This is a genomic window from Dyadobacter flavalbus, from assembly GCF_006149045.1.
Classification (GTDB): domain Bacteria; phylum Bacteroidota; class Bacteroidia; order Cytophagales; family Spirosomataceae; genus Dyadobacter; species Dyadobacter flavalbus.
Window position 1 is genome coordinate 634,385 of sequence record NZ_VBSN01000049.1, and the last position, 88,110, is coordinate 722,494.

Annotated in this window: 73 protein-coding genes (1 of these 73 running past the window's edge); 42 read left to right on the forward strand and 31 right to left on the reverse strand. The window is 45.5% G+C overall.

The genetic code is table 11. The features are described 5' to 3' along the window. Positions 1 to 2,206: the 5' portion of an amidohydrolase family protein gene (locus FEM33_RS18375; RefSeq protein WP_139013428.1), read on the reverse strand. 824 nt of this gene lie to the left of the window's left edge; only the first 2,206 of its 3,030 coding nucleotides appear in the window; it begins with the start codon at positions 2,204 to 2,206; its stop codon lies beyond the left edge, outside the window. A gap of 166 nt (positions 2,207 to 2,372) precedes the next feature. On the opposite strand from FEM33_RS18375, the gene FEM33_RS18380 reads away from it, so the two are divergent. Together FEM33_RS18380 and FEM33_RS18385 are read left to right on the forward strand one after the other, a co-directional pair. Then, positions 2,373 to 2,660: a hypothetical protein gene (locus FEM33_RS18380; protein WP_139013429.1), complete on the forward strand. Its 288-nt coding sequence runs from the start codon at positions 2,373 to 2,375 to the stop codon at positions 2,658 to 2,660. Between the two features lie 102 nt (positions 2,661 to 2,762). Then, positions 2,763 to 3,137: a Spy/CpxP family protein refolding chaperone gene (locus FEM33_RS18385; RefSeq protein WP_139013430.1), complete on the forward strand. Its 375-nt coding sequence runs from the start codon at positions 2,763 to 2,765 to the stop codon at positions 3,135 to 3,137. Positions 3,138 to 3,486: 349 nt separating this feature from the next. On the opposite strand, the gene FEM33_RS18390 is transcribed toward FEM33_RS18385, so the two are convergent. The 12 genes from FEM33_RS18390 to ligA all read right to left on the reverse strand — a co-directional run bounded on the left by FEM33_RS18390 (position 3,487) and on the right by ligA (position 15,713). Beyond that, on the reverse strand, positions 3,487 to 5,082 hold the full coding sequence (locus FEM33_RS18390; RefSeq protein ID WP_139013431.1) for a peptide chain release factor 3: 1,596 nt from the start codon (positions 5,080 to 5,082) through the stop codon (positions 3,487 to 3,489). Between the two features lie 198 nt (positions 5,083 to 5,280). Then, the gene (locus FEM33_RS18395) at positions 5,281 to 5,892 is read right to left on the reverse strand and encodes an inorganic pyrophosphatase (RefSeq protein ID WP_171036549.1); all 612 of its coding nucleotides are present in this window, start codon (positions 5,890 to 5,892) and stop codon (positions 5,281 to 5,283) included. Between the two features lie 51 nt (positions 5,893 to 5,943). Continuing rightward, a complete protein-coding gene (locus FEM33_RS18400; RefSeq protein WP_139013432.1) occupies positions 5,944 to 6,915 on the reverse strand; it encodes a glycosyltransferase family 2 protein in 972 nt (323 codons plus the stop codon). A 61-nt stretch (positions 6,916 to 6,976) separates the two neighbouring features. Next, positions 6,977 to 7,699: a tRNA1(Val) (adenine(37)-N6)-methyltransferase gene (locus tag FEM33_RS18405; RefSeq protein WP_139013433.1), complete on the reverse strand. Its 723-nt coding sequence runs from the start codon at positions 7,697 to 7,699 to the stop codon at positions 6,977 to 6,979. 6 nt (positions 7,700 to 7,705) lie between these two features. Next, positions 7,706 to 8,344 carry a ribonuclease H1 domain-containing protein gene (locus FEM33_RS18410; protein ID WP_139013434.1) on the reverse strand — a complete coding sequence of 213 codons (639 nt, stop codon included), beginning with the start codon at positions 8,342 to 8,344 and terminating at the stop codon, positions 7,706 to 7,708. A gap of 45 nt (positions 8,345 to 8,389) precedes the next feature. Further along, positions 8,390 to 9,622 carry a peptidase T gene (pepT, locus tag FEM33_RS18415; RefSeq protein ID WP_139013435.1) on the reverse strand — a complete coding sequence of 411 codons (1,233 nt, stop codon included), beginning with the start codon at positions 9,620 to 9,622 and terminating at the stop codon, positions 8,390 to 8,392. Positions 9,623 to 9,648: 26 nt separating this feature from the next. Continuing rightward, entirely contained in the window at positions 9,649 to 10,113 is a 465-nt protein-coding gene (locus FEM33_RS18420) for a pyrophosphohydrolase domain-containing protein (RefSeq protein WP_139013436.1), read from the reverse strand. Positions 10,114 to 10,160: 47 nt separating this feature from the next. Next, positions 10,161 to 10,730 carry a MarC family protein gene (locus FEM33_RS18425; protein WP_139013437.1) on the reverse strand — a complete coding sequence of 190 codons (570 nt, stop codon included), beginning with the start codon at positions 10,728 to 10,730 and terminating at the stop codon, positions 10,161 to 10,163. A 92-nt stretch (positions 10,731 to 10,822) separates the two neighbouring features. Continuing rightward, positions 10,823 to 11,536, reverse strand: coding sequence for an NUDIX hydrolase (locus FEM33_RS18430; RefSeq protein ID WP_139013438.1), 714 nt, complete (start codon positions 11,534 to 11,536; stop codon positions 10,823 to 10,825). Positions 11,537 to 11,611: 75 nt separating this feature from the next. Further along, positions 11,612 to 12,670, reverse strand: a complete 1,059-nt coding sequence (locus tag FEM33_RS18435) for an aminotransferase class V-fold PLP-dependent enzyme (RefSeq protein ID WP_139013439.1) — start codon at positions 12,668 to 12,670, stop codon at positions 11,612 to 11,614. A gap of 2 nt (positions 12,671 to 12,672) precedes the next feature. Next, the gene (gene dapA / locus FEM33_RS18440) at positions 12,673 to 13,563 is read right to left on the reverse strand and encodes a 4-hydroxy-tetrahydrodipicolinate synthase (RefSeq protein WP_139013440.1); all 891 of its coding nucleotides are present in this window, start codon (positions 13,561 to 13,563) and stop codon (positions 12,673 to 12,675) included. A gap of 59 nt (positions 13,564 to 13,622) precedes the next feature. Further along, entirely contained in the window at positions 13,623 to 15,713 is a 2,091-nt protein-coding gene (gene ligA, locus FEM33_RS18445) for an NAD-dependent DNA ligase LigA (protein WP_139013531.1), read from the reverse strand. A 226-nt stretch (positions 15,714 to 15,939) separates the two neighbouring features. Here ligA and rpe point away from each other — a divergent pair, with 226 nt between their 5' ends. The 12 genes from rpe to FEM33_RS18505 all read left to right on the forward strand — a co-directional run bounded on the left by rpe (position 15,940) and on the right by FEM33_RS18505 (position 33,350). Beyond that, positions 15,940 to 16,587, forward strand: coding sequence for a ribulose-phosphate 3-epimerase (gene rpe / locus FEM33_RS18450; RefSeq protein ID WP_139013441.1), 648 nt, complete (start codon positions 15,940 to 15,942; stop codon positions 16,585 to 16,587). 11 nt (positions 16,588 to 16,598) lie between these two features. Then, complete coding sequence (locus tag FEM33_RS18455; RefSeq protein WP_229214305.1) at positions 16,599 to 17,918, forward strand: apiosidase-like domain-containing protein; 1,320 nt, start codon at positions 16,599 to 16,601, stop codon at positions 17,916 to 17,918. A gap of 178 nt (positions 17,919 to 18,096) precedes the next feature. After that, positions 18,097 to 20,166 carry an OmpA family protein gene (locus FEM33_RS18460; protein ID WP_139013442.1) on the forward strand — a complete coding sequence of 690 codons (2,070 nt, stop codon included), beginning with the start codon at positions 18,097 to 18,099 and terminating at the stop codon, positions 20,164 to 20,166. 103 nt (positions 20,167 to 20,269) lie between these two features. Beyond that, a complete protein-coding gene (locus FEM33_RS18465; protein ID WP_139013443.1) occupies positions 20,270 to 22,135 on the forward strand; it encodes a glycosyltransferase family 39 protein in 1,866 nt (621 codons plus the stop codon). Between the two features lie 114 nt (positions 22,136 to 22,249). Continuing rightward, a complete protein-coding gene (locus FEM33_RS18470; protein WP_139013444.1) occupies positions 22,250 to 23,077 on the forward strand; it encodes a transketolase in 828 nt (275 codons plus the stop codon). Beyond that, positions 23,070 to 25,064, forward strand: coding sequence for an NAD-dependent epimerase/dehydratase family protein (locus FEM33_RS18475; RefSeq protein WP_139013445.1), 1,995 nt, complete (start codon positions 23,070 to 23,072; stop codon positions 25,062 to 25,064). Before FEM33_RS18470 ends, FEM33_RS18475 begins: the two co-directional genes overlap by 8 nt. Before the next feature lie 4 nt (positions 25,065 to 25,068). After that, positions 25,069 to 25,989, forward strand: coding sequence for a transketolase family protein (locus tag FEM33_RS18480; protein ID WP_139013446.1), 921 nt, complete (start codon positions 25,069 to 25,071; stop codon positions 25,987 to 25,989). Beyond that, on the forward strand, positions 25,986 to 27,680 hold the full coding sequence (locus tag FEM33_RS18485; RefSeq protein WP_139013447.1) for a hypothetical protein: 1,695 nt from the start codon (positions 25,986 to 25,988) through the stop codon (positions 27,678 to 27,680). The genes FEM33_RS18480 and FEM33_RS18485 overlap by 4 nt, the downstream gene beginning before the upstream one ends. A gap of 2 nt (positions 27,681 to 27,682) precedes the next feature. Further along, positions 27,683 to 28,804 carry an acyltransferase family protein gene (locus FEM33_RS18490; RefSeq protein ID WP_139013448.1) on the forward strand — a complete coding sequence of 374 codons (1,122 nt, stop codon included), beginning with the start codon at positions 27,683 to 27,685 and terminating at the stop codon, positions 28,802 to 28,804. Between the two features lie 72 nt (positions 28,805 to 28,876). Then, on the forward strand, positions 28,877 to 29,620 hold the full coding sequence (locus tag FEM33_RS18495) for a glycosyltransferase family 2 protein (RefSeq protein WP_139013449.1): 744 nt from the start codon (positions 28,877 to 28,879) through the stop codon (positions 29,618 to 29,620). 11 nt (positions 29,621 to 29,631) lie between these two features. Continuing rightward, positions 29,632 to 32,316 (forward strand): DUF3352 domain-containing protein, encoded by a 2,685-nt coding sequence (locus tag FEM33_RS18500; protein WP_139013450.1) that lies wholly within the window; start codon positions 29,632 to 29,634, stop codon positions 32,314 to 32,316. Between the two features lie 8 nt (positions 32,317 to 32,324). Next, the gene (locus tag FEM33_RS18505) at positions 32,325 to 33,350 is read left to right on the forward strand and encodes a hypothetical protein (RefSeq protein ID WP_139013451.1); all 1,026 of its coding nucleotides are present in this window, start codon (positions 32,325 to 32,327) and stop codon (positions 33,348 to 33,350) included. On the opposite strand, the gene FEM33_RS18510 is transcribed toward FEM33_RS18505, so the two are convergent. Beyond that, entirely contained in the window at positions 33,347 to 34,603 is a 1,257-nt protein-coding gene (locus FEM33_RS18510) for a cation:proton antiporter (protein WP_139013452.1), read from the reverse strand. The genes FEM33_RS18505 and FEM33_RS18510 overlap by 4 nt on opposite strands. A 222-nt stretch (positions 34,604 to 34,825) precedes the next feature. On the opposite strand from FEM33_RS18510, the gene FEM33_RS18515 reads away from it, so the two are divergent. Further along, on the forward strand, positions 34,826 to 35,992 hold the full coding sequence (locus FEM33_RS18515) for a lipase family protein (protein ID WP_139013453.1): 1,167 nt from the start codon (positions 34,826 to 34,828) through the stop codon (positions 35,990 to 35,992). Positions 35,993 to 36,001: 9 nt separating this feature from the next. Then, entirely contained in the window at positions 36,002 to 37,753 is a 1,752-nt protein-coding gene (locus FEM33_RS18520; RefSeq protein ID WP_139013454.1) for a M14 family metallopeptidase, read from the forward strand. 15 nt (positions 37,754 to 37,768) lie between these two features. Here FEM33_RS18520 and FEM33_RS18525 read toward each other — a convergent pair whose 3' ends face one another. Then, positions 37,769 to 38,587 (reverse strand): hypothetical protein, encoded by an 819-nt coding sequence (locus tag FEM33_RS18525; protein ID WP_139013455.1) that lies wholly within the window; start codon positions 38,585 to 38,587, stop codon positions 37,769 to 37,771. 176 nt (positions 38,588 to 38,763) lie between these two features. Between FEM33_RS18525 and FEM33_RS18530 the strand changes: the two genes are divergently transcribed. Beyond that, positions 38,764 to 39,906 carry a DEAD/DEAH box helicase gene (locus FEM33_RS18530; RefSeq protein WP_139013456.1) on the forward strand — a complete coding sequence of 381 codons (1,143 nt, stop codon included), beginning with the start codon at positions 38,764 to 38,766 and terminating at the stop codon, positions 39,904 to 39,906. A gap of 75 nt (positions 39,907 to 39,981) precedes the next feature. After that, a complete protein-coding gene (locus FEM33_RS18535) occupies positions 39,982 to 40,287 on the forward strand; it encodes a rhodanese-like domain-containing protein (RefSeq protein WP_139013457.1) in 306 nt (101 codons plus the stop codon). A 10-nt stretch (positions 40,288 to 40,297) separates the two neighbouring features. Here FEM33_RS18535 and dapF read toward each other — a convergent pair whose 3' ends face one another. Then, the gene (gene dapF, locus FEM33_RS18540) at positions 40,298 to 41,083 is read right to left on the reverse strand and encodes a diaminopimelate epimerase (protein WP_139013458.1); all 786 of its coding nucleotides are present in this window, start codon (positions 41,081 to 41,083) and stop codon (positions 40,298 to 40,300) included. A 147-nt stretch (positions 41,084 to 41,230) separates the two neighbouring features. After that, positions 41,231 to 41,593, reverse strand: coding sequence for a 50S ribosomal protein L19 (gene rplS, locus FEM33_RS18545; protein ID WP_139013459.1), 363 nt, complete (start codon positions 41,591 to 41,593; stop codon positions 41,231 to 41,233). Between the two features lie 250 nt (positions 41,594 to 41,843). On the opposite strand from rplS, the gene FEM33_RS18550 reads away from it, so the two are divergent. Then, positions 41,844 to 43,325, forward strand: coding sequence for an NAD(P)H-hydrate dehydratase (locus FEM33_RS18550; protein WP_139013460.1), 1,482 nt, complete (start codon positions 41,844 to 41,846; stop codon positions 43,323 to 43,325). A 36-nt stretch (positions 43,326 to 43,361) separates the two neighbouring features. On the opposite strand, the gene feoB is transcribed toward FEM33_RS18550, so the two are convergent. Beyond that, on the reverse strand, positions 43,362 to 45,497 hold the full coding sequence (feoB, locus tag FEM33_RS18555; RefSeq protein ID WP_139013461.1) for a ferrous iron transport protein B: 2,136 nt from the start codon (positions 45,495 to 45,497) through the stop codon (positions 43,362 to 43,364). 29 nt (positions 45,498 to 45,526) lie between these two features. After that, positions 45,527 to 45,754, reverse strand: coding sequence for a FeoA family protein (locus FEM33_RS18560; RefSeq protein ID WP_139013533.1), 228 nt, complete (start codon positions 45,752 to 45,754; stop codon positions 45,527 to 45,529). A gap of 243 nt (positions 45,755 to 45,997) precedes the next feature. Here FEM33_RS18560 and FEM33_RS18565 point away from each other — a divergent pair, with 243 nt between their 5' ends. The 5 genes from FEM33_RS18565 to ccsA (FEM33_RS18585) all read left to right on the forward strand — a co-directional run bounded on the left by FEM33_RS18565 (position 45,998) and on the right by ccsA (FEM33_RS18585) (position 50,730). Further along, positions 45,998 to 46,660, forward strand: coding sequence for a heme exporter protein CcmB (locus tag FEM33_RS18565; protein WP_229209261.1), 663 nt, complete (start codon positions 45,998 to 46,000; stop codon positions 46,658 to 46,660). Between the two features lie 46 nt (positions 46,661 to 46,706). Next, on the forward strand, positions 46,707 to 47,390 hold the full coding sequence (gene ccsA, locus FEM33_RS18570; RefSeq protein WP_139013462.1) for a cytochrome c biogenesis protein CcsA: 684 nt from the start codon (positions 46,707 to 46,709) through the stop codon (positions 47,388 to 47,390). A gap of 77 nt (positions 47,391 to 47,467) precedes the next feature. Continuing rightward, positions 47,468 to 47,692, forward strand: coding sequence for a CcmD family protein (locus tag FEM33_RS18575; RefSeq protein WP_139013463.1), 225 nt, complete (start codon positions 47,468 to 47,470; stop codon positions 47,690 to 47,692). A 6-nt stretch (positions 47,693 to 47,698) separates the two neighbouring features. Next, positions 47,699 to 48,133, forward strand: coding sequence for a cytochrome c maturation protein CcmE domain-containing protein (locus tag FEM33_RS18580; protein ID WP_138281987.1), 435 nt, complete (start codon positions 47,699 to 47,701; stop codon positions 48,131 to 48,133). Then, positions 48,130 to 50,730: a cytochrome c biogenesis protein CcsA gene (ccsA, locus tag FEM33_RS18585; protein ID WP_139013464.1), complete on the forward strand. Its 2,601-nt coding sequence runs from the start codon at positions 48,130 to 48,132 to the stop codon at positions 50,728 to 50,730. The genes FEM33_RS18580 and ccsA (FEM33_RS18585) overlap by 4 nt, the downstream gene beginning before the upstream one ends. Positions 50,731 to 50,820: 90 nt before the next feature. Here the strand turns inward: ccsA (FEM33_RS18585) and FEM33_RS18590 are convergent, their stop codons facing one another. Then, complete coding sequence (locus FEM33_RS18590; protein WP_139013465.1) at positions 50,821 to 53,373, reverse strand: TonB-dependent receptor; 2,553 nt, start codon at positions 53,371 to 53,373, stop codon at positions 50,821 to 50,823. Positions 53,374 to 53,670: 297 nt separating this feature from the next. Here FEM33_RS18590 and FEM33_RS18595 point away from each other — a divergent pair, with 297 nt between their 5' ends. Both FEM33_RS18595 and FEM33_RS18600 read left to right on the forward strand, forming a co-directional pair. After that, positions 53,671 to 53,976, forward strand: a complete 306-nt coding sequence (locus tag FEM33_RS18595) for a DUF3817 domain-containing protein (RefSeq protein WP_139013466.1) — start codon at positions 53,671 to 53,673, stop codon at positions 53,974 to 53,976. A gap of 42 nt (positions 53,977 to 54,018) precedes the next feature. Next, complete coding sequence (locus FEM33_RS18600) at positions 54,019 to 56,196, forward strand: DUF5916 domain-containing protein (protein WP_139013467.1); 2,178 nt, start codon at positions 54,019 to 54,021, stop codon at positions 56,194 to 56,196. On the opposite strand, the gene FEM33_RS18605 is transcribed toward FEM33_RS18600, so the two are convergent. Together FEM33_RS18605 and FEM33_RS18610 are read right to left on the reverse strand one after the other, a co-directional pair. Then, positions 56,197 to 57,573, reverse strand: a complete 1,377-nt coding sequence (locus tag FEM33_RS18605; RefSeq protein WP_229214306.1) for a leucine-rich repeat domain-containing protein — start codon at positions 57,571 to 57,573, stop codon at positions 56,197 to 56,199. It lies immediately after the preceding gene. Positions 57,574 to 57,682: 109 nt separating this feature from the next. Continuing rightward, positions 57,683 to 58,657: a polyprenyl synthetase family protein gene (locus FEM33_RS18610; protein WP_139013469.1), complete on the reverse strand. Its 975-nt coding sequence runs from the start codon at positions 58,655 to 58,657 to the stop codon at positions 57,683 to 57,685. 228 nt (positions 58,658 to 58,885) lie between these two features. Here FEM33_RS18610 and FEM33_RS18615 point away from each other — a divergent pair, with 228 nt between their 5' ends. Beyond that, a complete protein-coding gene (locus FEM33_RS18615) occupies positions 58,886 to 59,797 on the forward strand; it encodes a patatin-like phospholipase family protein (protein WP_139013470.1) in 912 nt (303 codons plus the stop codon). 79 nt (positions 59,798 to 59,876) lie between these two features. Here FEM33_RS18615 and FEM33_RS18620 read toward each other — a convergent pair whose 3' ends face one another. Next, positions 59,877 to 63,260, reverse strand: coding sequence for a TonB-dependent receptor (locus tag FEM33_RS18620; protein ID WP_139013471.1), 3,384 nt, complete (start codon positions 63,258 to 63,260; stop codon positions 59,877 to 59,879). Between the two features lie 463 nt (positions 63,261 to 63,723). Here FEM33_RS18620 and FEM33_RS18625 point away from each other — a divergent pair, with 463 nt between their 5' ends. Further along, entirely contained in the window at positions 63,724 to 64,503 is a 780-nt protein-coding gene (locus FEM33_RS18625) for an alpha/beta fold hydrolase (RefSeq protein ID WP_139013472.1), read from the forward strand. On the opposite strand, the gene FEM33_RS18630 is transcribed toward FEM33_RS18625, so the two are convergent. Beyond that, positions 64,496 to 64,939 carry a hypothetical protein gene (locus tag FEM33_RS18630; protein WP_229214307.1) on the reverse strand — a complete coding sequence of 148 codons (444 nt, stop codon included), beginning with the start codon at positions 64,937 to 64,939 and terminating at the stop codon, positions 64,496 to 64,498. The two genes, FEM33_RS18625 and FEM33_RS18630, sit on opposite strands and share 8 nt — an antisense overlap. Positions 64,940 to 65,017: 78 nt before the next feature. On the opposite strand from FEM33_RS18630, the gene FEM33_RS18635 reads away from it, so the two are divergent. The 5 genes from FEM33_RS18635 to FEM33_RS18655 all read left to right on the forward strand — a co-directional run bounded on the left by FEM33_RS18635 (position 65,018) and on the right by FEM33_RS18655 (position 69,243). Further along, on the forward strand, positions 65,018 to 65,722 hold the full coding sequence (locus tag FEM33_RS18635) for an SAM-dependent methyltransferase (protein WP_139013473.1): 705 nt from the start codon (positions 65,018 to 65,020) through the stop codon (positions 65,720 to 65,722). A 140-nt stretch (positions 65,723 to 65,862) separates the two neighbouring features. Then, on the forward strand, positions 65,863 to 66,573 hold the full coding sequence (locus FEM33_RS18640) for a hypothetical protein (protein WP_139013474.1): 711 nt from the start codon (positions 65,863 to 65,865) through the stop codon (positions 66,571 to 66,573). 135 nt (positions 66,574 to 66,708) lie between these two features. Further along, positions 66,709 to 67,344 carry an MBL fold metallo-hydrolase gene (locus FEM33_RS18645; RefSeq protein ID WP_139013475.1) on the forward strand — a complete coding sequence of 212 codons (636 nt, stop codon included), beginning with the start codon at positions 66,709 to 66,711 and terminating at the stop codon, positions 67,342 to 67,344. Between the two features lie 29 nt (positions 67,345 to 67,373). Then, positions 67,374 to 68,078, forward strand: a complete 705-nt coding sequence (gene pssA / locus FEM33_RS18650) for a CDP-diacylglycerol--serine O-phosphatidyltransferase (protein ID WP_139013476.1) — start codon at positions 67,374 to 67,376, stop codon at positions 68,076 to 68,078. 163 nt (positions 68,079 to 68,241) lie between these two features. Then, on the forward strand, positions 68,242 to 69,243 hold the full coding sequence (locus FEM33_RS18655) for a 3-oxoacyl-ACP synthase III family protein (RefSeq protein ID WP_139013477.1): 1,002 nt from the start codon (positions 68,242 to 68,244) through the stop codon (positions 69,241 to 69,243). A gap of 60 nt (positions 69,244 to 69,303) precedes the next feature. Here FEM33_RS18655 and FEM33_RS18660 read toward each other — a convergent pair whose 3' ends face one another. Next, entirely contained in the window at positions 69,304 to 69,663 is a 360-nt protein-coding gene (locus FEM33_RS18660; protein ID WP_139013478.1) for a CoA-binding protein, read from the reverse strand. 159 nt (positions 69,664 to 69,822) lie between these two features. On the opposite strand from FEM33_RS18660, the gene FEM33_RS18665 reads away from it, so the two are divergent. Continuing rightward, positions 69,823 to 70,395 (forward strand): NUMOD4 domain-containing protein, encoded by a 573-nt coding sequence (locus tag FEM33_RS18665; protein WP_139013479.1) that lies wholly within the window; start codon positions 69,823 to 69,825, stop codon positions 70,393 to 70,395. 8 nt (positions 70,396 to 70,403) lie between these two features. Here the strand turns inward: FEM33_RS18665 and FEM33_RS18670 are convergent, their stop codons facing one another. Next, positions 70,404 to 70,700 carry a HesB/IscA family protein gene (locus FEM33_RS18670; protein WP_139013480.1) on the reverse strand — a complete coding sequence of 99 codons (297 nt, stop codon included), beginning with the start codon at positions 70,698 to 70,700 and terminating at the stop codon, positions 70,404 to 70,406. A gap of 140 nt (positions 70,701 to 70,840) precedes the next feature. Here FEM33_RS18670 and FEM33_RS18675 point away from each other — a divergent pair, with 140 nt between their 5' ends. After that, positions 70,841 to 71,359, forward strand: a complete 519-nt coding sequence (locus FEM33_RS18675; protein WP_139013481.1) for a DUF7935 family protein — start codon at positions 70,841 to 70,843, stop codon at positions 71,357 to 71,359. A gap of 108 nt (positions 71,360 to 71,467) precedes the next feature. After that, complete coding sequence (locus FEM33_RS18680) at positions 71,468 to 73,876, forward strand: endonuclease MutS2 (RefSeq protein ID WP_139013482.1); 2,409 nt, start codon at positions 71,468 to 71,470, stop codon at positions 73,874 to 73,876. 74 nt (positions 73,877 to 73,950) lie between these two features. Here the strand turns inward: FEM33_RS18680 and FEM33_RS18685 are convergent, their stop codons facing one another. Then, positions 73,951 to 75,201: an MFS transporter gene (locus tag FEM33_RS18685; RefSeq protein ID WP_139013483.1), complete on the reverse strand. Its 1,251-nt coding sequence runs from the start codon at positions 75,199 to 75,201 to the stop codon at positions 73,951 to 73,953. A 242-nt stretch (positions 75,202 to 75,443) separates the two neighbouring features. Between FEM33_RS18685 and FEM33_RS18690 the strand changes: the two genes are divergently transcribed. The 4 genes from FEM33_RS18690 to FEM33_RS18705 all read left to right on the forward strand — a co-directional run bounded on the left by FEM33_RS18690 (position 75,444) and on the right by FEM33_RS18705 (position 82,450). Further along, positions 75,444 to 76,571 (forward strand): Gfo/Idh/MocA family protein, encoded by a 1,128-nt coding sequence (locus FEM33_RS18690; protein WP_139013535.1) that lies wholly within the window; start codon positions 75,444 to 75,446, stop codon positions 76,569 to 76,571. A 75-nt stretch (positions 76,572 to 76,646) separates the two neighbouring features. Next, the gene (locus FEM33_RS18695) at positions 76,647 to 77,792 is read left to right on the forward strand and encodes a Gfo/Idh/MocA family protein (protein ID WP_139013484.1); all 1,146 of its coding nucleotides are present in this window, start codon (positions 76,647 to 76,649) and stop codon (positions 77,790 to 77,792) included. Positions 77,793 to 77,884: 92 nt separating this feature from the next. Continuing rightward, positions 77,885 to 78,937 carry a sugar phosphate isomerase/epimerase family protein gene (locus FEM33_RS18700; RefSeq protein WP_139013485.1) on the forward strand — a complete coding sequence of 351 codons (1,053 nt, stop codon included), beginning with the start codon at positions 77,885 to 77,887 and terminating at the stop codon, positions 78,935 to 78,937. Between the two features lie 156 nt (positions 78,938 to 79,093). After that, positions 79,094 to 82,450 carry a ThuA domain-containing protein gene (locus FEM33_RS18705; protein WP_229214312.1) on the forward strand — a complete coding sequence of 1,119 codons (3,357 nt, stop codon included), beginning with the start codon at positions 79,094 to 79,096 and terminating at the stop codon, positions 82,448 to 82,450. 169 nt (positions 82,451 to 82,619) lie between these two features. Here the strand turns inward: FEM33_RS18705 and FEM33_RS18710 are convergent, their stop codons facing one another. Genes FEM33_RS18710 through FEM33_RS18725 form a run of 4 tightly spaced genes read right to left on the reverse strand, consistent with a single transcriptional unit; the run spans position 82,620 to position 85,426 of the window. After that, entirely contained in the window at positions 82,620 to 83,393 is a 774-nt protein-coding gene (locus tag FEM33_RS18710) for a TIGR02757 family protein (RefSeq protein WP_139013487.1), read from the reverse strand. A gap of 15 nt (positions 83,394 to 83,408) precedes the next feature. Continuing rightward, the gene (locus FEM33_RS18715) at positions 83,409 to 83,621 is read right to left on the reverse strand and encodes a hypothetical protein (RefSeq protein ID WP_139013488.1); all 213 of its coding nucleotides are present in this window, start codon (positions 83,619 to 83,621) and stop codon (positions 83,409 to 83,411) included. A gap of 20 nt (positions 83,622 to 83,641) precedes the next feature. After that, positions 83,642 to 84,634 carry a LysM peptidoglycan-binding domain-containing protein gene (locus FEM33_RS18720; protein WP_139013489.1) on the reverse strand — a complete coding sequence of 331 codons (993 nt, stop codon included), beginning with the start codon at positions 84,632 to 84,634 and terminating at the stop codon, positions 83,642 to 83,644. Positions 84,635 to 84,637: 3 nt separating this feature from the next. Next, positions 84,638 to 85,426 carry a DUF4905 domain-containing protein gene (locus FEM33_RS18725; RefSeq protein ID WP_139013490.1) on the reverse strand — a complete coding sequence of 263 codons (789 nt, stop codon included), beginning with the start codon at positions 85,424 to 85,426 and terminating at the stop codon, positions 84,638 to 84,640. A 56-nt stretch (positions 85,427 to 85,482) separates the two neighbouring features. On the opposite strand from FEM33_RS18725, the gene kdsB reads away from it, so the two are divergent. Further along, positions 85,483 to 86,220 carry a 3-deoxy-manno-octulosonate cytidylyltransferase gene (kdsB, locus tag FEM33_RS18730; RefSeq protein ID WP_139013491.1) on the forward strand — a complete coding sequence of 246 codons (738 nt, stop codon included), beginning with the start codon at positions 85,483 to 85,485 and terminating at the stop codon, positions 86,218 to 86,220. Positions 86,221 to 86,378: 158 nt separating this feature from the next. After that, complete coding sequence (gene porX, locus FEM33_RS18735) at positions 86,379 to 87,944, forward strand: T9SS response regulator signal transducer PorX (protein WP_139013492.1); 1,566 nt, start codon at positions 86,379 to 86,381, stop codon at positions 87,942 to 87,944. The last annotated feature ends 166 nt before the right edge of the window (positions 87,945 to 88,110 follow it).

The following is an 88,110-nucleotide window of genomic DNA, read 5'->3' on the forward strand; positions in this document are numbered from 1 at the left end:
GCTCCACGCCCATTCTGGTTTGCGGAAAACGGGTTCTGACGATATCGCCCCAGTTGGATTGCTTCACATTTTCGCCGAGTGCAAACTTGATCGTTTTTACTTCCGGCAACAGCATTTCATTCTGGCTTGCGCCCCATTTTAGTTTGATCAGTGCACTTTGCCCGCCGATGGAATTGGCGGAACCGTGCAGCAAATGTGAAGCCGTAACACCGCCGGCCAACTGACGGTAAATGTTGATATCATCGGGATTAATGACGTCGCTCATGCGTACTTCCGCCGAACTGGATTGCCCGCCTTCGTTGATTGTAAACAGTGCGATATGCGAATGTTCGTCTATAATTCCGCTCGTCAGGTGCTTGCCGGAACCGTCCACGGTACGTGCGCCGGAAGGCGCTGTCAATGATTTCCCGATTTTTGAAATTTTACCATTCTGAACAATAACGTCTGTATTCTGTAAAATGCCGTCGTTTTCATTGGTCCAGACCGTTGCATTTCGGATCAGTACGGTTTCCGGTTTTGGCAGTTCTTCATTTCCGTAGCCTACAAACGGGTAAAGTATTTTCCCGGTTTGTACCGAATCCGCCTTTGTGGAATCTTTGGCTGTGCTTGCCTGAAATTTCTCAGACAAAACGGCTGTCCACGGTACAACGGAGCCATCCGGCAGTTTGCCTTCACCGGTTAATCCTTTATCCGATTTCCAGCCTGTAAGCCGAATGGTTTCCGACTTGCTTTTGTCCGGCTGATAAGTAAGCGTAAGCAGTTCATCCGTAAGAATCGTTTTCGGGGTAATTTTTACTGAATCACGAAGGATCACTTTATAATCGGGCTTTTCCAAAGAACCTGTAATCTGAATTTTTCCCGTCGGCTGATTATTCAGTGATAAATTATAGGTTCCGCGGATATCCGGCGCATCGATCGGCGCCAGAATGAATTTTTTGCCTTGTACCCAGTTTTCGTAAATGACGTTGTTCTTATCAAAAAGATCCTGGGAAGTAATGATAAAATTCGCCAGCATGCCCGTTTTCAGACTGCCGATTTTATCTTCTGCCTTGATTAATCTGGCCGGCAAAGTGGTCATTGCTTCGAGTGCCTTTTCCTTTGGCAAGCCGTAATTTATAGCCGTTTTGATATTTTTCCAGAAGTCCGATCTGCTTTTCATACCTGCGGAAGTCAGCACGAACGGTATTCCTGCTTTGGCAATTTCCGCCGGGTTTTTGGGAGCCAGTTCCCAGTGCTTCAATTCCGACATGCTCACCAGATCCGCATCCCAGGGATCGGCTACGTCGTAAGCATCGGGAAAATTCAAAGGTATAATTAGCGTTGCTTTTGTAGCCTTGATCTCGTTCAGACGCTGGTATTCATCGCCTCCGCCACGGATAATATACTGCACTCCGAACTCATCCCCTACTTTGTCCGCACGCAGCAAACTGTATTTGTCATTGGTCTCAAAAAACGACGGCAGTGTTTTGATCTGGTTAAATGCTTCGAGAGAAATGTTTGTTTCCCTTGATTTTTCCGCTTTTGCATACCAGTCGGCATCGTAATAATTCTGGCGCAGCAAAGCCACAACGCCCATTGTTGACGAAGGATACGTCTGCGAGGAAGAACCTTTGCTAAATGAAAAATGTGCTGATGCCTTGCGGATCAGCAAAGCCTTGTTTGCCGGACCTTCGTTCAATGTTACGACCGAGCCGTTTCCACGCACAATGCCGTCATGATCATGCACCAGAACGGTTCCGAAACCCAGTTTGCGCAGATCAGCCGCTTTTTTGGTATCGGGCACAAACAGTTCACTCGCATCGTTTTCCGCCTGAATGGCCTGGTTCCAGCCGAAAGCACCTTTTTTATTGGATTCCAGCTGCGGAGTCTGGCGGCCGCCGGCTGATGGCGTTCTTCTAACCTCAGGCATTCCGTAATCCGAATCCAGATCGATCAGTGAAGGATAAATGTATTTTCCCTTTAAATCCGTTATAACAGTTCCGGAAGGTATTTTAACCTGTTTGCCAGCTTCCCGAATGATTCCGTTTTCTATCAGCAATGTGCCGTTGGTTATCGTAGTTTTGGAATCCACAACAATAACGGCGTTTGTAAATGCATAGCGCCCCGGCCGTTCGTCGTAAGCACCGTTTTGAGGAAATGTTTCCTGCCCGTAACAAAAAATACTTAGTGAAATGCCGGCAAGTAATGTTGATAATCGTTTAAACATAATTGTCAGTTTGATTGCAAATAGAATGTACAATATACAATGAAAAACCAAAAAGCCCGGCTGACGGCATGTAATCAGAAGAAGTTACAATCAGCTTATAAAATCTTTATGTAAATTTCATTTTTTTGCAACAGTTATTCCGTTTACGTTTATTCAGGCATATAGTATGACATACGATCAATTCAAAGAATCACTTTCCGGAGCTACGCCGCCGGCAGGAATTCCGGTACTGCTGGAAGCGCTCTGGCATGATGCAAAGGGAAACTGGGAAGCAGCGCATAACATTGCGCAAAGCAAGGAAGGAACCCGTCCGTACGACCGCCTGCATGCCTATCTGCACCGGGTGGAAGGCGATAACTGGAATGCCGGTTACTGGTACAGAAGGGCTGGCGCGGATGTTTTCAAGGGTTCACTGCAGGAAGAATGGAAAACGCTTGTGGAATCTTTGATCTAAAATTAAAATCAGTTTAAAAAAGAAGGTTTTGCCAATTTCATCTTACCGGTTAAACCTTTTGACAACAATCTTCTCTAACCGTTGTAACAAAACCAAAAAACCATGAGAAAAGGACTTTTTGCCCTGATACTGACACTCGCAAGCTTCGCTGCGTTTGCACAAGGCCGTAATTCTGACCTGACGCCGGAACAGCGTGCCGAAAACCAGACCAAAACAATGACGGAAAGGCTTGATCTTTCAGACGAACAGCAAAAGCAGGTTTATGCGCTGAACCTTGCAAGAGTTCAGAAAATGCAGGAAATGAGGGAGTCACAAACGCAGGACCGTGCGCAAATGCGTGCTTCCATGGAAGCTTTCAATACGGAAATTGCAAAAATCCTGACAGTTGAACAACAGGAAAAATACAAAACCATGCTGGAAGACAGAAGGAATAACGGAGGAAGGGGACCAAGTGACGATTCACCGGTGAAGCCTTGAAGTCAGGGTGAAGGGAGGAAAGGACGAGGGATGGATTGTCAGGAAAACCTTGGATTTTGGATAAATGGGAAAAATGGAGGAAAGGACGAGGAAAGAATTGCTTCTGAAACTTGAAACGATTTTTTTATAAAAAAGCCCTTTACTGTTGCCAAACCATAACTAAAAAACAACCTCTGACCAAAAATGACTCATTGACTATAAATGACTTCATTGACCACCAATGACTTTTAACCAAAAACAACCCTTAACTATAAATGACTTATTGACTATAAATGACATTTAATAAACTGATTTCATTTGTTACAGGCATACAATCCACACGAATACGGACTGCATGCCTGTTCTTTTTTTAAACTGCCATTTCAGTTTTGAATTCGGAGGTAAAATGGAAATGAATGGCCGGATTGTTTTCGCGGTTCATTCGGATCATCCATTCCGATTCGGCCAGAAATACCGGATTGCGGTCTTTATCGTAGGCAATCTGATTTCCTTTCAGGCGCACAAACTGATCCATAGCCGCTTTATCATCCGCAGTAAGCCAGCATGCACGCGAAATATTCATCGGAACCCAGCGGCATTTGGCACCGTATTCATGCTCAAGACGATACTGAATTACATCAAACTGCAGTTCACCAACCGTTCCGACCACTTTCCGGTTTCCAAGATCCAGCGTGAAAAGCTGGGCGACGCCTTCGTCCGTAAGCTGCTGGATGCCTTTTTCCAGCTGCTTGGACTTCATCGGGTCCATATTGATCAGCTCCTTGAAAATTTCCGGCGAAAAACTCGGGATTCCTGAAAACTGAAGATTTTCACCCTCTGTCAAAGTATCGCCAATCTTGAAACTTCCGGTATCATACAACCCGACTACATCGCCGGGAAATCCTTCGTCCAGCACACTTTTATCGGAAGCCATAAAGGTAAACGGACTTGAAAACCGCACTTCCTTGCCGAGACGGACATGCTTGTAAAACTTGCCGCGTTCGAATTTACCCGAACAAATCCTTAAAAATGCAATCCGGTCGCGGTGGCGCGGATCCAGGTTTGCGTGTATTTTAAATACAAAACCGGTAAATTTAGGCTCTGTCGGCTCCACTTCACGTACGTCAGTCGGGCGTGGCTGGGGAATCGGGGAAATCTGGCAGAAAGTATCAAGCAATTCCTTGATTCCAAAGTTATTGATCGCGCTTCCAAAAAACACCGGCGCAAGCTGTCCTTTCTGATAAGCATCTTCTGAAAACGCATCGTAAACGCCTTCCACCAGTTCCACATCTTCAATCAGCTGCAAAGCATCGCGCTCGCCGACCAGCGATTCCAGATTTTCATCATCCAGCCCTACTTTGGCAACATCCCTTTCAATCTTGGTTTTATTGATTTTAAAGAAATACAGCATTTGCTCGTACAGGCTGTACACGCCTTTAAATTCAGCGCCCATATTGATCGGCCATGTGAGCGGCCTTACGCGGATGCCCAGCTTGGTTTCCAGCTCGTCCAGCAGTTCAAACGGGTTGCGGCCTTCGCGGTCGAGTTTGTTAACAAATACAATTACCGGCGTATTGCGCATGCGGCACACTTCCATAAGCCTTTCCGTCTGCTCTTCAACGCCTTTTACACAGTCAATGACGAGAATAACACTGTCCACGGCGGTAAGCGTGCGGTACGTATCTTCTGCAAAATCCTTGTGACCGGGCGTATCCAGAATATTGATCAGCAAATCATGGTATTCGAATGTCATGACGGACGTAGCGACCGAAATACCTCTCTGCTTTTCAATTTCCATGAAATCGGAAGTCGCCGTCTTTTTGATTTTATTGGATTTTACCGCACCCGCCGTCTGGATTGCGCCTCCAAAAAGCAGCAATTTTTCCGTAAGCGTCGTTTTCCCGGCATCCGGGTGACTGATGATCGCAAACGTGCGGCGTTTTTTTATTTCTTGTATATTACTCATATCAGACCGATAAACAGCTTCCAATATCTTTCCGGCAGGATTTATAAGCGCTTTTCATTCAGCTTTTTGATTATGCCTGCCGGCGATACCGATTATATAAAAATTTGCACAAAGATAAGAATAAACAAAAGCCGTCCCTAGCGGGGACGGCTCAAAATTCCGGATCAAACGGCATTAAACCTGATGTAAATTATATTTTCAGTAATACGAATGCTTGTAATCTTCAACAGACGTCAGAATTACTTCATGCGCCTCTTCTTTTCCGTAAACATTGGTGATTTCAATGTGTGCTTTTTCGCCCGGCAGGTTTTTGTAAGTCAGGAAATAATGCTTCAGACGCTCGATGATTCCTTCCGGAAGTTCGCTCAGGTCCGAAAATGCACCGTATACTTCATCTCCTTTCAGTACGGCAATGATTTTATCATCTGCTTCGCCGCCGTCTATCAAACGGATTCCGCCGATCGGCTTGGCTTCGCACATAATGTTACCGTGAGAAATGATTTTTTCGCACAATACAATGATATCCAGCGGATCACCGTCTCCTTCGGTCACATCGCGTCCGGAACGTTCTCTGGCCAGCAATGCGATTTTTTCGGCACAATACGTTTTGGGAATGAATCCGTAAAGTGCGGGAACAATGTTTGAATATTTCTGAGGACGGTCAATTTTCAGATAGCCTGTCGCCTTGTCAATTTCGTATTTTACAGTATCAGTCGGAACGATTTCAATAAATGCAGTTACAAGTTCGGGTGCATTTTCACCCATTGGAATCCCGTGCCAGGGATGTGCTTTGTGTACGTTAGCTATCATTATTTATATAGAATGTAATATCTTTTAATTTTTTTAATGTGTTTAAGTGTTCTAACTGCCAACCCGACTGGAAATGTTGTAATCACCGGTTTTCGATACAGACTGCTTTACAAACAGCTCTCCAAGGAAACCGGCTAAAAATAATTGCGAACCCACCATGATTGCTACCAGCGCCAGAAAGAAAAGCGGATTTTCAGTAACATTCCGGTAAGGCTGCAGATGATAAATATTATATAGCTTTTTACCTAAAAGCCAGAATGCTATGATGCTTCCAAGAAAAAACATGAGCGTTCCAAGACTGCCAAACAAATGCATGGGTCTTCGCCCAAACTTATTCACAAAGGCAATCGAAAGCAAATCCAGAAAGCCAAAAATAAATCTTTCAAGGCCAAACTTGGTGTAACCGTATTTGCGGGCCCGGTGCTGAACTACTTTTTCGCCTATTTTCCTGAAACCGTTCCACTTGGCGATAACCGGGATATAGCGGTGCATTTCGCCGTAAATCGTGATGTTTTTCACCACATCTTTACGGTATGCCTTTAAGCCGCAGTTGAAATCGTGCAGCGACACACCGGAAATACTTCTGGTGGCCGCATTGAAAATTTTGGTAGGAACAGTCTTGGAAAGCGGGTCGTAACGCTTCTTTTTCCAGCCCGAAACCAGATCGTATTTTTCCTGCGTGATCATGCGGTACAAATCCGGGATTTCGTCCGGGCTGTCCTGCAAATCGGCATCCATTGTAATCACGACTTCGCCTCTTGTCGCCTGAAATCCGGTCTGCAATGCAGCGGTTTTTCCGTAATTGCGGACAAAGCGAAACCCGCGGATGTGCGGATTTACGGAAGAAAGCCGGGTAATGACCGACCAAGACGAATCGCTGCTGCCGTCGTCAATAAACAGGATTTCGTATGAAAAACCATTTTCGTCCATGACCCTTTCAATCCATTCGGCTAGCTCGGGAAGCGACTCTTCTTCATTGTAAAGAGGGACAACTACGGAAATCTGAATTACTGAATCGGTCATGAATAAAGTTCAATGGCAAAGCACGGGGCCGGTATTGCAGCAAAGTTCGTATTTTTCCTGATCAAAATATTAAATAAAAGTCTTTCATTAAATCCCGGAAAGACGGATGATATGTAACTCCGTCATTTTCATATATATACAATACACTTTCATTTACAGGAGCAGCATATTTTTCTGTCTTTTGAAATTCCATGAGCAGCCGGAAAGGATTTTTGCCCGAGTGGTGACAAAGCGTTAGCTTACGGTTTAAAATCAAGCCGGCAGTTTTTGCTTTTTGCTGAAACCTTGTCCCTTCTTCCACCGGAAACAGAACCTGAAATTTCCCTGAAGGTAAAAGCAGCCTGTTAATAGCAACAACAAGTTCTTCAAAGTCAAGCGAATGCGCATGATGCGCAAGGTTTTTCTTTTTGTCCGGCGATTTCAGGTCATCCTGAAAAAAAGGCGGGTTACTAATGATCACATCGTATTGTAAATGCGGGTCAAATTCCTGTATGGCAGTATGATACAGTTTTATGCGGTTATGAAAAGGGCTTTTTGCAACGTTTTCACCGGCCTGCCCGAAAGCATCGGCGTCAATTTCCACTGCATCGATCAAAGCATTTGAATTTCTTTGCGCGGACATCAGCGAAAGCAAACCCGTTCCGGCACCAATATCGAGCACACGGCCCGCATTTTCCAGATCCGCCCACGCTCCGAGTACGCAGGCATCCGTACATACTTTCATGGCACATTTGTCCTGCCAGATTGTAAACTGCTTGAACTGAAAAGTTGAATTCCGGGCCATATGCGTCTATTTTCGTCCGAAATCAGCCGGATTTTCGCCCCAGTATTCCGTTTCCCATTTCAGAATCTTATTGGAAAACTGGTTAGTGGCCAGCCAGCGTTCGGCTCTTTGCAGCATTTCAAAAACCGGCTTGTTCCGGGGCGTCAGTTCAAGCTTTGTGTTGGCATGTTTTTTCCTGATCCAGCTGATCGCCGTTCTGGAATCGCTGTAAATGGGCAAATCACTTTCTTTTTTCTGCAAATACGCAAGCGCATGGACAATGGCCAGAAATTCGCCGATGTTGTTCGTTGCATCTTTAAAAGGGCCCTGTAAAAAAAGCCGTTCGCCGGTAGCATAGTAAATACCCTGATATTCCATATCGCCCGAAGCCGTGTTCCAGGCGGCATCCACGGCAATGCTGTTTTTGATCGGCCGGCCGATATTGGCCGGCGCTTCTTTGGTTACAGCCGGTTTGTTATTTTCTTTTTTGGCAACAAATTCCCAGTAATTACGCTGAATGGCGGCTTCCGCTTCCTGAATGGATTCAAAGGATTTGTAACGGGCGTCATCAAAACCTTTGATCTGTGCTTCGCATTCTTTCCAGTCTGTAAAAACGCCGGTTTTTCTTCCTTGCCAGACTACGTAATACTTGGTCTTTTTTGCCATGTTCAATTGATTCTTTGTGTATCAGTAATTGTTTAAAATCCGTTTTCAGGCTTTTTCTTCCCAGATCCGGCATATATTTACAATCACTTCCACGGCTTTTTCCATATCCTGAACCGAAACCCATTCCAGCCTGGAATGAAAAGCATGCTCTCCGGCAAAAATATTCGGGCACGGAAGTCCCATAAATGACAAACGCGACCCGTCCGTACCGCCGCGTATGCTTCGCTGAACGGGGTTCATGCCAAGCCGTTTCATAGCCAGAAATGCATTTTCCGTCACTTCCGGATGCAGGTCCAGCACTTCTTTCATGTTTCTGTACTGTTCCGTAACCTTGAATTCGGCCGTGGAATTGGGAAATTGCCTCAGAACGTCATCCGTAATTTCTTTCAGCAATGCTTCTTTCTCATGCAGGCCTGTTGCGGTGAAATCGCGTATGATAAAGCTCAGCACGGCTTTTTCCTGAATGCCTTCCATTTGTACGGGATGAATAAACCCTTCCTTGTCCTTGGTGGCTTCCGGTGAAATGGCCCGGGGCAATGCGGCCAAAATATTTCCGGCAATTTTCAGCGCATTTTCAAGCTTATCCAGCGCATAGCCGGGATGCGTGCTCACGCCGTGAATCGTAATCTTTACGCCGTCAGCAGAAAAGGTTTCATCTTCCAGCGTTCCCACCGCCTCACCGTCCACGGTATACCCGAAATCGGCACCCAGTTTTTCAAGATCGACTTTCTCGGTTCCGCGGCCTACTTCTTCGTCCGGCGTAAAAAGGATCTTGATCGTGCCGTGTTTAATTTCAGGATGCGTCTGCAGGAATTCAACGGCTGCCATGATTTCGGCAACGCCCGCTTTATTGTCCGCGCCAAGCAACGTAGTGCCGCTCGCCGTTACAATGTCATGGCCGATCTGCTGATCCAGATCGTGCAGTTCGCCGATCCGCAAAACCTGCGTCGGGTCGTCGGGCAGAATGATATCGGCACCGTTCCAGTTTTTGTGCACAATCGGTTTTACATTGGCTCCGGTTACATCCGGCGATGTGTCCACATGCGAGCAAAAGCAGATTACGGGAATGCCTGTTTTATCCGAATTGGAAGGAACCGTTGCATAGACATAGCCGTGTTCATCCAGATGTGCATCCTGAACGCCCAGTTCCAGCAGCTGTGAAACAAGCAATTCGCTCAGGTCTTTTTGTTTGGACGTACTGGGAAAAGTATCCGAATCAGGGTCCGATTGGGTATCGATCTTTACGTATTGAAGAAAACGGTCAAGAACAGATGACATAAATAAAAGTGATTTAAAATAATTTATCAGCCCAGAATCGAAGCTAAGTCGGCGGGAGAGTAGTTGATGTTTTTCAGCGTTTTGTCATCCGCCGTTCTGTAAACGAGGTATTTGCCATTATCTTCCTTGTAATAGCAATCCGTTCCTTTTGCCTTGTAATGCGCCACGGTTGCTTCGGCTTCTTCTACATTCAGACAGGCTTTCGACATGTTGGAACGCTGCACTTCGTCAAAAAGCGCTCTGAATTTTTCACCAAGACCAAATTCCAGCACTGCGCCCGACAATACATACTGCAGATCGCAAAGTGCGTCGGCTACTTCTACAATGTCTTTTTCCAGAATGGCTACTTCCAGTTCTTTCAGCTCCTCGGCAAGCAAGGCCACGCGAAGCCGTGAACGTTCTTCCGAAGGGATGGCAGGCGTTTCCAGAATCGGATGCCTGAAAGTAGTATGAAATTCTGCGACCTGATTAAGGCTGTCCAGCTGCTGCATGTTGTGTTGATTTAAATATTTATCCTGATTGCCTGCATTTTTACCGGCTAAATAATCAGGTTTGTTTTGAATAATTTAATGGAAATGGCCAGAAGTATAATCCCGAAAACCTTTCTGAGTATGTCCGTTCCGCCGGTTCCGAGTTTGTTTTCGATCCAGTTGGACGATTTCAGGACCAGATATACAAAGAACAGATTCAGTAAAATTCCGATCAGGATGTTCTGGATCTGATACGTGGAGCGCAGGGCAAGCAAGGTTGTCATGGTGGCGGCGCCGGCAATGATCGGAAAGGCAATGGGTACAATGGAAGCGGTTCCCACATCCAGGTCGTCGTGCTTGAAAATATTCCTTCCCAGAATCATTTCCATTCCCAAAAGAAAAAGGATAATGGCGCCTGCAATGGCAAAGGAAGCGACATCAACACCAAAGAGAGACAGCAGTCTTTCGCCCAGAAACAGAAACACAATCATGATGAATCCTGCTGCCAGCGTTGCTTTTTCGGACTCGATTTTCCCCAGCTTTTTCCTGAAATCAACAATAACCGGCAATGAACCAAGCACATCGATCACAGAAAAAAGAATAAGCGTAACAGAAACGATTTCCTTGACGTTGAACATGAGGTTTTCTCGGGCATGTATGTGCCGCAAAGTTGCTCAAAACCGCTTGCTTACACAACTGTTGACCATTTCTTTCTGAAAAATTACCAATGTCAGGACGCATTTCCGGGCAGGAAATTGAGGAATGTATTGAATTGCTTGCGGTATTTTTCTTCGTTGATTTTATAAAAATAGGCGCCTTTTTTGGAATAGCCTTTTTGCTTTTCGTCCAGCTTTACAAGCAGATTGGTCGAAAGCAGTTTCCGGCTGAAATTGCGTTTGTCAAGGTCTGTTCCGAAAATGGCTTCGTAGAGTTTTTGCAGCTGCGGAATCGTGAATTTTTCAGGAAGCAGCTCAAAGCCAATCGGATGCTGCGAGGCTTTGTACCGTAAATGCTGAATGGCCATTTCCACCATGGAAGCATGGTCAAAAAGCAGATTGGGCAGCTCCTGCATGGAAAACCATTGCGCTTCGTAGCTTTTGGAAATCTTGTGATCGTAATCCTCCACGTTGATCAGCGCAAAATAAGCAACGGAAACGGTGCGTTCCACCGGATCGCGTTCAGGGCTGCCGAATGTATGCAGCTGTTCAAGATAAATGTCGGTCAGGTTCGTGAGTTCAAACAGGATTCTGGAAGAAGCACTTTCCAGGCTTTCGTCGGGCTGCATCCAGCCGCCCATTAATGACCACGTATGATGCTCCTGCTCGATCCCTCTTTTTACAAGCAGCAATTTCAGCTCTTCACCGTCAAAACCGAAAATGATGGAATCCAGCGCAACCAGGTATTTAGTCTGAGCCTGATACTGTTTTAATATATCTAATCGCACAACTTGTAAACTGCAGAAATGAGTTAATTAATGTTTAGTTAATAAATGCAAATAACCATCAATAATACTCATTCGCTACTTATTTGAAGCCGCCCGGATCAGAAATCCCTCCAGAACTGCAATCTCTTCGTCACTTATTGCCGGAAAATTGGCGATCCGGAAACTCGTTTCCTTGTCTTTTCCGTAGCCGTTGCCCAGCGTAATCCCGTCCTGTTTTGCTGCTTTTTTCAATTCCGCAATCCTTGTCTTTTCTGCTTGTACGGCAATAACGGTATCGGAACGCACGGCTTCATTTTTGACCAGCAGCTCGTATCCGTTTGAGGCCAGAAATTGATACCAGTTTTTCGCTCTTTGTTGTATGTTTTCTGAAATAACCTCAATCTGCGCCACCTGCTCCATGACTTTACCCATGAGATAAATGCCAAGCGTGTTGGGCGTATACGGCGTCTGGAATTTGAGAAAGTTATCCCTGATGAAAAGCAGACTGTTGTAATGCTCATTTTCCCCGATTTCTTCTGCCCTGCGAACGGCACGCGGCGAAACGATCATGACGCCCAGCCCGGCCGGAAGCCCGAAACATTTCTGAACTGAAGCATACCAGACATCGGCATTTTGCCACGGCAGCGCAACGCCCGCCATGGAAGAAGTAGCGTCCACGGCAATCAGGTTTTCAGTTCGGGAACGAAGTTCAGGGAGAAATGAAGAAGGAAGGAAAGTACCGTTGGAAGTTTCGCTGTGCGTGACGCAGATTACTTCATTTTCCTGAAAATCCAGTTTGTTCAAGTCCGGAACCGCTTCGGGATCAAAATAAAAAGCTTTGGCACCGGATGTGATTTTATGCGTATACTGCATCCATTTCTCACCGAAAGCGCCGTTGTAAATATGCGTACTGGAAGCGGAAACGAGCGATTGCGCGATAATTTCCCAGCATTCGGTTGCCGATGATACAAAATACACTTCATAATCATCCGGAACGTCCAGCTTTGTTTTCAGTGACAAAATCGTACGCTGAAGCATTTGCATAAACGCTTCGCTTCTGTGATTGGCGCTGATCAGTCCGCTTTCGACAGCTTCCTGAAGATACAACCCGACCTGCGGATAAACTTTGGACGGACCCGGATAAAACGTGATCATACTCAAAGAAATCCTTCTCTTATCATGGCTTTTTCAAGCTTTTGGCCCAGCTCGTCGGATGCTTTCAGCAACGGCAAGCGAACGTCGGAGCGGCATATGCCTTTTATTTCCAGACATTTTTTAATGCCGACCGGATTGGATTCTATATAAAGCAGCGTATCGAATTCAAGAAATGCAAGCTGCAAGCGGGCGGCTTCCTGAAACCTTCCTTCCAGCGCATGCCACGTAAGGTCTCTGAACTGCGTCGGAAATGCATTGGCAATCACGGAAATAACGCCATGCCAGCCTACACTGATCATCGTCGTAACCAGATTGTCGTCACCGGATAGCAGCAGAAAATCGTCGGGCACGCGCGAAGCCAGTTCCATGCTTTGTTCGATGCTTCCGCCCGCATCTTTGATCCCGATGATGTTCGGATGCGCCGCCAGTTTAACAATTGTATCCGGCTTCATGTTTACGACCGTGCGGCCGGGCACATTGTATAAAATAACCGGAACCGGAGAAGCGTCTGCAATGGCTGTAAAATGTGCTGTAATTCCTTCCTGAGTCGGTTTGTTGTAATAAGGACAAACGGAAAGAATGGCGTCCACACCGCTGAAATCCGTTTCCTTTATGGAATCGAGTACAGTCTGCGTGTTGTTACCGCCAAGACCGTAAACAATGGGCAGCGACTTGGTGTTATTTTTGATGGTAAATGCCAGGATCTCCGTTTTTTCCTGCTTGGATACAGTCGGAGATTCGCCTGTTGTCCCTTGTACAACGAGGTAATCCGATCCGCCCTCGGTTACGAGGTCGATCAGTCTTTTCAAACCCGGATAATCAATTTTGTTCTGCTCATCAAAAGGTGTAATCAACGCAGCTCCTACCCCTTTGAAACGTTGGTCCAATGGCATTATTCCTGTATAAATGTTAGATTTTAAAACACAAAGTTAGCTTTCTGAGGCATTTTTCTTTATTTATTACGGATCATTGCCAAAAATTCTTGTTCGGCTAAAATCGTAACGCCCAGTTTTCTTGCTTTTTCGAGCTTGGCCGGACCCATATTTTCACCTGCCAGCAGATAATTCAGTTTGCCTGAAACGCCGCTGAGAATCCGGCCGCCGTTCGCTTCTATTTTATCCTTCAGATCATCCCGGTCAAAATTTTCGAACACACCGGAAATGACAAACGTTTTGCCTTCCAGAACATTGCTTTCCAGCACCACCGGTTTTTCATCACTTTCCATCTGAAGGCCGGCCCTTTGCAGACGCTCCACAAGAAGCTGATTTTCAGGTACGCTGAAATAAGACACGATACTCTGTGCAATCCTGCCGCCGATTTCAGGAACGGCCACAAGCTGATCGTAACTGGCCGTGCGCAATGCATCGATGGATTTGAAATAAACCGCCAGCTTTTCGGCAACCGTTGCGCCCACAAAGCGGATTCCCAATGCAAAAAGCACATTTTTAAAAGGTACCGTTTTGGAAAGCGCAATGCCGTTCAGGATATTTTCAACCGTTTTTTCCCGGAAACTGATTTTTTTGATCTTGCCCGTTTCTTCATTAAGAATATTCTTTTCCAAGCCAAGCAGACTTTCATACGTAAGATCGTACAGATCGGCCGGCGTGCGCACGAGATTGATGTCAAAAAGGAGTTCAACTTTTCCTTCGCCCAGACTTTCGATGTTCATGGCTTTGCGATGGATAAAGTGCTCGATACGGCCTTTCAGCTGCGGCGGGCAATGGCTGTCGTTCGGACAGAAAAAAGCCACTTCGCCTTCGTTCCGTTGCAGAGGCGAGCCGCATTCGGGGCAATTTACCGGGAAATCAATCGGTACTGTCAGGAAGTTTTCTCGTTGCGTAATGTCTACGCCCGTTATTTTCGGAATGATTTCCCCGCTTTTTTCTACAAAAACGGTATCGCCGATGCGTATGCCCAATCGTATGAGTTCGTTGGCATTGTGCAGCGTCGCGCGTTTCACATACGTTCCGGAAAGATGCACGCCCCGGACTTGGTTATAAGGAAGCATGCGCTCGCTTTCGGCGCACAGATTGGCAACCGGCGTAATTGTTCCGATCCTTCCGACCTGAAAATTGACCGAGCGCAGAATGGCCGGCTTGTTCTCCGCTTTGTACTTGAAGGAAATAGCCCAGCGCGGGCTTTTGGCCGTAAAACCGAGTTCTCGCTGCTGTTCAAAGGAATTTACCTTAATCACAATCCCGTCCGTTGCCAGCGGAAGCGTCATGCGTTTTTCCTCCCATTCATGAATGTATGCAATCACTTCGTCGATGGTCTGCACTTTGCGCCAGCCGGGCGAAACGTTAAAGCCCCAGGATTTCAGTTCCAGCAGACTTTCTTCATGGCTTTTGAATACTTCGTTGTCCGTGATAAAAGAGTAAATATAGCAGTCGAGCGCACGCCTTGCCGTTTCAGCCGAATCCTGTAATTTGAAAGAACCCGAAGCGGCATTTCTCGGATTGGCGTACAGGTTTTCACCCAACGTTTCCATTTCCTCGTTCAGCTTCTGAAAGGATGAAATAGGCATAAAACCTTCGCCGCGTACCTCGAACAGCTCGGGCAACCCGGCTGTTTTTACGCGCAGCGGCAAAGTCCGGATGGTTTTGATGTTGTTGGTGATTTCATCTCCGCGTGTTCCGTCGCCTCGCGTTACGCCTCGCACGAGCACGCCGTTTTCATATGTAAAGCTGAGCGAAATACCGTCAAATTTCAGTTCGCAGATGTATTCATAAGCTTCCCCGTTCAGCCCTTTTCTGACACGGTCGTCAAAGTTGCGCAGCTCCTGTTCGTTGTATGTATTGTCCAGCGACAGCATCGGGTAACGGTGATAAACCGTATTGAACGACTTCGTTACCGTGCCTCCTACCCTCTGCGTCGGAGAATCGCTTTGCCTGAATTCGGGATACTGGTTTTCCAGCGCTTTCAGCTGGTTTAAAAGCTGGTCAAATTCAAAATCGGATATTTCGGATACACTATCCTGGTAATAGCGATCATTGTAATAATTGATTTTCTGAATAAGGTCAAGAATCTGCTGTTCCGGCGTCATGGTCATTGCGGCTGCTTTTTGTTTCCTTCAAATTTAGGAGCAAAATAAGTGATTTATCCCGATTATGTTTTTTGTCTTTCCAACAATAAAGCATTGCGTTTACAGCTTCCGCCAACCTAAGCGGCTATATTATAGCAAGGTAAATACTTACATTTCATCTGCTTGACCGGCATGTACATAAATTCACTAATTTCGGCCTCATTAAACCGTTATATCCGACCGAATCATGCCTGAAATTGCCCCATCCATACTCGCCGCCGACTTTGCGAATCTTCAGCGTGACGTTGAAATGCTGAATGCCAGTGAAGCGGATTATATTCATGTTGATATCATGGACGGCATGTTTGTACCGAATATCTCCTTTGGCATTCCCGTTTGCGAAGCCATTCACAAACATGCCCGAAAACCGCTTGACGTTCACCTCATGATCGAACAGCCGGACCGGTATCTGGAAGCATTCAGCAAGGCAGGCGCATGGGGATTGACAGTCCATTATGAAGCATGTCCGCATCTGCACAGTACTGTTCAGCATATCAGGCAGCTTGGCGTGCAGCCGGGGGTTGCCATCAATCCGCATACGCCTGTCGATGTGCTTTCTGAAATACTTTCCGATTTGTCACTCGTGCTGGTGATGTCCGTCAATCCGGGATTCGGCGGCCAGAAATTTATTGAAAACACGTATAAAAAAGTGTCTGCGCTGAAAGCCTTAAAAGAAAAATTCGGCTATGATTTCAAGATTGAGGTCGATGGAGGCGTTAATCTGGATAATGCTACTTCGCTGATTCAGAACGGCGCGGATATTTTGGTGGCAGGAAGTTTTGTTTTCGGATCAGTGAATCCGGCGGAGACCATTGCTAATTTAAAGAACAAGTAATTTTTCAGGGTTTGATTTACACTAAAGATAACTTTAATCTTCAGGCTTTTTTTTCAGGAACGGCCAAATGCCTTTTGGGTATTTTAATGCTGTTTATCCTGCCGAATACAACGCTGGCTGCTGAAGAGGACAATGCCCGGAATGCGTTTCCTCTAAAAATCAGTCCGAACGGCCGTCATATCACGGATGCAAACGGCACTCCTTTTCTGATGGTTGCGGACGTTGCCTGGCAGCTTCTGCGCAAGCTGAGCTATCCCGAAGCACTGCAATATATGAATGTGCGGAAGTCACAGTCGTTCAACACCCTTCTGGTTGAGCTGCTGCCGGCTTTGCCCAACCAGAAAAATTATCACAAAATCCCGCCATTCCAGAACAACAATCTTTCAAAACCCAACGCGGCTTACTTCGATTATCTTGAAAAAATGATTGCAGCGGCAAAGGAACGAAATCTTGTCGTCGGAATTGTAGTCTCACGCAAAAGCTGGAACGTCGTTTTTGATGCGCACAATGAAGAAAGCTGGAAAGAGTACGGTGCCTTTGTAGCAAAGCGCTATGCGAAATACAGCAACATCATCTGGATTGTAAGTGAGGAGGAATATCAGAGTGCTTCCCAGTTCAAAGCCATTGCTGACGGCATCCGTTCCGGCTTTGACGGACAGATTATTGCATCGTTAAGTACTTGTTCGCCAACCAATAACAGCAGTTCGCCAAACCGCTCGGATCTCAAATTCATTATTCCGGATTCCACAGTAACGTATTCGGAATATGCGGCGCTGGCCAACTGGCAGAAAAATTCGGCAGAAGCTGCGCTACGGCCGTTTCTGATCGCCAATTCGGAATTCCCGAAAGAGATTGCCGATCAGTCGGGACTGATCCGAAATCAGGCATATCAGTCGATTATGAGTTCCGCAGCCGGTTTTTGCCATCTGAGCACCATCCGTAATTTCAATCCGACCTGGAAAATGAACATTACCAAAGACGGAGCGGAATACATTCATCAGCTTGTGAAAATCCTGAAAGGGATTCCTTGGGAATACATGCAGCCGGAGGCTTCTCCGCAACTGCTTGCGGATTCCCTGGACCAAAGCGAAATCGGCATTCTTTCCTTGTCGAACAAACGCATGGCCATGCTGTACGTGCCTTCTTCCAAGCCTGTAACACTTGATCTCACGCACCTGAACGGCACGGAATTTGAAACGGTCTGGTATAGTCCGCGTACAGGCAGACGGTGGACAGGCGGCAGTTTCCAGACAGCAGCCAATGCCATTGTGCAGCCGCCGGATTCGCAGCCCGGCTGGGACTGGGTGTTGCTGGTGGGTGCAAAAAAATAGATGCTACTGTTTTTTTACTTCCTACTATTTTCCCTGTACAGGCATTTAAGTTTGATATTCATTCATATTCTTAATAATATTACTTTGTGTTGAATTTACATGAAGTTTTAAATCAGCGTTCTCATCTTCATCTTTCGTTAATAGTTTGGAATTGCCTTTCCGGCAAGCAGAAGCACCCATGAACTTAATTGGAAAAAGTATTGCAATTTGCCTGTTATCGGTATTGATATGGAGTAATGGTTATGGTCAGGAAGTTCTTTGGGCAAATAAGGTTCTTGGCTTTTCTTCCGAGTTACGGCCGGCTCAGTACGGCTTTGCTTTCCGGGCCAAACAAATTCTCGGAGTGCCCAACAAACTGCCCGATTTCGGAAGCAGTCCGTGCGCATGGTCGCCGGCAGAAGCGGACGGCAGAAATGAGGAATGGATCAAGGTCGGTTTTGAAAAATCCATTCCGCTTAAACAAATTGCCATTGCAGAAAACTTCAATCCGGGCGCTATTACGCGTGTTTATGCTTATGATGAATCCGGCAAGGAATTTCTGATCACGGAGGCGGTATCATCACAGCCGGCCAAGCAAGCACAATCCGGAACCAGGGCGGCGGAGACACAGCCTGCCGCCAAAGGAAGAATGCTGCGAATTTTCCCAAAGCAGAACATAACAGCCAATGCCGTCAAGATCGTACTTCAGCCGGGTAAAGTAGCCGGATTTAACCAGATTGATGCCATCGCAATTTCAGAATCAACCGTTCCGGTGGAAGCGCTGATCAACGTTACGGCCAACATACAGGCCAATATGCAGAAAGAGAATATCGGCAAGGCCATCAACAGCAAAGGACAGGAAGTAGCACCCATTATTTCACCGGACGGCAAAACGCTTTTTTTTACAAGAAGCAATTTTGAAGGAAACACAGGCTCGCCCCAGAAACAGGATGTCTGGTTTTCGACATTAAACGATAAAAATCAGTGGGGCCAGGCCATGAACATCGGGCCGCCGATCAACAATGCCGGCGATAACGCCATCACCAGCATATCGGCAGACGGGAAAACCATTTACCTGATCAATGTATACCGGCCGGACGGCAGCATGTATTTCGGGCTGTCGCGTTCCTTTAAAACAAAAACCGGATGGAGCTTTCCGAAAGAGTACCGCATCAATAACCTTTCCGGCTACATTGGCAGCATGGAACTTACCGTTTCACCATTCGGCAATGTCATGATTATTTCCGTGCAGCGCAGCGATACCGAAGGCGGAAAAGATCTGTATGTTTCGTTTCTGCAGGGCGACGACAGCTGGTCGGAGCCGAAGCATTTGGGTAATGTGATCAATACGGCGGATTATGAAGGAACACCGTTTCTTGCGCTGGACAACAAAACCCTTTATTTTTCTTCACAAGGCCACAGCGGATACGGCGAAGGCGATCTTTTCCTGACGCGGCGGCTGGACGATACATGGGTGAACTGGTCCAAACCTGAAAATCTGGGCCCGGCTATCAATACGCCTTTGTGGGACGCATACATCAACATCCCGGCTACGGGCGACTATGCCTATTTCAGTGCAAGTGAAAAAACGGTGGGTCAGGAAGATATTTACCGCATCAGGATGGTACCGGAAATCAAGCCGGAACCCGTTGCAATCATTACAGGAACTGTTTACGAAGCGGAAACGACCAAGCCGGTCCGTTCCGAAATCGTGGCGGATATCAAAAAGAACAATGCCGTTTTCACCCATGCGACTTTCGATCCTGAAACCGGAGAATACCGGCTCATTCTGCCTTTGAAGGAAATTTACCGCATAACAGCTTCCGGCGAAAACTATTTTCCGTTTACCGAGGAAATTGACCTGAACGAAGAATCCGGTTTCAGAACGATCAAGAAAAACCTGTATCTGCAGCCGATCAAGGCCGGACAGCAGATCCGGCTGAGCAATACCATGTTTTCGCAGAGCAGCGCAGAAGTGATCCCCTCCTCTTTTTCGGAACTGGACCGGATTGTGGCTACCATGAATACGTATCCGACAATGGAAATTCTCCTGGAAGGCCATACCGACAATCAGGGTGAAGTGAAGCAGAACGTGAAACTTTCGGAAGACCGGGTGCAACAGGTTAAAAAATACCTGCTTTCAAAAGGCATCAGCCCGGACAGAATCCAGACAAAAGCATGGGGCCCGGCCAAACCGATTGCCAGTAATCTGACCGAACAAACCCGTAAAAAGAACCGCAGGGTAGAGTTCACCATCCTTAAAATCTGAAAAATCACCTGTAAAAGGAAATTTGTTTAATTTCGCGCAACTTGATTTGCCGGTGTAGCATTCATTCCGGTACAAAAAATCATTGGCGAACATTCATAAACTGATGTCCTTGAAACACACAAGCGAAAACCTGCAGTCCCGGCTGATCCTTTTTGTCATCTTGATTGCAGGTTGCGTACTAAGAATTTATCAACTTGACACGTACAGCATTTTCTTTGACGAGAAAAGCACGATGGTTGTAAGTCAGGGGATTGTACTGGAAGGCGCCAATCAGAAGAAAGTTTTTTCCGAAAGAAAATTATCCATTCCTGCTTTCTGGAAAGCGCCGGCGCTGCCTTATCCGCCTGCAAATGTGGTGAGGTCATTTACCTACCAGGAAACATTCATTCCGCGGGCATTCACACCGGCAGAATTCTGGTCTCCGAAAACCATGGCGGATTACTACGAAGCCATGACCAGAAGCGACATCGGCAACAGTCCGTTTTACTATCTGCTGCTGCATATATGGATGGAAATCTTTGGCCTTTCTGACTTTTCGGCGCGGTTATTGTCCGTTGTTTTCAGTGTTTTGATAATCGGGCTGACGTATGTTTTCGGAAAACGCTTTTTCAGTGTCAGAACCGGACTCATTGCCGCTGCTATCGTTGCCATTGAACCTTTTTTTATTGCTTACAGCCATCAGGCGCGCAATTATTCGCTTACCTTTTTACTGACGTTGCTTGCAACCTATTTCTTTCTGCGGATCATTGAAAACCAGAACGGAAAACAAAAAATCTCTTTATACATCGGCTATATCCTTGCTGCAGGGTTAAGCCTTTTATCCCATTTCCTTACGATTTCTGTATTGCTGGCGCATGCGATTTATGCATTGTTTTTCCTGAGAACGGTTAAAGGCTGGATCAGAATGGCCATATCGGCGGTACTTGCTTTGACCGGCGTTACATGGTGGATGGTTTTTGGCGGTGGGCAGTATACCTTGTACTCATTGAATTATCAGGCGGATTTGTATAAAAGAATGGCCGACACCATGCCATACAACAATCCGTTCGGGATTATACTGCCGGCTACACCGCTGAATGTGTTCAACAAGTCGCTGCCGATCTTCACGGACCTTGTCTTTTTTACCAATGGATTAACAGATGCGCTCGCTGGAAAAAGGAATATTCTTTTTTCCATACTTACGGGTATATTGCTCATTGTTTGGTACCGCTTTAAAGACAGGATTGCAATGCCCGGCTGGCTCAAAATGAGTGTTCCTTTTATTCTGGTTCTCTCCGGACTGGCTTTTTATACAAACCACCGGCTGCAGTTTTGTATTCTGTCGGTGAGCTTGTTTGCGCTTTCGTTCATTCCGGACTTTCATCGTCAATCTGATCTGAAGCAGAGAAAAAAATTATGGATGCTTTATAGCATGGCGCTGATCCCTACTTTATTCCTGATCCTGATGTCTTTTAAAAACGGGCATACTTTCGGGCTTACGCAGCGGTATTCGGGATTTTCCTTTCCGTATGTCATTATTCTTTTGTCGCTGCTTTTACAGTTTTATACCAGAATGAAGCCGGAATTCAGGATAATCATTTTTGTCTTTCTTGCTGTACAGTTATATTTTGTAAGTACGCGCCTTAAAGAATTCTATGAAGACCGGTCGCTGAAATACGGCTATTTTGCAACGCCGCGGGCTCCAAACCCCTATTACAAAGCTGCGCAGAAAATAAGTGCGTTATACCAGGAAGGAGACACGATTATGTACCCGGCACCGCGCTTTCAGATCCTGTCGGAAATGGACCGCACATTTTTACCCTATTCAGTTCAGGATGCGCAGCTTACCAATCTGTATTTTCCAAAAGATGCGCAATATATTCAGGTTATGGACACCACGCAGACTTCCAGTATCCTGCTGAAGAAAGCCGGAAGAAAGACGCCGGTTGAGATTATAAAACTGAAAGGATTACGCTACGGATCGGAATAAGGCAGCCATTCATTGAAAAAGCCGTCCAATAAGATTTCGTATATTGCGCACCTGAAACTGAAATTGACCGTTATTCTGAATTAACCTCTTACATATATACACATCACATCAGGCATGACAGCAGAAGAAATATTGAATGACCCCAGACAGATCAGCGGCGAGCTCAGGCTGAAAATCCTGAACTTGTACCACAAGGCAAATGCCGGACATATCGGTTGTTCTCTGAGCTGCATTGACCTGATGATCGCCGTTCTTTTTACCCAGAAATCACAGGAAGATACTTTTATTTTGTCCAAAGGACATGCCGCAGCTGCATTATATGCCTGCCTCAATGCTTCCGGCGAAATTACCGACGAAGAACTGGATTCATTCTACGCAGACGGAACGACGCTTCCGGCACATCCGGCCCCGCAGCAATACAAAGGCATTCCGTTTGCTACCGGTTCGCTGGGCCACGGCCTGCCGATTTCTGCCGGAATTGCGCATGCGGCAAAAATCAGCGAAGAAGACAGTTATGCGTTCGCGCTTTTGTCTGACGGCGAAACCAATGAAGGAACAACCTGGGAAGCAGCCAATTACGCCATTCAGAACAAGCTGGATAATCTTTTTATGATTATTGATAAAAACGGTCTTCAGGGTTTCGGATTTACAGACCAGGTCATGGGCGAAACGGCATCTGCAGAGAAATGGAACGCGATCGGTTTTGAAACCATTGAACTGGACGGGCATGATATAACAGCCATCAGCAAGACCATCAGCAAATTGAAATCCCACAAAAACGGATTACCCAAAGCCATTATTGCCAATACAGTAAAGGGCAAAGGGGTTTCCTATATGGAAAACAAACTTGAGTGGCACTATTTACCCATGAACAAAGACCAGTATGAACAGGCCACGCTTGAAATAAAGGAACGCTACTTTAATGAATTGACGAATGCTTGACCATTTACCGGTATACCGTGATAAAATTGAACAGTTAAAGGGTCCGGTATTTGTTTTTGGTGCCAGCGGTTTCATCGGCGCCAATCTTTTTAACGACATTTTCAAGATCAGGAAAGATTGTTACGCGCTGACGCATGACGCGACCAAGGCATGGCGGCTGAAACTGCTGAATGTTCCTTTTGAAAACATCATTCACTGCGATATACTTTCCAATAATTCGGTTCAGGAAGTTTTCGACAAGTACAAGCCGCAGACCATTTTTAACCTGGCCGCTTACGGTGCTTACAGCAAGCAGAGCAATGTTAACCTTACTTATGAAACAAATGTTCTGGGAACGGTCAATATTCTGCAGAACTGTACGCGGGAAATGGTTTACATCCATGCCGGCAGCAGTTCGGAATACGGTTTCAACTGTACTTCGCCGAAAGAAACGGATCGTGTGGAACCCAATAGCCATTACGCCGTATCGAAAGTTTCCGCAGCTTATCTGCTGGAATACTACGCGAAAGTTGCTGATCTTAAAACCTTGAATTTAAGATTATACTCCATATACGGCTACTGGGAAGAACCCGACCGGCTCATTCCCAAACTGATTGAGAATGCCCGGAAAAAGCAGCTTCCTTCGCTCGTATCGCCGGACATAAGCCGTGATTTCGTGTTTATTGAAGACTGTGTGGAAGCTTTTCTGGATGCTGCACTGCATATCAGCAGCAGCACGGCCGGAAAATCCTACAACATTGCAACCGGCGTAAAAACCACGATGGGAAATCTCGTGGATACTTCGCGGAAAACGTTCGGTATTACACAGGAACCGCAGTGGGGCAGCATGTCGAACCGGAAATGGGACCTGGCGGAATGGTTTGGCGATCCGGGTGCTTTTGAAAAAGACTTCGGCTGGAAAGCACGTACAACGCTGGAAAGCGGGCTTTTGAAATACAGCAACTGGCAGGAAGCCATAGAATACGAAGAACGTGTCATTCCAGCCTTTGAAAACCCGAAATTAAATCCGGTTATAACCGCCATTATTGCCTGCTACAAGGATGCACAGGCCATTCCGTTTATGTACGACAGACTTGTCAAGACATTCAACGGGCTGAAAGTACGGTATGAAATTATTTTTGTAAACGACAATTCGCCTGATAATCAGGAAGAAGTTATCAATGCCATTTGTGACAAAGACCCGAATGTGGTCGGAATAAGCCATTCACGGAACTTTGGCTCACAGTCTGCTTTTCTGAGCGGAATGGAAATTGCCACGGGTGACTGCGTCGTGCTGATGGACGGCGATTTGCAGGACCCGCCCGAGGTAATCCCGGCTTTTTACGAAAAATGGATGGAAGGGTTTGACGTGGTTTACGGTGTGCGCGTACAGCGTGAAATGAAGCCGCATATCCATTTCTTTTACAAAACCTTCTACAAAATTTTCCAGGGACTCAGCTACATTCCAATCCCGCGCGATGCAGGCGACTTTTCAATGATCGACCGCAAGGTTGTGAAGGAACTCGTCGATCTTCCCGAAACGGAACAGTTTCTGCGCGGACTGCGGGCGTGGGTCGGCTTTAAGCAAACGGGCGTTCCTTACATCAGGCCGGAACGAATGTTTGGCGTTTCTACGAACAACTGGACAAAAAATATCTGGTGGGCAAAAAAAGCCATATTCTCGTTCAGCTTTGCACCGCTGGAACTCATGAGTTACGCCGGTTTTGCACTGACGGGCTTATCTATTCTCGGTATCGTCTGGCAGATTCTGGCCAAACTGTTCTTTTTCCCGGATACGCCGCGAGGCATCAGCACGGTTATTGTGCTGATCGTATTTTTTGGCGGACTGACGATCCTCGGCATTTCATTTCTGGGCGAATACATTACCAAGATATTTGAAGAAACCAAAAAACGTCCGAAATACATCCGTACCCGGATCCGGCGCGGTTCAAAATCGTATAAAACCGCAGACGAAATCAGAACGCTGGTAAAACAGCTCAGAAAATGATAATATGAGAAAAGAATTTTCAAATGCCATGGAACAACTGGCGACGGAAGATGATTCCATCGTTTTTATAACGGGCGACCTGGGCTATAATGCGCTTGAAAACCTGCAGGAAAAGCTGGGCAAACGATTTATCAATGCAGGTGTTGCCGAACAGAATATGGTCGGCGTGGCTGCGGGGTTTGCGCATAAAGGTTACAAAGTGTTCTGTTACAGCATTGCGCCATTTATCGTTTATCGTTGTCTGGAACAATTCCGGAATGATGTATGCTTCAACAATCTGCCCGTTTTTCTGGTTGGAAACGGCGGCGGATACGGATACGGAATCATGGGAAGCAGCCATCATGCGATTGAAGATCTGGCTTGCCTGAGCGGACTGCAGAATGCCAATGTGTGGGTTCCGGCATTTTCGGATGAAGTGGAACCGGTAATCCGGCAGATCAGAAATAACGCACGTCCGGCTTATTTGCGGCTCGGAGCCGGGAAAACGGCACCTGAAAATGCAGTTTTATCCGGATCTTTTAAAATAATACATCAGGGAAATGCCGCTGAAATTACGGTTTTTGCACTTGGCCCGATTGCGAACAATGTCATGACCGCTTTGTCATTGTCAGCGGAGCTGGCATCCAGAGTGAACGTTGTGACAGCTTTGCATTTTCCTCTTCAACTCGGCAGTGAACTCACTGATCTTGTTAGAAAAGCACCTTCCGTTCTGGTAGCGGAGGAACATGTAAGTACGGGCGGACTTGCGCAGCAGCTTTCGGTTCAATTGCTCGAAAACGGCGTTTTTCCGCGCAGTTTCCGTAGCCTGAAAGCGGAAGGTTATCCAAACAGAAAATACGGAAGCCAGACTTATCACCAAAAAATATCCGGCCTAGACGCGGATTCCATCTTATCAGAAATCAGCCAGCTACTCATTCCGGCATGACAAATAAGGCTTTAACCATTATTGTAAGCCTCATTCTTTTGTTACCGTTAGTCATTTATTTTACGGTATGGGATTACTATGCCATCAATATTCCCAAATGGGATGACCACGCACTGAAAACCTTTATCCTGGAATATGCCGGTGCCGAAAACTGGCAGCAAAAATGCAAAGCACTTTTCAGGCAGCATAATGAACACCGCATTGCACTCACACGGTTTATTACCTGGATCGACTTTTCCGTAGCGGGCGGTGTAAATTACAGACATCTTATGCTTGCCGGAAACCTGTTGCTGCTGGGAATCATTCCGCTTTGGCATGACATCCTGAAGAAAAGCAAAAAGCCTCTTTTTGCATTGGTACCGATTCCGTTCCTCTGGCTTACACTCGCTTTCTGGGAAAATATGTACTGGGGAATGGCCGCTATTCAGAATTTCGGCGTGGTGACGCTGGCATTATGGACGTTGTACCTTTGCATCAACCCCAAAATCGTTCCGTTCATTTTCTCGTTTTTTCTGGCAGGCCTTACCATCCTGACGAGCGGAAACGGGCTGTTGGTCCTGCCGGTCGGTGCAGTGCTGCTTTTTCTTACACAAAACCGGAAAAGATTTGCAAGCTGGATGATTGTCAGTGCTGCAATGATTGCCGTTTACTTTTACTCTTATACCAAAACCGAGTCCAATCCGGAGTCCAAGGCTTCTCTTTTCCAGCTTGTAAAGGGCTATATGGCTTTTTTAGGTTCTTTTGCTGAATCCTTTCCGGTACTGAACCATTTTCAGGTCTGCTTTTTTCTGGGCATTGTACTTTTTCTTGTCGCTGTTTCCATCATTTCCGCCACTTTGTTCAGGCTGATCCGGAATAAATACGGCAATAAATTTGAGCGGATTACAGATCTTTTTTGTCTTGGAGCCATTCTTTTTATTCTCGGAACCGCACTGATCGTCGTTTACGGACGTGCGGGTTTTGGCCTGGAAGGACTGATCACCAGCCGGTACAAGATTTACTCCGTGCTGCTGCTCATCGTTGCTTATCTGTATGTGGTCATTCCGATCCGCGGCAGTTTTTTGTCGCCCTATATTACAGCGATCATATTTCTGGCCGTTACTTTTAATGTTTTCAGCTATCATTATCATCTGGTGGATGCCTATAACCTGCGTAAAATGCTGGTTACTGATCAGTTTAACTGGACTTTTGAAGATAAAGAACTGAAATACCCTTCGGACACTTCCTTTGCTTCCCGGATCGTGGCCAAAACGCCTGTTTTCTACGATCAATGGCTTCCGCTGATTTCCATTGCAGACAGACAGCATTATGCCGGCAACTCGCCCGGCATGACAGCACTTTTTGACGAAACCAGTTTCAATGCCGGAAAGAACAGCCTTACGATCAATAACAGCAATTTTACCAGTCAGCGGTTGCAGGACAGCGGCGTGTATATTTTACTAAGTTCCAAAAAACGATATTATGTATTTCCGGCTTACCGCACACGCAACAAGAGCCGGAAAGAGCTGTTTCTGAAGCAGTATTACTTTGCGCCCGGTTTCCATTCGGAAATTCCTTACGCAGGTCTGGAAAAAGGAACTTACCAGATTGCACTTATCAGACAGCAAGGCGAGCAAACCGGAATGCTGTTCAAAGGAAAGAAAATAATCGTTCGGGAAACCCGGGAAAACAAAGTAAAGGTAAACTGGTAACTATGCGCGCCACAGCTCAGGGACATATCATTCAGCTTGACGGGATTCGTTTCATTGCGATTGCACTGGTGCTCATTGATCATTTGTTTGTAGCAGTGAACGTCATTCCGTTCGGAGCACTGGGCGTTACGATTTTCTTTGTTCTGAGCGGTTTTCTGATTTCCCGGATTCTTTTAAAAAGCAAGGAAAAAACCTTCGGAACGCCGGGCGGTTTCAAAAAATACTTACGCAAGTTCCTGATAAGAAGAACGATACGCATTTTCCCGGTTTATTATCTGACCATATTTTTACTTTATATATTCAATGTACCTCCGGTCAGAGACAAGCTTGCATGGCTCGCACTTTACGGAACCAACATTTACATGGCCTTTAACAAGACCTGGATGGGTTCCGTGGATCACTTGTGGTCACTTGCTGTGGAAGAACAAGTTTACTTATTCTTTCCATTTCTTATATTTTTTATACCAAAACGCAAATTGGTGCCGGTTTTGGGCATGATGGGTATACTAAGCCTTGCATTCCGTTTCGTTTACTTCTTTATGAGAAAAGATTTTACAAGCGATGACTGGATTGTGACTTATGTAAGCACGCCCGCTTGCCTCGACTCCTTTGCGCTTGGTGGTTTGATGGCGTGGATGCAGCTCTATAAAAATGACTTTTTTATAAAACTTTTTAACAAATCCTGGCCGGTACTGATCGGCTTGCTGGTCTGGGTGCTGTTGCAGTTCTGGGCTAAAACCTTTGAAAATAAGTCCAATTTTGCCTTTGTCGTGCTGGACCGGACGGTTTCATCCGCATTCGGTTTTTTCCTGATCGGAAGAGCGGTAATGGGTTATAACGGGTTGATGGCTGCATTTCTGGAAAATCCTGTGAGTATTTATCTGGGCAAAATCAGCTATGGCCTTTATCTGTATCACAATTTTGTCTATAACCATTTTCACAGCGGCCCTACGCATCCGACGGTGCGTCTGTTCAATAAAATTTATCAGTATATCCCGGATTTAAGAGGTTCTGTAACCTTTGAAGCACTGGTTGTCATTGCGCTGACAATTGCCGCAGCTTCCATTTCCTGGCATTTTTTTGAAAAACCGATTAACGCAATAAAAGATAAGTATGCCAACTAATTTAAAATTTGCGATAGCCCGGTTACAGCCTTTATTTATTAATTTCGCCAAACATACCAAATAAGATTCTGCATGTCGTACCTGCTAAGTATTGTAATGCCAGCTTACAACGAACAAGATTGTATCGAGAAAGTAGTATATAACTGGACTGATTTTCTGAAAAATAAATTCCCGAACGATAACACAACCCTCATTGTAATCAACGACGGATCAAAGGATAAAACCAAAGAACTTCTGGATCAATTAATCCCGAAGATTTCAAATTTAACCGTTATTCATCAGAAAAACGGCGGGCACGGCAATGCAGTTGTGAACGGCTACCGCAAGGCGCTGGAAGTTGGTTCCGAGTATGTTTTTCAGACGGACAGTGACGACCAGTTTGTTTCCAGTGATTTTGACAAGTTGTGGGAAAAGCGAAATCAGTCACAGTTCATTCTGGGTTACCGGCAAGTACGGCATGATGCGGGTGTGCGCCTGTTCATAACATCTTTTCTGCGCGGGACCATTTCGATGATTTACGGTACTTATATCATGGACAGCAACATTCCGTTCCGGCTGATAAAAGGCACTTTTCTGCAAAAGCTGATGAATCAGTTACCAAATCCGGAACCGTTTGCTCCGAATATATTTTTATCCGTCATGGCCAAGAAATCCGGGCAGCAGCTTTTTGATATTCCGATTACGCACAAGGACCGGGAAACAGGAACCGTTTCTATCGTAAAATGGAACCTCTGGAAAGTTTGTATCCGAAGCTTTAATGAACTGCTGCGGTTCCGGCTTGAACTGAACAGAAAAGTGAAGGCGATCCGTGCTTAAAATTCAGGTTTGTGTCTATTAAAAAAATAGTTGTTTTTCTGCTGGCATTAGGAATCCTTTCAGGAGGATATTTTCTGTACCGATGGTCGCGTGGTTCTTCGGCTGCATGGAAATTCATTCCTTCCAATGCCGTTGTCGTTATTACAAGCGAGCATCTTCAGGATTCGTCCTATACCGCAACAGAGGCTGGCGTAGATCTGAAAAGACTTCCGTTTCTGGATATAGCCAGCGATAATCTTTCGCTTTTAAACCTGCTCGCACCGGATCGTAAACAACTTTCCGATTTTCTGAAAGAGAAAGTACTCTCCTATTCCTATCATCCCAGAACGAGCACGGAATGGGGTGTAATCATGTACATTCCCGTTAAGAATGACGAAGAAGCCAAATGGCTGGGAAGTCCGCAGCGGCCGGGAATCCGAGCTTTGCACCATACTTTTCAGAATCAGCGGATTACGGATATTATTGACAGCAACTCGCGGCCATTATTTTCTTATCTTGTCAAAGACAACTTTCTGATTGTCAGCTATTATGGTGATCTGATTGAAGATGTTGTGCGCGCGTCATCTCTGAACCTGGAATCATTCCGGCTGAAATCGGAATTTTCACAAATTCATGATTCGGATTACGGAACAAGTCTGTATCTGAACAGTGAAGCCTGGAACTCCGTAATTTCTTCCGAGCATTCAGACGGCGTTTTGAAAGAATTTTCAAGAAACTTCGGCCGTTATCAGGATTTTCACATTGAAAAAAGCAAGGAAAAAGGGCCGCTTGCGCTTAAATCCACAGGAACGGATTCTCCGGATTATTATCTTGCCGGCATCACCAACGGGATTCCAGGTGCGCCGTTTGCAGGTCACAGGCATATTTCACAGCAAACCTCATTTCTGTACAGAACAGCCGTCGTAGATAAGGAGGCTTTTCAGAAAAATTTCCTGAAATGGCATAAAAGCTACAAATCCGAAGCCTGGAACAAGCTTAATTATTACATTTCCGGAGAAAGCAATCTGCTGATCGAAAATCTCGGATCAGAGTTGATTCTTTGTCAGCTGGAAGAAAACAACAGCATCAGTGACGGGAAAATCCTGCTTGCGGAATTCTCCAATTATGAAAAACTGAGGCCGGTCCTGCAAAAACTGGCAAAGCTGGCCACGCAGGAATCCAGTGTTTCGGCAGACCAATATCAGGGTTACGACATTTATTCCGTACCGCTGCCCGAATTGCCTGCGGGACTGTACGGGCCTATGTTCAAGGGATTTCCGAGGAGTTATATTACTTATATTGCACCTTATCTGGTCATCAGCAACAATTCACAGGTTCTGCAAAACTACATTGTAGACTATGAAAACCAGATTACATGGAAACAGTCGCCGGAATATGACAGTGTGTTGACAACTTCAAAAAATGAAGCCCAGCTTTCCCTGATCGTTAACCTGCGCAAGGCGCAGACAAGAGCCGGAAAACAGGCTGCAAAAAACTATAATGATCTTACTTCCAAAATTGAATCCGTTGTTTTTCAGTGCCATTTTGATGGAAACAAAGCGTATCCCGAGATAACACTTTATCCGAAAAAAAGACAGACAGCCAGTAAAGTGCTGAACCGTACTTTTCTAAATATCAATATAGAATGGCCGGTAATTTATGATACGGAACTTGCCGCGCTTCAGAACCCGGTTGACGGCAGTTCAGAAATACTGCTTACGGATCAGAATAACAACTTACTGAGAAGCAGTAATTTATACGAAGGCAAAACGAAAGCGGTCGCCAGACTCAATGGACCGATCGTTACTGCTGCTTACAAGCTGGATTTTCTCAACATCGGCAGGCAGCAAAGGATATTTGCCACAAAAAGAAGCATTTACGTACTGGATGAAGACGATTCCACAAGGATTTCGACCTTTACCGGAACCTTGCCTTCTGCTCAGCCCATCACCGCGCTGTATTCCATTGACGGCGGCAACGAAGGAAGTAACCGTTTGATTATCAAGAATGAAGCAGAAGAATTGTTTTTGTGGGAAAATGTCATGAAGCCGGTCAAAAGGCTGAACCGTTCCATTCAGTTTGAAAGCATACAAAGTCCGGTTGTAGCATTGAACCAAATTGGAAACAGAGGTTTTATTGTCACGCAGAAAAACGGAAAAATCTACTTGCTGAAAGAAAACGGCACTGTACGGCCCGGCTTCCCGACTGACATTCTTACACGGACTGAAAGTGCATTCACTTGGGCACAAAATTCGGAAAGCGGTCAGCCTGAACTAGTTGGCGTAAGTGTTTCCGGCGAACTGATCCGGATCGGGCTTGACGGCAATATTACATCGCGAAAGCAGCTTTTACGCCCTGAACCCGGTTCCAGGTTCCGTACGCTTTTTGACAGAAACTCGTTGGACTGGATTCTTGTCCGTTCGCTCAATTCCAAAACAGCCATCATCACCAAAGACGGCAATGAACTGTTCGAGATCAAAGACATTCTGCCGAATTCAATCATCCAGTATCATTTCTTTGGCGTTGACAACCGTTTTATCAGCATCAAATCGGGAAATTACACGACGGTTTTTGATATGACAGGCAAAAGACTGGGTGACAAAGCCATTCCGTCGGAAATGCCGGTTCAGCTTACTTATCAGCCGGGTTACTATAAATTGCTTATATTCAGCAGATCAGAAGAAAAAGTACAGGTTTGGTCGGTTAAGCTGCGATAGTGTTTTATATGAAATTTCTTAAATACGCATTTCTTTTCCTTGGAAGTCTGATCTGGGCTGTCGGATTAAGCCCGGGGCTATTGTCGGAAGCCGGGAAGCTGAATCTGATCAAAGACAGTTACCGGTTTGGCGACCTTTACCGTTTGTCCAACCTGGCTCAGTTCAAAGATCCAAGAACCGAATGCGCCGCTTACAAAACGCCTGCAAAAGCCGCTTCACAGAAAATCCATTTATACATCATCGGTGACAGCTTTACGGAAAAACAACGCATAGGCAAAAAGGACTTTGCAGTGGATGCCTACACGTATGTACACTGGAATGAATTTCTGCATCTGAAAACAGATCCTTCCGAAACCAATATTCTGCTGCTGGAATCGGTGGAAAGGCATTTCAGGGAAAAGATGAAGGATACAATCCGGAACCTGATTCCGGATGAGACAACATTTGTGTCCGAAGGCACTCCGCCACGTTTCATGAACCGGCTTGACAATGCTTTCAGATCCAGATCAACAGAAGACCGGCTGGACGAACTGCTGTTCCAGAATGACCTCATCCTGACGTTAAAGGAATGGAAATCTGCTTTTAATTACCGTTTTTTCAGCCGTGTGAACAAAGGCGTTACGCTCGTGAACAATGACGAAAACATTGTTTATTACATGGATACGGATACGCCCAACATAACTTCTTCTTTTTCCAGAATAAATGAAACGGAAATTGACAGCATTGTACAGAATATCAATGGCTCGCAGGATTTTGCCAGAAATCTGGGTTTTGACCACGTTATACTGTCCGTTATTCCAAACAAGGTTTCTGTTTTAACAACTGAATCCGCAGAATACAACAACCTGATCAATAGAGTTTATGCACATCCTGAACTGAAAGTACCGTTTATAGATGTTCTCACGGATTTTCGGAAAATGGGCAGCAGCGCTTATCTGAAAGGTGATTCGCACTGGACATGTGAAGGTCAGTACCTTTGGCTTGACAAGGTCAATGCATTTATAAAAAATATTGAAAAACCCGGAAATTCCTAGTTTGCTTCTTCGGTCACTTCGCTCATTTTGGCCGTCAGTTTGCCAACCGTAAGCCCCTGAACAATAATGGAAAAGAGCACTACAAAGTACGTAATGGCCAGAAGCAGGTCTTTGTTAAGGTCCTGATCTATCGACAAGGCAAGTGCAATGGAAACGCCGCCCCGCAAACCGCCCCAAACAAGAATGGTGATGGACTTTTTACCAAAACGCGTACGGAACGGAATGATCCTGACCGGAATGTAAATGGAAATAAACCTTGCAAAAAGCACAACCGCAATCGCCGCTATTCCAATAAAACCATACTGCTTCAAATCGGGAATCAGCAGCAGTTCGAAACCGATGATGAGAAACAGAATGGCATTCAGGATTTCATCGATCAGCTCCCAGAACTTGTCAATGTAATCCCGCTCCATTTCAGAAACGCCGCCAAGATTTTTTCCATAGTTGCCTACAACCAGTCCGGCTGCGACCATCGCCAGCGGGCCCGACATATGCATGGCCTGCGCTGCAAGATGCCCGCCCATAACAATAGCAAGCGTAATCAGAACGTGAACATTGTAGCCGTCCACCCGGTAAATCATCTGCGAACCAATAAATCCAAGCACAAGCCCGAGGACAATTCCGCCGAGCGCCTCTTTGACAAGCAGTGAAGTAATGCCTCCGAACGAAGTATTTACCTCCTCGCCTCTCGCCAGTGCAAGCATCAGAATGAACACTACAACGGCCATACCGTCATTGAACAGGGATTCTCCGGCAATTTTGGTTTCCAGTGATTTCGGAACGCCGGCCTGTTTCAGGATTCCCAAAACTGCAATGGGATCAGTCGGTGATATTAAAGCACCGAAAACCAGACACTGGATCATTGGAATCTGCATTCCGGCAAAATTCAGTAAATTGTACATCAGAAATCCGATCACAAAAGTGGAAATGACCACGCTGACCGTAGAAAATATAATAACGGGCGCACGCTGTTCCCTTAAATCTTCCAGGTGAATGTGAATGGCGCCTGCGAAAAGCAGAAAATTAAGCATGGCTCCCATCAGGATTTCGGTGAGATCGACACTGGCGATCAGGGAAGAAATCCGGAAAAATATCCTTGGGAAAATGCTGTCAGTTGCTATTAATCCAACGGAAACAATCAGTGCGATCACCATTACGCCGATGGATGCAGGCAGTTTCAGGAACCGTGCATTGAGGTAAGCAAAGATGGCGGAAAGGACGATTAATGCCGAAAAAGAATAATATAATTCCATAAAAATATTTTTAGACCAGCCAAAAATAAGAAACTCAGATTTAAAATGGCCCTTTGAACAGGCTGATTCGCAAACTCTAATGGTATTCTAATGACCTGAACAGCTGTCAAATTTTCAAAAAAAGCATCCTTCGGGATGAAACCGGACATTAAACCGGGAGATTTCCTACATTTAGAAAATGATCGTTTTACTGTTTCTCTCATTAACCAATACGCATCTGAAATGACAAAAATCCCCATGGCATTCAGAAAACTGCATGCACGGTTCTTGACCGGCACTGCGCTTGTATTTTGCTTTTCACTTGCATTGCATGCACAAAACGGCTTGTTAAAACCCGGGTTTGACAAAGTCGAATATGAAGAGCTGTTGCGTATGCACGTGCTGCTTTACGATCCGCTCATGACAGATTCCGCAAAAACGCCTGTTCCGAAGCCTGCCGTTTTCAAGTCCGTTTACAAATCGCCCGTTATGGGACTGGACAATCGCTGGGAACTCTGGAAAAGTGACGGTCAGGTGGCGGCCATCAATATCCGCGGTACCACCAAAAATCCGGTTGGCTGGCTGGAAAATTTCTATGCAGCCATGGTTCCAGCACGCGGCGAACTTAAACTTTCTTCCTCTTTTTCGTTTCCTTATCACCTTGCAGACCATCCGAAAGCGGCGGTACATATCGGCTGGCTTATCGGAACCGCTTATCTGGCGAAAGACATTCTTCCAAAAATCGATTCGTGTTACAAAGCCGGAATAAAAGATTTTCTGGTAATGGGGCATAGTCAGGGCGGCGCCATTTCTTACCTGATGACTTCGTATTTATATCATCTTCAGAAACAGAACCAGCTTCCGAAAGACATTCGTTTTAAAACTTACAGCAGTGCTAGCCCAAAAGCCGGCAACACGTATTATGCTTACGAGTACGAAGCCATGGTTGCCAACGGATGGGCAACGAACGTTGTAAATGCCGCAGACTGGGTTACGGAAGTGCCGTTTTCCGTGCAGACGCTGGATGATTTCAATGAAACCAATCCTTTCAAAAACATCGACGGCGTAATAAAAAAGCAGAAGTTCTTTGCGCGAATTGCATTACGGCATGCTTACCGGAAAATGAAAAAGCCGAGTGAAAAGGCAAGAAGCAACTACGAAAAATATCTGGGCAACTACGCTTCCAAAATGGTCAGAAAAACGTTGCCGGAGTTTGAACCTCCTGTTTACTTCAAAAGCAGCAATTATGTTCGCATCGGGCCGACGATCGTATTAATGCCGGATCAGGCTTATTACAATATATATCCCGATTCCAAAGACAAGATATTTATACATCATCTTCCCGAACCGTATTTATATTTGCTGAAAAAGTACAATGCCGGTCCGGCTGAAACGGGCACGTCAAGATAATTTTATATCATGCTCATTCTGAATCCATTTGTCCGTATAGTTTTTGTTATTTTCAGCTTTCTGTTTTCTTTCTCTGTTCATGCGCAGTATGAAACAAGATTTGAAAAATCGGGCGGCACGCAAACTCCTGAGTACGAAGAAGGAATTGCTTTTTACAAGCTGCTGGCAAAAAATTTCCCGCAGGTCCGGATTACCGAAGAAGGACTGACCGACAGCGGCAAACCGCTGCATCTCGTTTTATATTCCAGCAATAAGAACTTTGATATAAAAAAACTGAAAGCGGAGGGAAAAGCCATTCTGTTTGTCAACAACGCCATTCATCCCGGCGAACCCGACGGCGTGGATGCTTCCATGATGCTTTTGAGGGATATCTTGTTGAATCCGGAAAAATTTCCTGAAACGGAGCATGTTGTGCTTGCTTTTATTCCATTTTACAACATCGGCGGAACGCTGAACCGCAACAACACGACTCGTACCAATCAGAACGGTCCGGAAGAATACGGTTTCAGGGGAAATGCCCGGAATTTTGATCTTAACCGCGATTTTATAAAAAATGACACTAAAAATGCACGGAGTTTTGCAGCCATTTTTCATAAACTTGATCCTGATCTTTTTGCCGATACACACGTCAGCAACGGTGCGGATTATCAGTATGTAATGACACTCGATTATGCACAGAAAGACAAGCTGGGCGGAAAACTCGGTGAATTCAACAATGCGGTTTTTCTTCCTTACATGTACAAACACCTTAAAAACGCCGGTTACGAAGCAACGCCGTACGTCAATGCATGGGGCCAGACGCCCGACAAAGGTTTTGTGCAGTTTCCCGACTGGCCGCGTTATTCAACCGGCTATGCAGCTCTGTTTCATACGATTGGCGTCATGACGGAAACGCATATGCTTAAACCTTATGATCAGCGCGTGAAAGCAACTTATGCATATCTGCATGGAAATGTTCTGTTTCTGGCCAAATACCGTAAAGAACTGCTGCAATTGCGTAAAGAGACCAAAGAATCCGTGAAAGTTCAGGAAAAGTTTGCGGTCACGTGGCAGGTTAACAAAGAGAAAAATACACAGATCGAGTTCAAAGGCTATGAACCTGAATACATTACAAGTAAAGTAAGCGGTCAGGAGCGACTGTACTACAACCGTTCAAAACCGTTTACCAAAAGCATTCCTTTTTACGATACGTACGTGCCGCAGGATGAAGTTAAAAAGCCGGCAGCTTACCTGATTCCGCAAGGCTGGCACAACATCATTGAACTGCTGAAACTGAACGGTGTGGAAATGAAACAGCTGGAAAAAGATGCTGAAATGGAAGTGGAAACGTATTTTATTGAAAATTACGAATCACCCAAACAGCCGTTTGAAGGACATTACTGGCATACGGGCGTAAATCTCAGGACCGAAAAAACGAAAGTCAGTTTCAGAAAAGGCGATTGGTATATTCCTGTAAATCAATGGACAAACCGCTACATCATCGAAACGCTGGAACCCAAAGCGGTTGATTCTTTTTTCAAATGGAATTTCTTTGACACCATTCTTCAGGCCAAGGAACATTATTCCGCCTATGTATTTGAAGACCTTGCAGCCGAACTTCTGGAAAAATCGCCTGAACTGAAAAAGCAGCTGGAAGAAAAAAGAAAATCCGAGCCGGAATTTGCAAAAAGCGCCAATGCCCAGCTCGAATTTATCTATGACCATTCACCTTACCGCGAAAAAGAATATTTGCGCTACCCGGTTTACAGGCTGATGAAATGACGTTCTATCAATTGGTCAGAAACGCAGGCCGAGGTTAAACATAAATTCCCCGGTTAACTCGATGCCACGCATTCTGTTGTTGACATTCAGATACTTTTCGTTTTCGATATATCTGGACCCAAGTCCTGCATTCAGACCAAGCTGGAACCTTGGCGTAATCTGAAAATTGATGTAATTGTTCACCATCAGACCAAATCTGAAAATTTTCGCTTTTCCTTCTGTATTCGTATAACTTCCGGTTCTCGGGTCATAGTAGTTGCCATAAACCCAGCGATGTCCGAAGCCGGTAAATAAATTAGGTCCCACCGCATACGTGACGCGTCTTTGTCCGGCCGGATAAATTTTAAGTCCGGGCGAGAAATAGAATACCTCCGTACCACTTCGGTTATCGTATGTAAAAGAGCTTGAATAACTTTCCGGAAGAACAAGCGTAAAAGGCACAATAATCCCAAAGTAGCCTTGTTTGTCAATAATTCTTTCATAACTGATCCCTAAACCCGCACCGCTGTCCAATGCCTTGAATGGAGAAAAATTGATGAGGTTAGCACCAAATGCCATTTCCCGTCTTCTGTTCTTTTCATTTTCGGCTTCCTGCCGTTCGTTCATGTAAACCGTTTCTCCGCTTCCGAACCGGATACTGCTCAGTTCATTTTTCCGGATGATAAAGTTGGCGCTGGTTTCTTCCTTGCCGAGCTTGTAGGTAACACGGTCAACACCTACTTCGATGACCTTGCATTCAATGATTTTGCCATTTCTGCGGATGATTACATCCTGTGCATTTGCAACAATAAAAATGGCTGAAAATAAAATGGTTAAAGTAATGGCTCTGATCATAAATTTACTGATTTAATGAAGGTTGATTAAATTTACGCATTCCGGAAAACTTTTACGCAGTATACCCACTGAACGTTTAAAAAGTTACTTCTGTTATACTTTCGGCCTCCTTGGTCAATAATTATTCAGGCTGTCTTATATCATGATGTTAAAAGCAGCCACTCTAAAAAAAACTAATGATATTTCAGGATTTAAAACTCATTGAGCCCATTACAAAGGCGCTCCGGGAAGAAGGTTACACTACTCCCACCCCAATTCAGGCAAAAGCAATTCCCATTATTTTAGAACAGCGAGATTTACTGGGCTGTGCGCAAACAGGAACCGGAAAAACAGCCGCGTTTGCCATTCCTATGCTTCAGCTGCTTCAGAATAATCCGGTTGGTAAATTTGAAAGAAGCCGTATCCGTGCTCTGATACTTACTCCGACGCGCGAATTGGCTATTCAGATTGGTGAAAGCTTTGCCGCTTATGGAAGATATACCGATATAAAACATACCGTCATTTTTGGCGGCGTTGGCCAGAAGCCGCAGACCGATGCCATCCAGAAAGGCGTGGACGTACTGATTGCAACACCCGGCCGTTTGCTGGACCTGATCAATCAGGGCTTTATCAAGCTGAACCAGCTTGAATTTTTCGTGCTCGACGAAGCAGACCGCATGCTCGACATGGGATTTGTACATGATGTTAAAAAAGTGATCAAGCTGCTGCCTGCCAAAAGACAGTCACTTTTCTTTTCGGCCACCATGCCGCCAGCGATTGTTACGCTTGCCGATACGATTCTAAGAAACCCGTCCAAAGTAGAAGTGACACCCGTTTCTTCTACGGCGGACACGATCAAGCAATCGGTTTTCTTTGTGGATAAATCGGATAAAAATTCGCTTTTACTGCACATTTTGCAGGATTCTTCCATTGCTACGGCGCTGGTTTTTACCAGAACCAAACATGGCGCGGACAAAGTTGTGAAAGTACTGCGGAAAGCGGGCGTAACGTCAGAAGCGATTCATGGCAACAAGTCACAGAACGCACGTCAGAATGCTTTGAAAAATTTTAAGAGTCAGGCTACGAGGGTCTTGGTCGCAACGGATATTGCAGCAAGAGGAATCGATGTAGACGATCTGACGCATGTGATCAACTATGAAATCCCGAATATCCCGGAAACGTATGTTCACAGAATCGGACGAACAGGCCGCGCGGGGGCAAAAGGAACGGCTTTTTCATTCTGCGATATGGAAGAAAAAGCATATCTGAAGGACATTCACAAGCTGATTGCCAAAAATATTCCGGTGGTTAACGACCATCCTTATGCTGCAAGAAGATAAAATTTTTAATTGTTTGTGAATTTTCGTTACCGTTTTATCCTTTATGGAAAACCGGTAACGATTTTTTTTAACGGTATGACAAAGAATACTTACACCGATATTGATCTCCACGAGGCGCTGAAACTCAAAAATGAAGCCAATTCAGTTTTGGTAGACGTTCGGGAAACATGGGAATTCGAAGAATTCAATGAAGGCGGGATCAATATTCCTTTATCCGAAATCAGGGATAAAAGAAATTTGCTGACTTCTTATAAAAATATTGTCGTGATCTGTACAAACGGCGTGCGGAGCAAAGTCGCGGCAATGGATTACTGCCGCGTTCCGGAATGGCTGGATAAATCGATTTTCCATGTAAAAGGCGGAATCATCGAGTCGGCATAACTGGCTGAAATCACTCCGGCAAATTCAAATTTCCTTCAAACACGCGTACGGCTGGCCCGATTAAATAAACATCGTCAAATTCGCCCGGCTGTTTTTCTTGAAATGCAACTTCCAGCGCGCCGCCGATTGTTTTGACATGGATCGGACTTTCCCAGCCTTCACGTAAATGCGCTGAAAGTGCACAGGCCGTTACGCCCGTTCCGCAGGAAAAAGTTTCATCTTCCACACCGCGTTCATACGTACGGACGCTTAATTGATTCTGATCTTTTACCTCTACAAAGTTGACATTCACACCGCCTTTCGGCCCGTAAACGGAACCATACCGAATGCCGCTTCCGATACTCACAACGTCAACTTCCTCGATATGCTCCACATACGTAACATAATGCGGAGAACCCGTGTTCATGAAATCATGTTCGTCCAATTTTTGAACATCACGGACCGAGGACATTTTCAAGCGGATAATATCTTCTGAAACCGTGGCTTCATGCAAACCGTCTACGGCAATAAAAGTGGTTTTTTCAGTAAAAAGGCCGAGATCATGCGCAAACCGCACGACGCAGCGGCCACCGTTTCCGCACATGCTTCCTTCTCCGCCGTCTGCATTAAAATAAACCATCCTGAAATCGTAACCCGTTTCATTCTGAAGTAATATCAGTCCGTCCGCTCCGATGCCGAACCTGCGGTGACAGAGCGATGCAATGAGTTCTTTGGAAACCGGAAAGGTTTTTTCCCGGTCATCAATCATTACAAAATCATTTCCGGTACCCTGATATTTATAAAATACGGTATTCATAAAAAGTAAAAAGTTTGCAGCATTCCAACGCCTGTAAAAATAGCGGATATTAAATCCAGTTGAAACAGGCGGTTGTTTTAAACAACAAAACCCTGCAAGAAATAATTACTTGCAGGGTTCCGAATCAAGCCCGAAAGACAATAAATCTTATTTCGAAGCTTTAAGCTCTTTGATACGAGCGGCTTTACCCTGACGTCCACGCAGGTAGAACAAACGGGCACGACGCACTTTACCGCGGCGAACCAGCTCAATCTTTGCAATACTTGGAGAAAGAATAGGGAAAACACGTTCAACAGCTATGCCGTTTGATATCTTGCGTACTGTAAATGTTTCACCGCTTGCGCTAAGGTTACGGCGCTGCATAACAGTACCCTGAAATTGCTGGATACGTTCTTTGTTACCTTCGCGGATCTTAACGTGTACGTTGATCGTGTCGCCTGAATTGAATTCAGGGTACTCGGATTTACGATTTTCAATCGTAGCTTCTACGAGTTTAATAAGTTCGCTCATGACGAATGCTTTTTATGAATTTAAATAATGACTGTTTTCAGCGGATTGGGTGACGCCCATTCATTCAAAACAGCTTTTGCGAAAACGAGTGCAAAGCTACGGTTATTCTGCTGCATTTAAAAGCTTTGGCTGTATATAATGCATAAAAATTACGCGCTTTTACGATCATTTATATTTGCAGTAAATGCACTGGTATAATGATTTAGGCAAATGATACATTGCCACACCTTTTACCGAACCTTGAATTACTATGAAAATCCTGAATGTAGAACAAATACGCCAGCTTGATGTATACACAATTGAAAACGAGCCAATTTCATCCGTCGATTTAATGGAACGCGCTTCAAACGGCTTTGTAAGATGGTTCTGTAATCAGTTTGTCAATACAAGGCCGGTTTGCATCTTTTGCGGCAAAGGCAACAACGGCGGCGACGGTCTGGCCATTGCGCGCATACTTGCTTCGATGGATTATCATGTAAATGTTTACATAGTTGAACACAGCACCGACGCTTCGGCTGACTTTCAGGCAAATCTGGAAAGACTGAAAAATACTGTGCAGCCAAACAGCATTCAAACCCCGGCAGATTTTCCTGAAATTGCTCCCGAAACTGTTTTGATCGATGCCATGCTGGGTTCGGGATTATCCAGACCGGCCCAGGGAATTCTGGCTGAAATTATCAAGGCAATCAATGATTTGCCAAACAAAACCGTTTCGGTTGACATCGCCAGCGGACTTTATGCCGATAAAGCCAACGAAAAAGACGACGTCATTATCAAGCCGGATTACACCGTAACTTTTCAGTTTCCAAAGCTTGCGTTTATGCTGCCGCAGAATGCCTTGTTTGCCGGCGAATGGCATATGGCGGACATCGGGCTTAGCAAGGATTTTATCCTGGAAGCGCAAACACCTTATTATTTTACCGAAAAACAAAATGCAGAAGCAATCATAAAGCCCCGGGAAAAATTTTCGCACAAAGGAACATTCGGGCATGCGTTGCTGATCGCGGGAAGTTTTGGTAAAATGGGCGCGGCAGTTTTGTCCGGAAAGGCTTGTTTGCGTTCAGGCGTCGGTTTGCTGACAATGCATTTTCCGGCTTGTGGTTACGATATTATGCAGATTTCCATTCCTGAAGCGATGGCGGTTCCGGACGAAAATGAAAAATACATCAGTGAACTGCCTGATCTGGAAAGTTATACTGCTATTGGCATCGGGCCGGGGCTCAGCAAGGATGCAGCGACTGTAAAGGTTCTGGAAAAGTTACTGGATTCCGTAAAAGTTCCTTTGATTATCGACGCCGATGCATTGAATATGTTATCCGAAAACCGCTTTTTACTCGATAAATTACCTGAAAATACCATTCTGACGCCGCATCCGAAAGAATTTCAGCGACTGGCGGGCGATAGCAAAAACGAATACGAACGGCTGGAAAACGGCAGACAATTTGCCATGAAACACAAAGTCATTATTTGCCTGAAAGGCGCGAACACGGCTGTAATCCTTCCAAATGGCGAGGTACATTTCAATTCAACAGGCAATGCCGGCATGGCAACGGGCGGAACCGGCGATGTGCTGACAGGCATTATCACCAGTCTGCTTGCACAGAAGTATGCGCCTGCCGATGCTGCCATTCTGGGCGTTTACGAACACGGGCTTGCCGGTGACCGTGCAGCCGGGAAAAAAGGACAAAGCGCACTGATTGCTTCGGACGTGGTGGATTGTCTCGGCTGGTAAAAAACCGGTTGTTTTGTCAGAAGCAGTTCTGCAAGATCAGCTCAGCAACTGAAAAGTAGCAAATGCGGATACATAAGCCAGTGCCATCAGATACACAAGCTGGATTAAAGGCCATTTCCATCCGTGTGTCTCGCGGTACACGACGGCAATCGTGCTCATGCACATCATGGCAAAAACATAAAACATCAGCAATGAATAGCAGACTGCCGGCGTAAACATGGCCGCGCCCGTATACGGATTTTTCTCGTTCAGCAACTTTTCCTTTACGGTAAGCACATCTTCGGAATCGCCGCCGATGCTGTAAATAGTGGCCATTGTACCCACAAAAACTTCCCTTGCCGCAAAGGAAGCCAGCAATGCAATCCCGATTTTCCAGTCGTAGCCGAGCGGACGGATAACCGGTTCAATGAAATGCCCGAACTGGCCGGCATACGAATTTTCAAGTTTTGCGGAAGCAACGGCAACATTAATTTCTTCCTGCGGCTTCGTGCCCATTTCTGCAATCACCCTGTTTTCGGCATTGCGCATCGAATCGCCGGGACCGTAAGAAGCCAGCACCCAGAGAATAATGGATATGGCCATGATGACTTTCCCGGCTTCCAGCACAAACGATTTGACACTTTCATACATGGAAAAACCGACGTGCCCCCAGCGCGGCCATTTGTAAGTTGGCATTTCGAGCATGAAATAACCCGGCTCTTTTCTTGGAATAAAAAGGGATAACAGCCACGCCGAGCCAAGCGCCCCGACCAGCCCGAGCACATACAACCCGAAAAGTACAAGTCCCTGCATATTGAAAAAACCGAAAACCTTTGTAGTCGGCACGACTAATGCGATCAGAATCGTATAAATAGGCAGACGTGCCGAACAGCTCATCAGCGGCGTAACCAGAATCGTGAGCAAACGTTCGTAGCGGCTGCTGATGCTTCTGGTCGTCATAATGGCCGGAACGGCGCATGCTACGCCTGAAATAAGCGGAACCACACTCCGTCCGTTCAGGCCGAAGCGGCGCATGAGCTTGTCCATAATCACCATTACACGCGCCATGTAGCCCGATTCTTCCAGTACGGAAACGAGCGCAAAAAGGATGGCAATCTGCGGAATAAAAATAATGATACCGCCTATTCCGGCCAGGATTCCATCCGTAATCAGATCATTGAGCACGCCTTTGGGCAGTACTTCCTTGGTCCATTCAATGGTTTGGGCCGTGGCTGCATCCAGCATGTCCATCGGATAGGAAGCCCAAGCAAAAATGGCCTGAAAAACGACAAGCAGCACAAAGGCAAACGTTACATAACCCCAAACCGAATGCAGTAAAATGCTGTCCAGCTTTCTGGTCCAGTATGGCTGTTCGGTAATTCCCTGAGATTTTACCGCTTTGGAAACAATCGGCTTTATTTTTTCATAACGGGCAACGGTTTCCGAAGCCAGGAAATGATTTTCATCAAATCCGTACTTTTCAATGAGCGTGTCGAGCTTGGCCCTGACGGGTTGTTCAAGAAAAGAAAAATTATCGTGCTGACAAACGTATTGCAGTGCGACATAATCATTGTCAAGCTGATAAAGTTCACGCACTTCTTCGATCATCTCGACTTCCTTTCCTTTGGGTTCGTAAAAATACTGCAGAGCCGGCTTTTCGCTTTTTTCAACAATCTGTTTTACCGCTTCTTTCAGATTGCCGATGCCTTCGCCGGTACGTGCATTGATCCGGATAACGGGAACATTCAGCTGCATGGCAAGCTGAACCGCATTGACCGTAAGGTTCATGCTGGAAGCCACATCCAGCATGTTAAGCGCCAGAATGGAAGGAACGCCGAGGTCGCTTACTTCCGTAAAAAGAAGCAGGTTCCGCTGCAAATTGGAAGCATCTGCCACAATAATGACAACATCTGGATAATCGGGATGTTTTGGATTGGCAAGGATATCCATGACAACCGTTTCATCCTTTGATTTGGGATAAATGCTGTAAGTTCCCGGAAGATCCACAACCGTTACGGCTGTATCCGGCTGTCCTTCCAAGCCGGACAAGCGGAATGTACCTGATTTTTTCTCAACTGTTACACCGGGAAAATTTCCTGTTTTCTGCCGTAATCCGGTTAATGCATTAAATAATGTAGACTTGCCGGCATTTGGATTTCCTACTAGCGCAACTTTTATATGAACTTGTTTCAATGGACAGGCTTATAAACGGAACGTATTAGTTATTCAAGCTCGATGACGGCCGCTTCGTTCAATCTTAATGATAAGGAATAACAACCGCCTACATTAATACAAATCGGATCGCCAAAAGGTGCAATTGCATCCAGACGCACTTCGCTGCCCGGAAGACAGCCCATTTCCAGCAATTTCAAAGACATTTCACGATTTGTGAATGACTTGATAACCCCTTTTTCACCTTTTCGAAGACTGCAAACCGTACGAGCTGACATACGCTCCTTATTTAGATTCATTTTATTTAAAGTACAAATAAAGCACTATCAGTCCGTAATTCAAACATTACTTTTGCAATTGTATACTGCTTCCGACAATTACTGCAAATTCGTGCCCGATTTATTATTTCCCTCAGCCTTTATGTCGTATTTTTGCATTGCGAAAGGAATCCGACAAGCAAAGGATTTGATTTAGTAAGTACAATCACCGAGCTGCAAGCAAGCAGCCGATTGCCCGTAATCTTGAACGAAATAAAAACCCTGATCTGGAAAGAAGTAACACTGGAATGGCGTCAGAAATATGCGCTGAGCGGCATGTTGCTTTATGTGGTAAGCACTGTTTTTGTTTGTTACCTTAGTTTTAATCTCAGAAGAAACCAGCTTACGCCCATCGTATGGAATACGCTTTTCTGGATTATCATCTTGTTTACGGCAGTGAATGCGATCGCCAAAAGTTTCTCGCAGGAAAGGTTTGGCCGGTTGTTATACTACTATAATCTTTGCAGTCCGCAGGCCATCATCATATCAAAAATCGTTTACAATTCTTTGATCATGCTGCTGCTGTCCGGCTTCGGATTTGTTTTTTATGCTTTCGTCATGGGAAATCCGGTTGGCGACATGGGGCTTTACCTGATCTGTATCCTGCTGGCTGCCATCGGTTTTGCTTCGGTGCTTACGTTGGTTGCCGGCATTGCTTCCAAGGCGGACAACAGCGCTACGCTGATGGCCGTTCTGAGTTTCCCGATCATACTGCCCATGCTGCTGATGACGATCAGGCTGGCCAAAAATGCGCTGGACGGTCTGGACTGGTCGGTAAGTTCGGATGAAATCACCACACTATTATCTATTGATCTCATAGTAATTACGCTCAGCTATTTGCTTTTTCCTTATCTATGGAGAAGTTGAAACCTGCATCTGGCCTGACAAAAGATTAAAAGTTAAAATATTAAAAATGAGAAAGATCTGGTGGAAAATCCTATGCATTGTTCTTATATTCTACGTGATTGTAATGGGCATCATGGGTCCTGTTCCGCATCTTGCGATTATCAATGAAAGTATCCGCAACACGTATTATCACGTGGCGCTCTGGCTGGCCATGACTACTTTGCTCTTTGCATCCATGGTTTTTTCCATCCGCTACCTGAGTAAAGGACGCATTAACGATGATGATATTGCCAGCGAACTTGCAAAATCGGCTATATTCTTTGGTATACTGGGCTGCCTTACCGGCTCGGTCTGGGCCAATTATACCTGGGGCGATCCATGGCCAAACGATCCGAAACTGAACGGAGCGGCTGTCGGAATTCTGATTTATCTTGCGTATCTTTTGCTGAGAAGTTCGTTTGAAGACGAGCAGCGCAAGGCCCGTATTTCGTCCGTTTACAACATCTTTGCCTTTGCCGTTTTTATCCCGATCATTTATATCCTTCCAAGGCTTACAGATTCCCTGCATCCGGGAAGCGGCGGCAACAGCACTTTTGGTTCGTATGACTTCAACAACGACATCCGGAAAGTATTTTATCCGGCCATTATCGGTTATATTCTGCTCGGATTATGGCTTGCGGAACTTCGCGTAAGGATCAAACGGATCAACCGCGTGCGTGAAGAAAAACTTGTTTCAACGTCCAGAATATAGATTTATCACTGTTTTTTAACAGATCATAAACATTTCAATTCAAATTTTCGTTAAGATTTCAGTTCCCTTTAAATACAATGAAAAGAGTTCTTCAGATTCTGTTTTTCCTGTTTTTCATATCCGGAAATACATTTGCACAAGCTGCTGACAACGGTGTCCCGATGGCAGACAAGTTGCGAGAAGACGGCAAAATATGGGTTGTAGTTGCCGTCATAGCCATTGTGTTTCTGGGCATTGCCGTTAACATGCTCCGAATTGACTCCCGCGTAAGTAAAATTGAGAAAGAATTAAATATCAAGTAAACATTCATGAAAAAGATACAGATATTCGGTCTTATTATTGTAGCCGTTGCCATCGGAATTATTGTTTCCACAGCCGGCGATGCCAGTACTTATGTTGACTTTACCAAAGCCAGGGAAATGGCGCAGGAAGGTGACGCGGAAAGTATCCATGTAGTCGGAAAGTTGAAAAAAGACGTTTCAGGACGAATTCTGGACATGGAATACCAGCCCGAAATTGACCCCAATTACTTTGCTTTTACACTGATCGACAATAATAACGTGGAACAGAAAGTGATCTACAAAAACACCAAACCGCAGGATTTTGACAAATCGGAACAAGTTGTGGTGATAGGAAAAATGCAGGACGGCGCTTTTACAGCCGAAAAAATATTGATGAAATGCCCGTCGAAATACGATAACGGCAAAATGGAAACCACTGAACATACAGCAGCAAAATCATGATTCACAGCACAATCGGAAGTGCAGGTCACCTGCTGGTTATTATTGCGTTTGTAACGGCACTCGTTGCAACATTCGCCTATTTCAAAGCCGGCATGTCCGGCACTTTGCCGGAGGAAACACTGACCTGGAAAAAGTTCGCCCGCATTGTCTTTTACGTGCACGTGGCGGCAGTTCTGGGCGTTGTCTTTTCCTTGTACTGGATTATCGGCAACCATTACTTTGAGTACCATTACGCCTGGAAAAACTCCTCGCTATCTTTGCCGACCGGCTACACGATTTCCAGTTTCTGGCAGGATCAGGAAGGAAGTTTTCTGCTCTGGATCTTCTGGAACGTTGTGCTCGGCGTGGTACTGATTTTCTCAAACCGCTCGTGGGAAGCGCCGGTGATGACTGTTTTTGCTTTGGTTCAGGCATTTCTGACTTCCATGATCCTGGGCGTTGTCATTCCCGGGCTGGATCTTAAAATCGGCTCCACTCCTTTCCTGTTGCTGAAAGAAGTAATGCCGGACTTGCCTGTTTACCAGATGGATGCCAATTTCATTCCTAAAGACGGCAACGGACTGAACCCGCTTTTACAGAATTACTGGATGGTTATTCACCCTCCTACCCTTTTTCTGGGATTTGCCACCACGCTGATTCCTTTCTCGTTTGCCATTGCCGGGCTATGGACCAGGAAAATTCAGGACTGGATTCGCCCGGCGTTGCCGTGGGCGCTGTTTTCCGCACTTATCCTGGGCGTTGGTATTTTAATGGGCGCTTACTGGGCCTACGAAACGCTTAACTTCGGCGGTTACTGGAACTGGGACCCGGTTGAAAACTCATCCATTGTTCCCTGGCTCGTGCTTGTTGCCGCCATTCACACGATGATCATCGGAAGAAGAAATGCCACTGCGCTTAAAACTTCTTTCATCCTGACGATTGCTACTTTCATTCTCATTCTTTACTCCACGTTCATGACAAGAAGCGGGGTTCTGGGAAATGCATCGGTTCACTCGTTTACAGACCTTGGACTTTCAGGCCAGTTGCTGGTTTATCTTTTGACATTCACTATTGTAGCAACCGGCCTTCTGATTTACCGCTGGAAAGAACTTCCGGTTGACGAAGAAGAGGTTTCGACCTATTCGCAGGAATTCTGGATCTTTATCGGCGCTACTTTACTTTGCTTGTCCGGTTTCCAGATTCTTGCCACAACTTCCATTCCTGTTTATAACAAAGTTGCAGAAGCATTCGGTACCATCCTGAATATGGCTTTGCCGGCAGATCAGATCGGACATTACAACAAATTCCAGCTCTGGTTTTTCTCACTTATTATTGTATTGACCGGAATCGGACAGTTTTTCTGGTGGAAAAGAGTTGGCCAGAACCGTCTTCAGGCGCTTTACAATCCGTTATTGATTGCCTTGCTGATCAGTGCTGCAATCATTACTTATCAGGGTGTTAAGGATATTCAGTATATCGTCCTTTTAACTACGGCGGTTTTCGCAATTGTGGCAAACGGCACTATTCTGATTAACATCATCAGAGGCAATTACAACTTGTCGGGCGGCGCGATTACGCACATCGGCGTTGCGCTGATGCTGATCGGGATTTTGTTTTCTTCAGGTTATACCAAGGTTGTTTCCATCAATAATTCCGGGCTGATGATTTCCCGCAGCGAAGAATTTACCAGTAACGATAATAAGGAAAACAAGGAAAACATTACGTTATGGCTCAACAAGCCTGAGAAAATGGGCGATTACATGCTCACATGGCGCGATGTACGCGTGGAGCCGCGCCATATTCCGGGTTACATTCCCAAAAGCTGGGTTGATATTGTGGAAGGCGATTTTCATGCCGTTGCGTTGAGAGATATTGTTGTCAATGACAAAAAGTACAACTCCAAAGGCGACACCATTGAAATTTTCCCTGAGAATTTCTATTACGATATAGAATACCGCGAGCCATCCGGACGTATTTTCAACCTTTTCCCAAGGGTTCAGATCAATCCGAGAATGGGCGGAATCGTTTCATCACCGGATATTCAGCGCAAGTACAACAAGGATTTGTACACGTATGTTTCCATGGTAACCAATCCAACGGCCGAGCCGGTATGGAGCCAGACGGAAAACTTTACGGTAAACATGCGCGATACATTTTTTGTAAATGATTACGTTGCCATTCTTGATAATGTAATCCGTACAGAACAGGTTGAAGGCGTTACGCTTGGTGAAGGCGATGCAGCAGTAAAAGCCATTATCCGCGTGCTGGACAAAGATAAAGAATACGTTATTACGCCGTCATTTGTTATCCGCGACCGTATGGTGGCTCGCAAGCCGGAAGTAAGCAATGATCTTGGCATGCGCATCCAGTTTCAGGAAATCAATCCGCAGACAGGCCAGTTCTCATTTGCTGTCAACACGACGCAACGTGATTTTATTGTGATGAAAGCCATTGAAAAACCGCTGATCAATGTACTCTGGCTCGGAACATTCGTTCTAGTTATCGGCTTCATTATGGCGACAGTCAGACGTTTCAAGGATTTTGTCAAAATGAGAAATAAAGAGAATATGCCTCTTTCTGGCAAAAGCAAATCCAAAGCCAGACCGCAGGCTGTATAAAATGAACAGACCATAAAAAAGGTGCTCAAATGAAAGTTTGAGCACCTTTTTTATGTTAATATAAACCGCTTTTCTTTATTAGAATAGCTATTAAAACCGGAAACCAAGCCTGGTAAAAATAAAAGCGCCGTTGCTTCCCATCTGAACAGGGTCCCAGGCTCCGCCCGATTCCGTAAGCGCAGGCAAGGACAAGTCCGGATAAACATTGAAGATATTGCTCCCGCCTACCGACAATGAAAAATTCTTGCTCACCTTGTAATTCAAAGTAACATCCGTCTGAATTCTCGGCTTGTACACGTCCAGTTCGTAATCCCAGTTGGCCAGTTTTATTTCACCAAAACGGATGAACCGCAGCATAAAGCTGAATTTGTCCACCGAGTAATCCAGCGTCAGGTTTATTTTGGAAGGAGGCGCCGAAGCAAGTACGAACCTGCGTTCTCTTTCATCAAAATAAATATCTTCTTTTCCTGCCAGTTTCGGACTTGTGTTCACAGGTCCCAATTCCATCCAGTTGAAGTTGGCTGCCAGTGTGGAGCTAAGCCGTCCAACGCCTAACGGCGTCGTATGTGCAACAATGACATCAATTCCTTTTGTCGTCGTATAAGAAAGTGCATTGGTAAAAAACTGTGCTTTTCCAACCCGGAGCTGTTTCAGGAGATCGCCGATCTGCTCGTCCTCGTCGCTGAACTGTCCGGTTAACACAACGCGGTCTTTCACTTTTACATAGTAACCATCCACGGTAACAGAAAGGCCGGAAGCCGGTGCAAGTGTAAAACCGACGCTGGCATTCTGGGAAGTTTCCTGTTTCAGTTTCGGAATTCCCAGCGCCTGCGTAACGGCACTTTCATTGTTGGCAAGTAAAACTTCAACCGGAGTACCATTTACAAAATTGGTAAACGTGGAATTAAAATACTTCTGAGCGAGCGACGGCGCACGGAAACCTGTACTGACCGTTCCGCGTAATGAAAATGCATCGGTCACTTTGTAGCGCAAACCCACTTTCCCGTTTACCGTACTTCCGAAATCGCTGTAATTTTCATAACGTACTGCCGCATCCACCAGAAATTTCTTTGTAACATCCGCTTCTACGTCCAGATAAACGCCGACGTTTGAACGGCTTCTGTCGGTAACGTCCGTCGGGCTGTATCCCGGAAATCCTTGCGAACCGCCCGGATAAGTCGGGTCGTAGTTGTAATACGAAGCGCGCTCGCCTGCAAAAATTTTGTATTGTTCCGTTCTGTATTCTGCCCCGAATGCAAGATTAAGCCCTTGTAAAATCGTCTTGTAATACTTCGTAACATTCAGATTGTTCACATTTTGCCCTAACTGAAAGCCGCCGGCATCAAACGTTGTCTGGGACAACGGCCCGAGTGAACGGTTCAGCGAATTTTTTACATTAAAGTGAAATTTGTTAAAACCGTATGTGTTGCTCAGATCAATATCCCAGCCTTTCCATATGCCTCTTACGCCAAAGGCAAACGAACGGTCGTCAATGGTGCTGGCAATGATCGGGTCAAAGCCGTTCGGGTAAATGGAAGGAATGTTCCGCTCATCGTCAGCAAAACGCGTCCATGCGTAGGCATCGCCTTTTCTTTTGTTCAAACCGCCGAAGCTGTAAACCTGAAAATTGGTTCCGATTGGAACCTTTGCATTGTAATACACCGCAGCATTGTTGATCTTCGGATCGCCGTATTGCCTTCTGGCAAGATCCGCTTCGCTGGAAACCGTATTCGCGCGGTTGGTATGGTCCCGGAAATTGTAATCTGCCGTCACGTTCAGAAACCCTTTATTTGCGATTTTTATTCCGTAATTAAGGTTTGCATTGTAGTTCAGCCCGTCAAACTGCTTGTCGTCATAACGGTACTTTGCCTTGTACATGCCGGCATTTACGTTGGCGCTCAGCTGGTTTACCGTTTCTTTCAATACAATATTGATAACGCCTGCAATCGCATCCGAACCGTACTGTGCCGAAGCGCCGTCGCGCAGGATTTCAATTCTTTCGATGGCTGCGGCGGGAATGGCATTCAGGTCGGTTCCGGTATTTCCTCGTCCGCGCGTACCAAAAAGGTTCACAAGCGAAGACTGATGCCGTCTTTTCCCGTTGATCAGGACCAAAGTCTGGTCCGGGCCGAGACCGCGCAAAGATGCCGGGTCCACATGGTCTGCGCCGTCGGAACCGGTCTGGCGATTGGAATTGAAGGAAGGAGCTGCAAACTGAAGGAGCTGATTTACATCCAGCTGGCCCTGTTTCGTTGTAATTTCCCGGATGTCGATCACATCCACCGGCGCGGGCGTATCCGTTGAAGAACGGTTTAAATTTCTGGAACCGACAACGGTAACCTGATTCAAGACAGTCGCATTTTCAAGAACGAGATTCTGCTCGCCGCTGCCGCTGATGGCCTTTTCGATCCTGTTGTAACCGACATAAGTCGCTACGATTACAGAACTTGCACTGCTGACGGACAACGTGTAGGCGCCGTTTCCATCGGTTGTGGTTCCGTTGCTGGTGCCTTTTTCAATCACCGAAGCGCCGATCAGCGGATCGCCTTTTTCATCTGTAATCCTTCCTGAAACCTTGAAACTCTGTGCAAAACAGAAGCAGGATACCAGTGTAAAAATAAAAGTGAAGAAAGTTTTATTCATGTAGGTTGACTTTTGGATTATAAATTTTTCTCAAAAATATCAGGCCACAAATATCAAGTTAAACCAAACAATGTTTTTACTATAATCCGGATTTTAGAATTTAGTTATATTAAAAGTGCATTTAATATTATCTTCTATGCAGTTATGTCACTGAACTGCATGTATTTTCTCTCTTTCTTCATTCTTGAAATGATTATATAACAATTCCATGGAAAAGCTTTTACATTATGCTGCAGTTCAAGCCTCCGAATATGTATCTTTACAATTGTAATACATGTTTTCTTTTGTTGATTTCTTATGCTTTCTACTTTATTAAAATCAGCTTTGGGCCGCTTCCGGATCATTGCTTTCCTGGAAGGTGTCTCCTATCTGGTGCTGCTGGGTATTGCCATGCCGCTCAAATATCTGGCCGGCATTCCGCAGGCCGTTCGCGTGGTCGGAATGGCGCATGGCGTGCTGTTCGTCCTTTTTGTACTGCTGCTTGTTCAGGTTGCAACTCAATATGGCTGGTCTTTCAAAAAATCTTTTTTATCCTTCTTCTCATCCCTGATTCCGTTCGGCACTTTCTATGCCGATGCGAAATGGTTCAGAAGCCAAGCATAGCCAAACCTTCGTTATCTATCCATTCCTATACCCATCAAGCAAGTGCAACGTACTTCTATCCTGACCTTTGTCTTTTTCTGTTTAATCATTTTTCAAAGTATTGCGCAGAAACCCAATGAAAATTATCAGTATCATATCCATTCTGCTGCTGCTCCGCTGAATATCGACGGCGTGGCGGACGATCTTGCATGGTCATCTGCTGAAACAGCAACTGACTTTTTCATGATCACCCCGATGGACACCAGCTTTTCACGTGCCCAGACGGACGTTAAAATGTGCTACGACAAGAATAATCTTTACATTCTGGTCATTAATTACAAGCCGATTAAAGGTTCTATTATTGTGGAATCGCTCAAAAGGGATTTTGCATTTGGAAAAAATGACAACTTCCTGCTTTTCATGGACACTTTTGACGACCGTACCAATGGTTTTTCATTCGGGGCCAATGCAGCAGGCGCTCCGTGGGACGGACAACAAGGTGACGGCGGAACCGTGGATTTGAGCTGGGATAACAAATGGCTGAGTTCCGTCAAGAACGATAATGACAAATGGGTCTGGGAAGCAGCGATTCCGTTCAAAAGCATCCGTTATAAACCGGGCATTACGCGCTGGGGAATCAATTTCAGCCGGCAGGATCTTACCATTTCCGAAAAATCGGCGTGGGCGCCGGTTCCGAGGCAATTTCCTTCGGCATCGCTGGCATACACGGGCGTACTGGTCTGGGACGTTCCGCCGCCGAATCCGGGACCAAATATTTCCGTGATTCCGTATGCCGCCACGCGTCTTACCAAAGATTACGATAACGATACGCCAAGCAAATTCAAACCGGCTGTCGGTGGTGACGTAAAAATCGGATTAACGCCGTCTCTGAACCTCGATTTAACGGTTAACCCGGATTTTTCACAGGTGGACGTGGATGTGCAGCAAACCAACCTTACGCGATTCGAGCTGTTTTTCCCGGAACGCCGTCAGTTCTTTCTGGAAAATGCTGATCTTTTTGCCAACTTCGGGTACGCTACCATTCGCCCTTTTTTCTCCCGCCGCATTGGTCTTGGCGTGCCGATCCAGTTCGGTGCACGCATGAGCGGTAAAATCAACAAGAACTGGCGTATCGGTGTGCTGGACGTTCAGACAGGTTCTTCCGACAGCCTGACGCCCCGAAACAACTATGCTGTTTTTGCACTACAGAGACAGGTTCTGGCCCGCTCCAACATCCGCTTTATTTACGTAAACAAGGACGCAACCAATTATTCGCTTGACCGGCATGCCGCCACCAGCCGTTATAACCGCAACATCGGAGCGGAATTCAACCTGGCCAGCGCCAAAAACCTGTGGACCGGAAAAGTCATGTTCCTGAAATCGTTCACACCGGGAAAAACAACGGACGACTTTTCACATGCCGCCGATCTGAAATTCAATAAAGCCAATTTTTTCTGGCAATGGCAGCATGAGTATGTAGGCAAAAATTACAATGCAGAGGTCGGGTATGTTCCGAATGCCGTGCGGATGGGTTATTACAAAATCAGCCCGAATATCGGTTATCTGTTTTTTGTAAAATCTCCGAAAATCATCAGTCACGGCCCCAAGCTCGTCAGCAATGTATACTGGGACAAACAGTTTAATGTCAGCGACAAGGAATACATTCTTTCCTATAACCTGAATTTCATCAACCGCGCAACGGTAGCAGTTTGGGGCGCAAGCAATTATGTACGCCTTTTACGTCCTTTTGACCCGACTAACCTCGGCGGCTTCACGCTGACAACAGGCAGTGAACACAGCTACAAATCCGCCGGCTTTGATATTGTTTCCGGCCCGCAGAACCGGTTTACATACCTGATATCCGGAATAACAGGCGGCTACTATCAAAACGGAAGACGCAATAACCTGCGCGCCGAACTTGGCTATCGCGTACAGCCTTATGTGGCGATCACAATGGCCGGAAATTACAACGACATCCATTTGCCGGAACCCTGGAACCGCAAGCAGCTATGGCTCGTCGGACCGCGCGTGGACGTAACTTTTACGAACAACCTGTTTTTTACCACTTTTATGCAGTACAACAATCAGGCGGATAATATCAACCTGAACGCGCGTCTGCAATGGCGGTACAAGCCGGCGTCGGATTTGTTCATTGTTTATACCGACAATTATCTTCCTGAAAACTTCATGGTCAAAAACCGGGCGATTGTTCTGAAGTTCACTTACTGGTGGAATCTGTAATCAGTAGTACACTTCAATATTTCTGCTTTTCAGCTGTCCGAGTTGCCGGCTGTATTTCGCTTCGGCGTCGTCTTTCACAAACGGATTTCCACGGAGATAAAGCTTGTCGAGCTGCTTTATCTCCAGCAGCTGTTCAGGAAAAGCCAGGAAGTTATTGGACGAAAGATCCAGTTCCTGCAGATTGAAAAAAGCGGTAAGTTCCTTTGGGAAATCCGTAAACCAGTTGAAACCAAGATCCAGGATTTTAAGGTTCTGCATCTTTGCAATGCGTGCCGGAAGCTTGCTGATGTGATTGTGATGCGCATAAAGCGTATGAACTTTTGCAAGCCGGTCTATTTTCTTTGGCAACGACGTCAATTCATTGTGCGAAACGGCCAGATGCGTCAGTTTTTTCAGTTTGGTAATGGAAGCCGGCAACGCTTCAAGCTTGTTGTAATAAAGATCCAGCACTTCCAGATTTTTCATTTTTTTAATGCCTTTCGGCAAGACCGGAATGGCAGATTTATAAAAGTTCAGATCCTGAACGCTTTTCAGTTTTCTGAAACTTTTACCGGACAAACTAGTCATTGCATTGCCGCCAAGCCACAGACTGGAAAGCTTTCCGGATGCACGCAGCTGTTTTGGAATGTCCGTCAGTTTGTTTTCGTTCAGGTTCAGTAACGTAAGCGACTGGTTTTCAGTAATTTCCAGATCATTATTTCTGATCTGATTATTCTGCAAATGAAGCTGTTTCAGTTTTGGCAGACGCTGCATTTGAATATGAACGCTTTGTAATTCATTCCTGCCCAGATACAATTCTTCCAGATTCGGAAACCTGTAAATCACATCCGGAACCGATTTCAAATCGAGCTGATTCAGGTAAAGCCGTTTTACCTTTAATGTATCCTGAAAAACCAGCGCAGATTTCAGGTCCGTCACACTGCTGTCACCGCTACGCACTTCACGCATGACCGGCTGTTTTCCAAATGTTTTCAGAGATATGATGGCAAAGCGCGTACCGGTCGGCTTTTTTACTTTCCAGCCGTCAAAAGCGGTCAGAAAAGCTTTTCTGGTCAGTTCATTAAGTGAATCCTTGTTGTAGGCATCACTGGTTTGGAGATCAAAAATCAGGTAATCCGGACTTCCTGACTCATTGATATAAAACTGGGTAAAAACAGTAATTCCGGGGTTTGGATTTTCCGGGAAAGCAGCAGCAAGCACATCATTTGTTTTTGCCAGGATTTCCTCTGCCGCACTTTGGCCGGTACCGGTATAATCATTGGAAAGTTTTGCCTGATCTATGCCCTGCTTTTCGGCATTTCCAGAAGACAGAACACGGATTTGCGCGTAAAGGCTTTCTACGCACAGACACATTAATGCGGTCAGAATGAGTTTCATAACAACAAGGTTTTGTGGAATCACTAATATAACTAAGAACTTAGTCATATTATTTCATAACCTTGGATTTTATTCTTAAATCATAAAACTCTTCGGAGAACGGGACGATTTACTTGCTTCTTTCAATCGTATACTGCACAAGCTGTTCGAGCGATCTGCGGTGCGGTGAGTCCACAAACTCGTATAAAATTTCGTGCGCTTCTTCCACATAGCGCTGCATGACTTCCTGTGCATACCGGAGCCCGCCCGAATCCTTTACGAAAGCGATAACTTCGTTTACTTTTTTAGGTTTGTGGCTCTCATTGCGGATGATGTTGATAATCCTGCGTTTTTCGAGCCATCCGGCGTGGTTCAGCGCATAGATAAGCGGGAGCGTCATCTTTTTTTCTTTGATATCAATGCCGAGCGGCTTGCCGATTTCATCTTCGCCGTAGTCAAAAAGGTCATCTTTGATCTGAAAAGCCATGCCTACTTTTTCACCGAATGCATGCATCCGCTTCACAATGTCAGCGCCGGCACCAACGGAACTTGCGCCTACCGCGCAGCAGGAAGCAATCAGGGAAGCCGTTTTTTGCTTGATGATCTGATAATAAACTTCCTCGTTGATATCCAGCCTTCTTGCCTTTTCAATCTGTAATAACTCGCCTTCACTTAATTCACGGACAGCAGTAGAAACAATTTTCAGAATATCGAATTCCTGATGATCAACAGACAAAAGCAAACCGCGCGAAAGAAGATAATCTCCGACCAGAACGGCAATCTTATTTTTCCACAAGGCGTTAACCGAAAAAAAACCGCGGCGGTAATTGGAATCATCCACAACGTCGTCGTGTACAAGTGTCGCTGTATGCAAAAGTTCGATCAGGGCACCTCCCCGGTAAGTGGATTCGGAAATTTCGCCGCAGACGCCGGCAGAAAGAAAAACAAACATGGGACGTAGCTGTTTGCCCTTGCGCCTGACGATGTAATTCATGATCTGATCCAGCAGCATTACATCACTTTTCATAAACTGACGAAACTTGTGCTCAAAGGCTTTCATTTCATCTGCAATCGGAACCTGAATTTCCTTTATTGAAAGGGTCATATGTATTAACGAAGGACCATGCTCCTTCTGATATAAGCAGGCTGTAAATGGCAGCCGTCACATTGTTTTGTCGATTCAAATGTATTTTGAACTCCAGTCTTCAAATTTGGAATAAAATCTTCTGTTTATACCAATTTTATTTTTAAAATGTTTACAATTGAGAAAAAAGGAAACGCAGCGGAATCGAAAAATGAAATTGCAGAACGCTGATGCAGAAAACATACAGATATGAAAGCACTTGTTCTCGGAGGAGGATCCATGAAAGGCGCGTTTCAGGTGGGCGTTATTCAGGCTGTATTGGAAAACGGTTTTGAACCGGAAATGATATACGGAATTTCTGTCGGCGCACTGAACACCACATTTCTTGCCAATGAAGCCGGGCGCCAGTTTCACGAGAACAAACAAATACAATGGCCTGTTGCCGGCCGCAGACTGCTTGAATTCTGGATCAGGAACATTACGCAGCCGCAGGATATTTCCATTCTCCGCTCCCGTGTGAAGCTGGGCGTGAATACGCTGATGAGCCGTTTCGACGGAATCGTGAACCCGCAGCCGCTGCATCAGCTGATCCGGAAGCATGTAAACAAGGAAAATCTGGCCCATAATCCGGTACGCGTCAAAGTCGGGGCTGTCAATATGGCTACCGGAGAAATAAAGTATGTGGCGCCGGACAATGCCCATTTTCTGGATTATGTATTTGCCAGCTCATCCATTCCCATGCTGATGCCGGCCGTGGAAATAGAACAGCAGCTTTACCAGGATGGCGGCATGCGGGAAGTTGCGCCGGTCCGACAGGCCATTGAAGACGGCGCTACGGAAATCGTTCTCATCGCCTGTCATTCTCCGCTTTTGTACCAGCCCGAAGGCATTAACACCAAAAACCTGATCACGCTGATTGAACGCGTAAGAGACATTACTGTAAACCAGATTGTGAACAGCAATATCATCTGGGCAGAAAATTACATTGACCGCTCCGTGCTGCGTGGAAAGCCCATGAAACTTACCGTTATTCGGCCGAAAATACCGCTGTTTCTGGATCTGCAGCATTTCAATTCCGAAGATATTTCAAGACTGATTATCGAGGGCTACCGCGCAGGAACGGAGTCTGTTTTGAAACCGGAGAAAATTCAGGAAAAATAATGAACGCCGTTAAACAGCAGAAAGCCCGTCTGTACGGACGGGCTTTCTGCATTTATTCAGGAAATTACCGAACAGGCAATCAGTTGAAAATATAACGGATTCCGATCTGTGCCTGCCAAACGCTGTTGACAGTAGCGCTCGGCACAAATGAATCTCTCAGTAAAATCGTTCTGTTTACGTTATTTTCGTTGACAACCTGCGTTGCAATCCGGTAAGAAGGAGTGCCGTCCGCAGAAACACTTGCAAGCGCCAGCGGGTTTACAGTAGTTGACTGGTTTCCAAGTCCCCATTTGTCATTGATCAGGTTTCCTACGTTCAGGACATCGCCGCGAAGCTGGATCGTATTTCTTTTTCCACTTTTGCCGACAGCAACATAAAATTCCTGTATAACAGTAAGATCAAAACGGGTAAGCCAAGGAAATGCGCCGCCATTACGTTCTGCATACTGGCCGCGACGCGTTTTCAAATAATCATTTCCTTCAATGTAAGCGTCAAAGGCTCTTTGCTGTTCTTCCGGCGAGTAAATTACGGCATTTGTCCCGGTACCCACTGTAAGCGGCGCAAACGACAACTCGGAAGCATTGCGCGGAACATAAATCAGGTCGTTGGAATTTTGTCCGTCGCCATTCAGGTCCTGATTAAGCGTGTAGGAAATTTTGCTTCCGCTGTTGGAAACGGCACCAAGCGTAAAGGTGGTGGAACCGCCCGCTGTTCCGCCATAATTGATGCGGTAATTCAACAAGCCGACAATGCGGTGACGAAGGTCATTGTCTGCATAAGATAACGGCAGATAATTCTGGCCTGCTACGGACGGGATGTTGGCCTGAACCGTACTTCCTACAAATGCAATGTCTTTTGCTTCGCCATACGTATAAGATACAAATCCGCCGAAACCGCGTGATGCCGGTTTTTCCAGTTTAACCGTCGCAATGTATGAATTTCCTTTTTTCGTGTTTTTCAGTACAAAAACGTTTGAAATATTCGGATTGATAAATCGGGCAACATTCACCGTATTGGCCGCTCCGGAACCAGTGCTGGTAACGCCGGAAGCAGGATAACGCGGACGCTCGTCAGGACCTTCAAACGTACGGTCCGGTGATTTCAGGTTGGCATCAATGTAACGAAGACCGTTGATTGTCTTGTTATAAATAAATTCAACCGTTCCGATCAGGCCCAGAGGCAACCGCTGGTCAACAGCAATGTTGGATTTCCAGATCTGCGGATATTTCAGGTTCTGGTCCGATGCATTGATTACGTATGGCGGCAATGTTGTAATATCTGCTTTATCTGCTGGAATGTAACGGGTAGGATCCGTTGTAAATGCATAATCTGTTGTATTGGATTCGTTGATAACCGCTGTATTTACGCCGTTGTTACCCAATTGGTTGGAAATCAAAACTTCCGGGATACGTGAAACAAATATTCCGGTTCCTCCGCGAACCTGCGTCGTTTTGTCGCCTTTTACATCCAGGTTGAAACCGATACGCGGCGAAATCAGCAGTCTGGTTTTCGGGAAAGTTCCGGTTGTAACTTTATACGGAGCTCCGTTTTCATCCTGAAATGTCAGTGCCGCTACGATCGGGTTATTGAAATCCGTTGCAGTAGAATTGTCGTACGCAAAAATATCGCCGCGGATACCTGCAGTCACTTTGAAGTTCGGGCTAACCTGGTATTCATCCTGCAAGTAAGCACTGTACAAATCTCTTTTCAGAACCTGCAACGGCTCGCCTCCGCCCGGAAGCAAAGAATAACGAAGGTTGTATTTGGCCACGGTAACCGGTGAAGTTGTAGCGCCGGGATTGTCCAGAGATGCCTGAGCAGCTGTTTTAAAATCCTCTATGGAATTGTAAACATATACGCCGTTAGACGATGGGAAAAAGACGTTATTGGAAGTAAAATGCTCATAAACAATACCTGCTGTAAATGTATGCTTTCCGGCAAAATAGCTCAGGTTGTTGGTAATGTTGAACGTGGAATAGTTCAGCTTGTTGTTCGGCGTAAAAGGATCGAAACCGACGGTTGTGTAAGTACTTCCGTCTTTCAGAATGTCCACGGTCGGGAACATGGCTGTTTTATAAGTCCGGTCTTCGATTTGTTTGTTATAGGTAACAATCAGGTCATTGGCCAGCTTGCCGTTAAAGTTGGAAGTCAGCTCGGCTGCGATAGAACGCGTATTGTCTGCAATAAGATAACCCGTATTTTCAGCTGAAATAGCAAGCGGGCTGTTTGTACGGTTTCCGTTACCCGCCGTGTTGCTGCTGCTGCTGTTGCTGATAACCTGACCTGATTCCGACTGATGCTGTGAATAACGTACCGAAAGCTTGTTGCGGTCATTGATGTTGTAATCCAGACGGATAAGGCCCTTTGTGCTTTTAACCTCATTGTTGAAACCGTCCAGTGCACCAAGTGAATAATTGAATTTGGTTGTAAGGAACTGGTCCAGATCGCGAAGGTCCGATTCCAGTACACGCGAAACGTTGCTGCCGCCTGTTCCTCTGTCCAGCGACCAGGTCAGTGCCGGCGTGCTGCTGGTGAATCTTTCCGCATTGACAAAGAAGAACAGTTTGTTCTTGATAATCGGGCCGCCCAGACGAAATCCGTACGTATTTTCCTTTACATTAGGCTTGGGTGTAATATCACGGCCGCCGTTTGCTTTTTTGCCGACAAGATCGTTATTCCTGAAAAGCGTGTATGCCGATCCGGAAAATTCGTTTGTTCCGGACCTGGTTACGGCATTGATACCCGCACCGGTAAAGCCCGACTGGCGAACGTCAAAAGGTGCCACGTTCACCTGCACCTGATCCAGCGCGTCTAGTGAAACCGCCGTCGTTCCGGTACGTCCGCCGGCCTGTGCCGATGAACCCAGTCCGAAACCGTTGTTGAAAACCGATCCGTCAATCGTAATGTTGTTGAAACGTGCATCCTGGCCCGCAAAGGACTGGCCGTTTCCGTACGGATTGTACTTGGTAATATCGTTGATCGTACGGCCGATTGTTGGCGTTGTGTTGATTGTTTCACGCCCGAAAGAAGAAGCTGCTCCGGTACGATCCGAGCTGAAAATGTCACTTCTTGCGGTTGAAATCACAACTTCCTGCAATTCAGTACCGTTTTCTGCCATGGCAAAGCTCACATCCGCACTGGTACCCAGTTCTGCAAAAATGTTTTCCTTGGTCTGGTCTCCGAAACCTACAAAAGATGAAGTAACCGCATACGGACCGCCGACACGAACGCCGGGGATTGTATAGAGTCCTTTTTCATTGGTAACCGTTCCGTATTTGGTTCCGGACGGCACGTGAATGGCAACGACGGTTGCACCGGGAAGAACATCTCCTTTGTTGTCTGCAACCCGGCCTGTAATTGTTGATGAAGTAACCTGCGCCCTGACTTCCGGACTGAACAAGGCAAACAGCAAGGCAACCAGCATTACACCCGCTGCTCTGAAAAGTAAACTTTTCGATTTCATAAAATTATGTTGAGTTGATTTTTAATATTAGTGGGCTCCATGAAGGAAGATAAATATTATCTGATACAAAATAATATCATTTTTAATTTATACGCAAAAACGAGAATCCTACTAAAATGCAATACTAATTAACATAACTCACTGATCTATTGGAATAATACATTTAAGTAAACCAATAATTCAATATTTTCAAAATATACAAAATGTCCGGAATCAGACAATTTTGAGATTAACAAATAAAAATTATTTCATCAGGTGTGTAAATCAACTTTTTAGGTCTGAAATAGAAAAACTTATAAAAATATGATGCCTGCCGATGTAAATTTTTTGTTAATTTTTCATCAGGTGTTCATTCTTGATTAATAAATTCCTGCGCACCTTTGCAAAAGGTCAAACGCTGGAATCGGATCTTGCCGTAAACTGCCTGCCAATGATCTGCTTGTTGAAACTAATATCTTTTTAAATGCAACTTAACTTCAAACAATTCGGGGAATCCGGAAAGCCGCTGATCATCCTGCACGGTTTGTTCGGCCTGCTGGATAACTGGCTTACGATCGGCAAAACGATTTCGGAACATGGCTATAAGGTTTTTCTTGTCGATCAGCGGAATCATGGCCGTTCACCGCATGAAGCGCCGCTTAGTTTCCCGGCTTTTGCCGCAGATCTGAAAGAATTTATCAGTCAGCAGCATATTCAGGACCCTGTTCTGATCGGGCATTCGATGGGCGGAAAAACGGTAATGGAATATGCTTTGACAAACCCCGGAACATACGGCGGACTGGTTGTTGTGGATATCGGCCCGAAACCCTATCCTGTTCATCATCAGAAAATTCTGGAAGGACTGAATGCAATGAACCTGAAAGAAGTAGAAAACCGGAACCAGGCGGATGAAATGCTGAGCCGTTATGAGCCTGCGCTGGGCGTAAGACAATTTCTGCTCAAAAACCTGTACCGGAAAGAGGAAGGAGGATTTGCATGGCGTTTTAATTTGCCGCTGCTCACCAGCGATATTGAAAACATTGGTGCGGAAGTCAGATCAGACCTGAAAGTGGAGGTTCCGGCCCTTTTTATGCGCGGCGAAAAATCAGATTATATTCTGGACGAGGACTGGGCCGGAATCCTGAAAATGTTCCCGAATGCAAGGCTGGAAACGATTGCCAATGCCGGGCACTGGATACAGGCTGATCAGCCTAAATCTTTTGTGGCTGCTTTATTGGAATTTATGGACAAAGCGGTTATCTGACAAACTTCATTCTCGGACTGTTGCAGGCTGTGACAATCATCTGGTTTCCTGTAAACTCAATTTCCCAGGTCAGGCAGTTTATGCAGTTAACCAATTCACATGCTTCATTCGTCGGAATCGGACTTTGCGGTTTTATATCCAGCAAATGATCATTGATGATCAGTGAAGTCGGGGGGCAGCATGCCGGCTTTCCGTCCGCATTCAGGATGACACCGTCGTAACGGAGAATCATTGTGTATTGCTGTGAAGCAGAAACCGGTTCCCAGATTTTCTGATCGTCAATCGTTACCTTTTCTTTTTCGGTCAGTTTCCAGCTTCCTGCAAAGGATCCGGATCCGGCATTCAGGAACTCCGCAGCGGACTGAACTTCCTGACTGTCTTTGCTACATGATAACAACACAAGGAAATACAATGGAAGATAGAGTAATCTTTTCATGACTTTGAACTTTGTTTTTCTTCAAGATTCCATTATAACCGATTTGGTTGGAACAACACTTTAAAAATCAACCCGCTTATGAACGATGCCGTTATAGCATTATACCTCATCCCGACCGTACTGGCAGAAAGCACGCAGGACAAAGTGCTGAGCCCTCAGATTCTGGATGCAGTACAGCATCTGGATATTTACTTTGTCGAAAATGTACGTACCGCCCGTCGCTTTATCAGCAGCCTGAAACTGGGCAGAATCATTGACGAACTTACGTTTATCGAGTTAAACAAGGATACGCCGGAAAGTGAAACCCGCGAGAAGCTGAAAAACCTCAAACAAAGCGCCGGGATTATCTCAGAAGCCGGCTGTCCGGGAATTGCCGATCCCGGAGCCGTCGCCGTAAACCTTGCGCACCAGATGGGCATCCGCGTCATTCCGCTGGCTGGCCCCTCTTCTATTCTGCTGGCGCTGATGTCGTCCGGCATGAGCGGCCAGTCCTTTACTTTTCACGGTTATCTTCCTATTGATAAAGTGCAGCGAAAAAAGGCCATTCAGAGCCTGGAACGTGATGCGCGACAGCGTAACCAGACGCAGATTTTTATGGAAACGCCCTTCCGGAACAATCAGTTGCTGGAAGCTGTGCTGGAAAGCTGCATGCCCGATACGCAACTCTGCATCGTATCCAATGTAACTGCAGAAGATGAATTTATAAAGGCCATGCCGGTTAAAAGCTGGAAAACCAATATGCCTGATCTTCATAAAAGGCCTACGGTTTTTCTGATTGGTTAAATGTAAAATGTCAACTTCTTCTGAATCAATTTTGAACAGAATTTTATCAGCAAAACAAGGCTGTTTTTCCAACCATCCGCTCAAAAATACACTCTTCATGGCATCAATAGATCTCTGTATTAAACTTACTAATTAACGCTATGAAAAAATGGATGATGCTCACAGGTCTGGCAATGACCCTATTTTTGTCTGCCTGTGACAATGAAGACAAACTGAATGCAATCGTTAAAGTGGATTCAGCATTTGAAACGGGCGCGGACGGCTGGACGCCGGGTTTCAGTGATTATTCAACAGATACAGACTCTACGACGCTGGAAATGGAAGCAGAACGCACAACTCTTCCGACCGGCCTGGACACAACCCGATATGGCTACATGTTGCAAGGACATAACCGCGCCGACGACATGTTCATGTATCTCAAGAAAAAAGTAACAGGCTTTGTTCCGAACCAGACTTACAGCGTCGTTTTCAACGTCAATTTTGGAACACAATATCCGGAAAACAGCTTCGGAGCCGGCGGTTCACCGGGAGGTTCGGTGTATCTGAAAGCGGGCGCTTCACCGGTTGAACCTGTCCGAAAGCTGGAAGACAAAATGTATGTTTTTAGCCTGGATAAAGGCGCTCAATCGGAAATCGGGAAAGATGCGGTGCTGCTGGGAAATGTTTCCAACGGCATGGAAACGTTTGTTTATAAACTGGTGGAAAGATCCAATGCCGACAAACCTTTTACTGTGAAAGCAAATGCACAGGGTGAAATCTGGCTTTATATAGGAACCGACTCGGGCTATGAAGGTCTGAGCGTTTTTTATTACGACAGAATAACGGTGACCTTAACGGAACAGCAGATTTAGCAAAAAGCATTGTTGTATTTCAAAATCGTCCGTGCAAGTATCCGTGCACGGACGATTTTGTTTTCCGGATTGTAGGTTTCCAAAGTTTTGTAACTTCGCCGGCGCAATCATTACTTCAGTAAAATTCCGAATGGCATGATACATATTGAAAATTTTGTCTTTAATCCGTTTGCAGAAAACACCTACCTGCTGCACGACGATACCGGCGAAGCAGTGATTATTGATCCCGGCTGTTACGACAAACAGGAATTGGCTGAAATAACAGATTATATAGAAGCAAACGGATTAAAGCCTGTTCAGATCATCAATACGCATGCACATATTGATCATGTTCTGGGTATTGCCGCTTTGAAAAGGAAATACCGTATTCCGTTTTCCCTGCATGCACTGGATGAGCCTTTGCTGAAAGCTGTCAAATCCTATGCTTCCAATTACGGCTTTTCTTCGTTCGACGAACCTGAAATCGATACATATCTGGCCGAAGGCGATACGGTACATTTTGGAAATTCGTCATTGAAAGTCATTTTCGTTCCCGGACATGCGCCCGGCCATATTGCCTTTGTAAATGAAGATCAGCGTTTTGTCATGGGCGGCGATGTGCTGTTTCACATGAGCATCGGACGTACGGATTTGCCCGGCGGCGATCATAACCAGCTGCTTTCGAGCATTCGCAGCAAATTGTTTACCTTGCCTGACGATTATACCGTTTATCCCGGCCATATGCAGTTAACGACAATCGGTTTCGAGAAGAAAAACAATCCATTTTTTTAAAACCCATTTTCTGGATAAAACTTTCAGCCATGATCCGTCGCAACATCCCGAATGCGCTTACCTGTGGAAATCTGCTGTGCGGATGTGTCGGTGTAGTCGAAGCATTTCACAACAACCTGCTTTTATCCTGCGTACTGATCGGGGTTGCACTTATTTTCGACTTTCTCGACGGTTTTCTGGCAAGACTGCTGCATGCCAGTTCGCCGATCGGCAAGGACCTGGATTCATTGGCGGATATGGTGACGTTCGGGCTTTTGCCGTCCGTTATCGTATATCAGCTTCTTATGCAGAGCATTCCGGATCTTTTCGGAATCTGGAAAGCGTATCTGTCATTTATCATCGCTATTTTTTCCGCAATCCGGCTGGCCAAATTCAACAATGACCCCAGACAATCCGATTCGTTTATCGGCGTTCCTACGCCTGCCAATGCCATGCTGATCGCTTCCCTGCCGCTGATCGTTCACACGCATGACGAAATCTGGAAAGACATTATTGTCAATACCAACAATCTGCTGATCCTTTCCGTTGTGATGTCTTATCTGCTTGTCATGGAAATGCCTTTGATCGCCCTTAAATTCAAGCATTTCGGCTGGAAAGGAAATGAAGCGCGCTTTTTGCTGATCATACTGACTATCGTTTTACTGCTTACGCTGAAAATTCTGGCAGTACCGGCCGTAATCATTCTTTATATTCTGCTTTCTGTTGCTGACAATTTCAGGAAAAAGCGTGCATGAATTGATATACGTTTGTTTTTTTGCAATTTTGAAACTTCTTCAGGCAGGGCTGAGCTGTACTGGTATAAAATTTTCTGTACATCTAATATGACAGAATCCATATACGTTCAGTCATCACCTGATTCTGGCATCAACTGAATTTAGTACAATTAATTTGAAGCGTATGGCATTGTCACGAATCACTGGTTTAGGTTATTATGTTCCCGACAATGTGATCACCAATAACGATCTCACAAAATGGATGGAAACTTCCGACGAATGGATACAGGAAAGGACCGGAATCCGTGAAAGACGTTATTTTGAGTACGGAAAAGATACCAATTACAGCATGGCCGCCGCAGCTTCCAGACAGGCGCTCGAACATGCCGGACTTACTTCCGGCGACATTGATGTGATTGTTTATGCCACTATTACACCGGATTATTTTTTTCCCGGCTCGGCCTTTCTGATGCAGCGTGAACTCGGCATGGACGGCAAGCCGGTTATTGATATCCGTGAGCAATGTTCCGGATTTGTATATGCCCTTTCCATTGCCGATCAGTTTATAAAATCGGGAATGTATAAAACGGCGCTGGTCGTCGGCTCGGAAATACAATCTTCATGGATCGATAAAAGTACGGCAGGCAGGAATACTGCGGTAATTTTCGGGGACGGAGCCGGAGCTGCCGTTCTTACCGCTACCGAAGATCCACAACATTGTATAATATCTACACACCTGCACGCAGATGGACGCTATGCTGAGGAGCTTTTTGTACGGGAACCGGGTAGCAGCCGGCCCGGACGTACTGTTACCAAAGAAATGATTGAAGAAGGCGGGTTTAATGTTTATATGAATGGCAATGCCGTTTTCAAACATGCCATTGTGCGGTTCGGGGAAGTCATCAGGGAAGCACTTGAAAAGAACGGACTGGCGGCCGGTGACATTGATTTACTGGTCCCGCATCAGGCAAACATCAGAATCAGTGATTATGTAAGGCAGCAACTGGGCCTTTCAGAATCTCAGGTAGTCAATAATATTCAGCGTTTTGGGAATACAACCGCTGCATCCGTCCCGATTGCCCTTGCGGAAGCCTTTGAACAAGGCCGGCTGCACGACGGCGACCTGATTTGTCTGGCCGCATTCGGAAGCGGCTTTACATGGGCATCTGCCCTGATCCGCTGGTAAAAATAATTTACTTCAGATTTTAGAACTATTTTAGCAATAAATCTCACTCAGGCATGATTTTTAATACTGCCCGATTGAAAGCATAACAAGTGTGCAGCCCTCTATTGGTATGATATTTTTTGCAAGTAACATACTTTTAAATTCAGGGTTTTCGGTACCGGGGTTAAAGATAACGCGGTTTGGCTTCAAAGAAATGATATACGCGTAGTAGTCGGGCTGGTGACTTGGATTGATGTATAATGTAACGGTATCCACATCCTCCCATGCTACCTGTTCGGTATGGATTTCTTCGCCCAGCGCAAAACCTTTTCTGCGCCCGAGAAGTAAAAAAGGATGACCGTAATTTCTGAGTTTTTGTGCCGCCAGATAAGCGTATCTGGATGGATTCGAGGAAGCTCCGATAATAAGAGTACGCTTCATACTTTAATGAATTTGATAAATTAATGATCAGCTATTTGCTGAACACATTGCATTAACATATTTAGTTTACAAAATCGTTTCCTGGACACAACAGAAAGCAGTATAAATACCCTTAGTTACACAAACCTTTGAAAAAATCAATATTATATCCATATCCAAATGAATGAGTCAAATGTAAGTCGGAGTTTCTGGAATGAAAAGTGGGCTAAAATTATATTCGACGAAATCGAGAATGCGCCTCATTATGAAGTGTCCAATTACGGCAGGTTGAAAAGTTTTCAGAATAACCCCAAAGAAGGCGCCATCATCAAAGGATCGGTTATTCAGGGTTACAGATCACTTAATATCCGAGTTGCCGGTGGCAAAACGATCAACCGTTATGTACATAAACTGGTTGCCGAACATTTCGTAGAGAAAGCAAGCCCGGAGCATATTTTTGTGATCCATGTTGATTTTGAGAAACAGAATAACTATTTCGAAAACTTGAAATGGGTTACAAAAGTGGAAATGATTGATCACAACCGTGAAAATCCGGCCTTCATCAATCGTGTAATACCAAAGCGTACGAAAAACTATAAACTAACGGAAAGCAAGGTTCGTATCATTAAGAAATTACTTAAAAATGATAATAACCGCCTGAAAATGATCGCAAAGCAATTCGGTATCACGCATACGCAGCTGAACAGGATCCGGTCCGGTGAAAACTGGAAACACGTAACTATAGAGGAGTAAACGCCAATTTACACTTTATCCAGCACTGAAACCGTATAACCGCTCCCGTTCGTTCCTTCTTCATAATCGACCGATACGCCGATTACGTACATCAGGTGACGCTTGTCTATGAAAATTTTGATATCCTCAATTACATAGGTCAGGTCATTCTCCGTAGCCGTATCAAACCCCAGCAGAAATGTTCCGCTGCACGCGCCGCCTCTGAGCCCGACTCGCAGGCCGTAAGTGTCGGGAATTTTATTGGACCTTAATGTTGTTTTTATTTCAAGTTTGGCTTTTTCTGTAAGCTGAACCGGACTTTCCATATTAGAATATTGCTTGATTTTGGCATATTAAGATGAACACCATTTGTCTGCAATGCATTCGTTCGTGCAATAAAAGGATGTTAAATCACGTCAATATTCTAATTTTGCAGTCATTATCCGGAATAAATTGAAATAAAAACATGGAATATTACTCGTTGCTTGTTGTCCTGATCCTGGGAGTTGTCATGGTATATGGCATGTACCTGACCATTACAACCGTAGCCGACAAGGTTTTTGAAAAACAGAGATGGGACATCCGAAGTACAAATACAGGCATTACACTTCCGCTGAGATTACAGGCTTATGAACGGATGTGCCTTTTTCTTGAAAGAATGGCGCCAAACAGCTTGCTGCTGCGTCTGGTTCCGTCTGCAATGAGCGCACTGGAACTTCAGCAGCTGCTTTTGCAGGAAATTCGCGAAGAGTACAACCACAATGTAGCCCAGCAGATGTACATCAGCAGCAATGCATGGGAACAGATCACGAACGCAATGAACGAAACCGTTGCGGTCATTAATCAGTCGGCTTCGGAAGTACCGGCGGAAGCGCCGCCTTCGGATCTGGCAAAAAAAATCTTTTCGCATGTCATTGAAAAAGAAGTGCAGCCATCGGCACATGCGCTGAAAGTGCTGAAAGAAGAAATCCGGGGGCTGTTTTAAACCCATAATTCATTAACAAACCAGAACAAACAGACACCGCATTTCCTGTGAAATGCAGAATGTCGGAAAAAGCGGACGGACCACTACCGGAAGCTAACTTTCAATAAAATGCTATATCCAAATACATTAGAACAGAAATTAGGATTTGACAAGCTCAGGGAACGCCTGAAAGAAGCTTGCATAAGCCCGCTGGGGCAGGGATTTGTAGAGAAAATCAAGTTTTCGGAGAATTTCGGCCTTGTAGAAAAACTGGTCAGCCAGACGGCCGAAATGCAGCGGATTATGGAAATCGGTGAAAACTTTCCTTCCCAGAACTATATTGACGCAACACCTTACCTGAGACGTGCCGCCATTGAAGGCATGCTGCTCACGCAGCAGGAATTTTCGGACCTGAAAGTATCGATGCAGACCATTCGGCTTTGCCTGCGGTTTTTTGACAGTCAGGAGCCGGATGCTTATCCGATTCTGGGTGAATACTCCAAAAGCATTAAAGTCGAAAAAGCAATTACAGACGCCATTGACCGCATTATTGATGACCGCGGGCAGATTCGTGATTCAGCCTCTTCAGAATTATCAAGGATCAGGAAACGCCTGATTTCCGAACAGGCCGGCATCCGTAAAAAGCTGGATACCATCCTTAAATCGGCCCGGAGCAACGGCTGGATCGGCGATGATGTTTCGCTCACGATCCGCAACGGACGTATGGTGATTCCGGTTGCAGCCGAGCATAAAAGGAAACTGAAAGGTTTTATACATGACGAATCCGCAACCGGACAAACCGTTTTCATTGAGCCGACGGATGTTTTTGAATCCAATAACGAAATACGTGAACTGGAATACGAAGAGCGCAGGGAAATAAACCGGATTTTACTGGAACTTACAAGCCAGCTCCGGCCTTACGTTCCGGATCTTCAGAAAGCATATCAGTTTCTGGGATTAATGGATTTCCTCCGGGCGAAGGCAAAGCTGGCTGCTGAAATGGGCGCCATCAATCCGCCTTTCAGCAACCGGCAGTTTATAGACTGGCGCAATGCAAGGCATCCGCTCCTGCATTTGTCTTTTCAGAAACAGGGTAAGAAAGTAGTTCCGCTGAATATTGAACTAAAAGAAAATCAGCGCATTCTGATTGTTTCCGGACCTAATGCCGGGGGTAAATCGGTTTCGCTTAAAACGGTCGGACTAATCCAGTATATGTTCCAGTGCGGGTTGCTTGTGCCGGTGGAAGAAGGCTCTTCTATGGGATTTTTCCAGAATATATTTATTGATATCGGCGACGAGCAATCGCTTGAAAATGATTTGAGTACGTACAGTTCGCACCTGACGAACATGCGCCATTTTCTGACGCTGGCCAACAAGCGTACGCTGTTTCTGATCGATGAATTCGGGACCGGAACCGAGCCCGGACTGGGCGGCGCCATTGCAGAAGCTATTCTGGAAAACCTGACAAAATCGGGTGCATACGGCGTCATCAATACGCATTATACAAACCTTAAAGTGCTCGCCGATAAAACGGAAGGATTGGTGAACGGTGCCATGCGCTTTGACGGCGAAAACCTTGAACCGATTTACCAGCTGGAAATCGGCAGGCCGGGAAGTTCCTTTGCCTTTGAAATTGCCTCGAAAATAGGTTTGCCGACGGCGGTAGTAAACCGGGCCAAGGAAAAGCTCGGAACGCAGCAGGTGAATTTTGAAAAACTGCTGAAAGAACTGGATATTGAAAGAAGGGTTTTTGCAGAAAAAAACATTGAGCTTGGCATAAAAGAAAGAAAACTGACCAAACAGCTTGCCGATTACACTTCTTTAAAGGAAAACCTGGAAAACAATGAGAAGAAAATTGTAAACGAAGCCAAGCAAAAAGCCAAAAACCTGCTTTCCGATGCCAATCAGCTGATTGAAAATACAATCCGGGAAATCAAGGAAAACAAGGCCGAAAAGGAAAAAACCAAGACGGTAAGAACAGAACTTGAAAAATTCGGGAAAGTAAACCTGGAACTTGCAGAAATAGCGGAACCAGCTCCTGAAGTAGAGGTTTTTGAGCCGGAAAGCGGTGAAATTACGCCCGGAAGTTACGTCCGCATTATTGGTCAGACGGCCATTGGCGAGGTGCTGGCGATAAAAGGGAAAGATGCTGAAATCAGGATTGGCGATCTGAAATCCACGGTTAAACTGAACCGGCTGGAAAAGGTTTCCAACAAAACCTACAAAGCAGCAACCGGTGAAAAGAAGCTGAAAACCGGTGCAAAAGGTGTGGATTTAAATGAACGTATGCTGAATTTCAGCTTTAATCTGGATATGCGGGGCAAACGCGGCGAGGAAGCGCTCGGGCTTGTGGATCAGTTTATGGACAATGCGATTATGCTTGGCTACGATGAACTGCGGATCGTGCACGGAAAAGGCGACGGAATCCTGAGAACACTGGTCAGAAATCATCTGCGCGGTTACTCGCAGGTCGCAAGCATGCAGGATGAACATCCCGATCGCGGCGGCGCCGGCGTAACGATTGTCAAACTGAAATAAAACGGGCTGATTATAAATCAAAAAAGGCAGGCGATGTTATATCGCCTGCCTTTTTTGATTTTGAAAACTAATGATTACAATTGAGGCTGTTCTGCGACTTTGATTTCATCCACAGATCCGGTTTTAGGATTTCCTGCCCAGAACCAGAGAATGATAAACAGAACGATCAGAATAATCGGGAAGGTCAGCATGGTGGATAATGTGGCTTGTCCGGCTGCCAGTTCCAATGCAGGTCCTGTAATGCCTTTTGCTGCATATTCCGCATGTGCAGAATCAATCCAGCGTCCGATAAACGGCTGAAATATAGATGTAGACAACATCCCGACGCCACCGATAATCGACATACCCAAAGCGCCGCTAAGCGGAACACGCTGCGCTACAAAACCGATCATGATCGGCCAGTTAAAACATACGCCCAAACCAAAAATCACTGCCGCCAGATAAGCAATCGGGCCGGTAACCGTACTGAACATATAAATACCGATAGCTGCAAGAATGGCTCCTCCGAACAAAACGCCCGTTTGACCAAACCGGTCCACAACCGGGCCTGTAAAAAGTCTTCCAAGCGTCATTACCCCGAAAGTCAGTGCCAGCACCAGCATGGCATCAGCGCCGCTGCTGCTTAGAACGACCGATACCCATTGGTTCGGTCCGAATTCGGTAATGGCCGTCAGCGCCATGCAGCAGAATATGAAAATGTAAAGTGGCGTAAGCATTGCCTGAAAGTTTTTGGAAAGCGAAGTAACGCCTTCTACTTTCGGGCGAGGAAAATTCTGGCCGAAAAACAGGAATGCATAGATTACAGTCGGGATCATCAGCACCCAGATCTGCGTTTGCCAGGATGCGCCTGCACTGGTCATGAATTTGGAAATCAGACTGCCGATTACAATTCCGCCCGGAAACCACATGTGAAAACGGCCCAGCATTTTGTTCAGCTTGCTGCTTGTATACATATCCGCGATCATCGGGTTACAGGCTGCTTCGGTACAACCGTTACCAAATCCGATAAAAAAAGTCGATACCAGCAAACCGGTATATCCGCCTGCATAAATCGTTAACAGAATACCCAGCGTATGTGCCACAACAGCCACCTGCATAATGATCTTCGGACCAATCGAATGGTAAACAATACCTCCAATAACCATTGAAATCGGGAAACCGAAAAAGAACATGGAATTGATAAAGCCCAGCTGCTCGGCGGTAAGGCCAAATTCCGATCCCAGCTGTGGAAGAATACCCGCCCGGATACTGAAAGAAAAGGCCGTGGTAATGATGGCAAGACAACTGGCATTAAAAAGTCTGCCGCTGTTGATTGTTTGAGTCATGTGACTAAAAGGATTTGGTTATTTGAATTAGACTGTTTAAGAGCTCGGGTTACTGATTTTTTATAAGATTTTCACAAAAAAAACAAATTAACGCTTTTTCTACTGCTTTTAATTATGCCTGAGCAGTGTTTTTTATGTGTTAAAATTATATTTGTAAGAAGTAAGAGTCATGTATACTACTCTTTATAATTGTAAAATCTTTTCAAAACTTTAAACCAACTGGAATGTCAAGAAAGATCAGGATGGGTATGGTGGGCGGTTCTCTGGAAGCCTTTATAGGCGGAGTCCATCGCCGTGCTGCTATCATGGATGGAGAAATTGAACTGGTTTGTGGCGCGTTCAGTTCCGACCCTGCCAAGTCCAAAGAAACAGGAAAAGCCTTGTATTTGCCAGAAAACCGCATTTATGACAACTACGAGGAAATGATTTTGAAAGAAAAAGAGTTGCCGGAAGGCGAACGCATGGACTTTGTGTCCATTGTAACGCCAAACCATGTACATCATGCGCCGACAAAACTTGCTCTTGAAAACGGCTTTCATGTTGTCTGCGACAAACCGATTACATTAAATACTCAGGAAGCGGAAGAAATTGTCGCACTGGCTGAAAAATCCGGTCTGGTTTTTTGCCTGACGCATAATTATACAGGTTACCCGATGGTAAAAGAAGCCCGTGAAATGATTGCTTCCGGCGCTATCGGCGAGATCAGAAAAGTAATTGTGGAATATCCGCAGGGATGGCTTTCGGCGTATGTGGAAGTAGCCGGCAACAAACAGGCTGCATGGCGTACAGACCCGAAACGCTCGGGAGCGGCCGGCGGACTGGGCGACATCGGAACACATGCCGAAAACCTTGCCGAGTATATAACCGGACTGAAAATCACAGAGCTTTGCGCCGATCTTACCATTTTTGTAAAAGGCCGGCTGCTGGACGACGATGCCAACATTCTGCTCCGCTTCAATAACGGCGCAAAAGGAATTCTTCAGAACAGCCAGATTGCCAACGGTGAAGAAAATGACCTCAATATCCGCGTATACGGCGAAACAGGCGGTCTGCAGTGGAAACAGATGGAGCCGAATACCTTGATCCATAAAACCAATGAAGGCGTAAGAATAATCCGTACGGGCGTTGGCAACTTGTCCAAAGCGGCTCAGGTCCACACACGGATCCCGGCCGGACATCCGGAAGGTTATTTCGAAGCTTTTGCCAATCTTTACAGGAACTTTGCAATCCACGTAAGGGCATACTGGGAAGGCATAACGCCTGATCCGGTGTACGATTTTCCTACGGCAAAGGACGGGCTGCGGGGCATGAAGTTCATCGATACCGTCATTGCTTCCAACAATTCGGAGACCAAATGGACTCCTTTCTGATCTAATTTAAATAACTATTTATCATACTAAACCGCGGATGCGGATTGTTTTTCACCTTTCATTCAATACCCGTTTATGAACAAAATTAAAGTTGGCGTTGTCGGTACAGGCTTCATCGGACCCGCACACATTGAAGCGCTGAGACGTCTTCCGCAAGTAGAAGTTGCCGCACTCTGTGAAGTCACTGCCGAACTCGCCAAAGAAAAGGCCGATGCACTTGGAATTGCAAGATCCTACACATTTGAAGAGCTTCTGAAACAGGACGACATTCAGGCAATCCATATTTGTACGCCCAATTTTCTTCATTATTCCCAATCCAAAGCGGCATTGCTGGCCGGCAAGCACGTCATCTGCGAAAAACCGCTTGCCAAGGACTTATCCGAAGCGGAGGAACTGGTAGAACTTGCTGCCAAAACCGGTCTCGTAAACGCCGTTCACTTTAACCTTCGTTACTATCCGCTGGCACGCCAGATGAAATCCATGCGCGAGAAAGGCGAACTGGGTGAAATCTATTCGTTCATCGGTTCTTATCTGCAGGACTGGCTTTTCTACGAAACCGATTACAACTGGCGTCTTGAGCCGGACAAATCCGGTGATTCACGTGCCATTGCAGACATCGGCTCGCACTTGATGGATATTCTGGAATACATTACAGGTTTGAAAACAGTAGCCGTTATGGCGGATTTCAATACCGTTCATAAAACGCGTAAAAAGCCGCTGAAAGCCGTAGAAACCTATTCAGGAAAAATGCTGCAGCCGGAAGATTATGCAGATGTTCCCATTACAACTGAAGACCATGCCAACGTACTGCTTCGTTTCGACAACGGCAATAAAGGCGTAATTACCGTTTCGCAGGTTTCTGCCGGACGTAAAAACCGTATGTCGCTGGAAATTTCCGGATCTAAAAAAACATTCAACTGGTGCTCCGAATCTCCGAACGAAATGTGGATCGGAAACCGTGACAAAGCCAATGAAATCCTGATGCGTGATCCTTCGCTTGTTAATGAAGACGTGCGTTCCACCATTACTTTCCCTGGCGGCCACAACGAAGGCTTTCCGGATACTTCCAAGCAGATGTTTAAAGAAGTATATGCAGCTATTGCACAAGGCAAGCAGCCTGAAAACCCAACTTTCCCGACTTTTGCCGATGGCTACCGCGAGTTGCTGATCTGCGAAAAAATCTTGGAAAGCAACAAGGCACAGGCCTGGGTAACCATTTAATTCTGAGTAAAGCAGTGAGTGAATAATGAAATGCCAAAGCAAAAGTTATTCACTCATCCGATTTATTCTTTCATCATTAACATTGACAAATCATGAAAACGATAAAAGGACCGGGTATCTTTCTTGCGCAGTTTCTGGGCGATGAAGAACCTTTCAACTCTCTTGATTCCATTGCGGGCTATATGGCCGGCCTGGGCTACAAAGGCGTGCAATTACCCATCTGGGACCCAAGAATTATTGATGTAAAACTTGCTGCTGAATCACAAACGTACGCGGATGAACTCAAAGGTAAACTGAAAGACAAAGGGCTGGAAATAACCGAACTTGCCTCGCATATCATCGGTCAGCTGGTGGCCTCCCACCCTGTTTATGATGAAATGTACGACGGTTTTGCTATTCCGGAAGTTCGCAACAACCCGAAAGCAAGAGCCGAATGGGCAACGCAGCAGCTGAAATATGCAGCCGTTGCAAGCCGCAACCTCGGGCTTACCGCAAGCGCAACCTTTTCAGGCGCACTCGCATGGCCTTTTCTTTATCCGTGGCCGCAGCGTCCTGCCGGTCTGGTGGAGACTGCTTTCAAGGAACTGGCCGCAAGGTGGAGGCCGATTCTGGACGTTTACGACGAAAACGGTGTGGACGTTGCTTACGAACTTCATCCGGGCGAAGACCTGTTCGACGGTTCTACTTTCGAGATGTTTGTGGATTACCTCGACGGACATACGCGCGCCAATATCAATTACGATCCGAGCCATTTTGTGCTGCAGCAACTGGATTATCTGCAGTTCATTGATCTGTATCACGACCGTATAAAAGCATTCCACGTAAAAGATGCCGAGTTCAATCCTTCCGGAAAGCAGGGCGTTTACAGCGGCTTTGCAGGCTGGGCCGATCGCGCAGGCCGTTTCCGTTCGTTAGGCGACGGACAGGTGGATTTCGGAAGTATATTCTCCAAATTATCACAGTACGATTACGGCAGCTGGGCAGTTCTGGAATGGGAATGCTGCATCAAGTCGCCGTCGCAGGGCGCTGCAGAAGGTGCTCCGTTCATTGAAAACCATATTATTGAAGTTACAACCAAAGCTTTTGATGATTTTGCCGGAACAGGTGCAGATGAGGCATTCAACCGCAAGGTGCTTGGTCTGTAACTATAAATTGCTATTTACAAGTATATTGAAAACCTATCTTCCTTCTGAAGTATAGGTTTTTTTTGTAGATTCAAGTATTATCGTTAATCAACAATTATATCAGGAATGCGTAATTTTCTTTATCAAACTTCATTGAAATGTTTGCAGGCTGCAAGTATGGTTATAGTCACCTGCTTCTGTCTGGAAACTTTCGCACAGACCATAACCCCGGAAAAACGTGTTCTGGTTTTCTCAAAAACAGCCGGTTTCCGGCATTCTTCCATTCCGGCAGGCAGAACTGCGATTGTGAACCTTGGACGTGAAAAAGGCTTTGCCGTAGATACTACCGAAAATGCAGCTGTTTTTACAGACAAGAATCTTCAGAAATACAGCGCAGTCATTTTCCTGAATACAACCGGAAATATCCTGAACGACAAGCAGCAGGATTCTTTTGAACGCTATATTCAGGCGGGCGGCGGTTATGTCGGGATTCATGCGGCCACCGATAACGAATATGACTGGCCGTGGTACAACAAGCTTTCGGGTGCTTATTTTGCCAGCCATCCCGGAAATCCGAATGTACAGGAAGGCGAGGCCTATGTTGTCAATGACAATCATCCGTCCATGACTGATTTCCCTAAAAAATGGAAGATCAAGGATGAATTTTACGACTTCAAAAGCTTTAACCCGAAAGTAACGGTTCTGGTTAAAATCGATGAAAAAACGTATAAAGATGGAAAAATGGGCGACGATCATCCGATGTCGTGGTATCATGAGTTTGATGGCGGAAAAGCATTTTATACCAATTTCGGACATGAAGACGCAACGTACGTGAATCCGGTTTTTGTAAAACACCTCACAGGCGGACTTAATTACGTAATGGCTTCCAAGCTGGATTATTCCAAAGCCCGTCCGGAAGAAAACCGTTTTACCAAAAAAGTACTCGTTTCCAAGCTGGACGAGCCTACCGAACTTGTCGTGCTGGACGATCAGCGCGTTCTGTTTGCTGAACGCAAGGGAAAGCTTAAACTGTACAATCCGAAAACCGGAAAAGTAAAACTTGCTGCCGAAGTGCCGGTTTATACCAAACAGGAATATGGCTTGATGGGACTGAATATTGATCCGAATTTCAAAACCAACAAGCTTGTTTACCTTTACTACTCGCCGCCGTCTTCCGAAGCCGACACTGCACAGCATTTGTCTCGATTCAAATACGACGATGTAAAAGATACGCTTTTGCTTTCCACCGAAGAAGTACTGCTGACCGTCCCGGTTAAAAGAACGGATTGCTGCCATACCGGCGGTTCTATCGCGTGGGACAATAAAGGAAACCTGTACTTATCGACCGGTGATGATGTAAATCCGTTTCAGTCCAATGGCTACGGCCCGATTGACGAACGTCCGGGCCGCGAAGGATGGGACGGACAGCATTCTTCTTCCAATACCAATTCATTAAGGGGTAAAGTACTGCGCATCAAGCCGCGTTATGGCGACCGCCGCGCCAACATGCCGGGCGGAACCAATTTGTACGATATTCCGGAAGGAAACCTTTTCCCGGCCGGAAACCCGAAAGCTCGTCCGGAAATATATGTAATGGGTACGCGTAACCCTTACCGGATTTCTGTGGATCAGCATAATGGTTATTTGTACTGGGGCGATGTGGGCCCGGATGCCTCCAATGACGATCCGAAACGCGGCCCGAGAGGTTATGACGAAGTAAATCAGGCGCGTAAAGCCGGGTATTTCGGTTATCCGCTGTTCATTGCCGACAACAAACCTTATGTTGATTTCAACTTTGCCGACAGTACTTCCGGAAAGCCTTTTGATCCGGCTGCTCCCGTAAACGACTCGCCGCACAATACAGGTCTTCAGCAATTGCCTCCTGCCCAGCCTGCATTTATATGGTACCCGTATGCGGACTCGCCGGAATTTGGTGCGATTGTAGGAAAAGGCGGCCGCAATGCCATGGCCGGGCCGGTTTATTATGCAGCGGATTACCAGAACGGCAAAGGCAAGTTTCCGGATTATTACAATGGAAAATTCTTTGCTTACGACTGGATCCGCGATTACATCAATGTGGTGACCATGAACGAGCAGGGCGATCTTGTCAACATGGAACGTTTTATGCCGAATGCAAAATTCAGCCATCCGATTGATATGCAGTTTGCCAATGACGGTTCATTATATACCCTTGAATACGGTCCGAACTGGTTTGCACAAAATGATGAGGCCAGCTTGTCACACATCACTTTCAATGCCGGAAACCGTGCGCCGGTTGCGATTGCTTCTGCTACAAACACGGTTGGAGCCGTTCCTTTGAAAGTCAGTTTCTTATCAAAAGGATCAAAGGATTACGACGGGGACGCTATCAAATATGAATGGACATTCGGAAAAGGACTGCCGAAAAGCACTGCTGCAAACCCGACCTTTACATATGCAAAGCCGGGCGAATACGTGGCAACGCTGAAAGTAACGGACAGCGCAGGAAATTCCAATACTTCCGAAGTAACGATTAAAGCAGGAAATGCGGTTCCGAAAGTGGATGTGGCGATCAAAGGCAACAAGACTTTTTACTGGAACGGAAAGCCTGTCAATTACGAAGTTTCGGTAAGCGACAAGGAAGACGGCAGCCTTGCCAACAAAAAAATCCTGGAAGAAGACGTGATGCTGACCATTGATTATCTGGAAGGTTATGACAAAACACAGCTTGCGCAAGGACATCAGGCCAATACTGGTTTTGAAACCGGCAGAAGACTGATCGAGCTCAGCGACTGCAAAGCCTGTCATTCCATTACCAAAAAATCCATTGGGCCGGCTTACATTGAAGTTGCAAAACGTTACGAGAAAGAACGTAATTCCGTGAAGACACTTGCCGAAAAAGTGATCAAAGGCGGAGGCGGAAACTGGGGCGAACAGGCCATGGCCGCGCACCCGCAGCACAAGCCGGAAGAAGCCGAAGAAATGGTGAAATACATTCTTTCCCTTGCCAAGGAAAAAACAGTTGACAAAAAGCCATTGAAAAGCAGCTATGTTACCGAAGCCAAGCAAAAAGAAGGTTCATACATTTTCTCAGCCAGCTACACGGATAAAGGAAGCAATGCCATGGGACCGTTAACCGGTTTCAAAACCGTTGCTTTACGTCCTGCCACGCTCATGGCGAATGCTGCGGATACGACCAGAAATACGGCCGCTTTCAAAGGAGAAAAAGGCACGGATGTGATCGTTGCGCTGAAAAACGACAGCTTCATCGGATTTGAAGATATTGACCTGAACGAAGTTTCCGGCCTGACTTTATCCGTGAGCCATAATGCCGCACGGACTGCCGGCGGAATAGTTGAAATTCACATGGATGCTGTAAACGGGCCTAAACTAGGGGAAGCCAAGGTTGAAAATACAGGAAATGTGGATATTCCGGTAAAAGCCACGGCTGACGGACGGCTACATAAATTGTTCTTTGTATTCAAAAATCCTTCCGCAGGCAATAAAGCACTGTTTGCTGTTGACTGGATCAAGTTTAACAATGCGGTGATGTAAAAGGACAGGCAACAGACTGTGTTACAAAGTAGAACTTTTCAGTAATTGTCACATGGAGCGTAGTCGAAATGGTGTGTTCAGTGCTCAACAACTTCGACTACGCTCGGTTTGACAATGAAATTGACATAAAAAAACAGCTTCCTAGAAAGGAAGCTGTTTTTTTATGTCCTCATTTGGCAAAACCTTCAATGCCAAGCCCGAACAAGGCAAAATCGTATTTGACGGGATCATCCGGATTCAGTAACCTTAGTGAAGCAGTAAGTTCCGTTGCGGTTTGCCAGTCAGTCACCGGCCTTTTGATCAATCCCAGAAGCCTTGCCACGCGGTCCACGTGCACATCGCAAGGACAAACAAGCTGAGCCGGCCGGATTGTATCCCAGATTCCGAAATCGACGCCTTTATCGTCTTTTCTGACCATCCAGCGCAGAAACATATTCAGTCGCTTGCACGACGATTTTCTGACAGGCGTGGCAATATGCTTGCGGGTTCGGGGCGGAAAATTTTCCGAATCGCTGAACAGATCGTGAAAACCGATCAGCCCGTTCTCAATCGTCTGATCTTCCGGTTTCATATGGCTGCTGAAAGCGTATTCCAGTGAATCGTGTTGATTGTAATAGTTTTTGAAAAAATGCAGAAAGTAAAGCGTATCCGTTGCATTGAACGTCCGGTGCTTGAAATTCAGAAATGGCCTCAAATCGCTCTCTTCATGATTTAGGACAAAATCATACGGTGCATGATCCATGAATGCGGAAAGTTCCAGACATTTACTGATAATGGTTTTACGTTGCCCCCAAGCCAGTACCGCAGCCCAGAAACCCATAATTTCAATATCCTGTTTCCGTGAAAACAAATGCGGAATACTGATCGGATCGGAAGAAATGAATTCAGGACGATTGTACTGATCGGCTTTTTCTTCCAGTAAATCAATTAAATAAGGTGAAATAGTAAATGCTTGTGTTTAGTGTTTGGCATGGCTTCCTCCGAAAATGTAAGCCAGGACTCTGGAAATGCCGGAAAAGAACATAACGATTCCGGAAAACAAAAACGTAAATATGGCAATGAATGGATACAGCATGGTGAACATAACGCTCCACATTTTATACCCGGCCGTATTTTTAAGCGCGGCTCTTTCTTCTTCTCTTTTGGAACGGAATTCTGGTGAATGTTTCATATTTGCAGGTTATTCAAAAATTATTCCAGATAGCTTACAACGGCTCTGAACCTCTTGCTGTTTGGAGAAACTTTCTCGAAAGCTCTGGAAGACAACTTGATAACAATATCGTCGTTGATGCTCGTATCCGGAATGCGGCCTATAATTCTGACAATGATTTTTTCCTGATTGTATTCATTCAGCACTTCCACCAAAGCGCCGATCGGAGCCGTGCGGTGCAGTCCCAGAAATTTGCTTGTACTTTCATCCGTCTCGATCACCTCGGCCAGTCCGGATTCCGATTTCCTTTTTCCACGGACAACTTTGGGCGCCGGCACTTCTTCAACCGGTTTTACTACTTTTTCAGGAACAACTGCTTTGGCTTTTGCAGAATCTTTTACAACTGTTGTGGTTGTAACTTTCGGCTCCGGAGGAGCCACCGAAGCAGTGACTTTTTCAGCACCTTTCTCGCTAACGATCAGTTCCTGTCCTTCCCGGATATTATCATCCGAAAGATTGTTCCATTTTCTCAGGTCCGCCATCAGAACGCCGTATTTTACAGCAACGCGGTACAAAGTCTGGCCCGGCTCCACTTTATGGATTCCGTTCGGAGCAACGGAGACAGCCGATCCGGCACTCGGAGCCGATGCAGCCGGCGCAACAGCAGCCGGTTTCGAACTTTTAACTTCCTCCTTTTTTTCCTCCTTCCTGTCTTCCTTTTTCTCTTCTCTCCTTTCCTCCTTCTTGGAATCCTTTTTACCAGCCTTTGCCATGTAAGGCACTCTGATCGTTTGTCCGGACTGGATCTGATCGCTCATTCCCGGGTTGGCTTCCCGGAGCGCCTGAATCGTAGTGCCGTACTGCCGGACTACGGCAAACATGGTCTGACCCTGATTTACTTTATGCAAAACAAAAACCTTACCTCCTACTTTTTCAACTCCCACGGAGTCTACTGCATTCATTCCATTGGCACGTATACAAACCATGCCCGTCAACAAACCTGCCAGAAAAGTCAGGCAAAAAATGTATTTCATTTATTATGAAAAAGTTAAACTCGAGAACTCGTTATTATTTTTAAGATAAACCAGCGTTGAAGCTTTCAGCATCATGGTGGAACGGCCTATTCCTTTACGTTCTTCCGACAATTGTTCGTGTAAAACAATCTGCCTGTTGTCTGTCACAATCAGAAGATATTGAATTGCTTTATCCTGCTCGTAAATATAATAAGAAAACATTATATAGGGCCTTTTCTCAAGATAATCAATATTCACAGCATCATGTCCGCCTGTAACTTTTTTAATAAACGAACTGAGCTGGTCAAAGTATGGATTTCCCTGTTTGTAACGAACGGGCTCTTTCAAAATTATTTCACCGGACTGCTCTTTGTATTCACCGGAAAGCGGCAATAATTCCCCGGTTTCCGCATTGCATGCCATATGCCTGAACTGCTCGCCCGCTTTGGTTGCAACCTCTATCCTGTCTGCCGCAAGCTTTTTTACCATCAGATAATTGGGCAGTACCCACAGCATACGCCCGTTTGCTGCATCAACGGCAAGCAGGTCGGTCGGTTCGGGAAGTTCCGGAAAGCGGTAATTATGCAAAAAAAGCTGTTTACCCGAAAAAGCCGTCAGCGAAGTCCACCAATCTGTACCTTCCGGCTGCTCATGCCATAACAATCGCTGTACAGCGACATCGGCCACTGCAAATGAGACTTTCTTTCCTTCTGCTTCCCGTAATTCGACAGCCCACAAATTGCTGTCTGCATTTGGATCGGGAAGAATTCTCCAGATATTTTGCGAAAACGGATGTGAAAAGATTTTATGCAATTTTTTAGCTTTATTTGATTCAAATTTAACAAACGGACCATACTAATAACAAAATCGTGCGAATATTAGGAATAATCCCTGCCCGCTATGCTTCAACGCGTTTTCCTGCCAAAGCGCTGGCCGATATCGGAGGAAAAAGTATGATCCGGCGGGTGTATGAACAAGCCGTAAAAGCAACGCAGCTGGATCAGGTTATTGTGGCAACGGATGATGAAAGAATCCTGAATCATGTAAAAAGCTTTGGCGGACAGGCCGTTATGACTTCCGAAAATCATCAAAGCGGAACGGACAGATGTTTTGAAGCACTTTCCAAAACAGGAGATTATGAATATGTGATCAATATACAGGGCGATGAACCCTTTATCAGTCCGGAACCGATCGACAGTCTGGCTGCCGTACTCGACGGTGTTACGGAGCTGGCAACTCTGGTGAAAATTATAGACAATGAAGATATTTTGTTCAATGTAAATGTTCCAAAGGCTGTTTTGAACAAACGAAATGAAGTCATGTATTTCAGCCGCCAGACTATTCCTTATCTACGGAATGCAGCGCAGCCTGAATGGCTGGATTCACACGTTTTCTATAAACACATCGGAATATATGCCTACCGCTCGGATGTTCTTGCCGAAATCACAAAGCTGCCGGTTTCCGGTCTGGAAAAAGCAGAGGCACTGGAACAGCTCCGCTGGCTTGAAAACGGCTATGCAATCAAGGCAGTAATTACTTCCGACGACTCGCACGGCGTGGATACGCCCGACGATCTGGAACGGGTTACAAGAAAGTTCCTGTCGTAAACCGATGACTTGGAATGCTATTTTTACGATTCAGGATAACGCTTGACAAGGGTGCGTATAGGATTAAAAAACGTTAAAACGTATATTTTTATACGACTGCTTTTGATTGTCGCGTTACCCTTGTAGAGATTTCCACTAATAAAACGAAAACAACGCTTATGCAATACAACATTCTTTGGGCCGATGACGAAATAGATCTTCTAAAACCGCACATTATGTTTTTGACCAACAAAGGATATGGCGTGACACCCGTCAACAGCGGTGCCGATGCTTTGGACCGGATCGAAAACGACCGATTTGACATTGTTTTTCTGGATGAAATGATGCCCGGCATGACCGGACTTGAAACGCTGGCCCAGATCAAACAGCAGCAGCCCAATTTACCTGTTGTAATGATAACGAAAAGTGAAGAGGAACACATTATGGAAGATGCGATTGGTTCCAAGATTGATGATTACCTTATCAAACCTCTGAATCCCAATCAGATATTGCTTTCTGTCAAAAAAATTCTTGAAAATAAAAGGCTTGTCACGGAAAAAACAACGCTTACCTATCAACAGCAATTCCGGAACCTTGCCATGCAATATCAGGATCGGATCGGTCATGAAGAATGGGCAGATATATATAAAAAACTGATTTACTGGGAACTGGAACTGGAAAGCTCCGAAGATCAGGGAATGGCGGAAGTTTTCAGCATGCAGAAAAGTGAAGCCAATGCTAACTTCTGTAAATTCATCGAGGAAGAATACGAAGACTGGCTGAACGATCCGAAGTCGGACAAGCCGATCCTTTCGCATCAGCTTATGAAACAGAAGGTTTTCCCGCACCTGAAAGGATCGGACGAACCGCTGTTTTTCCTTTTAATTGACAACTTCCGATATGATCAGTGGAAAATGATCCAGCCAATTCTGCAGGATTACTTTAATATTGAAGAAGAATCGTCTTATTATTCCATTCTGCCGACTACAACAGGTTATGCAAGAAATGCAATTTTCTCCGGACTGATGCCGAGCGAAATGGAACGCAAGCATCCGCAATGGTGGGTAAGTGACGAAAATACGCCGGAAGGTGAAGAAGGGTTGAACAACCATGAATACGAATTTCTCCAGAAACAACTGGAAATGAATCATTTCAATATCAAGTCTTCTTACAATAAAATATTAAATACCAATCAGGGCAAATCGCTGATTGATAACTTCAACAACCTTCTCAACAATCAGCTGAATGTTGTTGTTTACAACTTTGTAGATATGCTTTCGCACGCACGCACCGATGTTCAGATGATTAAAGAACTGGCGCCGGACGAAGCTGCTTACCGTTCCATTACAAGATCGTGGTTTCAGCATTCGCCGTTACTCGACTTCATTAGAAAAGTTGCCGAAAAGAAATGCCGACTGATCCTGACAACGGACCACGGCATGATCCGCGTGCAGAAGCCTGTTAAAATCATCGGTTATCGTGAAACCAATACAAACCTGCGTTACAAGCATGGGAAAAACCTTGGATTTGACGATAATCATTTGATGGTGTGCCGCAAGCCTGAGCGCATTTTCCTGCCGAAACCGCATGTTTCGACTTCATATGTATTTACAAAAGAGGATTATTTCTTTGCGTACCCAAACAATTACAATCAGTACGTTAACCTTTACCGCGACACGTTCCAGCACGGCGGCGTTTCACTCGAGGAAATGATCATTCCGATTATTGATATGAAAGCGAAATAACTTCTAAATTCACTCATATAAAAGAAGAAGCACGGAATGTGCACTGCCCCCAAAAAGTTAGACACTTCTTGGGGGCATTTTTTATGGGTAAAAACAGAAAATTCAGTGTAGAGTTCAGACTAACGATTGTAAATGCTTATCTGAACGGAGATAGTATTAAAGGATT

What these genes read in the sequence shown, in the direction of transcription:
- FEM33_RS18380 (WP_139013429.1), top strand. Translation starts at nt 2,373, where the DNA reads ATGACATACGATCAATTCAAAGAATCACTTTCCGGAGCTACGCCGCCG.
- FEM33_RS18385 (WP_139013430.1), top strand. Translation starts at nt 2,763, where the DNA reads ATGAGAAAAGGACTTTTTGCCCTGATACTGACACTCGCAAGCTTCGCT.
- FEM33_RS18390 (WP_139013431.1), bottom strand. Translation starts at nt 5,082, where the DNA reads ATGAGTAATATACAAGAAATAAAAAAACGCCGCACGTTTGCGATCATC.
- FEM33_RS18395 (WP_171036549.1), bottom strand. Translation starts at nt 5,892, where the DNA reads ATGATAGCTAACGTACACAAAGCACATCCCTGGCACGGGATTCCAATG.
- FEM33_RS18400 (WP_139013432.1), bottom strand. Translation starts at nt 6,915, where the DNA reads ATGACCGATTCAGTAATTCAGATTTCCGTAGTTGTCCCTCTTTACAAT.
- FEM33_RS18405 (WP_139013433.1), bottom strand. Translation starts at nt 7,699, where the DNA reads ATGGCCCGGAATTCAACTTTTCAGTTCAAGCAGTTTACAATCTGGCAG.
- FEM33_RS18410 (WP_139013434.1), bottom strand. Translation starts at nt 8,344, where the DNA reads ATGGCAAAAAAGACCAAGTATTACGTAGTCTGGCAAGGAAGAAAAACC.
- pepT (WP_139013435.1), bottom strand. Translation starts at nt 9,622, where the DNA reads ATGTCATCTGTTCTTGACCGTTTTCTTCAATACGTAAAGATCGATACC.
- FEM33_RS18420 (WP_139013436.1), bottom strand. Translation starts at nt 10,113, where the DNA reads ATGCAGCAGCTGGACAGCCTTAATCAGGTCGCAGAATTTCATACTACT.
- FEM33_RS18425 (WP_139013437.1), bottom strand. Translation starts at nt 10,730, where the DNA reads ATGTTCAACGTCAAGGAAATCGTTTCTGTTACGCTTATTCTTTTTTCT.
- FEM33_RS18435 (WP_139013439.1), bottom strand. Translation starts at nt 12,670, where the DNA reads ATGATCACGTTTTATCCGGGTCCGTCCAAAGTTTATCCGCAGGTCGGG.
- dapA (WP_139013440.1), bottom strand. Translation starts at nt 13,563, where the DNA reads ATGCCATTGGACCAACGTTTCAAAGGGGTAGGAGCTGCGTTGATTACA.
- ligA (WP_139013531.1), bottom strand. Translation starts at nt 15,713, where the DNA reads ATGACGCCGGAACAGCAGATTCTTGACCTTATTCAGAAAATCAATTAT.
- rpe (WP_139013441.1), top strand. Translation starts at nt 15,940, where the DNA reads ATGCCTGAAATTGCCCCATCCATACTCGCCGCCGACTTTGCGAATCTT.
- FEM33_RS18460 (WP_139013442.1), top strand. Translation starts at nt 18,097, where the DNA reads ATGAACTTAATTGGAAAAAGTATTGCAATTTGCCTGTTATCGGTATTG.
- FEM33_RS18465 (WP_139013443.1), top strand. Translation starts at nt 20,270, where the DNA reads ATGTCCTTGAAACACACAAGCGAAAACCTGCAGTCCCGGCTGATCCTT.
- FEM33_RS18470 (WP_139013444.1), top strand. Translation starts at nt 22,250, where the DNA reads ATGACAGCAGAAGAAATATTGAATGACCCCAGACAGATCAGCGGCGAG.
- FEM33_RS18475 (WP_139013445.1), top strand. Translation starts at nt 23,070, where the DNA reads ATGCTTGACCATTTACCGGTATACCGTGATAAAATTGAACAGTTAAAG.
- FEM33_RS18480 (WP_139013446.1), top strand. Translation starts at nt 25,069, where the DNA reads ATGAGAAAAGAATTTTCAAATGCCATGGAACAACTGGCGACGGAAGAT.
- FEM33_RS18485 (WP_139013447.1), top strand. Translation starts at nt 25,986, where the DNA reads ATGACAAATAAGGCTTTAACCATTATTGTAAGCCTCATTCTTTTGTTA.
- FEM33_RS18490 (WP_139013448.1), top strand. Translation starts at nt 27,683, where the DNA reads ATGCGCGCCACAGCTCAGGGACATATCATTCAGCTTGACGGGATTCGT.
- FEM33_RS18495 (WP_139013449.1), top strand. Translation starts at nt 28,877, where the DNA reads ATGTCGTACCTGCTAAGTATTGTAATGCCAGCTTACAACGAACAAGAT.
- FEM33_RS18505 (WP_139013451.1), top strand. Translation starts at nt 32,325, where the DNA reads ATGAAATTTCTTAAATACGCATTTCTTTTCCTTGGAAGTCTGATCTGG.
- FEM33_RS18510 (WP_139013452.1), bottom strand. Translation starts at nt 34,603, where the DNA reads ATGGAATTATATTATTCTTTTTCGGCATTAATCGTCCTTTCCGCCATC.
- FEM33_RS18515 (WP_139013453.1), top strand. Translation starts at nt 34,826, where the DNA reads ATGACAAAAATCCCCATGGCATTCAGAAAACTGCATGCACGGTTCTTG.
- FEM33_RS18520 (WP_139013454.1), top strand. Translation starts at nt 36,002, where the DNA reads ATGCTCATTCTGAATCCATTTGTCCGTATAGTTTTTGTTATTTTCAGC.
- FEM33_RS18525 (WP_139013455.1), bottom strand. Translation starts at nt 38,587, where the DNA reads ATGATCAGAGCCATTACTTTAACCATTTTATTTTCAGCCATTTTTATT.
- FEM33_RS18530 (WP_139013456.1), top strand. Translation starts at nt 38,764, where the DNA reads ATGATATTTCAGGATTTAAAACTCATTGAGCCCATTACAAAGGCGCTC.
- FEM33_RS18535 (WP_139013457.1), top strand. Translation starts at nt 39,982, where the DNA reads ATGACAAAGAATACTTACACCGATATTGATCTCCACGAGGCGCTGAAA.
- dapF (WP_139013458.1), bottom strand. Translation starts at nt 41,083, where the DNA reads ATGAATACCGTATTTTATAAATATCAGGGTACCGGAAATGATTTTGTA.
- rplS (WP_139013459.1), bottom strand. Translation starts at nt 41,593, where the DNA reads ATGAGCGAACTTATTAAACTCGTAGAAGCTACGATTGAAAATCGTAAA.
- FEM33_RS18550 (WP_139013460.1), top strand. Translation starts at nt 41,844, where the DNA reads ATGAAAATCCTGAATGTAGAACAAATACGCCAGCTTGATGTATACACA.
- FEM33_RS18560 (WP_139013533.1), bottom strand. Translation starts at nt 45,754, where the DNA reads ATGTCAGCTCGTACGGTTTGCAGTCTTCGAAAAGGTGAAAAAGGGGTT.
- ccsA (WP_139013462.1), top strand. Translation starts at nt 46,707, where the DNA reads ATGAGAAAGATCTGGTGGAAAATCCTATGCATTGTTCTTATATTCTAC.
- FEM33_RS18575 (WP_139013463.1), top strand. Translation starts at nt 47,468, where the DNA reads ATGAAAAGAGTTCTTCAGATTCTGTTTTTCCTGTTTTTCATATCCGGA.
- FEM33_RS18580 (WP_138281987.1), top strand. Translation starts at nt 47,699, where the DNA reads ATGAAAAAGATACAGATATTCGGTCTTATTATTGTAGCCGTTGCCATC.
- ccsA (WP_139013464.1), top strand. Translation starts at nt 48,130, where the DNA reads ATGATTCACAGCACAATCGGAAGTGCAGGTCACCTGCTGGTTATTATT.
- FEM33_RS18590 (WP_139013465.1), bottom strand. Translation starts at nt 53,373, where the DNA reads ATGAATAAAACTTTCTTCACTTTTATTTTTACACTGGTATCCTGCTTC.
- FEM33_RS18595 (WP_139013466.1), top strand. Translation starts at nt 53,671, where the DNA reads ATGCTTTCTACTTTATTAAAATCAGCTTTGGGCCGCTTCCGGATCATT.
- FEM33_RS18605 (WP_229214306.1), bottom strand. Translation starts at nt 57,573, where the DNA reads ATGAAACTCATTCTGACCGCATTAATGTGTCTGTGCGTAGAAAGCCTT.
- FEM33_RS18610 (WP_139013469.1), bottom strand. Translation starts at nt 58,657, where the DNA reads ATGACCCTTTCAATAAAGGAAATTCAGGTTCCGATTGCAGATGAAATG.
- FEM33_RS18615 (WP_139013470.1), top strand. Translation starts at nt 58,886, where the DNA reads ATGAAAGCACTTGTTCTCGGAGGAGGATCCATGAAAGGCGCGTTTCAG.
- FEM33_RS18620 (WP_139013471.1), bottom strand. Translation starts at nt 63,260, where the DNA reads ATGAAATCGAAAAGTTTACTTTTCAGAGCAGCGGGTGTAATGCTGGTT.
- FEM33_RS18625 (WP_139013472.1), top strand. Translation starts at nt 63,724, where the DNA reads ATGCAACTTAACTTCAAACAATTCGGGGAATCCGGAAAGCCGCTGATC.
- FEM33_RS18630 (WP_229214307.1), bottom strand. Translation starts at nt 64,939, where the DNA reads ATGAAAAGATTACTCTATCTTCCATTGTATTTCCTTGTGTTGTTATCA.
- FEM33_RS18635 (WP_139013473.1), top strand. Translation starts at nt 65,018, where the DNA reads ATGAACGATGCCGTTATAGCATTATACCTCATCCCGACCGTACTGGCA.
- FEM33_RS18640 (WP_139013474.1), top strand. Translation starts at nt 65,863, where the DNA reads ATGAAAAAATGGATGATGCTCACAGGTCTGGCAATGACCCTATTTTTG.
- FEM33_RS18645 (WP_139013475.1), top strand. Translation starts at nt 66,709, where the DNA reads ATGATACATATTGAAAATTTTGTCTTTAATCCGTTTGCAGAAAACACC.
- pssA (WP_139013476.1), top strand. Translation starts at nt 67,374, where the DNA reads ATGATCCGTCGCAACATCCCGAATGCGCTTACCTGTGGAAATCTGCTG.
- FEM33_RS18655 (WP_139013477.1), top strand. Translation starts at nt 68,242, where the DNA reads ATGGCATTGTCACGAATCACTGGTTTAGGTTATTATGTTCCCGACAAT.
- FEM33_RS18660 (WP_139013478.1), bottom strand. Translation starts at nt 69,663, where the DNA reads ATGAAGCGTACTCTTATTATCGGAGCTTCCTCGAATCCATCCAGATAC.
- FEM33_RS18665 (WP_139013479.1), top strand. Translation starts at nt 69,823, where the DNA reads ATGAATGAGTCAAATGTAAGTCGGAGTTTCTGGAATGAAAAGTGGGCT.
- FEM33_RS18670 (WP_139013480.1), bottom strand. Translation starts at nt 70,700, where the DNA reads ATGGAAAGTCCGGTTCAGCTTACAGAAAAAGCCAAACTTGAAATAAAA.
- FEM33_RS18675 (WP_139013481.1), top strand. Translation starts at nt 70,841, where the DNA reads ATGGAATATTACTCGTTGCTTGTTGTCCTGATCCTGGGAGTTGTCATG.
- FEM33_RS18680 (WP_139013482.1), top strand. Translation starts at nt 71,468, where the DNA reads ATGCTATATCCAAATACATTAGAACAGAAATTAGGATTTGACAAGCTC.
- FEM33_RS18685 (WP_139013483.1), bottom strand. Translation starts at nt 75,201, where the DNA reads ATGACTCAAACAATCAACAGCGGCAGACTTTTTAATGCCAGTTGTCTT.
- FEM33_RS18690 (WP_139013535.1), top strand. Translation starts at nt 75,444, where the DNA reads ATGGGTATGGTGGGCGGTTCTCTGGAAGCCTTTATAGGCGGAGTCCAT.
- FEM33_RS18695 (WP_139013484.1), top strand. Translation starts at nt 76,647, where the DNA reads ATGAACAAAATTAAAGTTGGCGTTGTCGGTACAGGCTTCATCGGACCC.
- FEM33_RS18700 (WP_139013485.1), top strand. Translation starts at nt 77,885, where the DNA reads ATGAAAACGATAAAAGGACCGGGTATCTTTCTTGCGCAGTTTCTGGGC.
- FEM33_RS18705 (WP_229214312.1), top strand. Translation starts at nt 79,094, where the DNA reads ATGGTTATAGTCACCTGCTTCTGTCTGGAAACTTTCGCACAGACCATA.
- FEM33_RS18715 (WP_139013488.1), bottom strand. Translation starts at nt 83,621, where the DNA reads ATGAAACATTCACCAGAATTCCGTTCCAAAAGAGAAGAAGAAAGAGCC.
- FEM33_RS18720 (WP_139013489.1), bottom strand. Translation starts at nt 84,634, where the DNA reads ATGAAATACATTTTTTGCCTGACTTTTCTGGCAGGTTTGTTGACGGGC.
- porX (WP_139013492.1), top strand. Translation starts at nt 86,379, where the DNA reads ATGCAATACAACATTCTTTGGGCCGATGACGAAATAGATCTTCTAAAA.